This is a genomic window from Thalassospira xianhensis MCCC 1A02616, assembly GCF_003326475.1.
Taxonomy (GTDB): domain Bacteria; phylum Pseudomonadota; class Alphaproteobacteria; order Rhodospirillales; family Thalassospiraceae; genus Thalassospira; species Thalassospira xianhensis.
Window position 1 is genome coordinate 1 of sequence record NZ_JPWA01000002.1, and the last position, 115,343, is coordinate 115,343.

Here is a 115,343-nt window from a genome sequence, read left to right on the forward strand (position 1 = left end):
TGACACCGCCGCCACCCATGGCACCGGGTGCCGGTTTCCTGTTATCCGATACGCCCCACGAAGCCCGGCAATCGGCCCGTGATCTTGCCGCGGCGGCAACGAATCTGGCCGATCTTAAGGAAGCGGTCGAAAAGTTCGAGGGCTGCGCGCTTAAGAAATCGGCGAGCAACACCGTCTTTGGCGTGGGGAACCCCGAAGCACGATTGGTGCTGGTTGGTGAGGCACCAGGTGCGGAAGAGGACCGGCAGGGCGAACCCTTTGTCGGGCCGAGCGGCAAGTTGCTTGATGCGATGTTGCGGTCCATCGGCTTTGCACGTGAGGAAGTCTATATCACCAATATCCTGCCGTGGCGTCCGCCGGGAAACCGCCAGCCGACCATCGCCGAAATCGCGGTGTGCGAACCGTTTGTCCGCCGTCATCTTGAACTGATCGGGCCAAAGGTTGTTGTCTGCCTTGGCGGCAGTTCGGCCAAGACCCTGATGGAAGAAGATCGCGGCATTACGCGGTTGCGTGGCACGTGGAAGGAAATGACACTGGGGGCGTCCAGTGTGGCCGATGTGACGGCCATGTTCCATCCGGCCTATCTGCTTCGCACCCCCGAACAGAAGCGACTGGCGTGGCGCGATTTGCGCGCCGTGGCACAGAAATTGTCGTAAATTACCTTACGAAACCCACGATGCATGGCCGATATGCAGCGGGCAGGCAGTGTGCGAACATCCCCGCCAAGTGGTTGATTTCGGAGAAATCATTTCGTGAGGCAGGCTTTTGCTGGTATATATGGCGGCTTCAAGCGGGGGGACACCGCACTCTACAGGTTGCGACGAGAAACTGCTTCGGGATACAAACACGGCTTTGCCGGAGTCTCGCAGGGGAAAGACTGGTTTTGATCGAAGCAATAAAAACAGGCCTGCCGCGTGCCGCATCGGCATTACGGCGTACCGTTTTCTTCACAGCACTTGGTGCCATCGCGCTGGCAGTGCCCGTAACGCATGCCCAGGCCACCAAGGAACAGGCCGCCTTAAGCGCGCCCGAGACTGGTGACGATGCTTCGGTATCGGTTCCCCTTGCGCTGTCCAAGCGCGACGCAGAACTTTACGAACAGATTTTTGCCGTTCAGGAACAGGGCCGCTGGAAAGATGCGGATAATCTGATTTCGCGTTTGTCCGATGATCTGCTGATGGGCCATGTATTAGCACAGCGTTATCTGCATCCGACGGCGTATCGGTCGCGTTACAAGGAATTGAAGGACTGGCTCGCACTTTATGCCGACCATCCGCAGGCACCGCGCATTTACAAACTGGCGTTGCAGCGTCGTGGCAGTGCCAGCTATCCGAAAAAGCCGGTTGGTGGTTATGTCAACGGTGCCGGATATGATTACGAAGACATCCGTCCCTATCACCACAAATCGACCAAAAGCCTTTCATCGGCGCAGCGTTCACGCGTTTCGGTTCTGAAACGCCGTATCCGCCAGCGGATCGGTGACGGCTGGCCGACCGGGGCGTTGCAGGTTCTTGAGGCGCAGGAAACCAAACGCCTGTTTGATGCCTATGAACTTGACGAATCGCGGACATCCATTGCGTCGGGATATTATTATTTCGGCAAGCCTGATCTGGCACTGCGCCATGCCGCCGAAGCCGCAAAGCGGTCGGGTAAATACCTGCCGCAGGCGCATTGGACGGCGGGCCTGACCGCGTGGCGCCTTGGCAAGATGGATGAGGCACACGATCATTTTGTGGCCCTGACCAAGAACGACTATGCGTCAAGCTGGACACGGTCGGCCGGGGCGTTCTGGGCCGCAAGGATTGATCTGGCGGCGGGGCGTTTTGTTGAAGCCGACAAACTGTTGCAGAAGGCCGCGGAATATCCGCGGTCATTTTATGGGCTTCTGGCCTTGCGGTCGCTTGGCCGGGATGACGTGTTTGACTGGGACAGTCTGGCGCTGGATGAAAATCGCGCCAACAAGCTGAAACTTGATCCGCATGGTCGCCGCGCCCTTGCCCTGATCCAGATTGGCAATCGTGACGAGGCGGAACGTGAATTGCGCAAGGCCGCGGCCAGCGACGATGACAAGCTGCGCCGTGCGGTGCTTTCCCTTGCTGATAATGCCAATTTCGCGTCGCTGACCATGCGGCTTGGCGGGTATATTGCGCAGAAGACCGGCGAGGTGATCGTCAATGCGCTGTATCCGGTTCCGCCATGGGCACCGGAAGGCGGTTATGAAGTTGACCGGGCGCTGATTTATGCGCTGATGCGTCAGGAATCCGGTTTCAATGCCGAGGCGCGAAGCCATGCCGGTGCACGCGGTTTGATGCAATTGATGCCCGCAACTGCAAGCTATATCGGCAATACCCGTTATCGCGGTGAAAAGCGCGCGGAACTGTACGAGCCGGAAGTCAACCTGTCGCTGGGGCAGAAATATGTCGACCATCTTTTGGGGCAGGACGGGGTTGATAACGGCTTCCTGCAATTGATGGCGGCTTATAATGGCGGGATCGGTAATCTGGGGCGCTGGCAGAAGGCGCTTAAGGATAACGAAGATCCGCTGTATTTCATCGAAAGCATTCCGTCGCGGGAAACGCGCCTGTTTATCGAGCGTGTGATGGCGAACCTTTGGATGTATCGGTCGCGTCTGGGGCAGGATAGCCCGTCGCTGGATCGTCTTGCCGCAGGGCAGTGGCCGGTTTACCAGTCACAGGACCTTGGCGGCACCGGCGATAGCGGCCTGACCGCTGAACGCTAAGCCGGGATTGATGACCGCAAACAACCATCGCAATGATGAACCGTCGTCTGGTCGTCGGGATAAGGGCACGGTTCTTGACCGGATGCAGATGCCACCGATGAGTGGTGATGAGGCATTGCGCCGGTTCCACAAAGACCGCGAAGCAGGCGGCCCGCAATCACAGAGCAACGAAACCACGGAACTTGCCAAACTGCATCCGGCGATGCGATTTGTGGTGGTCGCGGGAACTTTCATTCTGATCGTCGCGGCCTTGCTGGGTGTGCTGTATCTGATTGGTTCCTAGCCCGTATCAGCAGTCCCATGCGCGGTGGTCAGTTCGGTTCTGCCTGTGTCGCGTCGGCGATTTCCGCGTTCAGCACTTGTATTTCCGCCTCGGTCGCACCGCTAAGCGGGTCGTCCTTTGGAATGTCGCGATAGAGATCGGTAAAGACATTCAGGGCCTGCTGATGCTTGTTCTGCTGTTTCAGCATCATGCCATAGTAATAGCGGCTGAGCTGATGGTTTGGCATCTGGCCAAGGGCATGCAGGACAAGATCGCGTGATACCTGATCAATCTGGCCCTGCTGGGCAGTGATGCGCGTGTCGGCATATTCAATGGCGAGTAACGGATTGTGCCCCGACAGGGCATAGGCACGTGCAAAGGCCGCGACCGCCCGTTCAATATCGCCCAGCCGCAACGACCCGCGCGCCAGAACAATCCAGCCCTGCAGATTGCGGGGATTGGCTTCGAGCGACAGGACAATCTGACTGAGCAGACGGCGGATTTGCTGATCGGTCTGGAAATCGGGATCTGTCACATCGGTTGCGGCGGCCGCCGCCGCAGCAAGATTGCGTTCGCCCGCCCGTTCGGCATAGGGGCGCGACGGAATTTGCGGCATGCCAATTGCCGTATAAAGAATAACCGCTGCAATAATCGGCAGGGTGGAAAAACCGATCCGGGCGACGGGGCCAAAGGAAAGTTTGGTGCCCGGCGTTGCAGCATCACCGGATTTGCCATGGTGGCCCGGCAGACTGGCATAAATCGCAAGCCCGCCAAACGCGGCAAGTATGACAAGACCAAGCCAGATCACAGGGAACCTCGCTGGTGGGCAATGCTGTATGCAGGGTGATCAAGCTGCATCGTTACGAGCGATCCTGTGACGTGCCGAGGATTTCATCAAGCCGCTTCTGTTCCTGGGCGGAAAGCGATTTTGGTCCTGCACCGTCTTCGCGCTGTTTGCGGCGGTAAAAGGCAATAACGGCAATCAGGGCCAGAAACGCCAGAACGGCCGGGCTGACCCAAAGGATATAGGTTTCGGGTTTCAGCGGCGGGTTCAGCAGAACATAATCGCCATAGCGTTCGACAATGTAATCGATGACTTCCTCGTTGCTGTCACCGGCAACCAGACGTTCGCGGACTAGAATGCGCAGATCGCGTGCCAGATCGGCATCGGAATCATCAATCGACTGGTTCTGACAGACCAGACAGCGCAGTTCCTGACTGATGTCGCGCGCGCGGTCTTCAAGCTTGGGATCGGCCAGCATTTCATCGGGATTGACCGCAAATGCCGGGGCTGCATGCAAACCCAGCAGGATCACGAAGGCCGCGAACAGTGAGTAATTTCGACGGATCATCCCTTTAACTCCGCAATCTTTGGCAGCAATACTTCTTCAAGGATTTCATTCGTGACCGGACCAACATGCTTGTATCTGATCTGACCGCTGCCATCGATGATAAAGGTTTCCGGCACGCCATAGACACCGAAATCGATCCCGGTTCGCCCGGACAAATCCATGCCGACCGCGGTATAGGGATCGCCCAGTTCATCAAGCCAGTTCACACCGTCCTGCGGGTCTTTTTCCTTGTAGTTCAGACCGTAAACAGGCACATCAGCTTCGCGTGCGAGGCGCTTGATCAGCGGATGTTCGGCACGACACGGAATGCACCAGCTGGCAAAGACGTTCAGAACCGAAACCTCGCCCTTTGAAATATCGGCCCGCGACAATCCCCGGTCGCGACCGGGCAACGGGGGCAACTGGAAATCCGGTGCCGGTTTGTCGAGCAAGGCAGATGGTACGACAGATGTATCTTTGCCGATATTCATCAGAAAGACACCGGCAAGAGCTGCAAAGAGTACCAGCGGGATGACTGCGATCCAGAATCTCATGAAGCGGGAACTCCGTTCTTCTTATAGCGCAGGACAATGCGCGTACAGATGCTGATGGCACCACCAATCAGCATCAGTAACATTCCACCCCAAACCCAGGGCATCATCGGCAGGAACCGGACGGTAACGACACGTCCGCCGTCTTCGGCCCGTTCGCCGACGGAAACATGCAAATCCCCGTCGCGTCCGTGCCAGATATCGGCTTCCTTGGTTTCAATGCCGCGGATCGGGTAATAACGTACTTCGGGGAACAGTTCGGCAACCGGCTGGGCGTTGCGATAGACAATAAAGGTCGCCTTGCGCGTGGCGAAGTTTTCACCGGGCAGCAGTGCAACGCCTTCATATTGCAGGTTATAGGGACCGATCTGGATGCTTTGGCCGGTGCGCGCCGAAAGTGATATCTGCTGTTCCCAGATGGCGCTGGCCGATCCACCGGCAATCAGGATCGCGATGCCGATATGGGCAAAGGTCATGCTGAGATAACGGGGGCCAAGAAGCTGGAGATTGCGGTATTTGCCTTCGCCGTGATCGGGCTGACGCCACAAACGTTCCCAAAGATCGCCAAGGGCGGCGGTAAAGACCCATGCCGCAAGGCCGATGCCAAGCAATGGCAGGGGGGATGCATTGATAAAGCGCATCCAGACAAACAGAATGACAATCAGCGACATCATGACCGCCAGTTTCATCCGGCGTCCGATCTGCCATGCCTCGTCATTGCGCCAGCGCAGTGTCGGGGCAAAGCCCATCAGGAACAGAAGCGGCAAACCGATCGGGATCAGGGCCTGGACGAAAAACGGCGGACCGACCGTGATGATATCGCCATCAAACCAGCGCAGGAACAACGGATAAATGGTGCCGATCAGGACGGTTGCTGCTGCGACTGACAGCATCACACTATTGAGGAACATGCCGCTTTCGCGCGATATCAGGGAAAAGTCCTTGTTGTCGATCATGCCGCCAGCACAGCGCCAGAACATGAAATAGGCGGCGGCAAACAGTACGCAGAACCCGACCAGAAGGGCCACACTGTCGCCGCTGCTGAGCAGGGCGGTTGGCAATGGTCCGAGCAGGTCAGAGCGCACAAGGAATGTTCCGAACCAGCCCGCCCCGAAGGCAGACAGGGCCAGAAGGGCCGTCCAGGGTTTCAGGGTATCGGTTTTTTCAAGGACCGCACGGCAATGCACGAAGGCGGTGGTCAAAAGCCAGGGCAGCAGCAGGGCATTTTCGGATGTATCCCAATACCACCAGTTGCCCCATGCCTGTTCGGTATAGGCGCGGTAGGCGCTAATCGCGATGGCACCGCCAAGGAACGTCCAGGAGACCATTGCCCACGGGCGTAGCTGTTCAGACCATGCACGATCAAGCTTGGCACCCGGCAAGGCGGCAAAGGTTACGGCAAAGATCACCGACAGTCCGGCAAGACCGGCATAGAGGATCGGTCCGCGGACCATGCCAGCGATGTCCTGCAATTCCGGGTCAAGGCCGCTGCCATCAAGGGGGGCCATCCCGGAACGCATGAAGGGATCGGCATCAATGATTGCTGCTGCCGCCAGCAGGGCGACAACGATGCCAAGAATGCCAAGGGCAACACGATCCTGTTCGGTAACGCCGCGCGCAACACTTTGCAGGGCAAATAACAATGTCGCCAGCGTAGTGGTTGCGACCCAGAACAGCATTGCGCCGCTATCGGGGATGAAGGCCGCACCGATGCGGTAAATCAGCGGGGTGGAGGAATGGCTGTAACCGGCCACCACGGGCAGGGTGAAATCGCTGACAATGAAGGAATGGATTAGGGCGGCCTCGGCAATGATTGCCAGAACGCACATGGCAAAGGGCAGCGGCCAGACACCGAAACCGGATGTTTCGGCAGGCCCGGTCGTGCCGGTCATTCCGTCAGGCAGGGAGCCGCTTGCGATTGCCGGAGCCATTGCCGGTGTCGGGCCGAGCGCGCGATAGCTTGCGCGAAACAGGGCCGGACAGAAAAGGACGGCCTGGCAGGTCCCCAATGCGAGAATGAGGATAAGGGCAAAATGTCCAAACTCTGCGATCATGCGTTTCTTCAGATTTCCCCGATATATGGCATCCGTTAAACGAACACCACTCAGCCCCTGCTGTCAAACAGCAAGGCATCCACCCAGTTTTAATGCCGCTTTGAAGGCTCTAATATGAGGTTTTTATGGTGGCAGAATGTGGCTTAATTACGCATCTCTTCGGCGTTACGGGCTTCGATTTCTTCCCAATAACCGCTTTTTTTCAATGAGTCAGCAACCTCGGGCGGCATGTAATTCTCGTCATGTTTGGCCAGAACTTCGGATGCGACGAACTGGCCCTCGGAGCCCATGTGTCCCTCGGCGACGACACCCTGACCTTCGCGGAACAGGTCGGGAAGGATGCCGGTATAGGAAATTGTGACCGAATTTGCCATGTCGGTGACGGTAAAGGTGACGGTTTCACCGCCGCCGAGCTTTTTAAGCGATCCTTCTTCGACAAGACCGCCGACACGCAGGCGCTGATCGGGGTCAATCGGCGATTTTTCGGCGATTTCGGTCGGGCTGAAGAAGAACACAACCGAATCTTCAAATGCCGTCAGGGCAAGGGCCGCCGCCGCACCGACCGCCAGAAGGGCGGCCATGATGATATACATGCGCTGACGTTTGCGGGATTTGGCACGCGAAAGAGACACTTCATATTCTCCGCTCAGGATGTCTGAGACTGGTCTGTGGTGCGGGCACGTCTGGGACGGCGGGCTTTCAGAACGGTTTCAAGCTGATCAAGTTCGGTCTTGCTTTGACGCAGGCCCCGCAGGGTTGCGATCAGAAGGACGATCATGGCAAGGGCAGCGATGCCGTAGCTGGCCCAGATATAGCTGCCGTATCCGCCCATTGAGAAGAATTCACTCATTTTCCGGCTCCGGCGTTGTGACCCTGATCATAGGCAAGTGCGTCGTCATCGCCATTGGCAGCGGCGCGTTCGTCAAACAGGCCGCTGAGCTGAAGGGCGCGGATGCGGCGCTGGTTCAGTTCAAGGCGCACCCGCAGAACCAGAATGATGAAATAATATCCGGTAAAGGCAAAGGCCATGATCAGGAGCGGTGCCAGCATGCTGGGATCGATGCTGGGGCCGTCCATGCGGGCCACCGATGCCGGTTGATGCAGGGTATTCCACCAGTCGACCGAAAATTTGACGATCGGCACATTGACCACCCCGACCAGTGCCAGTGCCGACCCGGCCTTTGATCCGCGTTCGGGATCGTCAAAGGCATTTACCAGCGCGATATAGCCAAGATAGAGGAACAGCAGGATCAGCATCGATGTCAGGCGTGCATCCCAGACCCACCATGTTCCCCACATCGGTTCGCCCCAAAGCGACCCGGTAATAAGCGTAAGGGCGGTAAAGGTGGCGCCAACCGGGGCGGTAGCGCGCGCGCAGATATCGGCCAGAGGATGTTTCCAGATCAGGCTCATGGCGCCGCAAAGGGCCATGCCGACATAACAGAACAGGCCCATCCATGCGGCGGGCACATGGATATACATGATGCGGACGGTGTTGCCCTGCTGATAGTCAACCGGCGATCCGATCAGGGCCAGATAAAGCCCGACCACGGTCAGGATGACGGTCAGCGCGACCATCCAGGGCATCATGGCCCCGGTCAGTTTCAGAAACACGCTTGGTTTGGCGAAACGATGCATTTTCTCTCGTCCGTTTGCGGCTATGCCGCCGAAGGTCGTTAGTCTGTATTCTTTGTCATTCCACTGCCTGCCGGATGGCATGTGCGGTGGCAAACGGGGCAGCAGCCAGTGACAGCAACAGGATCGCCCCCATGATCTGCAACTGTGCCTGGGCGGAAATGCCAAGCAATGCGGCCTCGACCGCGCCAGCACCGAAAATCAGTACCGGTATATATAGTGGCAGGACCAGCAACGACACCAGTACGCCGCCACGCCGTGCCCCCAAAATCAGTGCCGCGCCAATCGCCCCGATCAGGCTGAGTGCCGGTGTGCCGATCAGCATGGCGATCATCAGGGTGCCAAAACCGTCCTGATCCATATTGAGCATCACGGCCATCACCGGTGCGGCAATAATCAGCGGCAGACCCGTCGTCAGCCAGTGGGCGCAGACCTTGCCCAGCACCAGAAGCTCCAGCGGGACGGGCGACAGGGTCAGCAGTTCCAGCGTGCCATCCTCGTAGTCGGTCTGAAAGACACGTTCGAGTGACAGCATGGCGGCCAGCAGGGCCGCAACCCAGATCACACCCGATGCGATGCGCGCCAGAATGTTGGCTTCGGGGCCGACACCAAACGGAAACAGGGTGGTGGTTACGATAAAGAAGGCAACCACCATTACGGAATCCGCGCCCTGACGCAGGGCCAATCGCAAATCGCGGCGCAGGATGGCGACAAAGGCATTCATATCGCGGCCTCCGCGCTTTTGCCTTGATTCATGTCGGGTGACAGGCTTTCGCGGGTATCTTCTTCATCATCCTGTTCGACCAGCCATTCCATCATCGGGATGGCAAACTGATCAAGGTCAAGGATGGTCGGGGCAGCGATATCGAGATCGACATGGGTCGAATAAATCACGATGCCGCCGCGTGCCCGGAATTCGGCGATCAGGCGGGCCAGTTCAGCACAGCTTTCACGATCAAGGCCAACGGTCGGTTCATCAAGCAGCCACAGGTCGCTTTGACCCAGCAAAATACGGGCAAGGGCGGTGCGGCGTTTTTGACCGCTTGAAAGATATCGCCCGGCGGTTTTGCCAAGATGATGAATATCAAGGGCGCGAAGGGCCTGATCTATTTCGGCATCAATATCGGAAATGCCGCGCAATTCGGCCCAAAGGCGCAGATTGTCACGAACACTCAAAACCGGTTTGATGGCATCCTGATGACCCAAATAATGCAGGCGGGCGCGATGGGCGATTTTATCATCGGCGATATCATCGCCCTGCCAGCGGATGGTGCCGCGGCGCGGGGCCATGAGGCCCGCCATCAGGCGCAGCAGGCTTGATTTTCCTGCACCATTGCGACCGCGCAGCATGACGGCATCGCCGGTATTGGCGTTAAAGGAAAGATCGCCAAAGACCAGACGTTCGCCACGCAGACAGGTCAGATCAGAACCGGTAAAAACTGTCATCTAACTCGTTTGACTGTCGGAATTCATGCCGGATGCGCTTTTTCTATAACGCGCCCGGCGTTATTAATCATGCTTTATCCGACATTGGATGTGATGACATTGTTTCAAATCAATCCAAAGAAACGCCAAACGCCGCAGCGATCAAAAATCGGCTGCGGCGTTTGCGGAGGGATAGGTTAATCAGAAGCGGATGACGGAGGCACTTCGAACCGGGCCGCCGCGGCCTTCCTGAACAAGGATCGCAACACCGCCATCGCAAGACTGGCTCAGGGTGAAATCGAGTTCGCGCTGCTGCCCGTCCCACTGACCAAGATCGATCATTTCGCGCACGACATTGGCATGGACCAGACGCCGACCGGCATTTTCACCAGACCGGACATCGCGTTCCTGTTCGCGATCAAAGCCGATCAGCCAAAGCTGATAGGATTGGCCGGCGGGCGGGGTATTGACCATGCCGAGTTTCAATTTACCGCTGGCGGGGGCTGCGCGATCATCCGATTGCAGGGCCAGTTCTGCCCATTCCCGAAGCGGGGTCGTTTCATCGCTGGTGGTGACGATTCGGTTTTTGGCGGTGGCCCGGACGACATGATCACCGTTGATCACGACCTGCGGGGTATAGACATAACGTTCGCGCATGCGACCGGCATAATCGCGTTGCCGTTCCGTATTGGCGGCACTGGAGAACGGATCTTCCCAGCCAAGATAGTTCCAGTAATCGACATGGAAAGACAGCGCGAGAAGGTCGCTACGTTCCTGATTCAATTCGTAAAGGACGCGATCTGCCGGGGGGCAGGAATTGCATCCTTCGGATGTGTAAAGCTCGATCACGGCGCGGGGTGAGGTGGATTCGGCAGCATACGCCGTCGAAAAACCACCCAAATACGCGGTTGCAAGCATGATGATAAGGGGGCGAAGCTGTTTCATGGCTTGATGATGCCCCAAAATGCATATCAACCACCAATCACAAGGCGTTGAAAGGTCCGTATGCGCCAAAACGACCGATTTTTGCGTGAAATCCGGGAATTTAGACAGGAGATTTCGGAAGATTGGTGTTATTAGCTCCGGTCAATTCCGAAAGGGGGCATAAGGTCTTCACGGAATGCGTGAGGTGAAATCACCTTTGCGTTTATACAGAAAAATGAGGAACAGGCACTGCGGTGGGAGCGACTTTCCGTGGATGCCGGTCCAAGAAAGGTTTGCAGGCAATGATTAAACGAGAGCATTGGGGTTCACGCCTCGGCTTTATCCTGGCGGCTGCCGGGTCGGCCGTGGGGCTGGGCAACATCTGGAAGTTTCCCTATATGGCGGGCGAGAATGGCGGTGGTGCCTTCTTGCTGATTTATCTGGCGCTGGTTTTCACCATTGGTCTGTCGGTCATGCTGGCTGAAATGGTCATTGGCCGGATGACGGCAAAGAACGCCATTGGGGCGTTTGCGAAACTCAAGGGCGGTGCATGGCCGCTGGTGGGGCTTTGTGGTGTTGCGGCTGCCTTTATCATCCTGTCATTTTACAGTGTCGTCGCTGGCTGGACGATTTCCTATATGGTCAAATCGATCACCGGGGCGCTGGCGATTGAAGATCCGGCTGCATTGGGCAGTGTCTTTGGCGGGTTCATTTCCGATCCGGTTTCGCCGCTGATCTATCATGCGATTTTCATGGCTTTGACGGTTTTTGTCGTCCTGGCGGGTGTTGGTTCGGGTATTGAACGTGCGTCCAAGATTTTGATGCCGGCCCTGTTTGCGCTGTTGCTGATCCTGATCGTGCGTTCGGTCACGCTTCCGGGGGCAGGCGAGGGTATTGCCTTCCTGCTGTCGCCGGACTTCTCGAAAGTCACCTGGGCAACGGTATCGGAAGCATTGTCGCAGGCGTTCTTCTCGCTCTCGCTTGGGATGGGGGCGATGATTACCTATGGCTCTTATCTGAGCAAAAAGGAAAATATCGCAAGTTCGGCCGGGTGGGTGACGCTGCTTGATACGTCGGTTGCAGTCATGGCCGGTCTTCTGATCCTGCCTGCGGTGTTTGCATTCGGCTTTGATCCAAGTGCCGGTCCGGGTCTGACCTTTATCACCCTGCCAGCAGTGTTTGCGCATATGCCGATGGGGTCGGTCTTTGCGTTCATGTTCTTCCTGCTGCTGGGTATTGCAGCACTGACATCAGCGGTTTCGATCCTTGAGGTGGTTGTCGCCTATTTCGTCGATGATCGCGGCATCAGCCGCAAATGGGCATCAATCGTGGTTGGTGTGATCATCTTCCTGCTGGGTATTCCGTCGTCGCTGTCGCTTGGCATCATGGGCGAGTTCACCATCTTTGGCCTCGGCTTCTTTGATCTGATGGATTACATCAGCTCGAAATTGCTGCTGCCGATTGGTGGTCTGTTCATCTCGCTGTTTGTTGGCTGGGTTGTATGGGACAAAGCCAAGGAAGACATCGCCGCCCATAATGGCGTGGTGCCGGGCTGGATCAATGCCTGGGGCATTATCGTGAAGTTCATCGCACCGCTTGCGATTGCCTTCATTCTGCTGAAGGGACTTGGCGTGCTTTAGGCCGCCGGTTCAAATCGGTTGAAATGCGAAGGGCGGGGAAATTCCCCGCCCTTTTTTGTCTGGTTCAGGAAGCTTCGGCCGTTCTTTGCTGTGACAGGTCGAAAATGTCATCGGCACTCATCGGTTTTCCCATGAGGTAGCCCTGAATGTAGTCACACCCGGCATCGCGCAGCAGGGTGAGCTGGGCATTGGTTTCGACACCTTCGGCGACACATTTTTTGCGCAGGTTCTGCGCCATGTTCAGGATCGTGATCGCAAGGGCGCTGCCTTCACGCCCCTGATTGATGTCGCTTACAAAGCTGCGATCCATCTTGATCGTGTCAAACGGCAGTTTGCGCAGGTAGCTGAGACTGGAAAAGCCGGTGCCGAAATCATCCAATGCTATTTTAACGCCAAGATCGCGAATGCGTTGCAGATTGGCACGCATTTCTTCGATATTCTGCATGAACAGGCTTTCGGTGATTTCGATTTCCAGCCGGTCTGCCGCCATGCCCTTTTCGACCAGAATGGTTCTGATCTGTTCAGCAAGATCGATGGTGCCATAGAATTGCTGGACCGAGACATTCACCGCCATGGTGATGTTGTGCAGTCCCTTTTCACGCCATGCGACCGCCTGTCGGCAGGCGTGGCGCAATACCCAGCGCCCCAATTCCCCGATCACGCCCATTTCCTCGGCCACCGGAACAAAGACCGAGGGGGAGATCGCCCCGCGTTGCGGATGGTTCCAGCGCAACAGGGCCTCGACCCCGTGCAGGTTGCCGGTACGGGCTTCGAATTGCGGCTGATAGACCAGATGGAATTCATCCCGATCCAGTGCCTGACGCAGGGCACTTTCAAGGGCAAGGTCGGCGTCGCCGCGCGAATGGCTGGCGCGGTTATAGCGGCTGAACCGGTTTCGGCCCTGTTCCTTGGAATGCATCATCGCAATTTCGGCATTGCGCAGCAAATTGGCTGTATCATTGGCATCATGCGGGAAGGACGCGATGCCGATACTGGCCGAAATATAGATTTCCTGACCTTTTCTGGTGCGGTGGGGCTGGTTCAGGGCACGCAACAGATCATCGGCCAGTGCGGCATCGTCATCGGCGGAAGTTCCCCCCGAAAGCAGAATGGCATATTCATCCGCACCGACACGTGCCAGAACGCCACCCTGATCCAGACGACGGTGCAGGCGGCGGGCAACTTCGACCAGAACATCGTCGCCGTCGCCATGGCCGAGTGTGTTGTTCACGCGCTGGAAATTATCGATATCAAGCAACAGGATCGTCAGGCGGGTTCCCTTGCGCCGGGATTCACCGATGCCATGTGCCAGCAGTTCAAGGAAACGGCGGCGATTGGGGTAGCCGGTCAGTTCGTCAATATGGGCAAGCCGCAGGATATCTTCGCGGTTTTTCTTGCGTTCGCTGATATCGGTAAAGATCGACGCATACTGGCTGATCTGGCCATCCGCATCGCGGATTGCGATGATGGAAAGCCATTCGGGATAAATCTCGCCGGATTTGCGGCGGTTCCAGATTTCGCCTTCCCATTTGCCCTGCCGCGCGATATCGCGCCACATCGCGGTATAAAATTCGCGGGACTGACGACCGGATTGCAGGATATTCGGGTTCTTGCCGATCACATCGCTGGCGGTGTAGCCAGTTACGCGCGTGAAGGCAGGATTGACCAGTTCGATCGTGCCGTCGGCGGCACAGACCATGATCCCGTCGGGCGAGGTTTCAATGATCTTGTCGGCCAGAAACAGCGACCGGCGCGCGGCACTCAGTTCGATATCGCGCCCTTCCATCACGGACCGGAGATGGGCGAAGTAGTCCTGTTCGATGAATTCCAGCAGATCGGCAAATGACAGAACACCGATCACGTTGCCGGCTTCATCGATGACGGCAAGATGGCGGATATGTTCGGCCAGCATCGTGTCGCGGGCATTGTTCAGGCTGGCCCTGGCGGAAATAACGCGCAGTGGACGGCTGGCGACCTTGATGGCGGGGGTTGCGTGATCGCCATTGGCCAGATTGCGCAGGATATCGCGTTCGGTGATGATCCCGGTGTGATCGAGCATCGCGACCGGGTCGGTCGCAACCGACGGATCATAGACAATAGCGCAGTCGCATTTGGCGTCATGCATGCGGGCGCGCAGTTCCGACATCGCAATATCGCCATCGACAAAGATTGTCGTGCGGCGGATGGCGGCACCGACATCACCATCGCCAAGCTTGCGCCAGCTTCCCTGCTGACGGATCAGATCCGACTGGCTGATGATTCCGGCAAGGCGGTTTTCCTCGTCCACGGTGACCAGATGGCGGACATGGCGTTCGCGCATGCGGATGATCGCTGCCTCGGGCGTGGCGTGGACGGAAATGCTGTGAACCGGGGCCGACATCCATTTTGATATCGGCTCGTTCAGGGTGGCTTCGCAGTCGGCCGGCAGGGACAGGCAGTCCTTTTCCGTCCAGATTCCGACCGGCAGGTGATCCCTGGTGACAATGATGGAGCTGCAATTGGCTTCGCGCATCCTGTCGATGGCCTGACCAATGGCGGTTTCCGGCCCGCATCGCAACACAATGCCGGGGGAAATCGTACCTACGGTCAGGTGGGTGGTCTGGCCATCCGAAAAACTGGGGCGCGTCATAATAACCTGTTGCTGTCCAAATCCTGCTTGGCACCCGGTTTGCGGGCATTATTGCTCTAGCCTCATCCCTATCAAATCGTCGGGACGGCTGACTTGTTATAAATCAATGGATATATGTGGTTTGGATTTGTCGCAATTTAAAGATGCGTTCCACGCAAAAACACCCCCGTCGTTGACAGACGGGGGTGTTTTGCATTCAGTCAGCCTTTGATTTCAGGTGAAATCAGGCAGCTTTCATCATGTTACGCAGAACGAACTGCAGAATGCCGCCGTTCTGGTAGTAAAGGACTTCGTTTTCGGTATCGATACGGCAGGTGGCAATGACCTCTTCGGTGGAGCCATCCTTGCGCGTGATACGAACCGTAACGTCCTGCATCGGGTTGATACCGTTGCCGATACCCAGAACGTCGAAGACTTCGGTGCCGTCAAGCTTGTAAGTCGCACGACCTTCACCATTCTTGAACTGCAGCGGAAGGACGCCCATGCAGACCAGGTTGGTGCGGTGGATACGTTCGAAGCTTTCGGCCAGAACAGCTTTGACGCCAAGCAGGTTGGTGCCTTTGGCTGCCCAGTCACGGGACGAACCGGTGCCGTATTCCTTACCTGCGATGACAACCAGCGGGGTGCCTTCGGCCTGGTAACGCATGGCAACATCATAGACCCAGCCCTGTTCGCCAGAGGGGTAATGAACCGAAACACCGCCTTCGGTGCCCGGTGCCATTTCGTTACGGATACGGATGTTGGCAAAGGTGCCGCGCATCATGACTTCGTGGTTCCCGCGGCGTGCGCCATAGGAGTTGAAGTCGCGAACCGCAACGCCGTGCGCCTTGAGGTATTCACCTGCCGGGCTTTCTTCCTTGATCGAACCGGCCGGAGAAATGTGGTCGGTGGTCACGGAGTCAGCAAGGATCAGGAGCGGACGTGCACCATGAACTTCCGAGAAATCACCCGGTTCTTTCGCCATGTTGACGAAGTAGGGCGGGTTCTGGACGTAGGTCGATTTGCCATCCCAATCGAAGGTTTCGCCTTCGGTGACTTCGATTTCCTGCCACGGTTTCGGGCCGGCAAAGATGTTGTCGTAACGATCCTTGTACATCGAAGCAGAGATCGAGGACGCGATGGTGTCCGCGATTTCCTTGTTGGTCGGCCAGATGTCTTTCATGAAGACGTCTTTGCCATTCTTGTCGGTACCGATCGGGTCTTTGTTCAGATCGACCTTCAGGTTACCGGCAAGGGCATAGGCAACAACCAGCGGCGGGGAGGCAAGATAGTTTGCCTTGACCTGCGGGCTGATGCGGCCTTCGAAGTTACGGTTGCCCGAGAGAACGGCGGTGACGAGCATGTCGTTACCGTCGATTGCCTCGATGATCGGATCTGCCAGCGGACCGGAGTTACCGATACAGGTGGTGCAACCGAAACCGGCAACGTTAAAGCCAAGCTTGTCGAGATAAGTCTGAAGGCCGGCTTTTTCGAGATAGTCGGCAACAACCAGCGAGCCCGGTGCAAGCGAGGTTTTCACCCACGGTTTGCTTTTAAGGCCGAGTTCAACCGCTTTTTTCGCCAGCAGGCCGGCTGCGATCAGCACGCTCGGGTTCGAGGTGTTGGTGCAGGACGTGATGGCGGCAATAACGACGTTACCGTCTTTCATTGCGAAGTTTTCGTTCGAAACCGGAACAGAACGATCCGCATCAACACCCGGTGCCATGTCGGCAAAGGTTTTGGTGAAGCTTGAAACGGCATCTTTGAGCAGAACGCGGTCCTGCGGACGTTTCGGACCGGACAGGGCCGGTTCAACGGTCGAGATGTCGAGTTCAAGGGTCGAGGTATATTCGGCTTCGAAGCTCGGGTCGCGCCACATGCCCTGTTCTTTGGCATATGCTTCGACCAGTGCGATCTGTTCTTCGGAACGGCCGGTGTTACGCATGTAGTTCAGCGTTTCATCGTCGATCGGGAAGAAGCCACAGGTAGCGCCGTATTCCGGTGCCATGTTACCGATGGTCGCACGATCCGGCAGGCTCATATGGTCAAGCGCGTCGCCATAGAATTCGACGAACTTGCCAACAACGCCCTTCTCGCGGAGCATCTGAACGACGCGCAGCACGAGGTCGGTTGCGGTGATGCCTTCTTTCATCGAGCCGGTCAGTTTGAAACCGACGACTTCGGGGATCAGCATCGAGATCGGCTGACCGAGCATTGCTGCTTCGGCTTCGAGGCCACCAACACCCCAGCCCAGGACGGCAAGGCCGTTGACCATGGTGGTGTGGGAATCGGTACCAACCAGCGTATCGGGATAGGCAACGGTTTTGCCGTTGTCATCCTTGCCAGTCCAGACGACCTTGGCGAGATGTTCGACGTTCACCTGGTGGCAGATGCCAGCGCCCGGCGGAACGATGCGGAAATTGTTGAACGCATTCTGGCCCCAGCGCAGGAACTCGTAGCGTTCGCCGTTACGTTCGAACTCGACTTCCATGTTTTTGTCGAGGGCGTCGTCGGTGCCGAAGAAGTCGATCATGACCGAGTGGTCAATGACGAGGTCAACCGGTGAAAGCGGGTTCACTTTCTGGGCGTCGCCGCCCATCTTGACGACGGCATCGCGCATCGCGGCAAGGTCAACAACGGCGGGAACGCCGGTGAAGTCCTGCATCAGGACGCGGGCCGGACGATAGTTGATCTCGTGAGAGCTCGAACGGGACTTGAGCCACGCGACAACAGCTTTGACATCGTCGGTTTTAACAGTGAAATCGTCTTCGTAGCGCAGAAGGTTTTCCAGAACGACCTTCAGCGTAAACGGAAGTTTAGAAACGTCGCCGATTTTTTCGGAAGCAACTTTAAGGCTGTAATAGTCGTAGGATTTATCCCCGACTTTCAGCGTGCGGCGCGTTTGCAGGTTGTCTTTGCCACAAATGGACATCAGACCCTCCTCAAGGTGGTTAAAGGGCTTGTCGTGACAAGACACCCCGACCGTCGGAGCGCCGAGCGGTGGGCTATCTGTTTCTCGTGACGCGGGTCACGGCTACATATGTATGTGCCCGGGGGTTACACCACAATTCCCCCCGAAAGTCCAGACCCGCAAAAGGGTCATTCTTGAAATCACTGCGATAACAATGAATTGGTGAATGGGCAGGGCGTAATGGCAATCAGGAGTCATCTGATTCCGATGAAAAACGCCGTAAATCCACCCGGACATCGTCTGCGAGTCCACGGGATCATCGTCCGGTTTGGAAAGACTCGAATGTAGAAGGCGACCTGTCCGATAAGGGGAGAAGCCTGTCCGAACGGCAACGAATCGGGTTGCCGCCTGATTGCGCAAGGGGGCAATTTCGGGGTTTGACAGGATGCACGTGGTGCAATGCGAACAGGCACCTGAATGGTGCATTGCAATAATTTCAGGGTTTTCCGTTTGCGGATTGTGCCGCGATGACCTTACGGAATTATAGGTGGAAATGCATTCATCAGACCAGAACGCAAAAATTGTGCAGCGCGAATTTGTGAAAAGTCTCAATCCGTTGCTGTGCAACACGTTGACGTGATTTGCTGAAATTGGTACTTAAATACGTATTAAATGTGCCAAGCCCGGTTTCCGTAAGGTCCGGGGCAAATAAAAACCGGCACATCATCAGGGAAACTGAACAAGAGGCACGGGGTATCCGCCTTCGATCCGGTCAACCGGACACAAGGATGCCTGCGGCCCAAGTCAGGGAGGATAAGCGACGTTATGACGTCACAGGGTCCCATCTTGCAGATCAGCGACGTGTCGCTTGTGTTTGGCGGCGTGCGTGCGCTGAGCGATGTCAGCTTTTCCGTCCAGCCCGGCGAGCTGTTTTCAATCATTGGTCCGAACGGGGCTGGCAAGACATCGATGCTTAACTGCATTTCGGGTCGTTATCAGCCGACCACCGGTTCCGTTGCCTTCAAGGGGCAGGATGTCACGGGGATGAAGCCCAATGACCGTGCCGAGCTGGGTATTGGCCGTACCTTCCAGAACCTGGCGCTTTTCGGTCATATGAGTGTGCTTGATAACATCATGGTCGGGCGGCACCATCTGCTGAAGAACAACTGCTTTACCGGGCCGATCTACTGGTTTTCCGGCGCGCAGAAGGAAGAGCTTGAACATCGGCGCTTCTGCGAGGACGTGATCGACTTCCTTGAAATTTCCCATATCCGCAAGGCAACCGCCGGGACGCTGTCCTATGGATTGCGCAAGCGTGTCGAACTGGCGCGTGCGGTGGCGCTGCGCCCCGATCTGATCCTGCTGGATGAACCGATGGCGGGCATGAACCTCGAAGAAAAAGAGGACATGGCGCGCTTTATCATCGATCTGAATGAAGAATGGGGCATGACGGTTGTCATGATCGAACATGACATGGGGGTGGTGATGGATATCTCCAACCGGGTCATGGTTCTTGATTTCGGGCGCAAGATTGCGGCCGGGCTGCCCGAAGAAGTCATGGCCAATGCCCATGTCAAAAAGGCCTATCTCGGCGAAGACGATGACGCAACCGATGAAGACGAGCAGGTGGCCTGAACATGAGCAGCAATACCCCCGATTATGCCGATGTGCAGGCGCTTGATACCTTCCCGAAGGTGCTGGCTTATAACGCGCGCCACTGGGGCGCCGAAATTGCCATGCGCGAGAAGGAATTCGGCATCTGGCAGGAATTCACGTGGAAAGATTATAACGACCGCGTCAAATGGATGGCGCTTGGCCTGCGCGATATGGGCATCAAGCCCGGTGATGTGATCGGCGTTATCGGCGAAAACCGCCCGGAATGGGTTTGGGGCGAAATCGCTGCCCATGCCCTGCGCGCCATGTCGGTCGGCCTGTATCAGGACAGCCTTCATGAAGAAGTCGCCTATCTGATTACCTATTCCGGCGCGCGGGTTCTGATCGCCGAGGATGAAGAACAGTGTGACAAGCTTCTGGAACTGGCAGACCAGATTCCGACGGTTGAACATATCGTTTATTGCGATCCGCGCGGGATGCGGAAATACGAAGATCCGCGCCTGATGGATATCGAAAAGCTTTACGAGCTTGGCCGTGCGGTCGAGGCAAAAGACCCCGGTGCCTATGACGGGATGGTGGCCGATACGCGCGGTGATGAATGTGCGATCCTGTGCACCACGTCGGGCACGACGTCCAAACCGAAAATGGCGATGCTTAATGCCGGTGATTTCCTTGATCACTGTGCGGCCTATTTGCGGGCCGACCCGAAATATCCGGGTGACAACTATGTTTCGGTTCTGCCGCTGCCATGGATCATGGAACAGGTTTATGTCGTCGGTCAGTCGCTGATCAGCCGCCAGATCGTCAATTTCGTCGAAGAACAGGAAACGATGATGGCCGATCTTCGCGAGATCGGACCGAACTTCGTCCTGCTGGCGCCGCGCGTCTGGGAAGCCATTGCCGCCGATGTGCGCGCCCGCATGATGGATGCGACCCTGTTCAAACAGAAAATGTATGATTTCGGCATGGCTTTGGCGCGCACCGCCCTTGATGGCGGCGGCCATTCCAAAGTTGCCGATGTCCTGCTGATGAATGCGTTAAAGGATCGGTTGGGCTTTTCCAATCTGCGGTCGGCTGCGACCGGCGGGGCGGCGATGGGGCCGGAAACCTTCAAGTTCTTCCATGCCATGGGGGTGCCGTTGCGCCAGCTTTACGGTCAGACCGAGCTTTGCGGTGCCTATACCATCCATCAGCCCGACGACATTGATTTCGATACGGTCGGGCGCGCGTTTGATAATTCGGAAATCCGGATCATCAACACCGATGAAAACGGGGTTGGCGAAATCGTTGCGCGCACGTCGGGAATGTTTACCAGCTACTATAAAAATCAGGCGGCCTATGACGAGGATGTCCGCGATGGCTGGATGCATACGGGCGATGCCGGTTACTTCAAGGATGACAACAAGCATCTTGTGGTGATCGACCGTCTGAAGGATCTGGCGGAAACATCAAAAGGTGTACGGTATTCGCCGCAGTTTATTGAAAACAAACTGAAATTCTCGCCCTTCATTGCCGAGGCCGTGATCCTTGGCAAGGGATTGCCGTTCCTGTCGACCATGATCTGCATCCGTTATTCGATCATGGCGAAATGGGCCGAGCAGCGCGGGATTGCCTTTACCAACTATACCAATCTGTCGGCCCAGCCGCAGGTCTATGACATGATTGTTGATGAAATCCGTCAGGTGAATGCGACCCTGCCGGAAGCCCAGCGCATCAAGCGGTTCCTGCTGCTTTACAAGGAACTGGATGCCGATGACGGCGAACTGACGCGTACCCGCAAGGTCCGGCGCAGCGTGGTCGCCGAAAAATACGCCGACATCATCGATGCGGTTTATGCCGGCAATGACAAGGTTGATATCGACACCATGATCACCTTCCAGGACGGGTCGAAAACCCGCATCCAGACAAGTGTGAAGGTGGTCGATCTGGACGGGGACAAGGCCGCAGAGACGGCCCCCAAAGCCGCCGAATAAGGCTGCGATAAAACAGTGCGCCCCAAACGCCGGAAAGGTTGCGGGGCCGCCATTACAGGGATGGCAACATGAATTTCGAACTTCTGTTCCAGCTTCTGCTTAACGGGCTGATTGTCGGAACATTGTATGGCGTCGTCGCCATGTGTTTCGTGCTGATCTACAAATCGACCCAGATCGTGAACTTCGCGCAGGGCGAGTTCCTGTTGATCGGGGCATGGGTTTGTTATGCATTCCTTGTGGAAATGCAAATGCCCTTCTGGCTTGGGTTCCTGTTCACATTGCTGTTCATGATGGCGTTTGGCATTGTCCTGCAAATGGTGGTGCTTCGGCCGATGATTGGCGAGCCGATCATTTCCGTGATCATGGTAACGATCGGGCTTTCGATCTTTTTCCAGGCGGCAACCAAATGGATATTCGGCGCGACCACCGCGACCTATCCGCAGGTGTTCAGTGAACGGTCGATCAACCTTTTCGGCATGCAGATCGAAACCGCCTATATCATGAGTTTCGTGATCTCGCTGGTGATCATGGCGGCGTTCTACTGGTTCTTCAAATATTCCAAGCTGGGCCTTGCGATGCGGGCGACCGCCTTTGATCAGCAGGTCGCGCAAAGTCTTGGTATTTCCGTCAAAACCGTGTTTGCGATGTCCTGGGCGATTTCAGCCCTGGTGTCGGGGGTTGCCGGTATCGTGATCGGGATGGTCAACGGGGTTTCATCCGCGCTTTCGGTCATCGGGATCAAGGTTTTCCCTGCGGTCATTCTGGGCGGGCTTGATTCAATCATCGGCGCGATTGTCGGCGGGGTGATCATCGGTCTTCTGGAAAACACAGCCGAGTTTGTCGACGGGCAGTATCTGCACTGGGGCAACCTGTTTTCGATCGCACCGTTCTATGTGCTGATCATCATTCTTTGCATCAAGCCATACGGTCTGTTTGGCACCAAAGACATCGAACGCATCTAAGGGGCGGAGTAACACGTTATGGCTGGATTTTCGATGCGTCCCTGCGGTGATTTTCGCACCACCTACCGACAGGATACGCGGATTTTCGACACGACCTTTGTGCGTAATGCCGCGATTTTGGGTGTGATTGCCACCGCCCTGATCCCGTTTGTTCTGGATGGCTATTACGTCAACCTGTTCATTCAGATCTCGTATTTTGCCATTGCCGCCCTTGGTCTGAACATTCTGGTCGGCTTCACCGGGCAGATTTCATTGGGTCATGCAGCATTCTTTGGCTTTGGTGCCTTTGCATCGGCCTGGATCAACAATACGACGGGCATTCCGGTTTTGCTGTCAATCCCGCTGGCTGGTCTGATGACTGCGGCCGTCGGGCTTCTGTTCGGTCTGCCTGCGGCCCGGATCAAGGGGCTTTATCTGGCGATTGCGACACTGGCAGCCCAGTTCATTCTGGAAGATTTCTTTGCCCGGGCCGACTGGTTTACCGGCGGGTCTTATGGGGCGGCGGCGAACCCGGTCAATGTGTTCGGCTATGAAGTGCTTGATGATTTCAGCTTCTTCTATGTCTGCCTGTTCTTCCTGGTGGTCATGTATCTGCTGGGCACCAACCTGATGCGGACCCGTGATGGCCGTGCCTTTGTTGCCGTGCGGGATCATTATCTTTCCGCGGAAATCATGGGCATCAATCTGACGAAATACCGTCTGATGAGCTTTGCGATTTCATCCTTCTATGCCGGGGTCGGCGGGGCGATGTATGGCCACTATCTTGGCTTTGTCTCGGCCGAGGGCTTTACCATCCTGCTGTCGATCCAGTTTCTGGGCATGATCATCATTGGCGGTCTTGGCTCGGTCAAGGGCACGCTGATGGGGACCGTCTTCATGGTTCTGCTGCCCGAAGTCATGGAAAACGGTGTCGGGCTGTTAAGTGTTTTCGAATGGGCCAATTCGACGGCTGTGACAGACGGGCTGGCCTATATCAAGGAGATGGCGATCGGTCTGGCCATCATCCTTTTCCTGATCTTCGAACCGGACGGGCTTGCGCACCGCTGGCAGCAGATCAGGGCGTACTGGAAGCTTTACCCCTTCTCGTACTGATAATTACCGCCGAAACCCGCCCCGCTAAAAAACACAAAAGGGGCGGGATCAAAATCGGGGGAGACCGGGAGGCTATATCGTTGATGAAAACGTCCAAGGGAGACGTCGTGATGAAAAGACTGATTGCTGCAACCGCGATGGTTGCAACTGGCCTGTCGGTAACGGCAGCCAAGGCAGACGAAGTATTTGTCGGCCATCTGATGGATATTACCGGTGCCACCGGCTTCATCGGCAAGTTCTATGCCGATGGTGTTCGTGATGCGCTGTCCTATGTGAACACCCATGGCGGGATTGATGGCACGGTTCTGGATTCTGAATCGGTCGATTACGCCTACAAGGTGCCGCAGGCTATTGCGAACTATAAAAAATGGCGTTCGCGCAATGAAATGGTCGCGATGCAGGGCTGGGGCACGGGCGATACCGAAGCCCTGATCAGCTTCGTGGCCCAGGACAAGGTTCCGGTCTATTCCGCATCCTATTCCGGCCACCTGACCGATCCGACCGCGAAAAACCCGAAAACTGCGAAACCCGCGCCCTATAACTTCTTCTATGGCGCATCCTATTCCGATGCCTGCCGTGCAATGGTTCAGTGGGCCGCCGAAGACTGGAAAACATCGGGTGGTTCGGGCAAGCCGGTCTTCTCGCATATCGGGGATAACCATCCGTATCCGAATGCCCCCAAAGAAGCCTGTGCGGAATATGCCAACGAGCTGGGATTTGAAGTGACCGAGCCGGTTGTCGTTTCGATGAAGCCGGGCGATTTCAAGGCGCAATGCCTGACCATCAAGGAAGCCGGAACCAACTATGGTTACCTCGGCAATCTTGGTCCGTCGGTTGTTTCGCTGGTGAAATCGTGTGACACGGTTGGCGCGTCCCCGAAATGGCTCGCCAATATCTGGGCGGGTGACTACGAAACGCTGAAAACCATTGGTGATGTCGAAAACTATGTCTTCCCGGCCATGACCAGCTTCTGGACCGACGAAGGCGTACCGGGCATGGATCTTGTGCGTGAAATCTCGAAAATGTCCGATAGCTCGGGCGAGCAGTTCCGTACCCACCATTATATTCGCGGCATTTGCTCGGTCTATTACATGAAAGAAGCCATGGAATGGGCCAAGGCGAATGGCGGTATCACCGGTGAAAACATCAAGGCCGGCATGTATGCCCGCACGGACTGGGTGCCGGAAGGTCTTGAAGGTGTCTGCATGCCGGCAACCTGGACGGCCGAAGATCATCGCGGCATCAACACCGTGAATATCTATAACGGCAGTGCCAAAGGCGGTGAGCCGACGGTCGAAAAACTGACTACGGTAACTTTGCCGCGTCGTGACGACTGGCTTGGCTATTAAGTCGTAGCCAGAAGACGGATGTCTCCCGAAGGTGTTCGGGGCGGGGTGGCGAAAAGCGCGCTCGCCCCGGCACCGGGAGATGTAATCAGAACGTGATTGAAGGGGACACCATGTCAGAGCCCGCCCGCAAGATCGAAACCGCAGAACCGTTGCTGTCGGTCAACAATATCGAAGTCGTGTATGACGAGGTGATCCTTGTGCTGCGCGGGGTATCGCTTGAAGTCCCGCAGGGAAAGATCGTGACCCTTCTGGGCCCGAACGGGGCCGGGAAATCGACCACGCTGAAAGCCATTTCCGGTTTGCTCAAGACCGAGGATGGCAAGGTTACCCGAGGTGACATCAATTTCATGGGGCAGCAGATTGCCAATGGCAACCCCGAGGATATCGTGCGTTCCGGCCTATTTCAGGTCATGGAAGGCCGCCGCATCATCGAAGACATGACCTGTGTCGAAAACCTTCGGCTTGGCGCCTATACCCGCAAGGACAAGGGCGTTAAGGACGATATCGACATGGTGTTTGAATATTTCCCGCGTCTGCGCGAACGCACCGGACTTGCAGGTTATCTGTCGGGCGGGGAGCAGCAGATGCTGGCGATTGGCCGGTCGCTGATGGCGCGCCCGAAAATGATTTTGCTTGATGAACCTTCGATGGGTCTGTCACCCTTGCTGGTGAAGGAAGTGTTCGGGATCATCGAAAAGATCAACCGCGAACAGGGCATCACCATGCTGATCGTGGAACAGAACGCCAATTTTGCGCTGAAGGTTGCCGATTACGGTTACATCATGGAAAGCGGCAAGGTGGTTCTGGATGGTACCCGTGACGAGCTTCTGAACAACGAAGACGTCAAGGAATTCTATCTTGGCGGCGGTTCGGAAGATCGCAAAAGCTTCAAGAACATCAAATCGTACAAACGTCGCAAGCGCTGGCTTTAATACGCGCCTGCGCCTTGCAACGACCAGAAAACGGACCCGGCCATCATGCTTAATACCTTCTTTGACGCCAGTGAAACCCGCAGCCCCAAAGACCGTGAAACCGGTTTGATGGCGGCATTGCCGCGGGTTATTCATCACGCAAAAAGCAAGGCCGCCGGGTTTGGCCGTATCCTTGAGGGTGTTGATCCGCAGACGATCAACAGTCGCGAGGCACTGGCAAAACTGCCGGTGACGCGCAAATCCGACCTGATTGACATGCAGGCGAAAAATCCGCCCTTTGCCGGGTTGAATGCAACACCGGTGCCGGCCCTTGGCCGTATTTTCCAGAGCCCGGGCCCGATTTACGATCCCGAAGGCAAGGGCGATGACTGGTGGCGGATGGGGCGCGCGTTTTTTGCTGCCGGGTTCCGGCCGGGCGACATTATTCATAACTGCCTGTCCTATCACCTGACACCGGGCGGCTTCATTTTTGACAGCGGCGCGCGTGCGTGTGGCTGTGCGGTGATCCCGGCCGGTGTTGGCCAGACCGAGGCCCAGATCAAGGCGATCACCGACCTGAAACCGACCGGCTATTCCGGAACACCGTCGTTTTTGAAAATCCTGATGGAAAAGGCCGACGAACTGGGCGGCGATGTTTCATCCATCACCCGTGCGCTTGTGTCGGGCGAGGCATTGCCGCCGTCATTGCGCGACTGGTTTGCCGAACGCGGTGTTGCCATGCTGCAATGTTATGCCAGTGCCGATCTTGGCCTGATTGCCTATGAAAGCGATGCCAAAAGCGGAATGATCGTTGCCGAGGACATCATCCTTGAAATCGTGCGTCCCGGCACCGGCAACCCGGTAGCCGAGGGCGAGGTGGGCGAGGTCGTCGTTACCAGCCTTAATATGGATTATCCGCTGATCAGGTTTGCCACCGGTGATCTTTCGGCGATTGCATCGGGGCCAAGCCCGTGCGGGCGGACCAATATGCGCATCAAGGGCTGGATGGGCCGTGCGGATCAGACCACCAAGGTCAAAGGCATGTTTGTCCATCCCCACCAGATTGCCGAGGTCGTCAAACGCCATGCGGATATCGGCAAGGCCCGTCTGGTCGTCACCCGTGAAAACGATGTCGATGTCATGACGCTCGCCTGTGAAACCGATGCCGCCGGGTTCAGTGCCGATGCGGTGATGGATAGCCTGCATTCGATCTGCAAGCTGCGCGGCAGGGTCGAAATCGCAACACCGGGCAGCCTGCCCAATGATGGCAAGGTGATCGACGACCAGCGCGACTATTCCTGAGCAACTGCCAGAACCCTTTTTGCAGTTGTCCCGTCACGGGACCGATACTGCGAAAAGGCATCTACCCGTTTCATTCCCGCTCGGGAAACTTGGTGCCGTCCGGCTTTGTTCGGGCGGCATTTTTTTGTTTTGTGCATGGGCCACTGGTCATTGCCCTTTGGCAATGTATGATGGCGCATAAATTTGAAAGATTACAGGGGAAAGCATGGCGCAGGCAGGCAAGCCATTTGCCGTTGGCATGATCACGATTTGCCAGTTGATGGCACTTGCGCTGTGGTTTTCGGCAACGGCGGTATTGCCGCAATTGCGTGCCGAGTTTGATCTGGGGGCAGTGCAATCATCCCTGTTTACCAGTTCAGTATTGCTGGGGTTTGTACTGGGCACTTTGATCAGCGCGTTTTTCGGTCTGGCCGACCGGGTTGAACCAAGGCGTTTCTGGGCGGCATCCGCATTGATTGCCGCGACCGCCAATCTTCTGATCCTGACCGTGCCGGTCGACGGGGTGGTTGTGATCGGGCTTCGCCTGATTACCGGGATCTGCATGGCAGGAATTTATCCCATCGGCATGAAAATGGTCGCGACCTGGTCGCGCGGCGATACGGGATTTCTGGTCGGGTTGCTGGTCGGTGCATTGACCATGGGATCGGCCCTGCCGCATCTGTTTGCCGTGGCAGTGCCGCTTGACTGGCGGATGGTGATCGTGATCGCCAGTATTTCGGCTTATATCGCCGGTGTGGCGATCCTGTTTGTCAAGCTGGGCGGGACGCCGGGAAAATCCCCGCGATTTGATCCGCGTATGGTCGGGCAGATATGGTCGAATAAACCCCTGCGCCATGCCTGTTACGGGTATTTCGGGCATATGTGGGAACTGTATGCCATGTGGGGCTGGATCGGGTTGTTCCTGTATGGGGCGCTTTCCGGGCGGGAATTTGATAATCCCGGTATCTGGGCGGCCCTTTTGACATTTGCGATTGTCGGTATCGGCGCGTTCGGAAGCCTTGCGGGTGGTTTGCTGGCGGACCGGATCGGGCGGACGACGGTGACCATGGCCGCAATGGCGGTCAGTGGTATCTGCGCCCTTGTTGCCGGGGCGCTTGGCGATGCGTCTGTCCCGATCCTGATTGTCGTCTGTATTGTCTGGGGCATTTCGGTGATTGCCGATTCTGCGCAATTTTCATCCTGCGTGATCGAACTGGCCGATCCCCATCAGGTGGGAACGGCGCTGACCATGCAAAATGCCATTGGCTTTCTTATTGCCCTTGGATCGATCCATCTGGTGCCGGTGATTGCCGATGGTTTTGGCTGGTGGGGGGCGTTTGCCATGCTGGCGGTGGGGCCATTACTGGGCTTTATCGCCATGGGACGATTGCGCAACATGCCCGAAGCCATCCGACTGGCGGGAGGACGGCGATAGTTTTGAGCCGGAATAGCGAAAAGAGTCGGTGATCCGCATCACTTGACAACCTGAAGGCAAAAAACTGCGCCGTTTGGGTTTTCTTGACCATTTTCAGCACAAATATTACTTTCTGCCAGAATTTTCTTGCTGTTGCGCGTTGGGGGCGTTGCGGCGTTTTCCAAATATAAGGGTCTTTCATGAGTCTCACCCTCATTGTTTTGCTTCCCTTCCTTGGGGCGGTGTTACCCGCCGTCATGATCAGGGCCGGGCGCAATGCGTGCGCCACAGCAACCGGCTCGGTCACGCTGCTTGCCCTGATCCTGCTGATCGCCAAGGCGCCGGCCGTTATTGGCGGCGAAGTGTTTCAGGTCCGCTATGAATGGCTGAGCGAGCTGGGATTGAACGTGACCTTCTTCCTTGATGGTCTGGGATTGCTGTTTGCGACCCTGATCCTCGGGATTGGTCTGCTGATCATCATTTATGCCCGATTCTATCTGTCGAAAGACGATCCGATGGGGCGGTTCTATGTGTTCCTGCTTTTGTTTCAGGGCGCGATGGTCGGCATTGTTCTGTCGGACAACATTCTGCTTCTGCTGATTTTCTGGGAACTGACGTCGCTGTCATCCTTCCTTCTGATCGGTTACTGGAAACATCTGCCCGAAGGTCGACAGGGCGCGCGTATGGCGCTGACCGTTACCGGGGCAGGCGGGCTTGCAATGATTGCCGGGATGCTGATCCTTGGAAATATCGTCGGGTCCTATGACCTGACGGTGATCCTGCAAAATGCCGATCTGATCCAGGCGTCACCGCTTTATGTGCCAGCCCTTGTTCTGATCCTTCTGGGCTGCTTTACCAAATCCGCACAGTTCCCGTTCCATTTCTGGCTGCCGCATGCCATGGCCGCACCGACACCGGTTTCGGCCTATCTGCATTCGGCAACCATGGTCAAGGCGGGCATCTTTTTGATGGCGCGCATGTGGCCGGTTCTGTCGGGAACGCCGGAATGGTTTTATATCGTTGCGACCGCCGGTCTTGTGACCATGGTGCTGGGCGCATGGATTGCGATCTTCAAACATGATCTTAAGGGGCTTCTGGCCTATTCCACGGTCAGCCACCTTGGTCTTGTGACCATGCTGTTTGGTTTTGGAACGCCGATGGCCGCGGTTGCGGGCGTGTTTCATATCATCAACCATGCGACCTTCAAGGCGGCCCTGTTCATGACCGCCGGGATCATCGACCATGAAACCGGGACGCGCGATATCCGCCGTCTGGGCGGGTTGCTGAACCTGATGCCGATTGCCGGGACCATCGGGATCATTTCGGCCGCATCGATGGCCGGGATCATTCCGTTAAACGGGTTCCTGTCCAAGGAAATGATGCTGGAAGAAGCATGGCATACCGTCTGGCTTGATCAGAACTGGATCGTGCCGTTGCTGGCGACTGTTGGCGCGCTGTTCTCGGTTGCTTATTCGCTGCGCTTTATCTTCCATGTCTGGTTTGGCAAAACCCGTGATGAACTGCCCCATCATCCCCATGATCCACCGTTTGGTATGTGGGCACCGCCCGCATTCCTGACGGTTCTGGTGGTTCTGATCGGTCTGTTCCCGGCGGCAATTGCCGGGCCGCTGGTGGCGGCCACGTCCAATGCGGTCACGGGCGGGAACCTTCCGGACTATTATCTGGCACTTTGGCACGGTCTGACCCCCGCACTTGCCATGAGCACGATTGCCCTTATCGGCGGTGCGTTGCTTTTGCTGCGCCATGGCGGTTTGATGTCGGTAACGGCCAACCTGTCGCGGCCCGACGCCAAGGCGATGTTTGACTGCCTGATCGTCAAGGTCGTCGCGCTTTGCCGTGTGATATCGGACAATCTGCATAACGGTTCGCTGCAACGCTATCTTGCGGTTATGGTCTTTGCCGCGATTGCCATCGGTCTTTCGGGGTTCTATGCCGAACCGGATCATACCGCAGGCACACGTGAACTTCTGGCCGTTTCACCGCCCGCTGCCATTGGCTGGGTGCTTCTGGTCGGGACCTGTATCGCGGCGGTCGCGATGCATCACAACCGGCTTCTGACCCTGCTTCTGGTGGGTGTCATCGGTTTGATCGTCTCGCTTGGCTTTATCTATCTGTCGGCACCGGATCTTGCCCTGACGCAGATCTCGGTCGAGGTGGTGACGGTCATCCTGATGTTGCTGGCACTGAACATCCTGCCAAAGGAAACCCCGAAGGAAAGCCAGCCGGGACGCAAGTTCCGCGACTGGGTAATTGCAATTGCGGCCGGTCTTGGCATGGGCGGGGCTGTCTGGGCGATCATGACGCGTGAATTGCCCAATTCGATTTCAGCCTATCATCTGGCCAATTCGAAAATCGAAGGCGGGGGAACCAACGTGGTCAACGTGATCCTCGTCGATTTCCGAGGCTTTGATACCTTTGGCGAGATCATCGTTCTTGGCATTGCCGCCCTTTCGATCTTTGCCCTGATTGAAACGGTTACCCAGGGTGAGGCGGCGAAACGTCTTGCAAGCTGGGTGGTCGATAATCGCCGGTCGGCTGATCGCCATCCGATGATGATGGTCATTGCAACGCGGGTGATGTTGCCGCTGGCGCTGCTGGTGGGGGTTTACATCTTCCTGCGCGGCCATAACGAACCGGGCGGTGGCTTTATCGCCGGTCTGGTCGTTTCGGTCGCACTGGTCATGCAATATATGGCGTCGGGCTTTGGCTGGACCCAGAACCGCATGAAAGCCAATTATCACGGCATGATCGGGTTGGGTGTGATTGCCGCGGCCATTACAGGTCTTTCGGCCTGGGTGGCGGGGCTGCCGTTTCTGACCAGTGGCTTTGTCCATGTTCATCTGCCGATTGTCGGCGAATTTGAACTGGCATCTGCCATGGGCTTTGACCTTGGCGTGTTCCTGACGGTTGTCGGGGCTGTTACCCTTGCCCTTGCCAAACTGTCGCAGGTGGAACGCATGGCCGAGCATGTCGACATCAATCCCGAGCCGATGGACCATGATCCGTCCGCCGCGGCCCAGCAGGTCGCGACAGCTGAGAAAGAGGCCTGATATCATGGAGTTTCTTGTAGCAAGCAGTATCGGGCTTCTGACCATGTGCGGCACTTATATGTTGCTGCGTGGTCGTACTTTCCCGGTGGTGATCGGTCTAGCACTTCTGTCCTATGCGGTGAACGTTTTCCTGTTCGCCATGGGGCGCCTGACCATCGATATGCCGCCAATCCTGCGTGATGGTGTTACGGAATACACCGATCCACTGCCCCAGGCACTTGTCCTGACAGCGATCGTGATTTCGTTCGGGATGACCGCACTTATCGTTGTGCTGTCAATCCGCGCCTATCTTGAAATCGGTAATGACCATGTTGACGGTCGCCCGGTTGGCGAGCCTTCCGAAGCAGGAGACAAAAACTGATGGGTCACTGGATTGTCGTTCCCATTGTGCTGCCTGCCGTGATGGCCGCCCTGATTGTTCTGGCGGTTCGGCATGACATTGTTCTGCAGCGCATATTCTCGATCACCTCGACCGTTGCCCTTGTGGCGGTCACTCTGTCGCTGGTGATTTTTGCCAATAACAACAACCCGGAAATGTACGCACTCGGCGACTGGCCGGCACCGTTCGGGATCGTGATCGTACTGGATCGCCTGTCGGCGATGATGATCTTTCTGACCTCGATCCTCGGTCTTGGGGTCATCCTGTTTGCATCAAGCGAATGGGACAAGCGTGGCCAGCATTTCCACGCCCTGTTCCAGTTCCAGCTGATGGGGGTCAATGGTGCGTTTTTGACCGGTGACGTGTTCAACCTGTTCGTCTTCTTCGAAGTGCTGCTGATCGCATCCTACGGGTTGATGCTGCATGGTGCCGGGGCGGAACGCCTTAAGGCGGGCATGCAGTATATCGTCATTAACCTGACGGGTTCGACCCTGTTCCTGGTCGGGGTCGGCATGATCTATGCCGTGACCGGAACGCTGAACATGGCCGATCTTGCCATCCAGGTGCCGCAGGTGGCCGCCGGTGATGCCGCGTTGCTGCGTGCCGGGGCGCTGATCCTGCTTCTGGTGTTCTGTGTGAAGGCGGCTTTGGTACCGGTTCATTTCTGGCTGCCGGGAACTTATGCCAATGCACCGGCACCGGTCGCGGCCCTGTTTGCGATCATGACCAAGGTCGGTGCCTATTCGATCCTGCGCGTTTACTCGCTGGGCTTTGGTGAAAATGCCGGTGATATGGCATGGCTCGCACAGCCCTATATCCTGCCTGCGGCGATTGTGACACTGGCGATTGGCATGATCGGGGTGCTGGCGGCCAAGCGGCTTAATGGCCTGATTGCGTTTTCCGTGATCGGATCGATGGGAACGCTTTTGATTTCCATCGCGCTGTTCACGCCCGAAAGCATTTCGGCCGGTCTTTATTACCTGCTGCATTCGACCTTTGCCGGGGCGGCCCTGTTCCTGGTCGGTGATCTGGTGGCGTCGCGCCGGGGGGCCATCTATGGCGACAAACTTGAAACGGCACCGGTTTTCCATCAATCGGGGCTTCTGGCGGTTCTGTTCTTTGTTGCGGCCATCGCCATGGCCGGGATGCCGCCGCTCAGCGGTTTTATCGGCAAGCTGATGATCCTTGATGCGGCACGTGACAGCGACCTGTCTGTCTGGATCTGGTCAGTCATTCTTGTGACGTCGCTGATGTGCATTGTCGGTTTTGGCCGTGCAGGCAGTGTCCTGTTCTGGAAAAGTGCCTCGGCCGAAGGTGTGATCGAGGTCGAGGGGGCAACTTGGCCGGTTCTTCCGATCGTTGCCGCCTGCGGAATGCTGTGTGCACTTGTTGCCCTGACGGTGTTTGCCGCACCGATCATGGATTACCTGCAGGGCACGGCAGCGCAGTTGTTTGACACCACGGATTACATCCGGGCTGTGCTGGGTGAAATACCCGCCACACAGCCTGGCCAGTAAGCGGTGATGAAAGGATAGTGATGATGTTGAAACGTTGTCTTCCCCACCCGCTTCTGTCGCTGGCCCTGCTGGTTGTCTGGGTGTTGCTGGTCAATGAAATATCGGCCGGTGTCGTGGTCTTTGGTGCGATCCTGGCGATTGTGGTGCCGTTGATCACGTCAAGTTTCTGGCCGGCCGCGCCAAAGGTCGGCAATGCCTATGCGATCTGCGAATACGGCCTGATTGTGCTGTGGGATATTCTGGTGGCGAATGTTGTCGTTGCCGGATTGATCCTGTTTCGCAAGGCCGAAAGCCTTGAAACGAAATGCGTTGTCGTTCCACTTGATCTGACCTCGCCGGAGGCGATCACGACCCTTGCGGGGACGATCACCATGACGCCGGGCACCGTGACCATTGATCTGAGTGCCGATGCCAAAAGCCTTCTGGTGCATTGCCTGCATGCGCCGGACCCGCAGGGCGTGATTGATGATATCAAGACCCGCTATGAAGGCCGTCTGAAGGAGATTTTCGAATGATCGAATATGCACTGAATTTCGGCTTTATCTGTGTGGCGGTCGCCCTGTTGATGAACCTTTGGCGGCTTTCGAAGGGACCGACCATCGCGGACCGTGTTCTGGCCGTTGATACCATGGCGATCAACGCAATCGCCCTTCTGGTGCTGTACGGGATCAGCCGCGCAACCTCGATGTATTTCGAAGGGGCGCTTCTGTTTGCCATGTTCGGCTTTGTCTCCACCGTTGCCTATTGCAAGTTCGTCTTGCGCGGCGACATCATCGAATAGGGAGAGAGACGATGCCGTTTATTGCCGAACTCGTCATTTCTGTTCTGATCGTGATTGGCGGATTGTTTCTGCTGATCGGGTCGTTCGGGATGCTCAAACTGCGTGAATTGCTGCCGCGGCTTCATGCGCCGACCAAGGCAACCACGGTTGGCGTTGGTGGAATCCTGATCGCATCGATGCTGTTCTTCTGGATCGAACGCGGGCATTTCACCATTCATGAATTGCTGATCACGCTGTTCCTGTTCCTGACGGCACCGATCACCGCAAACCTGATCGCCAAGGCCTATTTGCTGCGGCATGTCGATCCGCACGCGGATCTTCCGAAAAGCGGTCAGGACGAAGGCTGGGCAACCTTTGATCCGGTTGGCCCGGATGGCTATGACCCCAGCGAGGAATACAAACCCGATCAGAAGTGAACACGGGTGGAGATTTGCAAACGGCACCGTTCATACGGTGCCGTTTTGGTATGCTGTTAGCAGGAAAACCGCATGATCCTTGAAACCGAACGGCTCTGGCTGCGTCCGCGAACACTGGATGATCTTGAAGACTGCTTTGCGATGGATCGTGAACCCGGTGTGACCGACTTTGTTCACGGGCCGTGGGCCGACGAAACCGAACATCGTGCCTTTATCCATGATCGCATCACCATGGATTACGGGCCGGGGCTTGGATACTGGTCGCTGTTTTTAAAAACGGAACCGGATCGTTTCATTGGCTGGGTTCTGCTGATCCCCGAGGATGCGGTTGGGCCCGAGATCGAAATCGGCTGGCGGTTGAAACCGGCTTTCTGGGGCAGGGGATACGCATCCGAAGCCGCCAATGCCCTGCTGGCACATGGGTTTGAAAAAATGAAACTGCCCGGTTTCATTGCCTGTATCGATGCCCGGAATATCGGGTCACTTGCGGTGGCGCGAAAGATCGGCATGTGTCCTCACAAGGACGACAACGATATCGTGCAATATGCGATCACGGCGGATGATTTTGCAAAACGTCCTCATAGATGACATTGCCGATCTGCCCCTGATCTTGTTATGACAAGGGGCAGGAGGAACGCGTTTCACATGCCGGATTTCAGCATCGAAGATCAGTATTGCGGGCGGATCGCCGGGATCGACGAGGTCGGCCGTGGGCCGTTGGCCGGGCCGGTGGTTGCGGCGGCCGTTATTCTGCCGCGCAATGAACGGTTGCCGGAAGTCCTTCTGGGGGAACTCAACGATTCCAAAAAGCTTTCGGTCAAGAAACGCGACTTTCTGTTTGAGCTGATCATGGGCTGTGCGGAGGTTGGCATCGGCGCGGCATCGGTCCGCGAAATCGACCGGATAAATATCCTTCAGGCGACCTATGTTGCCATGCGCCGTGCGGTGGCGCGTTTGCCGCAATGCCCCGATCAGGCGCTGGTGGATGGCAATCGTGACCCGGGACTGCCGTGCGCGGTGGAAACGGTCATCAAGGGTGATGGCAGGTCATTATCCATTGCGGCGGCATCCATCGTTGCCAAGGTCGTGCGCGACCGCGCCATGACCCGCCTTGCGGTGCGCTATCCGCATTTCGGCTGGGATGGCAATGCCGGTTATGGGGTGAAAAAGCATATGGACGGGCTTGGCATTGTCGGCCCAACCCTGCATCACCGCCGCAGTTTCAGGCCGATTGCCGAATTGCTCGGAATTCTGTCCTGATCCTAGGCCAATGCGGTGCCGTTTTCGGGTACGACTTGCGCACGTACCAGATCAACACCGTCGCCATCTCGCGTAATCGCGGCAAATCCGTCCTTCTGGCGAACCGTGACCCGTTCCTGAACCCGGCATTCGGTGCGGAACTGGATATCGATGCTTTCGGGGTGGAAGTCCGGTTTTGCATCCGCACCGGTGGCACCAAGGACCCACTTCATCAGACGGACATTATTGACATGCCCATACAGGTCAAGATCGGATGGACGAGCCTTTATGCTGTCGATTTCGGGTAACGGATCGGTGGTGAAGGGCGGCCGGAATGGTGGTTCGATCAGTTTCGGGCCGGGCGGGTTTGGCAGCCTTTCCTCGATCCAGTCCGGCCAGCTTGCGGCACGGCGTTCAATCAGGTCAAACATCACCCAGAAACTTTGCGCGACCGCAATCACATCACCATGGCTGTCGATCAGGCGGAAATCGCGGGTCGCCACACGCCTTGCAACGCCCGAAGGCCAGGTTTCGACAATGATATCCTCGCCATTGCCGGGATAGCGCCGCACATGAATAACCATGCGCGCCAGAACCCAGGCCATGCCTTTATCGACTGTATCGTCATAGGCCAGTTTCAGGATACGCGCACCCCAACCAGCCGCATCCTGCATGTAATCGGCAAGGGCAGGCAGCATCGCAAGGCCATTGTCACCAATTTCCGAATACCGCACCCGATAGGTGCCCCGCCATCCACAGTTGGCGGGCAGGGCCGGTCTGGCGATTTCGTTCCAATCAAGGGTCATGTCGGCAGATCCTGTGTCATTCCCTGACAGTTATAGAAAGCCGGTTCGCGCCATGCAAATCTGTACTGCAGATACGGACTGCAAATCTGCAACACGAACCGGGTCTATTCCTGTCAAACTGGTGCTATTTTGCGGATAATTGCGCCATCAGTGTCGGGATATCCGGATGCAGCCACGTTTCGGCGATTTTTCCGTTTTCAAGGCGGTATAAAACCATACCGGTGAAATCGACGACATTGCCACGTGCCGGAATTCCGGCAAAGTGATCGCGATGGGTTGCACGAATGCGAAAGCGTACGGCGACATGATTATTTTCGGCCACCATTGTCTGGATGTCGAAGACCATATCGGGAAAGGCCGCATTCAGCCCGACAAAGAAATCATGATAGCTGTCCAGATCGTGCGGATTTTCGCAAGGAAAGCCATGGGTGATGATTTCCGGCGCGACCAGTTCGTAAACAATCCGGGGATTGCGGGTATGGCTTTGTTCAAAGAATTCCAGGACCACATCGCGATTGGAAACCAATTTCGGTGATAATGAGTGCTTCATCAATTCATGCTCCGGTATCGGCCATGATCTTTTCAAAAGTCGCATGATCTGGTCCGGTGAAGGTCGGGGCCAGGCGGGCGGCGGCAACATGGTCGAACAGCTGGTCTGTCATGTTTTCGGCGGGCGGCAAATGGCTGCTTAATACATATCGAGGCGAGAGCTTACGGAACCGGTCAAGGGACGCCACAAACTGTGCGCCATCAACAAAGTCGAGCCACGGCGCATCTACCCGCGTCCATCCGATGATCCCCTCGCGCAGGATATCTGCCGGGATATGTTTGGTGCGTTCATAGATGCGTGGCAAAAGTGCGCCGCAGCAATCCGAACTGAACAACACCTGATCAAGCGGATCATATATCACGGTGGTTTCCGGTGCATCAAAAGTCGGCGGAGTGAGGCTTTGCAGGATGCGTTCGCCTGCGATAAACGCCTCGCCCGGATTGACCAGACGCACACGATTTACCGGGATACCTGCAAGGTTCAGCTTGCCCATTCCGACAAAGGTCGTGATGATGGTGGCATTCGGGGCTGCCTCCAGAAGGGCCGCCAGATTGCCTATATGATCCGGGTCGGCATGGGTGATCCAGATCCAGCGAAGACTTGCAAGGTCGATGCAGTTGCGTAACGCGCCAAGGAAGTCGTCACGAAGGGCGCCAAGACCGGTATCAACCAGAACCGGTTCGATGCCATCGATCAGCATGGCATTGACCGGCAGGATGCCAAATCCGGCAACAGGCAAAAAAGACGGGATAACGGTTACACTGTCGGTAACCGGGATCGTGGTGGCGATCGAAGGGACTTGCATTTTGGTTCCGTATACTTCGCGATCCTGTGGGGCAGGATCATCAAGTTGAAAAATGGATGATCATCTGTGATCATTAAAATACGAAAGCCGGAATCCTTTTGTCAATAATTGCGTAAACAGTGATGTTTAACTAAATGGAAAAACGAAAATACAACAAGACGTTACGCGCAGAAAAAGAAGATGAAACGCGCCTGAAAATTGTCGAAGCCGCGATGAATTTGCATGGTGAAGTCGGCCCTGCACGCACGACCATCAGCGCGATTGCAGACCGCGCAGGCGTACAGCGTCTGACGGTCTATCGGCATTTTTCCGAAGAAAATGAACTGCTTGCTGCGTGCTCGTCACATTGGCTGAGCCTTAACCCGCCGCCTGATCCCGCATCATGGCGCGAGTCGGTGGCGTCAGAAGACTGGGGCCTTGCGATCCTTAGCATGCTTTATCACTATTATGGTGAAACGGCTTATATGTGGGATCATTGCTATCGTGACCGGGAAAGTGTTGCGGCCCTTCACGCTCAGATGACGGGCTTTGATGCCTATCTCGACATGCTGTGTGCCGATGTGCTGGCAAGCCTTCCTGACGCACGACGCAAGGGTAAGATGTGCCATGCGGTTGCACGACATGCTGTGCAGTTTTCGACCTGGCAGTCGTTGTCACAGGCAGGGGTGGAAAATTCGGAAATGGCTGCCTTGATGGATGACTGGCTGCATAAATGCCCGCTTTCCTGATTGGGCTTTGCGCCTAATCCATCGGTCGCTGGCGCATTTTTTTGACATCGCCGCGTTTCTTTTTCGTGTCGACCCGCTTGCGTTTCGCCGATAAGGACGGGCGGGTTTTGACGCGGAATTTCTTGCGTTCGGCGGCTTTGCGCAACAGTGCCAGAAGTCGTTCTATCGCGTCCTGCTTGTTGCGTTCCTGTGTGCGGAAACGCTGCGCGTCAAAGATGATTTCCCCATCATTGGTCAGCTTGCTGCCTGCCAGTTCGCGCAGGCGATCACGCACGCGTTGCGGCAATTCCGTCAGGTCATCAATGCGCACACGCATCTGAACTGCGGTCGATACTTTATTGACGTTCTGGCCGCCCGGTCCGGATGCGCGCACGAACTGGAATTGCAGATGGCGTTCATCAAGATAAAGATCATTTGAGATTTCGAGCATGGCGGATCGTCTGAGTAATAGGGGCGATAAGTTGTGTAGCAAATTTGCACGGCGGATGCCCGGGAACCGGTGGGTGCTGTCGATTGAAAATCGATCTCATTCCACCTACATTGTAGGCACTTACCCTGTCAGGGGCGGGCAGGGCTGTAAACAGGAAATAAGACGTGCAGGCATCGTATCTTTATCTGGCGTTGGGCTGGCTTTCGGTTGGACTTGGCATTGTGGGCGCGTTTCTGCCAATTCTGCCGACCACTCCCTTCATGCTGCTGGCAGCCTGGCTGTTTAGCAAAGGATCGCCGCGCCTGCATGCGTGGATTTACAATCACCCGCATTTTGGCCCGTCCATCCGACACTGGACCGAACATGGCGTGATCAACCGCCGGGCCAAGATCATGGCGATGTCGGCCTTTGTCGTGGTGATTGCCGCATCCCTGATCTTTGTTGAAAACCGCTGGATCATCACGACCCAGCTGCTGGTCGCGATCCCGGTTAGCTGCTTCATCCTGTCGCGCCCGTCGCGTATTCCAGCATCCATCCCGGTGGCACAGGGCGGGGAGCCGGGCACAGGCGTCTGATACTGTCGGGCGTCAAGCTGTTGCTGCTTAGCCCGATTTGCGGGTTAATTCTTCCTGACAGGTTTCTTCAAGCTTATCGAGTTCATCAAGTGTTGCGTCGATATCCTGTCGCTGTTTGCGCAGGGTATCGCGGCGTTCGTTGATCTTGTCGACAAGGATGGTCAACTGCATGATTTCGCTGCGGTCTGTATCATACAGATCCAGAAGATCACGGATTTCCTTAAGCGAGAAGCCAAGGCGCTTGCCGCGCATGATCAGACGCAGGCGCACACGGTCACGCTGACTATAGATACGGGTCTGACCCTGACGCGCCGGTGCGATCAGTTCCTGGTCCTCGTAAAAACGGATGGTACGCGTCGTGACGTCGAACTCGCGGGCAAGATCGGTGATGGAATAGCTGTCGTTCATGACATCCCGTTCAGGTTTACGCTTACGTAAACGAAAACTACATGCTTTCTTGTGCGATCACAATCGGCAATTCTTTTGGCAATTCAACGCAGAATGTGCTGCCTTTGCCCGGTTCGCTTTCAACCGTGATCGTCCCGCCATGCCGGTCAGCGATTTTTTTGCAAATCGCAAGCCCGATGCCGGTCCCGGCATATTCCCCGTAACCATGCAGGCGTTTGAAGATTTCAAAGATTGTCGCGTGATATTGCGGTTCGATGCCGATGCCGTTATCGGCAACGAAAACCTTCCAGCTTTCTTCGGTTTCCGCGGTATAGATCCGGACTTCGCCCGTTTCGGGATCACTGTATTTAAGGCCGTTCGAAACAAGGTTCTGAAACAGCAGCAAAAGCTGGCTGGCATCACCGGTAACGGTTGGCAGGAACCCGTCACGCACTATATTGCCAGCCGGACCAAGTCCCGCCCGCCGGAAATTGGCGGCAATCGCGTCAAACAGGCTATCAAGTGGCACCGCATGGAACGGTTTGCCATGCCGCCCGACCCGCGACAGAGTGAGAAGATCATCGATCATGCGCTGCATGCGCTGGGTGCCATCCACCGCATAGTGAATGAATTCATCTGCGGTTTCGTCAAGCTTGTCCTTGTATCGCCGCGCGATCAACTGCGTATAGCTCGACACCATGCGGAGCGGTTCCTGCAAATCGTGCGACGCAGCATAGGCAAATTGTTCAAGCTCGCTGTTGGATCGTTCCAGTTCCGCCATGGTGCGCTGGATTTCCATTTCATGGCGTTTGCGTTGGGAAATGTCACGCAGGGTGATGATGTAATGATATCGCCCGTCAGCCGAAAAGTGGCTGATTGCGACTTCAAGCGGCACGTTGCGGCCGTTTTTGGTGCATGCCAGAACCTCGATCACGCCTGTGCCAAGATCTGTCAACAGACGGTCCGCTGTCGGGCGTTGCGGCGGGGTATGTTGGCTGTCTGGTAACAAAAACCGGATAATGTTGCTTAGTTCCGGGTCGCCTTCGGGACCACACAGTTCCTGCGCACGCGCATTAAGCGGTTCGATATTGCCATCATCGGATGCGACCAGAATGGCATCAATGGTGTTTTGCAAAATGGCACGTGTACGGTCTTCACTGCGTCGGGTTTGAGTGACCAGTTCGGCCAATTCGGCGGCCTGCTGTCGTAAAAGCCGGTCGCGCTGCACGGCAAGTGTGACGTCACGCACAGTCAGCGAGCACAGCTTGTCCCCGCGCGATGTCGTGATCGGATGAACACGGATGGATTGTTCCATGCGTTCAAATGTCGCGGCAAATTGCGGCAGCGGGCGAAGCGGCAGGGCCCCCTGATTAAGGGATGGCGAAATCACCGCAGGCATGCCGAATTCCAGGCAATCCTGAATTGCCTGACACAGACGCCCCAACCGGGTTTCGGGGAACAGGGTGCTTAACCGTTTACCGATTGCCTGCTCGTGCAAAATCCCCGACCGGCTTTGCATCCATTGGTTCCAGTGACAGATGGCCCGGTCTGCCCCGATTACCACAAGGCCGACATCAGCGGTATCAAGCAGATTGCTGTAAAGGTCGGCGGCTTCTGCAGCATCCTTGATATCGACAATCGGGGAAGTGGGTTTTGTCATCACGCGGCTGCCCGTTAACCGAGCGAGTTTTCAAGGAAACGTCGCACGAGTTCCTTCAGGGTCTGGATCGAGTCAAGATCCATCACAAACAGCACATAACCATCAATGTCATTCTGGCGCAGCATGAATTGCACATGCAGGATCATCAGAACCGGCATCTTGCCTGACGTGGTATCAAACGCGGCCTCGTCATTCAAAAGGGCTTTGGTTTCGCGTTTACGGAAGGTTGGCATCGAACAATTGATCGGCTCGCCCAGAACGTTGGCAATACTGCCAAGACAGGCATTCAGGATGATGTTGCCGACCTCCATCAAGGCTTCCTGTTCTAGATCGGTCAGGGTATCAAGCGGCACATCAACCTTAAGCAACCGCCGCACCAGTTCAAGGCTGCGTTTTTCAGGGAAAACCAGCATCGCCTCACCCTTGAACGGGCCATCGAATGTCTGGCTGACGGCGGAAACCACTTCTTCGGGCGATGATGTCAGGTTTGAATCGGAAAACCGTTCGACAAAGGTAATCGTCGGGACCGTCAGTTCGACTGGCTGATCAACCATTTCCGAAAGTGACGCGGCGGCGCGACCGACCCCGATATTGATCAGTTCACTGATCGTATCATGTTCAAGCTCGCTCAGATCGATCATCGCCCGGCTTCCTTGCCTTTCAGATAATCGCAAATCTTTTCTTCGGTCGGCGGTTTTGCGAGAAAGTCCATGCCAAGCCCGTTGGCCTTGTTCTGGATTTCCTTCTGTATATTGGCTGTCAGAAGCGCAATTGCAGCATCGGGATAGGCCGCGCGAAGCTTTTCGCCCAATTCCAGACCGTTCATGCCCGGCATGTTGAAGTCGATCACAAGGTAATCATAGGCGTGCTTAGCGGCCATTGCCTGCGCTTTTCCGGCTTCTTCGGCCTCGTCCACCCGCCAGTCGGCAAAATTGCTGGTGATAAAGGCCTTTACCAGCAGTCGGGCAAATTTGCTGTCATCGACAAGCAGGACGGATCGCTTCTGGGACATGTTTTTCTCGGATCTTCGTTTTGTGTTCTTGCTGTATCAGCGCAACCCGCAAGGATAGGGCCGATTATAGAGTAGGCGCAACCTTGCGCGAAAGCTGTTCGATCTGTTTGGCGATGATATTTGCCGGTCGCGGTTCTGAAATCAGGAAGCCCTGGATTTCGTCGCAACCATGTTCACGAAGGAAATCAAGCTGTTCCTGGGTTTCGACACCTTCCGCCACGACTTTCAGGCCCAGATTGTGACCCATGATGATAATCGTATTTGTAATGGCGGCATCGTCGGGATCGGTTGTGATATCCCGCACGAATGATCGGTCGATCTTGATCGAATTGATCGGCAACCGTTTCAGATAGGCCAGCGACGAATATCCGGTGCCGAAATCGTCAATGGCAATCTGCAGGCCAAGCTTGCGCAATTCATCAAGGATTGATGCGGATCGTTTGATTTCATGCATCATCACCGTTTCGGTGATTTCAAGAACAATACGCGATGCCGGTGTCGCGGTTTCGTCAAGGATGCGCGATACCGTTTCGGTAATCCTGCCTTCTATCAATTGGCGGGGCGACAGGTTGACCGCAATGCTGACAGGCGGCAGTCCCAGCAGATCCCATTCGCGGATCTGGTCACAGACCCGGCGCAGCACCCATTCCCCGATCTTGCCGATCAGGCCGGTTTCTTCGGCAACCGGGATGAATTGCATCGGGGATATAAATCCGCGCCCCGGCTGGTTCCAGCGTATCAGGGCTTCCAATCCGGCAAGCCTGCCGGAAGCCAAATCTATTTTCGGCTGGTAATAAAGTTCGAACTGTCCCTGTGCAAGGGCTGCGCGCAGATCGTTTTCAATTGCCAGACGGGCAACCGCGCTTTCATTCATCGTCTTGGTAAAGAAGTGATAGGTCCCGCCACCACGGGCCTTTGCGCTATACATTGCCGTATCGGCATTTCGCATCAGGGTCGGGAAATCATCCCCGTCGGCAGGGCACAGGGCGATCCCGATGGATGGTGTTATGAACAATTGCCGTCCCTGAATATCAAAGGCGGGGGACAGGGCATCAAGAACCGCTTGCGAAAGTGTTGCTGCATCCTGTGTTTCGCGCAGGCGCGGAATGATGATCAGAAATTCGTCCCCGCCCAGTCGGCCAACGATCTCCTGCCGGCTGACAACCCGGCGCAGCCGGTCGGCAACGGCCTTCAGCAGCAAGTCTCCGACATTGTGGCCAAGGCTGTCATTGATCAGCTTGAATCTGTCCAGATCAATAAACAGGATGGCAGTGGCCCGGTTTCGCGACCCCGGTGCATCGCGCTTGTGACCTTCCAGTGCCGTTTTCAGGCTGTATTCAAGCATACTGCGATTGGGCAGGTTCGTCAGCGCGTCGTGGTTGGCCATATAGACCAGCTGTTCCTCGTAGCGTTTGCGCGCCGTAATATCGTGCAGAACAACCGTGATCAGCGGTGTTTCCGCCTCGGGGATCGGGCGGAAGGCCGCGCTGACCTCAATTTCGGTCTTGTCCTGACGCACCAGCGGCAATGTCAGGCGTTGTTCGATCACATGGTCGTGCGCCTGAAAACCGGCAAGTTCGGTCAGGCATTCTTCGAAATGCGGGATCGCACGCGGGGCGACGAATTCAAGAAAAGACCGCCCTTTTGGTTTTTCGGTTTCGGAAAGGCCGAGCAAAGGAAAGGATGCATTGTTGAATTCAACGATGGTCCCGCCCGGTGTGATCGTCAGGATGCCGTCAGCAACGTTCTGGACGATGGCGCGAAGACGGGATTCGTTATCGCGCATCTGCTGTTCGGTCTGGCGCAATTTGCCAAGCGAGGTCGCAATGCCATCAACCAGTGATCGGACCGAGTGCGACAACAGACCCAGTTCATCGCGCTCATGATGGCGGGCAACCGTGATGCCGGTGGCATCGGGATTGTCGCGGTCAATGCCGATGACGGCCTGGGATATGCGCAAAAGCGGTTTGGTCAGGGTCAGATAGAAGAAGGCAACCAGCGCAAGGCCGAGCAGGAAGTTGCGCAAAATGCCAGATGTCAGGATACGGGTTGCACGATTGATAAAACCGTCAGCAATCAGATCGGTATCGATCCGCACCACAAGATACCCGACAAGATCGCGACTCTCGCCGATTTCAAGGGGAACATCATATTGCTGGTTGTTACCAAACATCATTTCGGTCAGGGCCGACCGGCCCGATGCCGATTGCGGGCGTGACTTTTGCGCCAGCACATTGCCGAAATTGTCACGAAGGGTTGCGCTGTAGACCGGTTCGTATTCAAACAGGCCTGATACAACGCGTGCGGCAAGCGTTTCATCAAGGCCATAGGCCGCCTGCGTCGCGGATTCGCGCAAAGTCGACAAAACCTGATTAACGGTCCTGTCGATCAGGTTGCGTTCTTCATGCAGGTCCCAGGCAATTTGGGCAAAACTGAAAAACAGTCCTATCAACAGGGTGATAACGACGGCTGCACGTGCCTGTTTGACAGACAAGCGATCACGCCATCTGAGCCGTTGCGTTTTCAGGCTACCCTCCGCCAATCCACACCCCTGCATGGCTCTATGACCATTTGCACAGTCAAGACTATGTGCTTAATGCGTCAAAAGCAATTGTTGCGCGGCTTCTAATACTGGAAAAAGGCGACGAAATCTGTATTTTCCGCCCAAAGTCGATTCTGCCTGTCCGATGCGCGTTAAAAATCTGCGATATCGCAATGCGTCGAAAGAACAATACTACTAAAAAAAATGGGATTTTATTGGAGTTGCACACAACCGCACTGCGTGATAACCCAATGCCCCGAGAGAGAACAAGGCCGAGCGCGGGCGCAGCCGCATCACGGCCTCGCAACCTGAACGGAGTTACACCATGACCTATGTGGTGACAGAAAACTGCATCAAGTGTAAGTATCAGGACTGCGTCGAGGTTTGCCCCGTCGATTGCTTCTATGAAGGTGAAAACTTCCTGGTTATTCACCCGGACGAATGCATTGATTGCGGTGTCTGCGAACCTGAATGTCCGGCCGAGGCCATTATTCCCGATACCGAGCCGAATCTGGATAACTGGCTCGAAATCAACCGCAAATTTGCGGAAGTCTGGCCGAATATTACGCGCAAGGGTGATGCGCCGGCTGATGCCGACGAATGGAATGGCAAGTCGGGCAAGACCGAGATGCTTAGCGAAGCGCCGGGAACCGGTGATTGATCTTGCGCGTTAAGCGCCTGTAAAACCGATGTTTTTGCGCTCCAATTTTATTGGCGCATGGCTGCATTGAGCCGGTCGCACGGAAAAAATCTGTGATAGGCCGGCTCTTTGTGTTATTGTGGGCAACTCGCGTTCAAGGGCTCGGCAGGCTCGCTCCGCGCAGTCGGATCTCCGTTATTATATCCTGTCAGAAACCGCGACTTCGCCAAAAGCATGGTCGCGCGTAGCTCTTCGCGTCGCTGGGTCTATAGTGTTACAGTTGAATGACCAGGCCTGTTTGGGCCGGAAGGAAGCTTGATGTCGGATAAGTTGCCCTTTGCTGTTGGCGATTACGTTGTTTACCCCGCACATGGTGTTGGCCGTGTTGATGGACTGGAAACCCAGGAAATCGCGGGTCAGGAATTGCGCCTTTACATTATCACTTTTGAATCGAGCCGCATGACCTTGCGCGTGCCGGTGAACAAGGTGGGCAACTCCGGACTGCGCAAGCTGTCCTCGAAAAAACAGATGGACTCGGCGCTTATCACCCTTAAGGGTCGTGCACGCGTCAAACGTACCATGTGGTCGCGCCGTGCGCAGGAATACGAAGCAAAAATCAATTCTGGTGATCCGGTTTCGATTGCCGAAGTGGTTCGTGACCTGCACCGCACCGCTACCCAGCCGGAACAGTCTTTCTCCGAACGCCAGATTTACGAAGCAGCGTTTGAACGCCTCGTGGACGAACTGGCCGCGATCGAAAAGATCGACAAGGACAAAGCATCGGGCAAACTTGAAAAACTGTTGCAGAAAGCTGCCTGATACGTCTGTACAGCTTTCTTATACAGAGACCTCTTTTTAAAAACCGGCCTACAAGGTAATCTTGGGCCGGTTTTGTTTATTTTGGGCACGTTATGGCGATGAGCGCAGTTCTGGCACCGATAAAACCAGCGGACAAAATATGGACCGTTGGTGCGATCAATGGCGATCTTGCCGCGCTGCAGGCCGTTCATGGCAAGCTTCGGGGTAAAATCGCAGCGGGTGATCGTCTGGTCTATCTTGGCAACTACTGGGGCGATGGCACGGCCGAGGCCGTATCGGGCGCCATCAATGAAGTTTTGCTGTTCCGCCGCTATTTCCTTGCCAAGGATGGAGTTGATATCGCCGATATCGCCTTCCTGCGCGGTGCGAGCGAAGAAATGCTCAGCAAATTGCAGCAAATCCAGTTCGCCCCGAACCCGGGCGAGGTATTTGACTGGATGCTGTCACGCGGCATTGCCGGGACGCTTCGGGCTTATGGTTTTGATCCGTCGCATACGCAGGCCTTGATGCGGCAGGGGGCGCATGCCATTTCGCAATGGACCGGCCTGTTCGGCGAAGCCTTCCGCCGTCAGAAGGGTCACGCATCCCTTCTATCCGATCTGAAACACGCGGCCTATGCCACCGACGGTTCGCTGATTTTCGTTCATGCGGGGCTTGATGGTTCCCGTCCGCTGACCGGGCAGACAGATACCTTCTGGTGGGGCGGGTCGATGTTTGAAAGCATCACGGACCGTTATTACGATTGCCGCCGGATCGTGCGCGGATCGGCACAGGGCAATGTCGGCTTGCAGGAACGCGAATTCACCCTGTCGATTGATGGCGGTGCCGGGCGGGGTGGTCAGTTGATCGCGGTTGCGATTGGCCGTGACGGCAAGATCGTTGATCGCATCGAAAGCTGATTTGAAAAATGTCAGATAAAAAAGGGCAGCAAACCGGATTTGCTGCCCTTTTTTTGTTTAATCGATCACAACTTTGACCATCGAATTGGTTGCCGGTGGCTGCCCGGTTTCGAGCCCGTTCAGCACGGCAAAGGTTTCCGCCGGTTCGCGCGATACAGCCATCTGATCAACAAAGGTCGAAAGATCATATTCCGGGTTTACCGCCCGCACCTTGATCCGCAGCGGGTGGAATTTCTGCTGTTCCTCGCGGGTGAGTGGCCGGAAGCTGTATGTCGTGCGACGCAACTCGACGTTATAGGCATCGACCTTATCAAGCGGCACGATGAACAGGAACTGATAGGCATTGTCGCCGTGCCGGATCACCACCACACGCAGGCGCGCCTTCCCGCCAGAATTCAGATTGACGTCGGCATAGCCGGTGGCGGCTTCCTGACCATTGATATCGATATTTTCGATATTGGTGATGGCGATCTTGCTTGAAAAACCGCGCGACAGGTATTGGTCAAGCGCGACACCCTTGGCCTTTGGCGCACCTTCAAACACGATCTGTGCGCCACCGTCATCCTGTGCGATGACGGCATCGGGCTGGTTGATCATTGAAAATCCGTCAGGCACCTCAAAGCGGAAATCAAGCGGCACATGGATAAAGGCAGTGCCCCGCACATAACCGTTATCCGGGCCATCACCATAAATAATACCGTCAATCGCACGCATATAACGCACGCTGCCGACTTCGGGATTGGCAACCGGGGTAACGTTGGCGGCCTGATGGGCCTGCTCGATCCGGTCAAGGGTGCGCGGGTGGGTGGCCATGAAATCAAACTGGTCGATTTCGTCGGGCGACCGTCCTGCTAGTTTCGCCTGCAGGCGGGAATGGGCACGCAGCTTTTTCAGGAAAGATGCCATGCCTTCCGGGTCATATCCGGCCCGCGTGATGTAACGCACGCCAAGCATGTCGGCTTCAAATTCATGTTCGCGCGAAAACGACTTCAAATAGGCATTCGCCCCGACACCGACGATATCGCCGGCCCCATTGCCAAGGGCAGCCGATAGTCCCCCGGCAAGGATCTGCGTCAGGACACCGCGGCTGTAACGCTGGGCGGAATGGCGGGCGACCACATGGCCGATTTCGTGGGCGAGAACCCCGGCAAGCTCCGCCTCGTTCGAGGCAAGTCCCGCCAGACCACGGGTGATATAGACATAGCCGCCAGGCAGTGCAAAGGCGTTGATCACCTGTGAATCAAGCACGGTAAAGGTGAATTTTTCATCCGGTGCCTCGGATACTGCCACCAGCTTGTTGCCGATTTCCGTGACATAGCTTTGTAGGTCTTTTTCATCATAATCGCCGCCAAACTCGCGGACGATCTTCGGATGTTCCTCGGCACCGACCTGTTTTTCCTGCTCGGGGGACATAAAGGCGGTAAAGCTGTCTTCGCCTGTCGCACGGTTGGTTGAGCAGCCCGCAAGGGCGGCAATCAGGCCAAGTGCGCCAAGGGCCGTTGCAAAGCGTTTTGTCCTGCGATGAAAAAGCCAACTCATTGAAGTCTTTCCTCTTATGCCCGCGATGCGTATCCTTTGCCGGAAACGCCATTTTATCCCTTACGATGTGGTAGCGCGTGTTGGCTTGCCAATCAATATCTCGCAGCAATCAAACCTATTCGCAAAAATCGGGAAATTTTGCGGCGAACTTTGCTGTTGGTGTTGCTGGATGCCTGTTTGCCGCGTCCCTTGCGGTGGCCACGCCCGCACATGCGCAGGAATGGATATGTGGCCCTGCCTTTGACGCCGCCACTATTGAGGTCGCCAATGTTGATGGGGCTGGTGTGCGCGGCGGCGATCTTCCAGTCATGCCGGTTCAATTGGCAAGGTTCGATGCCGTTGATGCCCTGATCATATCCGCGCAGCCCGATGTCCTTTGGCGGCTGGCCGATATTGCCTTTGTGCCGGAATTTGAAAATGCCGCGCTTGAGGCGATGCAGGATACGGCCAATACCATCACCGGCCTCATCGCTTATGACCAGAATCCAGATTTTGCCGGGCGTCGCCTGGCCGATATGCGGGATGGATCGGGCATGTTGTGGCAGGAAAAGCTTCTGGAACAGGGGGTTGTGATCCTTCTGCCCGAAGGGGACCGCCCGATTGATACCCTGATCAAAGCCGAACAATCCGCCATGACGCAGCAGGCGGGACTTTGGGCGAACAGCCAAAACCCGGCTTATCATTATGCCGGTTCATCGGGGCTGGCGGGTGATCTGCCCGATGCCGCGCAGGCCATCGGGCGGTTTGCGGTGATTGACGGGATTCTTGAACGTATCGAAGACCGGGAATGGCGCAGCTACCTTAATTTCGGTGCCAACTGGCGCGACGATTTCACCGTGATGATCGACCGCGACCGTCGTGACGCCATCGCCGCCACCGGGCAGCATATGGAAGACTGGATCGGCCGGAAAATCCGTGTTCGTGGCCTGATCGAAGACCGCGGTGGCCCCTATCTGGAACTCGTCAATCCGGCGTCCCTATGTGTGGAACAGTCTGTCGGGCAACCGTAAACGGCTTTGGACTTGTCCAATAACACTTTAGACGTGTAGAAGAATGGGACGATAGATTCCAAGAGGCTCCCCAATGCTTTATCCCGAGATTGAACCCGCTTATTCCGGCTGGCTGGAACGGCCCGAAGGGCACGAAATCTATTGGGAAGAACTTGGCAACCCTGACGGCATTCCGGTGGTTTTCCTGCATGGCGGGCCCGGTGCCGGGATGTCGCCAAATGCGCGGCGCTTCTTTGATCCCGACAAATACCGGGTGATCCTGCATGATCAGCGCGGTGCCGGTAAATCGCGTCCGTTCGGCAGTCTTGAAAACAATACGACCGACCATCTGATCGGCGATATCGAGGCGCTTCGCAAGGATCGCGGTATTGATAAATGGCTGGTCTTTGGTGGTTCGTGGGGATCAACGCTGTCGCTGGCTTACGGACAGGCCCATCCGGAACGTGCCTTGGGCTTTGTTCTGCGCGGGATATTCCTGTGCCGGGATCAGGAAATCGACTGGTTCATGGACGGTATGGGCAAAATCTTTGCCGAGGCCGAGAAGAAATTTCTTGCGGCTGTCGGGTTTGACCGCAATCCCGGAAGTGCTGCCCTGCTGAAGCGTTTTGGTGATGTCTTTGCGGGCAAGGAAGGCGAAGCTGCCGCCATTGCCGCGGCGCGCGCATGGTCGGGGTTCGAGGCGACCTGCTGCACACTGCTGCCCGATGACAGTCTGGTCGAGGATTTCGAAAGTGACGGGATTGCACTGGCGCTTGCCCGGCTTGAACATCACTACTTCGTCAATAAAGGTTTCTTCACGCCTGACCAGTTACTTCGGAATATGAACAGGATAAGTCATCTGCCTGCCCGGATCATTCAGGGGCGCTATGACATCGTCTGTCCTCCGGTTTCCGCATTTGATCTGCATGCAACATGGCCGGGAGCAGAAATGAATATCGTTGAGGATGCCGGTCACGCGGCAAGTGAGCCGGGGATCGTGCGTGAACTTGTGCGCGCCACGAACTCCTTTAATGGCACCGGATTTGATAAAAACTAGAACAGCCGGTTCATTGTTTTGTTGTCTATATCATGCGGTTGGGTAGTATACGCCCAAGTTGATCTTAGAGGGGACTAAGTTGATGCGGTTGGTTTTGGGGAAAGTCCTGGCCCTGCTATTGGTAGCGGGCTTTGCAGGGGCTGCACATGCGCAGCAGTTTCTCGGGAATAACAATGATAGCGGCCTGCTGGAATTTTCGACCGGGATGGTCGATATCACGCAGGATGGCGAAGCGGCAGAGTTTCGTCTTGATTACCGTTTCCAGCATGCGATGTTCGGCGTTGCCCGCCCGATTGCGGGGCTGATGGTCACCAGCGACAAGGCGGCACACGGTTACGGGGGCATTGCGATGGATGTGCTTTGGGGCGATCACTTCGTTTCAAGCATCTACACTTCGGTCGGTGCCTATCATCAGGGTGACGGCGAAGACCTCGGTCACTGGATCGAATTCCGTTCGGGCCTTGAGCTTGGCTTCCGCTTTGACAGCCGTGAACGTCTGAGTCTCGGCATTGCCCACATTTCGAACGCCAGCATCGGCGACGAAAACCCGGGTACGGAAATTCTGTCTCTGACCTATGCGATTCCGATCGACGCGATTTTTAACTGATCTGCGCCTTTGGAACGATGCACCAAGCCCCGTTATCTGCGGGGCTTTTTGCGTTTCTGGTCAATGAAGGGCAAATTTGGTTCGCTGCCGGATTGATCGCAGCTATCGAAGCTGCTAATTGAATGCCTCTTGCCGATAAAGTGCGCCCGTAGCTCAGCAGGATAGAGCACCAGATTCCTAATCTGGGGGCCACAGGTTCGAATCCTGTCGGGCGCACCACCTTATTTTTCCCTATTCTTCCAGACGGCCCGTACCCTCGCGATCCTGTTCATAGTGCTTCGCAAGCGGAAATTCCGGTAGCCATCCCTCGCGGCGGATGGTCCAAAGCTCGTAGGAGGGCTTTAACTGATCGGGTGCGTCCAGGGCGCCCAGATTGACTTCGATCTCGTCCCCGCTATGCCCGAAAACCGATGACCCGCAGGTCGGGCAGAAATAGCGCCCCTGATAATCGCGCACGTCGCCTTCGATTGTTACGGCATCCTCGGGATAAACCGCCGACGCATGAAAAAGCGTGCCATGATGTTTCCGGCAATCAAGGCAGTGACAGAGGCCTACCCGGTATGGCTTTCCGGATGCCACAAGCCGGACTTTGCCGCAGAGGCAACCACCGGTGACTTTATCCATAGGTTTCTCCAGTCAATCAAGGAGCGGGAAGTTTAGTACCTTGGTCACGCGGGCGTCCATTGCCGATTTCGTCCGATTTTCGTCCTGACAGCTTCCTTGTCGTGGGTGCAGCGAAAAGTTGTATTTCCCCAATTTCCTGCTCGCCTTGAAATGACATCCGGGCCTGCACATATCCTTATATAACGGGCAAATCCGACAAGCCCTTTCATATGGCCGATCCGGCCGGGAGGTGTCAGGTGAAGAACTGGATCCGTCTTCCGAACAGCGAAGGCAACTGCGTTGCAGCGTCCAAGAATGCCGCAGGTTCGACAAATTCCCCATCCGTTACCGTTCATGAACGCGAAATAGGACGAAACGGGTTCCTTGGGCCATCAGCCCACATCTATCACAAACATCCCCCAGCAGGCTGGGCCTCGTTCGAAGGGCCGCTTCGCCCGCGCGCGTTTGATCTGAACAAACTTGCCGCCGGGCCGGATTGCCCCCTGCAGGCGCGCCGCATTCTGCATAATGCGGTGATGGAAGTCCGTTATTGGCGGCTGGATGGCAAAATGCATGCGCTGGCGCGTAATGCTGATGGTGATACGCTGGCCTTTATTCATAACGGCAACGGCGCGCTTTATTGCGATTATGGCCATATGCCCTATCGTGACGGGGATTATATCCTGCTGCCGCGCGGTACGGCCTGGCGGTTCGAGGCATCCGAACCATCGGAATTCCTGTTTATCGAGGCTACCAATGATGCCTTTGGCCTGCCAAGCGATACCCAGTCGGCAGGGCATCCGTCCATCAACCCGACCAGTTTCGAAGTGCCGCGGATTGATGACAAATTCCGCGCCCAGCAGGACGAGGCCTATTGGGAAATTCACATCAAGCGTCGCAATGCGATTTCGACTCTGACCTATCCCTATAACCCGCTGGATGCGGTGGGCTGGCAGGGGGATCTTAGTGTCGTACGGCTGAACTGGCGCGATTTGCGACAGGACCACCAACCGAGTCAGCCGGTGCCGCCCGCCGCGCACAGCACCTTTGTTGCCAACCGGTTTGCCGTCAGCACCTTTGTGCCGAAAATTGGCGAAGGTGAATCAGGGACGCTTCGCGTGCCGTTCTATCATTCGAACGAGGATTTCGACGAATTCATCTTCTATCACCGGGGTGAGTTCTACAGCCGGGGCAATATCAAGCCGGGCATGGCGACTTTCCACCCCAGCGGCTTCCCGCATGGACCGCATCCATGTTCGTATCAGAAAACCATGATCAAGGTGCCGGTCGAGACCGACGAGGTGGCGGTGATGATTGACTGTGCGGAAATGGTCAATATTGACGAAAGCATTCCCGACGGCGCGGAATGGAAGGCCTATGTCAACACGTGGGAAAAGGCGAAAGAAACACTATGATGCCATGCTTATGGTTGCACGTGCTTGTTTCAAGGCGGCTTTCTGCACTTTTGTGACCATTCGGCATTGATCTTCGGATTTGTTTGACCTATCCGGAACGTTAAGGGTTTCATCAGCATGTCCCGGTAATCTGCTTATATGCAAATTGCCGGTTCCTTTGTCATGGACTGGCTTGCGCGATAGTATAAGCTTGGTAGCGGCACTCGTGGCGTAAACCTGACAGCGCAGATGGCCAACGAATAGAATTTGTCGGGATGGGTTGATCAAAGCCGAGAATGACCAGACAGCAATTAGCAAATAAAAACGGAAGCATTTCGTCATCTGGTCGTGCAGGTCAGCCGGATGCGCTGTCCTGTTTGCCCACGTCATTCGTTACCCGTGGTGTTCGGACACCTTTCACGACTAAAAGCCTGCGTTATGCGCGTGTGCTGATCGGCCAAAGCGGACGGACCCTTGTCAGTCTGCCGGGACTTTCGGGCGGGCTTGGCACCTATGAAATGCCGCTTGAAACCCTGCGCGAGGTTTTTGATCTTTCGGTCCATGACCGGATGCTGTTTGATCGCCTGATCACGCTTGAAAAGTTCACCCCGGAAGTTGTGCGCGAACATGCGCGTGCGGTGGCGATAACCGGTGTTGGCGGTGTTGCGCTGGCGCGTGCCGGAATTACCGGCAACAAGGAAGAAAAAGCCGCGCGCGAACTCGGTCAACTGACCCTGCTGTATCAGGCATTGCGCCAGCTTGGCGGCAATGATGTTCAGGACATGAAACGCGAAGACCTTCTGACGATGGAAGGCCAGATACGCGCACGCAAGGCACTGAATCGCTTTGCAGCGTCAGCCGGTTTGGAAAACGATTCGATCATTGATACCCTTGGCGAATGGAGCGTTCTGAGCGCGCCGGTCGGCCTTGGGATCGAAGGTTGTGAAGGCCCGCTTCGCCTTCTTGCGCTGGGTTTGCAGAAACTTGCCGGCGATGTCGAGGAATGGTCGATTTCCGAACAGTCCGATTTCCGCTTTATGGCGACCCGTGTGATCAATGCCGCCAGTGCCACCAACGATCATGCGATGCGGGTTCTGCGTAAAATCGATTTGTGGAACAATGAACTTGGCAAGGTGCTTAAAGACTGGGCCAAGGCAAGGGAAGAGCTGCAAAAAGATATCGGGCAGTTGTGGTGGATTCTTGACGGATGGCAGGAACTGATTGATTTGTGGCGGTCGCGTCCCGGGCATGATCGGGCACGCCAGCGCGAGATTGTCGAAGAAATCGCGAGTTTCGCACCGGTCCTGCCAATCGAAGAGCTTGAGAAACTTGAATATGAATTCTGGATCGATGTGCGTGTTAACCAGATGCTTTGGGCGTCTGAACTGCGCAAACTGGGCAGTGGTGAAATTGACGCCGACATGGTCGACCGGCTGGAGCGGTTCCGGAGGCAGTCGGCGTGAAGGTTGAAAATGCCGCAAATATGGGTGTTTCCCAGCTTGGCGATCTGTTTGAATCGTTAAACAGCTCGGAAATCGCACGTTTTACACGCGCGATCGAAAGTGACCGTGCCGACCCCAAGCTACCACTGCCGCATGAACAGATTTTGCAAATTCTGCGTCCGCGTCTGGCGTCGTTAAAACCGGAACGATATCCAACTCCGATGCGCCAGTTCTGCGATCCGTTCGAGGATTTGCTGACGTCGGCACCACCTGCGGAAAACAGCATCCGTATCAGCCGTTCATCACTGATGCCGATCTGGAAGGTGGTCGAAACGTCCGGCGGTCCTGATATGACCAAGGCGATTGCCGATATTGAAAAGGCGGCTGCCAAGCGCGATCAGGATATGCTCGAACAGGCTGAACGCCGGATGTGGAAACTGGCGTCGGTCTGTATTGCACAGGAAATCGAAAATTCGCTTAATGGGGTGAAGACCGAACGAGCATTGGCAACGCGGCTTGGTTCGCGCAGTCATCTTCGTGCGTTTGAGGAAATCGGTAAAATCCTGAACGTTGCCGAAGAAATCACCCAGATGCGCAAACGGTTTCCATCGGCCCCGATCAGAAGTCTGGGCACGGCCGATATCAGTTGGCTGCGCGACCGGTTTGTTGAAATCTCGCAGGAAAAACCGGGGTACGAGCCGGTTTATCTTTTGGCGGTTCTGGCCCGTCTGCTGCGCCCGAGCGAGCTTTTCAAACTGATCCGGGTGCTGTCAAGCAAGGCTGACGACAGAACGATTTCCAGTACCAATCTGGCGACCACAGGCGATCTGATCATTGATCTTCTGGCCGAAACCGTGACCGAGATTGAGCAGGGGGTCGGTACCGGCAAGGGCGAGTATCACATCCTGTCGCTTGCCCGTTGGTATGCGTCTGAATTCACCCGAATTACCCGCGAATTCAACATCCGCAAGGATGGCCGATGGGGCGAGAAGCTTTTGGAAACGCGCCGTCGCGTGTCCAAGGCCCTGGCCAATACCATGTTCGGCGCCAGCCCCGACCGCATTATTGATGCCCTGCCGCAGATTGAAACCAAGCAGGGGCCGGGGTCCGGTCGTCAGGGGGTCCGTCCGATTTTCGCGCAGCCCTTTGACGAGGAAAAGGTTCTTGCCGCTGAACAATCGGCCGAGGCGATTGCTGAAACGGCGCGCATTTCCCACGTTCTGGCGGCCCAAAGTTCGGCGACCAAGGCGGTGGTGGAGCTCAAGAAAAAGCTGAACCAGATCGGGCGTGCCGGGGTGGATGGCATGGGACGGCTTGATGCTGATGAACTTGATAATGCACAGCGCAACCTGATGGCAATTGTCCGTCTTCTTGAAATCATCGACGGCCCCGAAGAAGCCGATCTGCTGCGCCGTCGCGGCATGAATGCGCTGCGCGCGCTTCAGGGTAAAAAGGCAAGCTAGTCGCTCTTTTTCTGCTTTTATGCTTCCTGCTTTTTGCGGTGATCAAGCCAAGTCATGAAAGCCCGGATTTTAGGGCTGCGTGACCGGCCGGTCGGGGTGGTGGCGTAATAATGAAACGGGCTTGCGCGTGGCGGGCCAAAGGGTGCGACAATCCGGCCATTGGCCAGTTCATCCTCGATCGCGAATGTTGGCAGCAACGCCACACCCAGCCCTGCAATGGCGGCCTGCATCGCCATGGTGAAATGTTCGAACTTCGGACCGTTTTCCCCGTCAATATCAGTAAGGCCACTTGCGGTCAGCCAGTCGCTCCATCCGCGCGGGCGGGTTGCTATGTGTAAAAGTGAATAATCACGAAGATTGTTTGGTTTTGGTGAGTAATCCAGATTCTCGATCAGCTTCGGGCTGCAGATCGGCACCATTTCTTCGCCATGTAGCAAATGCGCATCCAGCCCCGGCCAGTTCCCATCGCCAAACAGAACCGCAATATCGATCTGTTCGCGGTCAAAATCGGGAATACCGATCCGTGAAATGAAATTAATGACGATATCGGGATGGGTGCTGCGAAAATCGGGCAGCAACGGGATCAGGCAGCGCGATCCGAAAGTCGGTGGGGCTGCGATGGTCAGAACACCGCCTTCGGCTCCGCCAGACAGGAATGTCAGGGTGGCGGTTTCAAGCTGATCCAGCGCCGGGCGGATTGCCTGCAAATAACTTTCGCCTTCGGATGTCAGGACAAGGCGCTGCTTTTCGCGGGCAAACAGTTTGCAACCCAGCCAGTCCTCAAGCCCCTGTATCTGGCGGCTGATAGCACTTTGCGTCAGGTAAAGTTCCTCGGCGGCACGTGATGCACTGCCAAAGCGGGCGGTCTGTTCAAAACAGCTGAGTGCTTTCAGGCTCGGGATGCGGCGGCTCATGATCTAATTGCTCGAAATATGAGGATATTTGCACTTTATCTGGGCTTGTTATCGATAGTTTATGAGTTTTACGCATAAACTATATCCGATTTATCATTTGCAAGCGCGTCTGCCAATGCCTAGCTTTAGCCCAGAAGCGATAAGCTTTCAGGGATGATGCCGTCTCGCCCTTCTATGGTGTCATCCCTGCTTTGGTTTCAAAAATTTCATAAGGGATCAGGACGATGGCAAGCCGCGCACCTTTTCACTGGGAAGACCCGCTGCTGATTGAAGATCAGCTGAGCGAAGAAGAACGCATGATCCGTGACGCGGCGCGCGCCTATTGTCAGGAAAACCTGCAGACCCGTGTTCTCGAAGCCAACCGGCACGAGATTTTCCACCGCGAAATCATGACCGAGATGGGCGAACTTGGCCTGCTTGGCCCGACCATCCCGGAGGAATACGGCGGACCAGGTGTCAACCATGTCGCCTATGGACTTGTTGCGCGTGAAGTTGAGCGCGTCGATAGCGGTTATCGTTCAGCGATGTCGGTGCAAAGCTCGCTTGTGATGCATCCGATCTATGCCTATGGCAGCGAGGACCAGCGCAAGAAATACCTGCCGAAACTGGCAACCGGCGAATGGGTCGGCTGTTTTGGTTTGACCGAGCCGGACCACGGGTCTGATCCGGGTGGCATGAAAACCCGCGCCCGCAAGGCCGATGGCGGTTTCACCCTATCGGGATCGAAAATGTGGATCACCAACAGCCCGATCGCCGATGTATTCGTTGTCTGGGGCAAGGATGACGAAGGTGTCATTCGCGGTTTCATCCTTGAAAAGGGCATGAAAGGGCTGAGCGCGCCAAAGATCGAAGGCAAGTTTTCGCTGCGTGCGTCGATCACCGGCGAGATCGTTATGGATAACGTCTTTGTCCCGGCGGAAAACATGCTGCCAAATGCCAAGGGCCTTGGCGGGCCGTTCGGCTGCTTGAACAAGGCACGTTACGGCATTTCATGGGGTGCGATGGGGGCTGCTGAATTCTGCTGGCATGCAGCACGTCAATATACCCTTGATCGCAAACAGTTCGGCCGTCCGTTGGCCGCCAATCAGCTGATCCAGCTGAAACTGGCGAACATGCAGACCGAAATCACCCTTGGTCTGCAGGGCGCGCTTCAGCTTGGCCGGATGCTGGATGCCGGAACCGCCGCACCCGAGGCGATTTCGCTGATGAAACGCAATAACTGCGGCAAGGCGCTTGATATCGCGCGTGTTGCCCGTGACATGCATGGCGGCAACGGCATTGCCGATGAATTCCATGTCATCCGTCATGCGATGAACCTTGAAGCGGTCAATACCTATGAAGGTACGCATGATGTGCATGCCCTTATCCTTGGCCGTGCCCAGACCGGCATTCAGGCGTTCAGTGCCGAGGGCTGAGAACGAAGATGACGGGCGGCACAGATCTTTGGTGCCGCCCTTTTTCCTTTTTGACGACGATCCCGGGATGGAATGATGACCAGCGCGCTTTCTGGACTTCGTGTGCTTGATCTTTCGCGTGTCTTGGCGGGGCCTTGGGCCAGTCAGACACTGGCCGATATGGGTGCCGAGGTGATCAAGATCGAACGTCCGGGTGCGGGCGACGATACCCGTGGCTGGGGGCCGCCCTATGCCAAGGACGTTACAGGTAACGATACCAGCGAAGCCGCTTATTACCTGTCGGCCAATCGTGGCAAAAAGTCGCTGACGATTGACATGACCAAGCCCGAGGGGCAGGAAATCCTGCACAGGCTTGCCGCCGAATGCGATGTGGTGATCGAGAATTTCAAGGTTGGTGGCCTTGCCAAATACCGGCTGGATTACGCATCGCTATCGGAAATCAATCCCAAGATCGTCTATTGTTCGATCACCGGCTTCGGGCAGGATGGCCCCTATAAGGACCGGCCGGGTTATGATTTCATGATCCAGGCGATGGGCGGGCTTATGAGCATCACCGGTGCCCCGGATCAGGAACCGGGCGGCCAGCCGATGAAGGTCGGGGTGGCGGTTGCCGATATCTTTACCGGGCTTTATGCGACGATTGGTATTCTGGCGGCCCTTCGTCACCGCGATGCCACCGGCGAGGGACAGCATGTCGATCTGGCATTGCTGGATGTGCAGACCGCGATCCTTGCCAATCAGGCGATGAATTTCCTGACAACCGGCAAGGCCCCGGGGCGACTTGGCAATGCGCATCCCAATATCGTGCCCTATGAAGCGTTCCCGACGGCGGATGGTTACATTATCCTGGCGGTCGGTAATGACAGCCAGTTCAGAAGTTTCTGCAATGTTGCAGGTATCGGACATTTGCCCGATGACGCACGATATGCCACCAACCGTTCACGCGTAGCCAATCGTGAAACGCTGGTACCGCAAATCCGTCAGGCAATGGTAATGAAATCCACCGACGACTGGATCGCCATTCTTGAAACGGCCAATGTGCCGTGTGGCCCGATCAATACACTGGATCGGGTGTTTGATAACCCGCAGGTCAAACATCGCGATACAGTGCGGTATCTTGATCATCCAACGGCGGGCAAGGTGCCGACGGTTGCCAATCCGATCAAGTTTTCCAAAACGCCGATTGCCGGCGAAACCGCCCCGCCGATGCTGGGCCAGCATAGTGATGAAATCCTGCGCAAGGTCGCGGACCTGAGCGACGCACAGATTGCCAAATTGCGCGAAGCCGGGATTATCTGATGCCACCTTCCTGCTTGGCAGAATGCCTGCCGGTATGAAAAGGTATCGGCAGGGAATATTCATTCAGGACAGGATACCGGACATGAAAATCGCGGTGATGGGGGCGGGGGCCGTTGGCTGTTATTACGGGGCGATGCTGGCGCGTGCCGGGCATGATGTGACCCTGATCGGGCGGCCTGCCCATGTCGATGCCGTCAATCGCGACGGACTGCTTTTGGAGTTTGGTGGAGCACAGCAGTATATTGAAATGAATGCCAGTTCGGACGCCAGCGCGATTGCCGGCGCCGGTCTTGTCCTGTTCTGCGTCAAATCGACCGATACCAATGATGCCGGGGCGCAGATCAAGCCGTTTCTGGCCCCGGATACCATCGTTATGAGCCTTCAGAACGGGGTTGATAATGCTGAACGGTTGTCGGCTGTGATCGGATTGCCGGTGATCCCGACAGTCGTTTATGTCGCGACCAGCATGGAAGGGCCGGGACATGTCAAACATCATGGTCGTGGCGAACTGGTGATCGGCACGTCTCCGCAAAGTGAAAAAGTTGCCCAAACGCTGCGCCCGGCGCATATCCCGGTCGAGATTTCGGAAAATGCTGAAGGTGCACTTTGGGCCAAGATGATTTTGAACTGTGCCTATAACGCGTTATCGGCAATATCGCAGATGCCCTATGGCGCGCTGGTGCAGGGCGAAGGCATTTGGGATGTCATGCGCAATGCGGTTGATGAATGTCTTACGGTTGCCAAGGGGTGCGGGGTGACGGTACCGGGTGACGTCTGGGGCGCGATCAAAAAGATCGCCGAAACCATGCCGGGGCAATATTCATCCACCGCGCAGGATCTGGCGCGCGGCAAAACCAGCGAGATCGATTTCCTGAACGGTTATATTGTGCGCAAGGGTGCGGAACTTGGCATTCCAACGCCGACCAATCTGGCCCTTCACGCAATGACGAAGTTGCGCGAACGCCGGGAATGACCCCGGCTTTCCAAGGGTGAGAAGATTATTCCCCAGGCTTGCTCTGTGTCTGGACGGCGGCAATATCCGGTTTGGGGACCGGCACGCCGATCCTGTCGCCAAACATCACAATGGCCGCCGCCAGCACGATCAGGAAGGCACCGAACAGGGAAACCGGTTCGGGCAGCAGGCCAAACACCGTGACATCAAGCAGCAGGGCCCAGATCATCGCGGTATATTCGAATGCCGCGAGCGTCGAAGCGGGGGCGCGTGCCAGTGCCTCGGTCATGAAGATATGGGCAAGCCCCCCGGTAAGCCCGGCCCCGATCAACCACATCAGGATTTCCGGTGACGGATCGGCCCAGCCGAACGGCAGGGTTAGCAAACCGCCAAGCGAGCAGATCACGGCAAAATAAAATGCGATGGTGCCAGCGGATTCCGTGCTGGTCAGGGCCTTGATCTGGACCTTGGCAAAGGCGGTGGTGACTGCCATGGCAAGCCCGGCTCCGATGCCGATCAGAACGCCGGTATCAATGCCCGGTGTCGAGAATGTAGGCCATAGCATCAGAAACACGCCACCAAACCCGGCAAAGGTCGCAGTAAAGACCGCCATACCGGGCTTTTCGCGTAACATGATCATCGCGACCGGCAACACCAGAAGTGGTGCCAGGAAGCCGAGTGCGGTGGCAAGGGCAAGTGGCAGATAGGCCAGTGACAGGAATGAAAAGAACATCGACACAAGGCCGAACGTACTGCGTTTCAGGTGTCCGAACGGCCGGGCGGTGCGAAGGCCGCGCGGAAACTGGCGTCGCCACATCAGATACAGGACGATGGGAATCAGGGCGACAGAGCTTCGCCAGAACATGATTTGGCCGACCGGTGCCTCGAACGAGGCCAGACGGACAAACAAACTCATCACTGCAAACAGACCGGTGGCGGCAAGCCGCAAGCCGATCCCGGACCATACACTGCCCATTTTCGGGATCATCCTGCATTTGGCGGGAAGGATGTCCCGCTTATCAAGCAGTACCCTGAATAAGTCGTATGAAATACTGAGTTTTTTTCATATCAGGGTAGAGCGAAACTCAGTGGTCGGTTTTAGGAACCGCGCGCAGTCGCCAAAACAATTTGTTATGTGTTCCTGCGTCGTCGCCTAGGTTCGCGCTTTCACGGGAATGAAGGTTATGCGTCAGTGCCTTTGGCATTGTTAGTGAGTTTTGCCGTCAACATGATGCGGGGTCAGGCTGCGCGGGTCGACATCGTCAAGGCAATTGACATTGATCGCGGCCATTTTGGCACCGTTGGGCATTTCGCCATAAGCGAAGCTTTGGATGCCGCAGGTCTTGCAGAACTGGTGTCTGATCTTTTTCGCATTGAACAGATATTCGGTCAGATTGCTTTCGCCCGATTTCAGTACGAAATTATCGCGCGGGGTGAAGGCCAGAACCGACCCAAGTTTCTGGCAGCGCGAGCAATTGCAGGTGATGGTGTGGTCAAGATCAAGTTTGTCGACCGCATAGCGCACGGCACCGCACTGGCAGCCGCCGGTATATGATTTCTCGCTCATGCGTGTCCTCCTGCTGATTTGGTTTTTTGTTACCGGTAATATCCACCTGGTGTTTTGCCGGTGGCCTTGCGAAACATTGCGATAAAGGCCGAGGTGTTTTCATAACCAAGATCGAGGGCGACCTCGGTAACCGGTCGATGATGGGCCAGTTTTTCAAGCGCGTAAAGCAGGCGCAGCTTTTGCCGCCAGTCGCGAAACGGCATGCCGGTTTCACGCTGAAAAAGGCGGGCCAGTGTGCGCGACGATGCACCGCAATCACGTGACCATTCATCAAGGGTCCGGTTATCAGAAGGATTGGCCTGCAACTGTTCGCAAATACGCGCCAGACGCAGGTCCTTGGGGGCGGGCAGATGCAGGTTGTCGTTTTTCGGTGGCTTAAGCTGATCAAGCAGCACACGGATCAGCCGACCATCCGAACCGGCTTCGTCATATTCAATCGGGATTTCGGTCGCGGCCCGGATCAGTTCACGCAGAAGCGGACTTACTTCCAGCACCGTGCAGCGATCAGGCAAATCGACCGGCGCATCTTTATCGATATAAACATGGCGCGCACGCGAAAAGGTGGCATGAGTAACGGCATGTTCGATACCGGGTGGCACCCAAACCGCGCGCTGGGGCGGGACGACCCAGATGCCGGCTTCCGTGGTGACGGTCATGGTGCCTTCGATGGCAAAAATCAGTTGATGCCAGTCGTGGCTATGTGCGCCGATGCTGTAACCGGCGGGAAGGTCGCTCATGCGGATATAAACCGGACGCGGCAGGCGGTCTGGCCGGGGGCGGGAATGTTGCGGGTATTTCGAGATATCCCGTGATCCATCCATGAGAATGTCCTGTTTGCGACACATGATGGCAGATTATCGTAAGACAGACGGGGCCCACAACGATAGTTTGAAGCTATTCCAACCAAACACATAAATGCACGCGCCCCGATTGCCACCGGTACCGTGCGGGGAAACATCATGTCCAAGGATTTGCCACCAGAAACAAGTACCCACGCCGCCCCCATCGAAGTGCCGGGTAATCCTGATTTGTCGGCTACGGCTGTTGCGCACAAGGGATGGCGCAACCCGGAAGTGTTACTGATTTTCATGGCGGCTGCGATGCCGTTGTCATTTTCGACATGGATGGCGTTGTTAAACAACTTTTCGGTCGAGATGGCGGATTTTACCGGTCGCGAGATCGGTATTTTACAGTCTTTACGTGAAATTCCGGGCTTTATGGCCTTTACCGCGATTTTTGTACTGATCATCCTGCGCGAGCAGACCTTTGCGCTGATTTCGCTTCTGGTGCTGGGTGTCGGGGTTGCGATTTCGGGCTATTTCCCCACGGTTGTCGGGCTTTATTGCACCACGGTCCTGATGTCGATCGGGTTCCATTATTTTGAAACCATGCAGCAGGCATTGTCGTTGCAATGGGTGAAAAAGGAACGCACCGCGATGGTGATGGGCCGCCAGCTTTCGGCAAAATCGGTCGCATCGCTTGTAATGTTTGGCATTGTCTGGGCGATGCTGGAATTGCTGAATGTCGAATACCGGTATGTGTATCTGTTTGGCGGGGCCTTGACGGTTATCGCCGCCGTGTTTGCATGGATGGCGTTTCCGAAATTTGCCGATGCCCACCCGCAGACCAAGAAGCTGATCCTGCGCAAACGTTACTGGCTTTATTACGCGCTGACCTTCATGAGTGGGGCGCGCCGCCAGATTTTCACGGTGTTTGCCGGGTTCCTGATGGTCGAGAAGTTTGGTTATGACGCCGCAACCATCACGCTTCTCTTCCTGTTAAACCATGCGATCAATATGGTTCTGGCACCCAAGATCGGGAAACTGATCGGCAAGTGGGGTGAACGCAAGGCGCTGACATTTGAATATATCGGCCTGTTCATTGTTTTTGTGTCCTACGCCTTTGTCGAAAACGACAAGCTGGCCGGGGCGCTTTATGTCATTGATCATCTGTTCTTTGCGATGGCGATTGCGATCAAAACCTATTTCCAGAAGATCGCCGATCCGGCCGATATTTCATCGACGGCCGGTGTCAGCTTTACGATCAACCATATTGCCGCGGTGTTTATCCCGGTGGCATTCGGGATGTTGTGGCTGATATCACCATCGGCGGTGTTCCTGTCTGGGGCGGCGATGGCAGCGGTTTCTCTGATCCTGGCGCTGAATGTGCCCCACGATCCGGAACCGGGGAACGAGGTGGTGATGGGGTACAAATCCCACCAGCCGATGTTGCGTCCGGCGGAGTAGAAAGCGGTTCCGTCCTGGCGCAGAATTTCAATCCTGAAAACGCCCGCCATCCTGTGCGGGTGTTTTCATTTGTGTTTGCCTTGGTATTTTCGCAAAATCTTCAAAACCTGACCAAACGAACAATAATAAATTCGAGCATGAGCATCGCTTCAACAGGAACCAGTCACATGTCACATTTTCGTCCGATCAGTCGCACCTTTGTCGGTCGTGTCCTTGCAGGATCTGTTTTATCCCTGACCGTGGCGCTTGCCAGTGGTACGGCATTGGCCGACAGCACGGTATCGCTGCGCATTCTGGAAACCACCGATATCCATACGCATCTGGTCAATTATGATTATTATCGCGACGGCGAGTCTGACACGGTTGGTCTGGCGAAGGTCGCGACCCTGTTGAAAAATGCCCGGGGCGAAGCGGAAAATGTCGTTCTGATTGATAATGGCGACCTGATCCAGGGCAACCCGCTTGGCGATTACATGGCCAAGCGCCACGGCCTGAAAGAGGGCGAGGTCCACCCGGTTTACAAGGCGATGAACCTTCTGGGCTATGACGCGGCCAATATCGGCAATCATGAATTCAACTATGGCCTCGATTTCCTGGGCAAAAGCCTTTCGGGTGCCAAGTTCCCCTATGTCAGTGCCAATGTCTTTGCCGATGACGGTGACGCTGATGCAGAAAATGACAAACCGTATTTCCAGCCTTATGTGATCCTTGATCGTGAATTTACCGATAGCGACGGCAAAAAGCACAAGGCGAAGGTTGGTGTGATCGGGTTCGTCCCGCCGCAGATCATGCAGTGGGACAAGGCCAATCTCGAAGGGCATGTCGTGACCAAAGACATCGTCGACATGGCCAGAAAATATGTACCGGAAATGCGTGAAAAGGGTGCGGATATCGTGATTGCGGTGCCGCATTCCGGCCTGTCGACACTGGCGCGCGAAGGCATGGAGGAAAACGCGACCTTCTACCTGAGTGAGGTTGACGGCATTGATGCCATTCTGTTTGGCCATGCGCATACGGTATTCCCGTCCGATACCTATGCCGATATTGATGGTGTTGACCTTGCCAAGGGGACGATCAATGGTGTGGCCGCTGTCATGCCGGGCTTTTGGGGAAGCCATCTTGGCGTTATTGATCTGACGCTTTCGGTCAATGATGCCGGGGAATGGAAGGTGACCGACAGCCTTTCGGAAGCACGTCCGATCTATCACCGCGAAGGGCGCGATATCACACCGTTGGTCGAAGCCGACCCGGAAGTGATCGAGGCGGTGAAGGAAGAACACGAGGCGACCATTGCGTATATGCGCGAAGGGGTCGGTACGACGGCTACCCCGATCAACAGCTTCTTTGCGCTGGTGGCGGATGATCCGTCAATCCAGATCGTGACCAATGCCCAGAAATGGTATCTGGAACGTATTCTGAAGGGATCGGAATATGACGGTATGCCGATCCTTTCGGCGGGTGCGCCGTTCAAGGCCGGTGGCCGCGGTGGCCCGGAATATTTCACCGACATCCCCGAAGGAAAGATCGCGCTTAAGAACGTGGCTGATCTCTATATCTATCCCAATACGTTGCGTGCGGTGTTGCTGAATGGGGCGCAGGTCCGCGAATGGCTTGAGATGTCGGCCGTGCAGTTCAACCAGATCGACCCGAACAGTAGCGAAGAACAGCCGCTGATCAACGAGACATTCCCGACCTATAACTTTGATGTCATCGACGGGGTCAATTACCAGATCGATGTGACACAGCCCGCGCGCTATAACGCATCGGGCGAGGTGGTGAACAAGGATGCGCACCGCATCATCAATCTGACCTATGACGGCAAGCCGGTTACCGAGGATCAGGATTTTGTCGTGGCGACCAACAATTACCGTGCAGGTGGCGGGGGCAATTTCCCGGGTCTTGATGGTTCAACCATCATCATCGAAGCACCGGATGAAAACCGCACGGTTCTGGCGAACTATATCCTTGAGGAAAAGGAAATCGATCCGAAGGCCGATGGCAACTGGAGCCTGGCCCCCATCGGGGAGGCATCCAAGGTTACGTTTGTCACCAGTCCCAAGGCATCGTCAGCTTTGAATGCGCCGGATAATATCAGCTTTGTCGGCGAGGACGAAAAGGGCTTTGCCCAATATGTCCTTCAGTCGAAATAGGACTGTGTCCGAAACAGAAAAAGCCGCCCATCGAAAGAGGGCGGCTTTTTAATTGGACGGGCGCGACGACCGTTAAGGTCAGCGACGGCCAAACTGTTACTTTTTGGGGCCGTGCGCCATATGCGGTGCATTCGGGCGACCCGGAACGTTCCGCGGGCCATCTTCGCGCGGGTTTTTGCCGTTCAGATAGGCGGCAGCGCAATGCTCGTCACAATAGGGTTTGCTCGGCACAGATTTCTTGCCGCAGAAATGGAAATCTTCATCGCCCGGGTCACCGAACGGCCAGCGGCACATGCCAGCACCGAGATCAAAGATGCTGATGCCTTTGCTCTGTACTTTCGGGGTGGGTGCCTTTTTGGGCTCGCTCTCTTCGGCGCGGCGCTGGATCGGGGAGGGGCGCTTGGGCAGGCCAAGGCGGTGTGCCTTGCCGACGACGGCGTTTTTGCCAACGCCCAGTTCTTCACCGATGCGTGCTGTAGTCCAGCCCTGATTCCAGAGCGAGGTCAGCAATTCAATCTTTTCCGGCGTCCAGCTCATTTCGAGTATATTCCGTGTTTCTTTGTCCGCCCGGTGGAAAATCCATAGGCAGGTGCTTATTGTCCGAAGTCAAACAGGGATACAGAGGTATCCGCTAATATCACGCGGCGCAAGGGTCTTAGCCATTTTTGACCAATCGGGGTCAGGTCGACGACCGGTTTGCTGCACGCGGAAAGATGCGCAATTTGCATGACAGCGCGTCAATGTAAAGGGGAGATCGTCATTTGACATGGTTTTTCGTTTCGGTTGTGGTCTTTATGGCGGGGCATATCGTGCCCGGACTTTTGCGTGGCGCGATCACGGCAAGGATCGGTCATACGGCCTATATCGTAACGTTCTCGATCATGTCGCTGTTCCTGTTGGGATGGGTGATTTATGAAGTGCAGCATGCAGACTTCATTGCGCTGTGGCCCTACGAAATCTGGCAAAATCATGTGACGCTGACGCTTATGCTGCCCGCCTGTATTTTGTGGGCAGCGGCGATTATTCAACCCTGTCCGCTGTCGATCGGGCGAAAAAAAGGATTTGATCCTGCTCATCCAGGGATCAACCGGTTTACTCGCCATCCGCTGCTTTTGGGCATGATGTTGTGGGGGCTTGGTCATATCCTGCCCAATGGCGATCTGGTGGCGTTCATGTTCTTTGGCGGGGCGACAGTTTTTGCCATTTCGGGGTTCTGGCGAATGGAAAAAATCCGCGCCCGGCATATGGAAGATGCGGAATATAAGGCAATCCTTGACGGGACTCGGCGGTTTGACCTGATGGGAATTGCCGAGGGGGCGTTTGGCTGGCGCGATATCGTGTTGGGGATCGGGCTTTATATCGTCATCCTGTGGGCCCATCCCCACGTGATCGGGGTTGATCCGTTAGCCGCAATTGGCGGCTGACCGGCGACTTCGGGCATCTTGAGCCTGCGCGAAGCGATGCAGAAAAACTCTCGGCAATGCTTGAAGTTCCGGAATATCATTGGGATACTGGGTCGCCAATTGTCCGCCCCGGACAGATTATTTCTGCGAGGTGTTATGACGTCTCCTGAACTTGCGACCAATCTTGCCCGTTTTGCCGAGATGGAAGGCCGCCACCCCAGACTGCTTCTGGCGACGGCATCGTCGGTGGAAGAATCCCATCACAAGCATGTCGCAACCCTGTTTGCCGATGGCGGGTTTGACGTTGATATCGCACCGAAAAATTCGGATGCACAATCGATTGCCCGTCAGGCGGTTGATTGCGATGCCGATATTCTGGTTCTGATCCGTTTGTCGCTGACGGCAGAAGACCGGGTGGGGGTGGCCGATGTGATATCGTCACTGGCCGCACTTGATGCGGAATATATCAAGTTCGGCATCGTCGGGAAAACCGATGACCCGGCGCGCGACAATGTTGATTTCGTCTTTGATCTTGAACATCTCGGAACGGATGATTGCGAGGCGCTGGTCGGTTACATCCTTGAGATTGAAGAAGACCGGGTTGCGCAACATATATAACGGACCCGGATCGTGGTTCTGGCCCGTTCCGGCGGATTTGAGGCAATGATTTTGAAACCCTTTGGGGGCATAATGGTTGCCTTGCGGTAAAGCCAATCAAACCATAGCGGGAATGATGAATGGGAATGCTAAAGGAGACGCTGCTGCGCGTTTTCGTTGGAAAACGCGGACGGGAGGCCCTTAAGGCCTATAGCGATGCGCAGTCCCTGCAACTGAATGATCCCGATATGGCGGTCCGCACCGCAGCCCAGGCCAAACAGGCACGCAGGATCGAAGACCGTGCGATGGCATATCAGGAAAGCGGCATGTCCTTTGACGAGGCCCGGGCCCAGGCACTGGCAGAGACCCTGACAGAATCATCAAGTGATCCGCAGGCTGCGATCCTGAAGGCACTGGAAGAAGCCGATGCCAAGGTCGGCAAAAAGAAAAGCCGGATGCCGACCGCCGCCGATGATCAGCGCGCCAAGCTGATTTCCGAGGCGCTCAGCGCGATGCGCAACAAGCAGGAAGACCTTGACAAGCTTGACCCGGAACTGCGTGCCAAGCTGACCCTGATGGCGGTCGGCGCGCTTATGGGCGGCCCACCGACCAAACAGTAATGGTAGTAACCGATCTCTTTGCGCGTACAGCGATCCAAATCTCCTAGTGGAAAATATTGCGATGAAGACCCGTCGTGAGCTGGCAATATTCCGGCTCGTTATCGGCGGTCAGGAAGCCGTGGCGGATAAGGAAATCGATGATTACCAGCGCACAGTTGAATTTGAAATCGAAACTGCCGCGAACGATTTTGGCCACCTCGTCTAATGGCAACAATTCAAAACGCTCGACCTCGCCATCGGCACATTGCGGGACGAAATCGGCGGGTAGTTCCAGATCGTAATTGACCATCACGTCGGGTTTGAGCCCTTCGTTGGTTTCGTACAGATAGGAAATGGTGCCGACCGGTTTCAGATGCCGGGCAAGGGTTTCGGGAATGGCGGCTTCTTCGGCGCATTCCTTGATCATGTTTTCAAGGAAGCCCAGACCGGCGGGCTGACCACCGGCGACCATGTTATCAAGCATGCCGGGATAGGTCGGTTTGTCCTTGGCGCGATGGGCAACCCACATATGGATGTCGTTGCCCTTGCGCACATAACCGTTCATATGCACGCCCCAGGACCGGAACCCGAAATAGGGCATGGCGGATCGGTCAAGCTGGCATAGGGGATCATGGCCCAGTGTCGGTCGGATATCGAACCGTTCACCATGGAGGCGACGGATCACACCCTTGTCGCGCAATGCTCTGGTCGTGGTATCAAGCACGCGGTTGCGGTCCTCAAGGGTTGCAATATGCGGCGCAAAACAGAATTCACCATTGTCGTCGCGCATAAAATCGGACCCAAGCGATACAAGGGCGGAGGCGAAGTCCGGACGTAGCGCCCCCATCGACATTCCGTTGATGCGGAACGGCACATAACGCGCCGGATTGGCGTTGTTGCAGGCTTTGATGTGGTCAAGATAGGTCAAGGCGGGCTCCCGGTTGGGGCGCGCTGCAACACGATCATGTTGCAGCGCCGCCACCCGAACAGACTAAGCGCCCAAGGCCTAAGCGCCAAGTGCCGAGTTGGAATATCCCTTTTCCGAGGTCAGGACCGTATTCACGTGCACGATCTGACGCAGGCAGCGCGCGATATGTTCGGCAACTTTGGTTTCAAGCTGCTGGATCTGGATATCGATCTGCAATTCGCTGAAACCGGCATGGCTGTCGGCGACGGTGGAATGCCAGCTGGCGGGGACAAGATTGCGTTTCGAAAACAGTTCAAGCACACGCGGCATCACATCGGGTTCTGCGGCGGCGTGAACGGCGAAACAATAAACGGATTTGGTCGGCTGCGCGCTTTCAAGCGGCGCGAGAAAGGCATGATCGGTCATGACAATGCACACACATTTTCATTGTATCCAATAGGCGAAAAGACACGTCCCGGGGTCCTCAGACCACCGGGCTGGTAATTCGCGTAATGGCAACGATGAAAAGGCGGCGGTTGTTCATGAAAATGTTCTTGAACGTTCGGGGCCGTTATCCCGGATGGCTAACGGCCGATTAAATGACGAAGCGCGTTATAAAAAGATCAGAGGATCAGAAGCGATGCAATCAGAGCCAGAATGGTACCAGCAAACAGGATTTCCATCGAACGGGCAATCTGCTGTTCACGGGCAACGGCGATAGCAACGGCTTTGCGCTTATTCATCATTTTTACTCCGTCTTATGACAGGTATCTTTCAATGCACCGCATGGCGCACTGATGAAATATATGCAGGCATATGGTCGCGATACAAGTGCTGTCCTTTGAAAATCGTCAAAAAACTTTCAACCTGATGGAAAAAGCCAGCTTTTCTGTATCGAATTTGGTCACAAATAACCAAGGGTTGATGGTGCACCGCATAAAAACATCAGAATCGGGAGGCCGGACTGGCTCAGTTGCTGCCGATTCCCACGATACTGCGATGCTGCGCCGCGACGCTGGTCCCGCTGACGGTGGTTTGATAGTCGGCAATCGGGCGGGGATGACCGAACTTGTATCCCTGAACCGCATCGCAATCATGGGCCGTCAGGAAGGCGACCTGATCCTCGGTTTCGACGCCTTCGGCGATAACTTCGAGTTTGAGGTCGCGGCCCAGATTGATCACGGCACGGACAATCGCCACGGCCTGTTCGCTTGCCATCAGCCGTGCGATAAAGGATTGATCGATCTTGATACGGTCGACCGGGAAGTTTTGCAGGGTTGCGAGTGACGAATAGCCGGTCCCGAAATCATCCATCGCAATCCGAACGCCAAGAGCCTTGATTTCGGTCAGGATTTTCCGCGAACGGGAAGCATTGTGGATCAGGGCCGTTTCGGTGATTTCCAGCTCAAGCCGTTCCGGAGCCAGCCCGGTATCATCAAGGATACCGGCGACTGTCTGGGCCAGATCAAGGTTCTGCAACTGAACTGCAGACAGATTGACCGCGATACCAAGCGGGTTGGTCCAGGTTACGGCCTCTTCGCAGGCCTTGCGCATAACCCATTCACCAAGCGGATTGATCAGGCCGGTTTCCTCGGCAATCGGGATGAAGCGCGATGGCGGTACCTGGCCGAGTTCGGGGTGATGCCAGCGCAGCAATGCCTCGAAACCAATGATCTTGCTGCTGTGGGCGTTGCATTGGGGCTGATAATGCAGTTCGAGTGCATTTTCATCCATGGCATGGCGAAGAGCACCGGAAAGCTGACGTTTGTAACGGTATTCATCATCCATTTCCGGCGAGAAGAATACCAGATGATTGCCGCCGCCCTGTTTGACTCGGTACATCGCCAGATCCGCGTGGAACATGATACTTTCGATATCATCGCCATCATCAGGGAAATGCGCGATGCCGACACTCGCAGCGATCCGGGCCGAATTGCCGGGATTGATAAACACGGGAACGCTCAGACAATCAAGAAGCGCCTGTGCCTTGTTCTGTGCGGTTGCGATCATGGTGGCCGGGTTGGGATTGTCATGCATGATCAGGGCAACGAATTCATCCCCGCCGACACGGGCAAAAATCACGTTATCCTCGATCAGTTTGCCGATCCGTTCGCCGACTTCACGAAGCGCATGATCACCTGCGATATGGCCATAGGTGTCGTTCAGTTCCTTAAAATGATCAAGATCGATACATAGAACCGAAACCGGATTTCCGGTGACGCGCGACTGTTCGAGTGCCAGCGCAAGACGATCATGGAAAGTTGCCCGGTTCAGAAGCTTGGTCAGGGCGTCATGTTCCGCCAGATAGCGGATATGGCGTTCCGCTTCGTAACGTTCGCGCAAATCGCGAAGGGCATAAATCACCGCATCTTCGGAAAATTCGTCGGCGGGCAGATCGCGGCGAATAACTTCAACCGGGATCGTATGGCCGGGACTGAGCGCCAGACTGGTTTCGATGTAATGTTCGGCCCCGTCGCGGAATGCCGGAGAGGTATCTGGCAGCCATGTATCGATAAAATTGACACCCGATATTGTTGCTGTTTCGCCCTTGATCATCTTCAGGAAGCTGTGATTGGCATCAACGATAATACCGTTCTGGGTCATTACCAGTGCCTCGATCGCGGAATCGCCAAAGATGCGCATCCGCGCTGACGCATTTTCGCGCAATTGCCGGTCAATCATCGCCATGACAAAGCCAATCCCGATGACAAGGGTGGCAACCATGGCAACGGCAAGCGCCAGACTGCTTTGTGAAATGATCTGTGCCGGGACGGGGATGGTCGGATCCGGAGTAATGATCAATGCGCCCATGGCGCTGAAATGCATGGTGACAATGGCAATGGTCAGCCCGATTTTGCCATAGGTCTTTTCACGCCCCGTCTGTGCCTTTCCCGCAATCAGCAGCGTGATCATACCAAATGCAGCCCCCATCAGAATGGCCGCGAAGACAATGTCCATGTGCCAGCTTATGACACCTGGAACACGCATTGCAGCCATCCCGGTGAAATGCATTGCCGAGATACCCAGTCCAACGACAAGACCACCGACCAGACGTGCCGGAACAAGGTTTTGTGTCGCGATTCCGGGAATGGTAAAGCCGATGAAGGTTGCAACAATCGCAATCAAAAGCGACAGGATGGTCAGGCCGGGATTATAGCCAACCGGCAAAACCGGATCGTAGGCCAGCATTGCAACGAAATGGGTGGCCCAGATTGCACAACCGGTAACCACACCGGTCAGGAACAGCCAGCTCAGTTTTTGCTGAAGGCGTCCAACGCATGCGCGGCTATAAAGGTTAAATGCCGTATGTACCCCGCCAAGGCACAATAGGACGGCAATCAGAACCAGCCACGGGTCATGCTGTGTGGTCAGGCAATCGAGAACTCTGTACATCCACTCGCCGTTCGGAAATCTGTCGTGGGGGATGATCGTTAAATATCAGCTTACAAAGAGATTATCTAATGTAATTCTGGTTATCATGATCATGAACCTGTCGAGCGTGCGTTTTTTTAATGCTACTATGAAACATAGGTACGACGCACACGCGCAACCAGACTTGAAGACAAATGAATTAAATGTTCCGCCTAGCGAATGACGAGGTCGGTGATGCCGATTTCTCGAGCCAGTTGCCCCGGTCGGGTAAAGGTTACCTCGCCGCGATAGGTACCTGCGGGCCAACGATCACCGGGGCGGTTGATATTGACGTAAAACCACTTGGCGCGCGGGCCGTTATCATTTTCAACATTGATGGTGAAATCACGATGGCCGCCGATGCCGTTCGGGCCATCCATACGCAAGCGGATGACATCGCCATTGGCCGCCCCAATCAGATAGGCCCAGAAAAACAGGCCGGGGCTTGAGGCAGGCAGTTCGCTGCTTTTGCCATAACCGCGCTTGATATCGGTGGCATTGGGTTTGGCCGACGAAAATCCCGACGCATAAAGCGTTATGGCGCGATAGGACATCTGTTCCTGTGCGGCTTCGGTCCAGAGAATGGCGTTATTGGCGTTGCAGTCCTGTGGGGCGACGGCGCCCATTGGCGTGCCGCTGAACGGATCGATCAGCTGGTTATCCTTGCGCAGGTTGAAATGCAGATGCGGGAAGGTGGCCTGCCCGGACATGCCGATCAACCCGATTGTCTGGCCGCGTTCGACCGTATCGCCTTTTTTTACCGCTAGCGATCCGCGGCGCAGATGACAATACTGGCTTTGCCAGCCATCTTCATGGTTGATCAGAATGCCGTTGCCGCATTCAATCCCCTTAAGCGCATCCCCGACCAGTCGACCTGCGTCGATATCCTCGACCCCGTCACGGGTTGCGATCACGGTGCCGGCGGCGACCGCGTTGACCGCGACCCCGCCAATCATGGTGGCTTCGTCGGGAATGGAAAAATCGGTGCCGCGATGACCTTCATAGGTGGTTGTACCACACGCAAAATCACGAATTTCAGGGCCGGGATCATGGTCGACATAATGGACCACATCACACTGGCCATACGGGCAATCAACCGGCAGATCAAAAGGCGGGCCATCAGCACGGGCGATGGTCGCGAACGGCACGAGGATCAGAACCCCGAATAAAACTGCCGCAATACGTCCTGTCGCCTGCCCCATCAAATCCTCCTGCCGGTGCCCTGTGCCGCCGGTTTTGAAACCGCTTATGACAGGACTGCTTCGTCACACATCCTTCATCTAACATAATGGTGATGGACTTGCGATGGGCAAGGTACTGTATTGTTTCAATATCATCGACTATGACCATAAAGACACAGTCGCCACCACCACCATGGCATTTGGCAGGAACATGATGGATCAACAGGCCGGGCTTTTAAGGTTGGGCATCTTTGCCGCCATCCTTGTCATCATGACAATCTGGGAGGCATTCGTACCCTATCGTCCGGCTGGCGGGCTTCGCAATCCGGGGCGTTGGCTGACCAATTTCGGTTTGCTGTTGATGGGGGCTGCGCTCAGCCGGTTTACCGTCGGTGCGGCGATGATTGCTGCGGCTGTTCTGGCCGGGCAGCAGGATTGGGGTGTGATCAATCAAGCCGAGAATCTGATTGGCCTACCCGCATGGCTTGGCGGCTTGATTGCAATCGTTGCACTTGATTGTGTGATATACTGGCAGCACCGCCTTACGCATATCGTGCCGTTTTTTTGGCGGTTTCATCGGGTGCATCATTGCGATATCGAATTTGATGTCTCGACCGCCGTTCGGTTCCATCCGTTCGAAATTGTAGCATCAGCGATTTATAAATCGGCTTTTGTGATCCTGCTGGGGGCGGATCCATGGGCGGTGGTGATTTATGAAAGCATGCTAAGCGGGTTTGCGCTGTTTAATCACGGCAATGTTCATTTGCCTGGCGGGTTTGACCGGTTATTGCGCCGATTGATTGTAACGCCCGATATGCACCGGGTCCATCATTCCAGCCTGATGCGTGAAACCAACAGCAATTACGGAAATATCCTGTCGGTGTGGGATCGGCTGTTTGCCAGCTATGTCGATCACACGCAAACCAATGATCATGACATGCAGATCGGACTTGAAGATTTTCGCGACAAACGCAGCCAAAGCCTTTGGGCGGTGTTGTGGATGCCATTTCGCCGGTCTTGATGGGATCGCCGCTTATTCCCCGACGATCCCGCGTACGACCATGGCGGATGCCACCAGCGACCGGCGGCCATCATCCTTGCCTCCCAGATAGGACCGTTCGGTGGCGGTACGCAGTTGGTGGGCCAGTTCCGGATCAAGATCGTTAAAGAAATCGCGGATCAGGCTGTGTGCCCCCAGAAGCGACTGCCAGTAATCTTCGAAATCCAGAAAATCCATGCGGATCGACAGGGTCGCGGTATCGACATCACGCAACCCGGCATCCGACCAAAGATCAAACAGCGCGTCTTCGCTTTGATAGGGGATGTCGAAAATCCTGCTGCGTAATTCATCGCCGGCCGGATAGGCGATTACGGCCGCGGCGTCGAGAAACAGGCGGATAAAGGATAATCCCCCGGCACGATCCCAGACGCTTGCTGCAATCCGCCCGCCCGGTTTGGTGACGCGAACCATTTCCGAAACAGCACCCGCCGGACCTTCCAGATCGTTTAACAGCAATTGCGAAAAGGCGGTGTCAAAGCTGTCATCGCCAAAGGGCAGGTTGCTGGCGTCGCCGGTTTCAAAGCTGACATTCTCGGCAGCACTGAGAAGGGCTTCGGACAGGTAATCCGGGATCAGATCGACCCCGACAATCCGGGCCTTGGGATAGCGCGTGGCGGCAGCGAGTGTGAGGCTGCCGGTACCGCAGCCGACATCAATCAGCGCACCGCAAGAGGGTGCTGCAACGAAATCAAGGAAGCTGCGCGACAGGCGGCGGCTCCATCGGCCCATGGCGATTTCATAGATGTCGGCAGTGGTCGCATTCATGGACGTTTTCCGCAGTTTGTTGTTCTAAGAGGCAGTTTGCACCGTGACAGTGCAGGACGGAAGTCCCCATTTGGGCAATTCTGCGCGATATGGCAAGCCTGTGAAATTATCCTGTTCAACCAATTACCCATTGCCGAAAAAAGAAAACGCGAAATAATATTGCGAATGCTGCGACGCAAAAATAAATCAGAAGTCAGGCGCGGCGACCAGAAACAGGCAAGGAAAGTCAGGAAATGAGAGAGATGAACGGACTGGAAGGGCTGTATCTTGAGGATATCGAGATCGGCATGGTCGGAAGTTACGCCAAAACCGTGACGGAAACCGATATCGTGATGTTTGCCGGATTGTCCGGCGACACCAACCCGGTTCATCTTAATCAGGAATTTGCCGAAACCACGATGTTTGAAGGCCGTATCGCGCACGGCATGTTATCAGCCGGTTTCATTTCAACCGTGCTGGGTACGCGTCTTCCGGGGCCGGGTACGATTTACCTGTCGCAGAATTTGCAGTTCAAGGCACCGGTCCGCATCGGCGATACTGTGACCGCCAAGGTCACGGTGCGTGAAATCATCGTGCCCAAGCGCCGGGTGGTTCTGGAAACCAATTGTTATGTCGGTGATAAATGCGTGATCGCGGGCGAGGCCATGGTGATGGTGCCATCGCGCGCCGCGGCCTGACCACAATAAGATATCCTCAAAGAAAAGCAGGCGCGACGAACATCGCGCCAGCATCCGGATCAGGAAACCCCACAGGCAAGGGGAACGGGGCGGACTTTGCCCTAGGCGGTGACGCTGATCCGGCGTCTGATGGCGGTCAGTAGGCCGACCACGGCGAAACATCCGACAAGCATGCCCATATCGTGATAGATCGCGCGGTATCCAAACGCATCCACCCATGGCTGGCTGATCAGCGGGGATAGAAACTGGCCGATAAAGATGCTGGCCGTCAGCACCCCGGCAACGCGACCACGGATGGATGGCGGGGCGACAGCCATGGCGCCGGCCATCATGTTCGAAATCACCATGCCCAATCCCAACCCGGTCAATCCGATGGAACCGGCAATGCCGAAATAATCCTGGGTCAGGGCGATCAGGTTCATGCCCACTGCCATGATGCCAAAACCAATGGCAAACAGGGCCGGGATGGTAAAGTGACGCCGTAGGCGACCGTAATTCAGCGATGCAATCGCCGATGCCAGTGGCAAGAGGCCCATGGCAAGACCGGTGCCGCTGGCGGGCGCAATGCCGAGTTTTTCGATATAGAACGGCATCTGGGTCGGGATCAGGTAGAAGGCCGTGCTGTTAAGGGCGGCGATCAGGCAGAATAATGCGACCAGCAGAATATCGCGCCGGGTGACGTCATCTGCGGGAACGTGTCCAGGTTCGTGCCGGACCGGTTCGGGTTCATACAATACTTTCAGAACCGCCGGGATCAGCAGGAAGGCAATGGCATAGACCGCAAAGGGACTACGCCAGTGCAGTTCGGTCAAAACACCGCCGCCGGCAATAAAAACCAGCCCGCCAAGCCCGGTGAAGGCGACCTGATATCCCATGAAACGGTCGCGCATATCACCGCTGAAATAATCGCCGACAAGGGCGGTGGCGGTGGTCATGGTTCCCGCAACCGCAAGACCAAGCAACGCCCGACCGATCAGAAGGCCAGACAGGCTGTCGGCAAACAGGCCCGATGCCCCTGCTGTCCCATAAAGCAGAAGCGACACCAGAAGCAGCGGTTTGCGCCCGATCCGATCCGCAATTGCCCCGGCAAAGGGCGCACCGATGGCAACGAACAGGCCAGGCAGGGTCAGGACAAGGCGGCTGAGCATCACGACATTTTCATGATTGGCAAAGCGGGCTTCGATCCCCGGAAGCGATGTCGCGATCAGCGCGCCCGACATGATCGTCAGCGACGCCAGAAGCAGCATGGTGATCCGGATCGAAAGGCTTGGTGTTTCGGTTGGCATATCTTGCTGGCGTGTCTGGGGCTGGTCAGTCACAGGGCAGTCTCCGATCGGGTTGATTGGCGCGAGGCAGGCCGGGGTTCCGTGTGGTGGTGCAAGAGGTTCTGATCGCTTACCGGTATTGGTTGAAACCCCTTTGTCGGGGGGGGCGTGACAATGATCCTGCATCCTGAAGTAAAGTTGAGGTCAAGGGGTAAAACAGCGCGATTTTTTAAAAATCTGCGACCCCAATGATCCGGGCGCATAGCAGTAGCCAGACGCTTTTTGTCGGAAAAGTCTTTACGCTTCGGGCTTGCGCGCTTTATAGCTGCCCGCTGGACTGTGCGGATATGCGATCTGCCGGCATGATGACGAGCAAAAAAGAGAGACCGGCGCGGATGCGCGTTTTTCGATCTTTTGACAATCTGGGTAATGACGCGCGTGACGCGGTTGTTGCGATTGGCAATTTTGACGGCCTTCATCTGGGCCATCAGACGTTGCTTGATCATGCGCGCAAGATCGCTCGCGATCTGAATGCACCGCTGGGCATTCTGACGTTCGAACCTCATCCCCGGATGCTGTTCCGCGCAGGCGAACCCGAATTCCGTCTGACATCGGCCGATGACCGGATTACGGCGGCGTCCGATCTGGATATCGATCTGTTTTTCGAAGCCGAGTTTAATCGCGATTTTGCCGCCATGAGCGCCGAAGAGTTTATCGAACGCATTCTGGTAAACGGGCTTGGTGTGCGCCATGTCGTTGTCGGTTGGGACTTCTGCTTTGGCAAGGGCCGGGCGGGAAATGTCGATCTGCTGCGTGAAATCGGCGAAAAATCCGGTTTCGGGGTGACGGCGATCGAGGCGGTTACGCATGATAACGGAATTATCTATTCCTCGACCGCGATCCGGCAGGCGTTGCGTGAAGGCCGCCCGCAGGATGCGACCCATTTGCTGGGGCGCCCGTGGGAAGTTGCCGGTGTGGTGATCAAGGGCGATCAGCGCGGTCGGACGATTGGTTTCCCGACCGCGAATGTCGCACTTGGCAATCATCTGCGTCCGAAATTTGGTGTTTATGCCGTCGAGCTTGGCCTGATATCGGACGAAAATGATGAAACCGTCGAACGCTGGATCGACGGAGTCGCAAATATTGGTGTGCGCCCCAGCTTTGGCGGGGATGCGGATGCCGGGCTTGAAGCCCACCTGTTCGATTTCGATCAGGACATCTATGGCCGTCGCGTTCGCGTGCGTTTGCACGGCTTTATCCGGGGCGAACAGAAGTTCGATGGGCTTGACGCACTGAAAGCCCAGATCGCCGCGGATGTGATTGCCGCCAAAGAGATTCTCGGCAAGATTTGAAATTGTTGTCGAACCCGTTATGATCCGCGCGCCTTTACGGGGGCAGCCAGTATCACCGGGGGTTCGCCCTTGTAATTTGTTTAAAGACGACAGGACCGTCACGATGAGTGTCGAATACAAAAAGACCGTTATCCTGCCCAAGACCGATTTTCCGATGCGGGCGGGTTTGCCAAAGATGGAGCCCACCCTGCTGGAACAGTGGGCGAAAGAGGACCTCTATGGCAAAATTCGCGGTATTTCGGCGGATCGTGAAATGTTTGTCCTGCATGATGGTCCGCCCTATGCCAACGGCCACCTGCATATTGGCCATGCGCTGAACAAGATCCTGAAAGACGTGATCACCCGTTCGCAGCAGATGATGGGCAAGAACGCGGTTTATGTTCCGGGCTGGGATTGCCACGGCCTTCCGATCGAATGGAAGATCGAAGAACAGTACCGTGCCAAGGGCAAGAACAAGGATGATGTTCCTATCGCCGAATTCCGCAAGGAATGCCGCGAGTTCGCCCAGAAATGGCTTGATATCCAGCGCGAGGAATTCAAACGTCTTGGCGTGATGGGCGACTGGGACAATCCCTATGTCACCATGGATTACAAGGCCGAGGCATCTATTGCCCGTGAACTTGGCAAATTCCTGATGAACGGTTCGCTCTATATGGGCTCGAAGCCGGTCATGTGGTCGGTGGTTGAAAAGACCGCGCTGGCCGAGGCCGAGGTCGAATATCACGACCATACCAGCAAAACGATCCATGTCCGGTTCCCGGTTGTTTCATCCAAGGTTGATGCCCTCTCCGATGCGACGATCCTGATCTGGACGACGACCCCATGGACGATCCCGGGGAACCGCGCGATTTCGTATGGGGCCGAGATCGACTATGTCGTGATCGAAGTGACCGAAACCGCCGAGGAAGCCTGGGCCAAGGTCGGCGAGAAAATGGCGATTTGTGCCGATCTGGTCGAAGACGTTTGCAAAAACGGCCGCATCACCGGGCATAAGGTTGTCGGCAATTTCAAGGGTTCCGACCTTGAAGGCACCGTTGCCGCCCATCCGTTCCGCGGTGAGGGTTATGAATTTGATGTGCCGCTTCTGGCCGCGGATTACGTCACGACCGATACCGGTACCGGCTTTGTCCATACCGCGCCGACGCACGGCCCGGACGATTACCAGACCGGTCTGAAATATGGTCTTGAAGTGCCGGAAATGGTGGATGGCGACGGGGCTTATTACCCGACCGTGCCGCTGTTTGCCGGTAAACGCATCTATGATGAAAACGGCAAGGAAGCCGATGCCAACGAAGCGGTCATTGCCAAGCTGATTGAGGTTGGCGCGCTGTTGTCGCGCGGCCGTCTGAAGCACTCTTATCCGTGCTCCTGGCGTTCCAAAGCTCCGATCATCTATCGCACCACGCCGCAATGGTTCATTTCCATGAAGGATAATGACCTGCGTGAAAAGGCGCTCAAGGCGATTGATGAAACCCGCTTCGTGCCGGAAGCTGGTCGCAACCGTTTGCATTCGATGATTGCCAACCGCCCGGACTGGTGCGTTTCGCGCCAGCGTGCGTGGGGTGTACCGATTACGGTGTTCATCAATAAAAATACCCGTGAACCGCTGCGTGATCAGGGTGTACTTGACCGCGTCTACGAAGCATTCTGTGCCGAAGGTGCCGATGCGTGGTTCACGCGCGATGCGCAATATTTCCTGGGCGACAAATATGATGCCAAGGATTTCGAACAGGTCACCGACGTTCTTGACGTCTGGTTTGATTCCGGTTCGACCCATGCCTTCGTTCTCGAAGAACGTCAGGACCTGAAATGGCCGGCTGATCTTTATCTTGAAGGCTCGGATCAGCATCGCGGCTGGTTCCATAGCTCTTTGCTGGAATCGTGCGGAACGCGCGGTCGTGCTCCGTATGACGCGGTTCTGACGCACGGTTTCGTTCTGGACGGCGAAGGCCGCAAGATGTCCAAGTCGCTTGGCAACGTCATTGCCCCCCAGGACATCATCAACAAGCTTGGTGCTGATATCCTGCGTCTTTGGGTGGTCAGTTCCGACTATCACGATGATCTGCGCATCAGTCACGAAATCATCGAACGTCATTCGGACATCTATCGTCGCCTGCGCAATACGCTGCGCTTCCTGCTGGGCAACCTTGATGGCTTTACCGAGGCGGAAAAGGTTGCGGATAACGAATTGCCGGAACTGGAACGCTGGGTTCTGCATCGTCTGAGCAAGCTTGACGATCTGGTGCGTAAAACCACGGCGGATTATGATTTCCATACGATGTTTATCGAGCTGCATAACTTCTGCGCGCTTGATATGTCGGCCTTCTATCTTGATATCCGCAAGGACGCGCTTTATTGCGACGCGCCAAGCAGTGCCAAACGTCGTGCGGCACGTACGGTTATGGATCGCGTATTTGACAGTCTGGTGCGCTGGCTGGCACCGGTTCTGTGCTTTACCGCGGACGAGGCATGGCGCGCACGTTATGGTGCGGACAGTTCGGTCCATTCCGAAACCTTCAACACGGTTTCGGATGGCTGGAAGAACGAGGCACTGGCTGCCAAGTGGGAAAAAATCCGCAAACTGCGTCGTGTCGTGACCGGGGCACTGGAACTTGAACGTGCGGAAAAACGTATTGGCGCAAGCCTTGATGCCGCGCCAAAGGTCTATGCGACAGCGGAATATGTCGAAGCGCTTAACGGCCTTAATCTTGCCGAAATCGCCATCACATCTGATGTCGAACTGATCACTGGCGATGCGCCCGAAGGGGCCTATACCCTCGAGGAAGTCGCAGGCGTTGGTGTGGTTCCGGCATTGGCCGAGGGCGAGAAATGCGAACGTTGCTGGCAGACCCTGCCGGAAGTTGGCAGCCATCCGGTGCACAAAACCGTGTGCCTGCGCTGTGCCGATGCCGTAGATGAAATGGGGATCGAGGCCGCCGAATAAGGCGGCCCTTTTCCGGTCCGGGTCTTTCCATCCGGAAGACCTTGTTCAGGCAAGACAGAAAGAGTGTTGATGAAACATCGTGCCTTTGTCTTTGGACTGGTTGTTATTGCGGTGGTCTTTGCCGTCGACCAGTGGACCAAGCAGCTTGCGATTGACGGATTGTCAAACCCGCATCGCGTGATCGAAGTCACTCCGTTCATGAATTTCCTGCTGGCATGGAACAGCGGCGTTTCGTTCGGCCTGTTTCAGGGGCAGGCGCCTTGGGTCATGATTGCGGCGACGGCAGCAATTACCATTGGTTTCCTGATCTGGATGTGGCGGACGCGGGACCGGTTGCTGGGTATTGCGCTGGCACTGGTGATTGGCGGGGCGGTTGGCAACCTTGTTGACCGGTTGCGTCACGGGGCGGTAACCGACTTTATCGACATGCATGTTGCAGGTTATCATTGGCCGGTTTTCAATATCGCTGACAGCGCAATTACGATTGGTGCAGTCCTGCTGTTGATCGATTCCCTGTTTGGCGGTAAAAAATCATCCAGGTAATTTTTGATCCGGCATTTCGATGCCGGAGACTGAGTGGTAAAGAGGCATCAATGGCCCGGAAACTATCGACATCGATTTTCAAAGTTGCGCTGCTGGGCGGGTTGGCACTTGCCGTGTCCGGTTGTGAATCAACGCGTGAAACGTTCGGTCTGAACAAAACGGCCCCGGACGAGTTTCAGGTTGTTTCCCGTGCACCGCTGAGCCTGCCGCCTGATTTCACACTGCGTGTTCCCGAACCGGGCGCACCACGCCCTCAGACCGGTACGACCACCGATCAGGCGCGTCGTATCCTGACTGGTGAAGATCCCGATGCGGTCAAGCGCGATATCACCGATGGCAATCGCAGCCAGGGGCAGATCGCCCTGCTGTCGCAGTCGGGCGCGCAATATGCCGATCCGGCAATCCGCACCACGGTTGATCGTGAAACCTCGATCTTTATCGAAGAAAGCGACAGCGTCGTCGACAAGCTGATCTTCTGGCAGGACAAGCCGGAATTCGGTACTCAGGTCGACGCCGAAGCCGAAGCCAAACGCATCCGGGATCAGCAGGCATTGGGTGAGTCGGTTTCCGAAGGTGAAACACCGGTCATCGAACGCCGTCAGAAAGGCTGGCTGGAAGATATTTTCTAGAGCGTGACGGTCACATTCCGGTGAAATTTTCCGGAAATAGAACAAAATTCGAATTATGGCAGGGCGCGGTCTTTCCGCGCCCTTGTTCTGTCATATTCAGTTCTTAATCAAAAACTTGTCCGTTGCCGTATAGATCAGGCACCCTGCCTGTTTCTGGCGATCCTGCTTATTGCATTGGGATGACATAATGACATTTCCGACCAGATCCCCGATTTCGTTGTTTGCGCGCGGGCCGATTGGCCTGCTTGCCGCAATTCTGATGATCCTGAGCCCCCATCTTGCCGGGGCGGCGGTTTTCAGTCCGCAAACCATGACCCTTGATAACGGCATGCAGGTCGTGCTGGTGGAAAATCACCGTGCCCCGGTCGTGACCCATATGGTCTGGTACAAGGTCGGTTCCGCCGACGAGACCGAGGGCGTATCGGGGATCGCCCATTTCCTTGAACATCTGATGTTCAAGGGCACCAAGGACATTGCCCCGGGTGACTTTTCCAAGATCGTTGCGCGCAATGGCGGCAATGATAATGCGTTCACTAGTTGGGATTATACCGGCTATTTTCAGAATATTGCCCGCGACCGGCTTGAAATGGTCATGAAAATGGAAGCCGACCGGATGCAGAATTTGCAGCTTACCGATGATGTGGTGCTGCCTGAACGCGACGTGATCATCGAAGAACGCAGATCACGGATTGATAACAATCCCGGTGCTTTGCTTGGCGAACAGATGCGTGCTGCCCTTTACATGGCCCATCCCTATGGCCGTTCGATCATTGGCTGGCTCAATGAAATGGAAACGCTCGGCACCGATGACGCGTTGGCGTTTTATCACAAATGGTATGCGCCCAATAACGCCATTCTGGTTGTCGCCGGCGACATCACCATGGATCAGCTTAAACCGCTGGCCGAAAAATATTACGGTGCCATCCCGGCAGGTGATGTTGCGACCCGTCACCGGGTCAAGGAACCGACCCAGCATGCCCCGCGCAAGGTAACGCTGACCGATCCGCGTGTCGGGCAGGCATCAATGTCGCGTTATTATCTGGCACCGTCCTATAACAGCGAAAATGCCGATCAGGCCGCCTCGCTTGAAGTGTTAAGCGAGATCCTTGGATCTGGCACGACCAGCCGGTTCTTCCGATCGCTTGTGGTTGATCAGTCGATTGCGACCAGTGCCGGAACGTTCTACGACCCGGTTGCGGTCGATTTGGCAAGCTTCGGGCTTTATGCCGTGCCTCGCGATGGTGTCGAACTGGCCGATCTTGAAAAGGCGGTTGATGCCGAAATTGCCAAGGTTGCCGAAAATGGCGTGACCGAGGAAGAACTGGCGCGCGCCAAGCAGAAGCTTCTTGATAGTGCAGTGTTTGCCCGTGATTCCCTGTCCGCGGCTGCCCGCACCCTGGGCGAGGCACTGGCGGTTGGTTTGACCGTTGATCAGGTGGAAAGCTGGCCAGACAGGATCAATGCCGTGACGATCGAGCAGGTCAATGCGGCCGCGAAATCCGTGTTTGACGACAAACGTTCCGTTACCGGCTGGTTGCAACCGCCCGAAGGCGGCCCGGTCAGCGGAATGCCGACCGCGCCGGTCACCGGCGAGCAGGAGGTGCATTGATCATGAGCTATATCGCAAAGAATATTCCGGTACTGAAAATGCGCAAAACCCTGCTGGGGCTGGCATCTGCCACCCTGTTGATGACGTCATTTGCAAGTCAGGCAAGTGCGGTCGAGGTACAGGAAGTCACTTCCGATGGTGGCATTACCGCATGGCTGATCGAAGATCACCTGAACCCGCTTCTGACGGTTGATTTCGCCTTCAAGGGGGCCGGTTCCGCAACCGACCCGGCGGGCAAGGGAGGGCTTGCCAATATGGTGTCGGGCCTGATCGATGAAGGGGCTGGTGCCATGGACAGCCAGACCTTCCGTACTGAAATGGAAGATCGGTCGATTAGCATTTCCTTTGATGCCGGTCGCGATGACTTTTCCGGGTCGATGGTGACGTTGACGCGTGAACGCGATACGGCGATTGACCTTTTGCGTCTGGCCCTGACCGAGCCGCGCTTTGATGACGAGGCGGTTGAACGCATCCGCGCACAGGTTATGTCGGGCTTGCGCCGGGCGGAAACCGATCCGGGTGATATTGCCGGAAAGGCGTTTTTCAAATCGATCTTTGGTGATCATCCCTATGCCAATCCGGTTTCGGGTACGATCGCATCGATCAGCAGCCTGAACGCCAATGATTTTCGTGAATTTGTCCGTCATGCCATGGCACGTGACAATCTGGTGATCGGGGTTGCGGGCGATATCACGGCCGAGGAACTCGGCCCGCTGCTTGACGAAGCCTTTGGCGGTCTGCCGGAAAAAAGCGACCTTCCGGCTATTCCCGAAGTCACGCCGAAATTTGGCGGGATTGAAGTGATCCAACAGGATATCCCGCAAAGCCAGGCAGTCTGGGGCCAGAAGGGCATTGCGCGCAAGGACCCGGATTTCTATGCCGCCTATATCATGAATTATATCCTTGGCGGCGGCGGTTTTTCATCGCGCCTGACCGAGGAAGTCCGTGAAAAGCGCGGCCTTGCTTACGGCGTTTACAGCTATCTGGCCGATATGGACAAGGCAGAGCTGATGACAGGCGGGGTTGCGACGCGCAACGACGCCATTGGTCAAAGTCTGTCGATCATTGGCGATGAATGGCAGAAAATGAAGGATAAGGGCGTGTCGCAGGAAGAACTCGATAACGCCAAGTCCTATCTGACCGGGGCCTTCCCGCTGCGCTTTACCAGCCTTGGCAATCTGTCGGGTATGCTGGTTGGCATGCAGATGCAGGATCTGGGCATGGACTTCCTTGATAAACGCAACAGCCTTGTCGAAGCCGTCACCCTTGATGACGTGAACCGGGTTGCCGGGGAACTGCTTGATCCGGCGAATGTTACCGTGACGGTGGTCGGCAAACCCGAGGGTGATCTGGCGTTTTAAGCCGATCCTGACGTTAAAATGTATAAAGCGCGGTGAAAGGCATTTCGCTGCGCTTTGTGCTTTGATAGGTTCGGATCAACCAGAATAATATCACCCTGTTTTAACGAGCATCGCCTGTATGACCCTGCGCGTCTTGCCCCAGAACCTGATCAACCAGATTGCCGCCGGCGAGGTGGTCGAACGTCCGGCTGCGGCGTTGAAGGAACTGGTGGAAAATGCGCTGGATGCCGGGGCGACGCGGGTGGATGTGACCTTGCGCGATGGCGGGCGTACCCTGTTGTCGGTTACCGATGATGGCAAGGGCATGACGCCCGATGAGCTTGGCCTTGCGGTTGAACGCCACGCGACATCGAAACTGCCCGATGATGACCTTTTCAATATCGGTTTTATGGGGTTTCGCGGCGAAGCATTGCCATCCATCGGATCGGTATCGCGGATGCGCCTGACCAGCCGGACACGCGGGGCGGAAAATGCTTGGACGCTGACGGTCGAAGGCGGGGCCAAAAGTGCCCCGGAACCCGCCGCCCATCCGTTTGGCACACGGGTCGAGGTCCGCGATCTTTTCTATGCCACGCCGGCGCGTCTGAAGTTTCTTAAAACCGCGCGAACCGAGCAGATGTATGCCCGTGAAATCATGGATCGGCTGGCGATGGCCAGACCCGATGTTGGCTTCACGCTTTCGGGGGATGGCAACAAGCAAATTTTGAATTACCCGGCCTGCGAAGGCGATCTTTTCGATGCCCGCCTGAAACGGCTCGGCGCGGTAATGGGCCGCGAATTTCAGGATAACGCCCTTCAGATCGAGGCCGAACGCGAAGGCATCCGCCTGACCGGATATGCCGGAGTGCCAACCCTGAACCGCGGCAATGCGCAGATGCAGTTCCTGTTTGTCAATGGCCGCCCGGTCAAGGACCGGTTGTTGCAGGGCGCTGTGCGCGGGGCCTATCAGGATTTTCTGGCGCGCGACCGGCATCCGTTGCTGGCGCTGTTTTTTGAACTTTCGCCGCGCGATGTTGACGTCAACGTCCATCCGGGCAAGACCGAAGTCCGGTTCCGTGATCCGGGCATGGTTCGTGGTTTGATCGTCGGCGCGCTCAAGCATGCCTTGGCGGGGGCTGGGCACCGGGCATCGACGACCGTGGCTGATATGGCGTTGGGTGCTGCACGACGCGAAGGCGATGGACCATCCTTGCCCTATAGCGGGGCGCGACCGGCATCGGGTGGGTACAATTTCGGCACCTATCAGCCAAACCATCCAAGTGCGGCCGCTGTGCAGCGTGACTATGCCGCACAGGCACCGGCAACGTCGTTTGGTGGCTTGTTTGATAGTGGACGCGATTTTGCCGGCGGCGAGACCGGTGGCGACAATGGCGGATTTGCCGCGGCTGCGGCCAGTGCGCTTGCCGGTGGATATGGTGGCGGATATGCCGGTGCGGCTCCGTCGGCACGGATTGATGATACCGATGCATCGAAATTTGTTGATCATCCGCTGGGTGCTGCGCGCGGGCAGGTTCATGCCAATTATATCATCGCCCAGACCCGCGACGGGTTGGTGATTGTTGATCAGCATGCCGCCCATGAACGCATTGTCTATGAACGTATGAAAGCTGATCTGGCGGAAAATGGCGTCAAACGGCAGGGGTTGCTATTGCCGGAGGTCATTGAACTGGACGAGGCATCCGCCGAACGCGTTGCCGACCGCGCCGAAGAATTTGCCGAATTGGGGCTGGTGGTCGAACCGTTTGGTCCCGGCGCGCTGGTGGTGCGTGAAGTGCCGGCCATGCTGGGCAAGGTTGATGTGGCGGGACTGGTGCGTGATCTTGCCGACGAGATCGCCGAACTGGGACAGGGCATGGCGCTTAAAGACCGGTTGATGTATGTCTGCGCGACCATGGCGTGTCACGGATCGGTGCGGTCAGGTCGCAAATTGAACGCCGATGAAATGAACGCGCTGTTGCGGCAGATGGAAGCCACCCCTCATTCCGGACAGTGCAACCATGGTCGCCCGACCTATGTCGAACTTAAGCTGCATGACATCGAAAAGATGTTTGGCCGACGCTAGGGTAGTATTATTCCTTGAGCGTCATATTGCGGGGCAGGCGGGTATTGGCATTGACCCGTGCGCGTTGGATCTGTTCGGCAAACAATCCCTTGGCCGAGGATAAATCCGCATCGCGGAAATCGGTTTTGGCAAGATTGGCGCCGCTCAGGTCACAATTGTGCAATGTCATGCCGCAAAATGATGCGCCTGACAGATCTGAGCCGAGGAACACCGTGTTGCGCAATATGGCATCGGTGAAACGCGCCCCGGCAAGGCGGCTTGCAGCCAAGACTGCCTGATCCAGATTGCAGCCGATGAAATCGCCTGCCGTCATATCGCAACGACGCAGCACCGCCTTTTGGCAATTAGCATTGCGAAATGACACATGCGGCAAGGCACACCGGGTCAGATCAATGCCTTCCAGATCGGCATCACGCAGATCGGCATGTTCGATTGACATCATCGCGCCTTCCTTGCCACCGGTATCAACCCAGAGACGATGCCCCTGAAGGGTTGTCATCAGGTCGATTTCAACCAATTCCTCGTCGATGGCGGTATCAATCGGAACAGTGTCCGCGACTGGTAGTGCCGTTTCGTCGGGGATGGGAACCGCACCAAGGACCTCGCGCACGGAACTGGCAGCATCAAGGTTATAGTCGCGCGCCGATTTTTCCGATGCGATCTCGGCTGTTTCGATGCCGATTGCACCGGTTGCGGGGCGGGCGCTGTTTTTGGCCTGATTATCCGTTTTGGCTGAAGAGAACCTCGATGCTGGTTTGCCTGTTACCGACGCAGCTACACGCGTTGATATTTTTGATTGGGGTGCCGGTTTAATCGTTACAGAAGCAGATGGACGGGTTTTGCGGGATGGCTCGGCCACATTGTCACCTTCGCGGGCCGGGCCGAAGTAATTGCCTTCAAATACAAAACGGCGCGGTTTCCTGATGACAGTCTGAACGATTTTACGCAGGCGATCATCATCGACGGGCTGGCGAAAGACACCTTCGATCCCGGCACTGACCGCATCGTGCATGGCGCGACGGTCCAGTTTGGGGGCACCCAGTAAAACCGGAACCTGATTGCAGAACGGATCGGCCTCAGACGCGCTTTGACGCAATGTGCGGATGGTTGAAATGCCGCGAATGCCATCAAGATAAAGACCGATCAGGATCAGGTCAGGGCGATGGATTTGTGCAAGTTCGACGATGGTGTCGCGATTGTCGCTGGTATGAAAGGCTGCCAGATCAAGTGGTTCGAGCGCGGTTTGCACTGCCTTGATGTTCCGGTCGCTGTAATCGGCATACAGGACGGACAGTTTTTTTTGTGACCGCGATGTCATGAGATCAAGCTTGCCTGCTTTTATCGGGTTTTGTGGCTTGGGCGCATTTGACTTTTATTGATTGCCCGGTATGGAAAAGCTTCGACGCCGTTCCACCGGCGGAATATCCGGGGCGGTGCTTTCGCTTGCTGTTCCCGGGGTTTCTCCGCCGGACGGTGTATTTCCGGTCGGGGAGAATTTAGCTGGGCCACCATTGTCCCCTGTATCGTCGATCATCTCAATGGTGATTTCAACACGCCGGTTTTGTGCGCGCCCTTCGGCTGTACTGTTATCGGCAATCGGGCGGCTGTCGCCGCGTCCCTGAACGACCATTCGGATCGGATCGGTGCCGTTCTGATCAATCATGTAATGCAAAACCGATGTCGCACGCGCCGCCGATAAATCCCAGTTCGAGATATAGGGCGAATTTGATGATACCGGAATATTGTCGGTGTGGCCGGAAACTATAACCTGGCCTTCGGTCTGATTGATGACGGGCACTAGCCGGTTGAGGATCGCTGCAAATTCCGGAGTCATCCCCGAAGAGCCGGATGGAAAGGCAATTTCATTGGGGAAGCGGACGATAACGTCACCATCTTTCCGCTCGACCCCGATTTCGTCGGCCATACCCATTTTATCAAGCACGGTTTCAAGTGTTTCTTCGAGTGCCTCGGCTTTTTCAGCCTTGCTGTCGCCTTCCTTTATCTCGACCTCGGGCGTTTTGACCGGGGGGATGTTGGAAACAACGCGTGGGGTATCAGGGGTTGGTTGTTTCAATGCCTTGCCAAGGATCGAGCCATCCAGTTCGACAACACCAGCCAGTTCATCCTGTTTGGAAAAACCAAAGGCGGCTTTAACCGATCCGGCAATCTGTTTGTATTTGATGACATCCATTTCGGCAAAGGTCAGTAACAGCACGAAGAGCACAAGCAGCAATGACATGAGATCGGCGAATGTCGCCATCCATGCGGGTGCTCCTGCTGCCGGTTTCTTTGCCATTTCTTGTGCCTGTTGCCTTCGGGTATCTCGTTGCGTTAAGGGGGGCGAAAACGGGTTACTCGCCACCTTCTCCTTCGGCATCCTTGGGAATGCCACCTGGCAAATAAGGCCCAAGAATTTCCTTCATGACCATCGGGCTCTGGCTGGACTGTATCTGGACCACCGATTCAATAATCAGTTGCTTGGTGCTTTTAAGCTGTTCGACCTTGAGGGCCAGCTTGTCAGCCACCGGAAGCGCAATCAGGTTGGCCAGAACCGCACCATAGAATGTCGTCAGCATCGCAATCGCCATCGCCGGGCCGATGGCATCGGGGTCCGAGAGGTTGGCCAGCATCTGTACCAGACCGACCAGGGTTCCGATCATGCCAAATGCCGGGGCCGTATCACCAATGCCACGAAACATCAGTTCGCCAAGTTCGTCATTCTGGATCGATTTTTCGACCTCGCTCGATATCGAGCTTCGGATGACTTCGCCGCTGTGACCATCCACGCACATGCGAATGCCGCGCGCCATGATGTCGTTTTCAATCTCGACATTCTCAAGACCAAGCAAGCCGTTCTTGCGAACCAAAGTGGAGAGTTCGATTGCCTTCTCGTAGATCGAAAGCGGATCTTCCTTGGGGTTTTTGAAGGCGATCCTGATCCCGATCTTCAACGACTTGATCACATCGCGCATCGGAAACTTGATCAGCGTTGCCGCCGCCGTGCCACCAAAAACAACCATGATCGATGGTAGATCGACAAAGGCATCCAGGCTGCCACCCATAAGGATGGCGCCAAAGATAACGCCCATACCGGCGACGATCCCGATAAGTGTTGCAATATCCATGATGCTTATTTGTTTTCCGGCGTTATGAGTTTGTGCGGCAAAAGCCGGTTCTGGCTTACAAGAGGTGATTTCTCTTGCTGGTTGGCAGGCTGCTGATTTGTGGTAGCAAACATCAGAACGCGGTACCCCTGATACGTGTCATGGTGTTGGCGACTATCTTTTCTGTTTCATTCCATCAAATTGGGAGGCTGCAGACCGATTTTCCATAGCAAATGGACAAAATCCGGCATAATTCGTTCGCTGCTGCGAACAGTCCATGCCTGTGCTACTCCCAATCCGCATATATGCTTAGCGTGAATGGCTAGTGCATACTATACGTTTGTTAGTCGACTTTTGTCGGGGGCTCAACCCACCGGCAAGGATAGTCAGCCTAATTCAAACGATGTAATGCCAAACGTCATTCCAAGGTTCAGTTCGGGGGCTTTGCCGCGATACATGCGCGCGGTTTCAAATTCCGCCTGCATGCCATGTTCTTCAACCAATGCGCGTGCAGCTTCATTGCCATCCGGAATATCAAGATAAATCGGCTGATCCTGATCCTTGCGGGTGGCAAGCAGGGCGTGGAAAAGGGTGCGGGCATCGTCGATATTGTCGGCAAAAAGCGGCCCGACCTTGTGCCCGATGCGACAGGGACGGATCACGCCATAACCGCGCAATCCCATCGGCCCGCGAAGGGCCAACGCGGTATGTTTTTCCGTCGAAATCCAGCCGCGCAGAAACTCGATCCGGCTTTCGGGGAACAGGTTGCAGGTTTGTTCGAACGCGTCAATGATCGCGATATCATTGATCAGAAGTTCAAAAAGATCATCGGTTGGCGGGGTTGATGCGCTTAACACACCGCCAAAACGCAAATTGCGATGGGCCAACTCAAAGCCGGATTTGCGATAGTTTTCCTGCTGATCGACAACACCATCAAGACCGATTGTCTTGGCAACCGCTTCACCAAGCACGGTTTCCCAAAGACGTAAACCAAGACCTTCGCCGCGGCGATCCGGTCGGCAGATATAGAAGCCGACAAATCCGTAGTCCGAATTGTAATGCACGGCCGAAATCACGGCGGCCAGCCCCTGTTTGTCAAACGCGCCCCAAAATCCCAGCGGGTCGGTATTGAAAAACGCATCCGCATCCGAGAATCCCGGATTCCAGCCTTCCTGTGCGGCCCAGTCAACGGCAGTGGCAAATTCAAAGGATTTCAGGCGGCGGATTTTATCGGTCATGGCGTGCTATTTCGTCTTTGTGGATCATGGACTTCCAGCCATTCATGCGTTGACGCATCATCTGACCGGTGCAGTTTGGGCCATGATGTAACATGAGCCCGCGATTGTAATGACAATAATTTTATTGAGAATGCCTATCAGTTTTATTATCAATGGAACGCGACTTCATGCCGCCCGTCATCGCCACCGAAAGCCACCTTATGTCTGTAAAAACCGATAGCCCCCTGATTGCCAAAACCCGTGTCGTGCTGTCCGGCAGTGCTGATGCCGCAAATGCGGTTGCGGCCTATTATGCCGAACACGACTGCGATGTGACGAATGATGACAACGGAGCGACGATCTCCCTGTCGGTCGGGCATCTGATTTTGCGGCCCGGTGAAAAGCACCTTGATATCGAAGTCGGATCAAAAAGCGAGGCCGGTGTTGCGCAGATGAAGGCAGCACTTATCGCCATTCTGCAAAGCATCGTACCTGAAGCCGGTCTTGACTGTCGCTGGAAGGGTGCAGGGGAAAGCAATGGCAAGCTGCCGAACTTCCGCGAACTTCGCGTCGTCGGGGTAACGGACCTTTCATCGCATATGCGCCGGTTGCGGCTTGTGGGCGATGATCTGGAATTTTACGACGGCGATGGCATTCACATGCGCCTTTTGATCCCGCCACGCGGTGTTGTCGACCCGCAATGGCCGACCTTGGCCCCCAATGGCATGGTGGTTTGGCCGGAGGGCGAAGATGCGGTTGCGCCGCGGGTTTATACCATCCGCCGGATTGATGCCACGGCAGGATGGATCGAAGTCGACTTTGTCATGCATGGCGATAATGGACCCGGTTCGGCCTTTGCGCTTAATGCGCAACCCGGTGACCGGATCGGCATGACCGGGCCGCTTGGCGGGGAACTGCCCGATGCCGACTGGTTCCTGTTTGCAGGCGACGAAACAGCTCTTCCGGCGATTGGTCGTTATCTTGAAGAATTGCCCGAACATGCCAGCGGCCATGCGGTGATCGAGGTGGAAAGCACAGCCGATATCATTGATCTTGCAACCAAAAGCCGGATTGCGATTGAATGGGTATGCCGCGATCTGTATCCATCATCCGATGCCAGCCCGATCCGCGATGCGATCAGCCGTATCGAGGTTCCCAAGGATGCAACCCGCGTCTATTGCTGGGCCGGGGTGGAGCAGGCGAGCTATAAATCCATCCATCAGATGTGGCGCAAGGAAGCCGGCCTGGGCCGTGATCAGTGTCTCGCCATGACCTTCTGGCGCAAGACGGCCTGATCTTTGTTCAGGTGCTATTGGACTGATTTGTTCCGGTCATGCAGGTCGGGGGCGAAATGGGCGATGGCCTGATCAAGATCGACCAGAATTTCCGCAACTAGCTGATTGCTTGGTGGCGTATCTGCCAGTTCGATCACGGCGCGAATGATATCCTGATTGGTCGGACGGGCACCTGTCGCGATGGCTTTGGCGTGATCGAACACTTGTTGACGTGCCGCAAGAAAGGCCGCGATTTCGTCGGCAGCCGACAGATCGTTTCCTGATTGTGTGTCATGCAATGCCCGTTTCAGTGACAGGCCGGTCATATGGCTGCTGCTGGCAAAAAGGGTGGCAGTGATCATGCGAAATGCCAGCGCATCCTGCGCCAGCTTTTGACGGACAGCCGGATCGCTGATGACGTTTAGCGCGAAAAGGTCGGCTTCGATTTCATTGTCGCGTTCCTTGCTGCCGCCATCGCCAAAATGTGACGGATCGCAATGGCGCACTTCGTGGCGCATCAGCCAGCCATAGGTCAGATTGGCACTGCTGGCATAGTGAAGCTGATCGCCAAACCAGCCGCGCATAAGGTCTGCGAAAATTTCAGTCCCGCTACCCGGCGAGATTTTTGCCGGAATGAAAATCTGGCAGGGAACTGCCTGATTATTGCCGCGGCGTCCCGATACGGTAAAGGGCGATCGTGGAAGTTTGGCAAACAGCAGATCCGCACCCTTGATGTTATCAAGGCCAAGCGTCTGATCAATGATCGACAGAAACGCATCGCGGTCGGCAAAGCTATGCAAGGCGACCTTTTCATAACGGTTCAGGTCACGTTCAATGTCGGCAAGGGTTCTGAATTCCTGCGCTTTTGCAGGTAATGCCACGCCACCCGCCATGCCTGACAGCAGACAGCTAAAACAGGCAGCCGACAGATAACGACGGAATACAGATTTCACCATGCTCCCAGTATGCCGTTCTGGAACGCTCAGGGCGAGATCAAACTGGTGTCGGTTTCAGGCGCCCAGCTTGCGGGCGGCGGCAATTGCACGGCGGATTTTTGCCAATCGGCGCGATGCCCGTTTAAGATCAAGTGTTGATCCGGTCAGTTTTGTCATTGTCATGCAAGCCTCCTTTACGCTTCGGCGCGCTGGCCGGTGCGTTTGCGTTGCGGTCCGAACAGACAGGCCAGCAACAGGATGATACCGGAAATCGTGGCAATCATGCCCGCCGCACTGACCGCATAAGGCGACCCGAACCAGCCCGGCCCATATCCGGCAAAAACATAACCCAGAACGGCCGAGATCACGGCAAATGCGACACTCCAGCCGATCTGTCGGCCAAGCTGGTTGGTCATCAACCGGGCTGCTGCAGGCGGGCAGACAAACATCGCAATCACAATGATCGATCCGACCGCATCAAAGGCCGCAACCGCGGCAATCGCCGTTACCACGACAAGTGCAAACCCGAGCACGCGGGTGCGAATGCCAATCGCCTCGGCAAACGCGGCATCAAAGGTCGATATTTTCAGTTCTTTCCAGAACAAAGTGATGAACAGCACAATCGCCAGAAGAACGACCGCCAGACGTGGCAGTTGCGGTGGCAGGGTCGCCAGTGCCACCGGGTCAAGCAACGATTGCCAGCCTTCGGCATCAAACCAGATCAGGCTTTCAAGATTCCCCAAAAGCGCATGCTGGACATCGATATGAACCGAACTGGTATCTGTCATTTCCAGAAACAGTACACCGGCGGCAAACAGGGTGGTGAAAACCAGCCCCATGGCCGCGCCCGGTTCGACCCGGCCCAGCCGTTTGACGATCTCAATCAGGATGACGGCAACGATTGCCGCACCGCCGGCCCCGATCATCATCGGGACCGCCGTGATGGTGCCGGTGACCAGAAAGGCCGCAACAATACCGGGCAATACCACGTGGCTGATGGCATCCCCGATCAGTGCCTGACGGCGCAGCAACAGGAAGTTGCCGGGCAGGGCACAGGCAACCGCACCCAGAATACCGATCACAATCGGTGTCAGGCTGAGCTGAACAAATTCAGCACCCAGGGCGGTTATCAGATTATCGATCATGCAGGGGCTCCGGACTGTTCGGAAATCACGCGGTCGATTTCATCAATCTGGTCGGGCGTCATCATGTCTTCAATCGGGGTCAGTCCGTCATAACGTTCAATGGCCGAATCATCGGGCAGGATGCGCCGCGCCATCGCCCAGCGCGCTTCGTCCCGGGCGGCTTTTTGCGATGCGGTTTTACCGCGCAGGGTCGCCACCCCGTCACGCCGGATCATGCCCGACTGACGCAGAATACGAAGCGTAAATCCGTCATAGATCGGTTCGCGCCGCGCCAGTGCCAGAAGCCCCTGTCGACGATGCACGCGCCGCTGGAACCGCCAATGACGCAGGGCCGATGCCAGACCGCCGCGAAGTGGTGAAAACAGGGCAGAGATGACGAAAAACCCGAAAGCCACCAGAACAATGATCGGGCCGGTCGGAAGGGATGCCACAGCCGCCGACAGCACCGCACCGATATAACCCGAAAGCCCGCCAATCGCGGCGGCAATGCCGATCATCGGCCCGACCTGATTGGTCCAGAACCGTGCCGTGACTGGCGGAATGATCAGAAGGGCAACAATCAGGATCAGCCCGACAATCTTAAGCCCGATCACCGTGACAATCAGCGCCAGCCCCATCATCGCAAGATCAATATGGCGTACATTGATGCCGGTTGTGGCTGCATATTCCGGATCAAACGCCACCAAAGTCATCGGACGACGCAGCATGAAAACAAAGGCGGTGGCAAGGGCCCCGGCGATGGCGATTGTGGTCGCCTCGCTGATCAGCATGCCCGCGGTTGATCCCAGCAGGAAGTTTTCAAGCCCGGCCTGACGGCCCGACGACATGGTTTGAATGATGGTTAGAAGGACAATGCCAAGACCAAAGAAAACTGACAAAACGGCGCCAATTGCGGCATCCTCGGTCAGACGGGTCTGACGCGTGATCCATTCGACCATCAAAAGGCCGATGCCCGATGAAATGGCCGATCCGATGATCAGACCGGGCAACCAGCGGCCATCGCCGCCAAAGGCTACCATCAACATGAATGCAATGCCGACACCGGGCAGGGTGGCGTGACTGATCGCATCGGAGACAAGTGCGCGTTTGCGCAGGAAAATAAACGCACCAGCACCTCCGCCGGCAAGACCTAGCAAGCCGGCCCCAACCGCGACAAGGGCGCTGTTATATCCGGCCTGCAGGAAGAGGGCGCTTATGAAGTAGTCAAGAAAACTCATCTTAAGGGTTCCGATGGCTTTGCCGGGGCGGATACGGGATCAGGCAAGACGCAATTCATCGATATGCGTGGTCGCCAGCCGCCCGCCATAGGTTTCCTGCAAATTCGCGGCGGTAAAGGTGGTGTCGACCGGGCCTTCGGCAATGCGGCGCACATTGATCAAAAGCACGCGGTCAAAATACTCGGCAACCGTGGAAAGGTCATGATGCACGCAAACAACTGTTCGGCCTTCCGCCTTAAGGTCTTTCAGGACGGCGACAATCGCCCGCTCGGTCGCGGCATCTACCCCGGCAAAAGGTTCATCGAGAAGGTAAAATTCGGCATTCTGTGCGAGTGCGCGCGCAAGGAAAACACGTTGCTGCTGCCCGCCGGAAAGCTGACCGATCTGACGGGTTGCGAAATCGGCCATGCCGACCCGATCAAGGCATTCCATCGCGGCTTGGCGATGACGCGCCCGCCAGAAACGAAACAGCCCGACCGAGCCATAAAGCCCCATCAGGACAACATCGATGACGCGCGCAGGGAAATCCCAGTCCACACTGGCGCGTTGCGGCACATAGGCCACCCGGTCACGCGCCTCGTGGAATGGTTTGCCAAAAATGCGAACTTCACCCGACAGGCGCGGAATAACGCCAAGTGTCCCTTTGAGAAAAGTCGATTTACCCGCACCGTTCGGCCCGATGATCGCCGTCATGGAGCCCGCCGGGATAGAGGCATCGACGGAAAAAACAGCCGGTTTGTTGCCATAGGACACTGTAAGGCCACGAACCGTGAGTGGCGCGTCCTTGGCCGCGACATCAACGATCTTTCCGGCTTCTGCAATCAGTTCTGCGTTGCTCATGACAGTTCCTTCGATGGCGCGGCTCAGGAGCCGGCGGCCAGTTTGCCCTGCATCCCGGTGGCCGGGGCATCGCCGCCAAGCGCACGGGTGATCAGGGTCGCATTATGGTCGATCATGCCGATATATGTGCCTTCATAGGTCCCGGGCTCTCCCATAGCATCGGAAAACAGGGTGCCGCCGATTTCCACTTTCTGTCCGCGTGCCGCAGCACCCTCTATCAGGGCACGCACATTACGCTCCGGCACGGAACTTTCAACAAAGACTGCGGCAATCTTGCGATCAACGATGGTGTCGACCAGTTCCTCGACCCGGCGAAGGCCGGCTTCGGATTCCGTTGAAATGCCCTGAATGCCCAGAACCTCGAAATCATAGCCGCGACCGAAATAGCTGAACGCGTCATGCGCGGTCAGCAGCACACGGCTTTTTTCCGGCACGGTTTTTGTGACAGATCGCATGTAGGTAATCAGCTTTTCGATATCGGCAATATGTTTGTCGGCATTGGCGCGATAGGTGGCCTCACCCTCGGGATCGGTCTTGATCAGTGCGTCGCGTACAGCCAGAACCACGGTTTCCCACAATTGCGGATCCATCCAGACATGGGGGTCATAACGGCCCTTATATTCGGCGTGGCTCAAGAGCTTTGACTTGTCGATCGCTTCGCCGACGGCAATGACATTGCGGCGCTTTTCCAGATCAAGGAAAAATTCCTCAAGCTGCGCTTCAAGATAAAGGCCGTGCCACAAAACCAGATCGGCGCGCGCCATGGCGGCAATGTCGCTGCGTGTCTGGCGATAGGAATGCGGATCAACCCCGGGGCCCATCAGGGCCGTGACCTTGGCGCGGTCGCCTGCAACCTGGCGGGCGGTATCGGCGATCATGGAGGTGGTGGCGACAACATCAATAGGCTTCGCAGACGCACCTGTCACCGAAACGGCCACAAAGCCGCAGATGGCTGCAAGGGCAAAACCGAAATACCGGGCGATACGGCGAAGCAACATATGAGGCGATCCTGTGATGCAAGTTAAAATCAGTCTGCTAATATCCCCTATTTATGTGCGGACTTTTAAAGTTAGTCAAGGCTAAATTGATTTTTGCGTGCTATGTTGATATGAAGGCTTCGGAGATTTCAAAGGAGATAGGAATGGGCGATCCGAGCGCGCGTCACCCGCGACACAACAAGGCCGAAGTTTTCGCGCAATTGCGCTACGCCCATGCGCGGGAGGTGACCGAGGATTACGTCGAAATGATCGCCGACTTGATCGAGGAAGAGGGCGAAGCGCGATCCGTCGCCCTTGCCGAACGCTTTGGCGTAACGGCGGCGACGGTCAATAATACGATCAAACGCCTGGAGCGCGATGGTTTCGTCACCAGCCGCCCATACCGCTCGATTTTCCTGACCGATCAGGGTAAAGAGCTTGCCGAAAAATGCCGCAAGCGCCACGAGATCGTCTATAATTTCCTGATCGCACTGGGCGTCGACCCTGCTATTGCGGAATTCGATGCCGAGGGGATTGAGCACCATGTGAGTGAGGAAACGTTGGCGGCTTTTTCCAAGTTTTCTGGAAATTAGGCGTTAGTCTTTTGTTATGGAAGGAAAATTCAAGGTCTGTCCTTTATCTTGGTTGAGCTACTGTTCCTTCTTCTTTTACGATATCTGGTGGTGATTTGAACGACAAAACATTAATAACGGTTATTGTTCCAGTATTTAATCATTGGGATATTGTTCCAAGTCTTATGGAGAAAATTGATCGACAATCATTGGATAAAAATAAATTTGAGTTGCTGGTTGTCGATAATTCTTCGGATATTACCTCGAATAAATTTGCCTGGCCAGTATGGGCGCGTTTGCTGACATGTTCGACACCTGGGTCATATGCAGCAAGGAACACAGCAATAAGGTCAGCCAGAGGGAAATTGCTAGCGTTTACGGATGCGGATTGCTTGCCCGATTCTGACTGGCTTGAAAATGGCTTAGAGTATTTTAGTCGTCATCATGACGAAAAGAGGATTATTGCTGGAGCAATTAAAGTTTTACCTCAAAATTTTGAGCATATGACTCGAAGCGAAGTTTTTGATGTAGTTATGGGGTTGCCACAAGAGCGTTATGTTAAGCGAGGGTATGGTGTGACTGCGAATTTAATAGTTCCCGCAAGCGCTTTTGAGGAAGTTGGTTTGTTCGATGAGGCGAGGTTTTCTGGCGGGGATGCAGAGTTTTGTCGGCGCGCATTAAGTAATGGGTGGAAGCTTGAATATTGTCGATTGACTAGTGTGGTTCATCCCGCCCGTCGAGAATGGAAGGAGTTGAAAACAAAGCAGAAGAGAGTAAAGGGAGGGCAATTGAAATCTGGACCTGTTTCTAGAAGGATTATGTTTGTGGTGGTTTCTTTTGTTCCTCCTTTCAGGCAGTTTTATTTTGCATTGAAATCTTCACGTCTTTCATTCCGGCATAGGGTTTCTGTCTGTGTCACGTGGTGCAGGCTTTGGATCGTCGGATTGTCTGAGGTTTTGAGACTGTTATGTGGTGGGCAGCCTGAGAGACGTTAAGTCGAACTAGTCAGCCGGTGGTGAAAAAATTGAAGATCATATATTTGCATCAGTACTTTAATACGCCAGATATGTCAGGAGGTACTCGATCTTATGAGATGGCCCGACGGTTGGTTGAGTGGGGGCATGAGGTTCATATTGTAACAAGCTGGCGAAACATTACTGACAAGGAAGGCTGGTTCGAAGAGACGATAGATGGAATCAATGTTCATTGGTTGCCCGTCCCCTATCACAATGCTATGGCATTTTGGGCGAGGATGCGTGCCTTTATTCGCTTCGCATCAAATGCGGGCGTGCGGGCGACGAGCATCGGTGGAGATGTCGTGTTCGCAACAAGTACGCCGCTGACAATTGCGTTGCCTGGGGCGTTGGCTTCTTGGCTCCTTAAGATTCCTATGGTTTTTGAAGTTCGTGATCTTTGGCCAGATGTGCCGATTGCTATGGGTGCACTAAAGAATCCGCTAGCCAAAATGGTTGCTCGACGACTGGAGCGCTTTGCCTATCAGCGGTCGTCCCATGTAATTGCTCTTTCGCAAGGAATGGCTGATGGAGTGATCTTGACGGGGTGTCCAAAAGAGCGTGTCAGCGTCATTCCTAACAGCTCTGATCTCGATCTTTTCGCATACAATGCAACTGGCGCAAAGAGTTTTAGACAACTGCATCCCGAGTTAGGTGACGGTCCTATAGTGCTTTATCCTGGAACCTTGGGCAAGGCAAATGGGGTAGCCTATTTAGTACATTTAGCGCAAAAAATATTACCTCATCGGGCTGATGTGCGTTTCGTTGTTATTGGGGAGGGAGCTGAGGCCGACTACATTAGGAGAGAAGCAAAGAAGTGCGGCGTTGCTGGGGTTAATTTTTTCCAGTATGCGGCGATGCCTAAGAGGCGATTGGTTGATGCGTTCAGTGCCGCATCTGTAGTAGTTTCCCTTTTCGTTGATGAGCCTGCATTACAGGCAAATTCCGCAAATAAGTTTTTTGATGCCCTAGCTTCTGGTACTCCTGTTGCAATCAATTACCAGGGGTGGCAAGCTACTTTAATTAAAGAGAGTGGAGCCGGAGTTTCTATGGGGGCGGACCCAAGTGCTGCAATGCCAATATTATTAGATATTCTTAACTCTCCAGAGCGTTTGGCTGATTGTGGAATGAAAGCCCGCAAATTGGCGGAGCAACATTTTTCAAGAGATTATTTAGCTCGAAAGCTTGAGACAACTTTAAAGCATGCTGTTGGGGAGGGGGTATGAAGCGATTGTTCGATTTGTTTGCTGCATCCCTTATTTTTCTTTTGCTTTGGCCGCTAATGTTGCTGTTAGCGGGGGTGATATACTGTAAAATTGGGCGACCAGTGTTGTTTCGACAAGTTCGAGCTGGGTTCCATGCAAAACCGTTTACTATGTATAAGTTCCGGACAATGCTGGATGTTGTAGATACCGATGGTTTGCCTCTTCCCGATGATTTGAGGATGACAACTTTAGGGCGATCTTTGAGAGCATCTAGCTTAGATGAATTGCCGGAGCTCTGGAATGTTCTTAAAGGGGATATGAGTTTGGTTGGCCCGCGTCCTTTGCTGATGGAATATGTTCCACTTTACAATTCGGCGCAATTACGTCGTCACGAGGTTCGACCAGGAATTACAGGTTGGGCGCAAGTAAATGGTCGAAATGCTCTTACCTGGGATGAAAAATTCAAGCTTGATCTTTGGTATATTGAGAATCGTACTTTTAGGCTGGACTGTAAAGTGCTGTGGTTGACTATTTGGAAAGTTTTGCTGGGGGATGGGGTGTCAGCGACCGGGAGTGCTACAATGCCGAAGTTCAAAGGTAATAAATATTAAAAGAGTTCGCTTTTCTTGTTTTTTCATAATTGCATGGAAATTTTTCTCTGTATTGTGAGAGAGTTTGGTCGATCCAAAGCTGTTTTTTGTGTGATTTATAAAAATAACGGTATTGGTTTATGTTTAATTTTAGTGATGGTTGTTTTATTATGTTTTTTTTGATGAGTGATGTGTTTTTGCAATTTAATATTTATGTTGAATGTGTTTATTGAGGTGTTAATTTTTTGACTATGAGTATTCTTGGTTGTTCACCGAGTGCCTGATTCGAATTAGTAAATATCTGTTCTAAAAAGTAGAGTAAAATGCTGAACACTCCTTTTTCCCCATGGCCAAGTTTTAGTTCAGAAGAGGCTGAAGCTGTTTCTCAAACTTTATTATCTAACCAAGTTAATTATTGGACAGGGGAAGCAGGACGGCTGTTCGAAAAGGAGTTCGCTGAATGGTGTCAAACCCGGTATGCAATCGCTCTTGCTAATGGAACTTTGGCTCTTGATCTTGCTTTGAAAGGATTGGGGGTCGGCAGTGGGGATGAGGTAATTGTCACACCTCGTACATTCATTGCTTCGGTGTCGTGTGTGATTAATGCTGGAGCAACTCCTGTGTTTGCGGATGTCGATCCGAATAGTGGGAATATTACTGCGGAAACGATAAAAAAAGTTTTGTCTCCCAGAAGCAAGGCAGTGATCTGTGTCCATTTGGCAGGCTGGCCTTGTGATATGGATCCGATAATGGCCTTGGCTGACGAACATGATTTGGGAGTTGTTGAGGATTGTGCTCAGGCTCATGGAGCTCTTTACAAAGGACGTCCTGTAGGAGGTATTGGACACATAGGGGCTTGGAGTTTTTGTCAGGACAAGATCATGACAACTGGTGGTGAAGGAGGCATGGTTACAACAGACGATGAGGCTATGTGGCGTTCGATGTGGGCTTTTAAAGATCACGGTAAAAGTTATTCAGCTGTTTACGAAAAACAGCACCCGCCGGGGTTTAGGTGGCTTCATGATGATTTCGGCACTAATTGGCGGATGTTGGAGATGCAGGCGGTTATCGGGCGAATTCAATTAAGAAAAATGCCCGGCTGGTCTTTTGCTAGGAATAAAAATGCGCTTAAGCTCCTGAGTGCTCTTCATCCGTTTCTGACTGAGGCAGGTCCTGTTCGGTGTCCTGTCCTGTCAGAAATCTCCTCTTCAGGAGAGTGGGCGACATCTACCCTGAGTAGGCATGCATTTTACAAGTTTTATTTATATGTTCGTCCCGAGAATCTAGCTTCAGGGTGGAATCGAGACAGAATTTTGAATGAAATAAATTTAAGTGGAGTCCCCTGTTATCAAGGGAGCTGCTCGGAAGTATATCTTGAAAAAGCTTTTGCGGATACCGAGTGGCGCCCCTCTGGTAGGCTGCCAAATGCTAAGGTACTAGGTGAAACATCTTTAATGTTTCTGGTCCATCCAACATTGACGGATGCAGAAATAACTAAATCATCTCAAGTTCTTCGAAATGTACTGTGCTCCGCATCAAATTTTCGTTGAATCAGCTGTACTACATAGCTGTAAGGGAAGCTAAGTAGCTTAAGTTTTTGACTTTGTCGTCTGGGTTATAAGCTCATACTGGAATGGGGGTTGAAAATGACGTGTGTTGGTCCGGATTTCGGGAGGACTTGAGTTGAACTAGGACGGAAGGCTGAAGCAGATGTTTTTGATGAATAGGCTTCGCCGATTTTCTGGGAAAATAAAAAAAGTTGAACGGTATATTCTGGTTTAAATAACCTACTGACCAACCTGACAACTTCGCCATATTCTCTCCGTTTACCACCGATTGGCCTAGCGCAAAAAGTGGATGATCTACTAAGAGTTAAGAAACGCTTTAAGAATTTCTCAATTTAAAGTTTCTTCTTATCATATTTCGAAGTCGTGAAAGTTTGAGTTTATAAAAGAAGATCGGGCGCAGCTATGTTTGAAACCCGTCAAAGGAAACACCGTATTTTTCTGCGGTATACCTCACTCTGTCTAAATCTATACTATCAATATTTCTTTTAGGTGATAGGGAGGATAGAGTATCATACTCTAAATCGAGAATAATTTTCTGTGCTAGATGTTCAATTGTCGAAATATCTTGGGGGCTAAGCGTGCATTTATACTTTCCTATGCTTTCTTTTGATACTCCACTTCCGATAGTTATTTCTCTATCTTGATATGACGAGTTTGATGAAGAAACAGAATTGAGCGATTCCCAGTCATACTTGTCAGCATCTACGCCAATGAAAGATAGGATCTCTTGTATTTTTTCTTCTGTATTCATGACAAGGTCTTCGTATCTCACAATCTTTATGTTAGTGTCGGCTTGGTTTTTTTTATAAAAATTGTAGCTATTTACTTGAGTTAGAGTGTTCATAAGTGATAGGATTTTGGCTTCATCTTTGTTTGATGTAATCCTCATGGTTCTGAGAAAACAAGATGAATAAACGTCCCTCGGGTCTCTCATCATTATTATAAATTTAACATCATCAAAAAATTCTTTTATTAAATAGTATTCTCCAAGGAGTTGTGTTGTTTTTATTCCTGAGATAATCGGATTAACCTTAGATGGAGAATTTTCCTGGATTTTTTTTAAAAGCAAGTATTTGAAAAAAAGGTGGTTTGATTTTTTTGATAGGCCACAAAAACTGGAAACACCTTTTTTGTCGAATGGGATTCGATTGTTTGGATCCGTGATCAAAATAGATGGGGAAATATTTTTTCTTAAATAGTTTGAAAGTTCTCTAATGAGTAGAACATTGTCGTTGGCGAAGCAAATGTCTTCATGCCTCTGATGGTTGTTGAAGCGAGAATATAGACACTCGCCTATTAAAGTCGTCCCGCTTCGCATGGCACCGGACACTAGCAAAAAACCTTTCGGTTCAAGCAGCTTGAGTCTCGATTCAAAATCTCGATACTCTAATTTTGCTTTAAATTTTCCAATATGTTTCTGTTTTAGTCCTTTTATTCTATTCTTCACATTTTTCACTGCAGCGGATAGTATGGGTTTCATATTGGTGTCCTCGTATCTTCTTATTGGAGTATAAAATGAATCATTTTACTAACCTATTAGAAGATAGGTTGTACTATGTGCTTTTGTCAAAGAGTACTTTTGGAATGTAAATTTTGTGTCAATATATCAAGTCTCATGGCTCTGATTGATCCATTACATCCTCCAATTATTCTTTTTCGTAAAATCCATTATAATTTAGTGCGAGATAGCATGCACGTGATGATATCACGTGCATTTGGAGCGTTGCTTATATACATTATGTATGCGCCAGTTTCGTGGCAAGTAATTAGGATAAGGATATATTCAACGCCACCATTGTGTAGGACCTGGTTGCCGTAAAGTAAACTATGCTGCATTCAAATTCCAATGCTCTTTACTTCAATCAAGGCAGATCTTGATATAGTTTATCTTAGTGAGGTTGTGTGTGACCTATTTCTTTCGCTTTATGGACTGTAATCTTCAGGAAAGAACCGATGTTGTAGTTAGGTCTATGAAAGAAAATTTGTCTACAATATAGTGTGATGTTGTTGAATGGGCAGGTGTTATATAAATTACTCAATTTTTCACTATTATGTCGAATTTTTACCAAAAAGTAATGTAGCATATGAAATTTATCATCGAACTCAAGTGTGTCATCAAAATTGTGTTTTTGTATTCAAATTTGTTGATTGTTTGATTCTTGACTTTTTAAGGGTATGAGGATGGGCAAGAGTTTTCCTTTTAATACTGAGATGATAAGTGAATGGATTTGGAAAATCGAAAAAGATCTACGTTTGTTGGAAAAAGAAGACGATGGAGTATATTATTGGAGATTAATTAGGTTTCCTTTATGGCTTGCTTTACATGAAAAATCAGGACTTATGAGTGAATTGCATCCAAGACGAAGCTTAACAAATCGGTTCCAAATTCTTCTCCGTCTTCCCAAAGCAATAACAAAGTATAATCCGTTTTTTGTGCGTCGTCAGATCAAAAGCATCATTCTCCCACATAGTAGACTGATTGATGGTGTTGAGATTCATTCTTATCCTGTAATGAAAAATCTAAAGTCACGCGAATATTTATTGCTTTATCAAGGATGGTATGGAGAGCAATTGGCCGAATCTAAAAATCTAATTTTTCCTTTGATTCTTGACGCCATCAAAAGAAGAAGCCTCCATCAAAGGATTAGGTTAAATAGCGATACGCAATCTTTGATGGCAGAAGCAGAAATCGCACTACTTGAAACTTTCGGTTTTCGAGTCGATCTTTGCAAATTAGCGATAAATCATATTGGGATTTTCCAACGGAGTAGGAGAATCTATCATCGTTTGTTCCGTTGTTTACAGGCGCAGGAACTTTATGTGGTTGTTGGTTACACCACTGCCCACATGGCAGCTATAGATGCCGCCCACGCTTGCGGCATGCGCACGGCTGAAATTCAGCATGGCTCCTATACCGTATATCAACCCGCATACGGATTTCCTAATTACCTCAAAGACGTACCGTATAGTCCTAAATATTTTCTTTCTTTGGGAGATTTTTGGGTTAGGTCGGCATCCTTACCGCGTAACACTAAACCAAAAGTTATTGGCGCAGATGTTCTACATCGTTACATTCAAAACTATCTTAATAAGACTAAAATACCAAAAAGCATTCTGTTTATTTCTCAGGGGACCGTAGCTCTAAAGCTGTGCCAAATTGCCATCGAATGCGCAAAAATGGTACCTTGTTATAGCATTACCTATCGATTGCATCCAAGAGAGGCATTGGAAAAGTACAAATCTTTATTTCCGGCGGACACATTGCCGGAGAATTTTCGTTTTTCCTGTGACGAGGTATCCACTTTAGCTATGCTCTCGGAAGCGGAAATTGTTGCCGGGGTTTATTCTACTTCGCTGTATGAAGGAATGTTACTGGGGTGTCGGACTTTGTTGCTGAATTTGCCGGGAATAGAGCATATGAAGGCAGTTTTGGAACGGGGGGATGCATTGATGGTAGATGACGCTGAAAGCTTTTGCGCTCATTTAAAAAATGCGCCCAAATGCCAAAGTCCCTACGACTATTATGCAGTACCTAAAGAAATTTCTTGGGATTAATTCTCCTCTTTTAGTGCTCTTTCCTGCATGAGCAAAGTGACGAGAGTAAAGTCAAGTTCTTCGTCTATATCAACAGATCGGTTTCTTGGCATTACGTAAAGCTGGGTATCCAGATAGAAGAGCTTTGGGTCCTCAAGCAGCACGTCGCGTTTCCAGCCATAAATTGAACCGTTCATGTCAAAACAGTCTGGGCTGTCTTGACGGCGAAGCACATCGATATTAGGGGTTTTACTCAGAAACACTTTGCCGTCTTTTGAGCGCTCAACAAGATTAAAGTAGGGGGAGCGATGTGCTACTGTACCAGTTATGACATTGCTCGCACCTGTTTCAAGTAGAATATCGACACAGGCTAAAATATCCTTTGGTACCCGTAAAGGGGATGTCGCATCGAGGTCGAAATGATAATCGACTTTTGCCCCCAACTCGGCTTCTGCCGTTTCAAGTGCGTGTACGATGGCCGGAATTTTGCCTGCAGTATCAGAAGCAAGTTCACTGGGGCGTTTAATGATAATATCAGCTCCATATGCGCGGGCATTATCAAGGATTACGTCACTATCGCTGCTAACAGCAACCGCAGTGAAAATTCCAGCTTTTTTTGCTTGCTCGATAGAATATGCGATAAGTGGGCGGTCAATGAGTGTACGGATATTTTTCCCCGGCACTCCCTTAGAGCCTCCGCGAGCACATATGGTACATAAAAACGTATGTTTGTCGAGCTGGCTCATGATGTTAATTTATCTTTGAATGGTTCTTCTTCTGGTTCGAAGCGAAGGTCAGGTCGATATGATTATATACAAAGATAGAGAAAAATTTTCCTGAAGACAATGAGTTCCTGAAGCAAGTACAGAAAACCATTGCTTTTTAGATGCAGTGCCCCTACGACAGGAAAGCCGCTTGAGGCAGCAGGATAGCAAGGTGTTTGCGCGTTCTTAATTTTCCAGCCCGCAAGCTGCGACAGTATAAAATACGATGGCAGAGAACGGACCGGACGAATATGCAATTGGAAAACAAAAAAATTTTGGTAACCGGCGCTGATGGCTTCATAGGTTCTCACTTGACCGAGCATCTGGTGCGAAGCGGATATGACGTCCGTGCCTTCTGTCTTTACAACTCCTTTGGTTCGCTAGGCTGGCTCGATACCCTGGATAAGGACCTGAAAAACGGCTTCGAGCCATTTTTGGGGGATATTCGAGATCCTCATGGTGTGCGTGCCGCTATGCTCGGGTGTGATGTGGTGCTGCACCTAGCAGCGTTGATTGCGATACCCTACTCCTATCACAGTCCTGCTACCTATGTGGACACGAACATCGTCGGCACGTTGAATGTGCTGCAGGCAGGGCGCGATCTCGAAGTGTCTCGTATTGTTCATACTTCAACCAGCGAAACTTATGGCACAGCCCAATTCGTGCCGATTTCCGAAAATCATCCGCTCGTGGGGCAATCTCCCTACTCTGCTTCGAAAATTGGTGCGGATCAAATGGCTTTGTCATTCCATAAGTCATTTGATACTCCGGTGACTGTATTGCGCCCGTTTAATACTTATGGCCCCCGTCAATCGGCGCGTGCCGTTATTCCCACGATTATATCTCAAATTGCAGCAGGGGAGCGCAGTATTAGATTGGGTAGCATCTTGCCCACGCGTGACTTCACATTCGTTACTGACACAGTAAGTGGCTTTGTTGCCATCGCTGGCTGTGACGCTGCTATAGGTGAGGTAGTGAATATTGGCAGTAATTTTGAAATCTCCATCGGCGATACAGTAGATGTGATTGCAAAAGTCATGGAGGCCGAAGTTGAAATTATAGCCGATGAGCAACGCATACGTCCTGAAAAGAGCGAAGTGGAACGCCTTTGGGCAGATGCCAGCAAAGCGCAAAATCTATTCGGCTGGGCTCCACAATATGGAGGGTCGATCAAGGAGTTTCAGAAAGGAATAGAGAAAACTGTTGAGTGGTTTGCGCAACCGGCCAACCGTGCATTGTACAAACACAATCAATATATCATTTGATATTCATTCAATAAAGGTACTCGTCATGATTGCCGCGGTGAGTGATAAAATTTGACTCGTGTGTTTCGTCTAAAAATCGCAGAACCGTTTTTCGTTGAAAAATTTTTGTCCTTTGACAATGAAGAGAACTTCTTTACCAAATTTTTTAGAGAATTGATGTTCTGAAAGGGAGCTAATTGCTGTTGAAAAGAAACCTTCCTCTCATCCACAAACGAAATGAAGGTTGGAGATCGATGTTACAATGAAGTGTCAGGCAGTCGCACTAGTTTGGAAATAGCTGCTAGCATTTTAGATCGAATGACAAATCTGCCTCGCTTTCTCCTAGGCGAAACTTTCTTGAGCTGCTTACAGATATTGAGCCGTTTTGTGGTGAGTTCTCCGGACAATATTAATCTGTCCTTTCAAAGCTGCGTAATGAACTGTGGATAGGTGTATGTATCAGAACATAAATAAAGCGATGATTTCCCCTCAGACCTCGTTGGGAGACGTACTTAAAGCACTGGATGCTGTGCCTGAATTCCATGTGATAGTTGTCGTTGACGAGAACCGGAGGCTCATTGGCACGATTACCGATGGTGATATCCGTCGGGCTTTGCTCGCTGGGAAATCAATGAATGAACTGGCTGGGAACATTGCTCACAAGAACGCTCTCATTCTGCCACCCAACTCGACAGCAGCTCAGCAACGCCATGCCATGCAGCAGCGTGTAGTGCGTCAGGTCATCATTGTCGATGATCAAAATCACGTCCTTGATATTATCACCATGGATAGTTTGTCTTCTTCAAAGCCCGTCTCAAACAAGGTCTTCCTGATGGCGGGAGGATTGGGTACGCGCCTACGTCCGCTCACTGAGACTATTCCAAAGCCAATGTTGCATGTAGGAGGGAAACCTATTCTACAGACTACTATAGAAAAGTTTGTCGATGAAGGGTTCGAGGATTTTTATATTGCTGTGAACTATTTGCCTGAAATTATAAAAAGCCATTTTGGTAATGGAGAACGCTTTAATTGCAACATTACGTATATTCAGGAAACTAAGCGTATGGGAACTTGTGGTGCGCTAAGCCTGATACAAGAAGCTGTACAGGAACCGATTGTTGTTATGAACGGTGACCTGCTTACTCATATGAGGATTCGCAATATTATTGATTTTCACAACAATCACAGTGCCTGTGCGACTATGGCTGTAAGGGAATATCATTTTCAGGTTCCCTTTGGGGTGGTGGAAATCGATGACTGTAATATCAAGAGTATTTCGGAAAAGCCAGAGCAGAGTTTCCATGTGAATGCAGGGATATATGTCGTCAGCCCTGAGGTGCTGCGCTATATACCAAGCGATACCTTCTACGACATGACCACCTTATTTGAAGATTTAAAAGAAACCAATCTTAGAACTGTAGCATTTCCGTTACATGAATACTGGATTGATATCGGCTGTAAAGAGCAGCTTGAAAAAGCAAATGATGAATATCTGCCTACCCAGATTTTAGGGCAATGAATTGAAAGACATCATTAAAATTATCTGGAGATTGCTTTCGTTACGTGAGCGCATCGTATCGGGATTTCTTGTCGTTGGTGTGTTGATTGCAGCTTTACTAGATGCAGCAGGTGTTGCTTCTATCGTACCTTTCCTGACATTACTGAGTGACCCCTCTGCTATCGAAAAACACGAAACATTGATGCGAGTTTATGAGTATAGTGGATATGATACCCCACATGAATTTTTATTTCTTCTAGGTTGGGGGACTCTTGCACTCGTTGTCACCTCGTCTATCTTGCAAGCGGTATCGCAATATACACAAATCCATTTCGGAGAGATGCGCCGTGTAAGCTTGAGCGGTCGTTTGTTGAAGAAATATTTGTCGCAATCCTACGGTTTTTTCCTTTCGCAACATTCAAGTAATATAACACGATATCTTCTCTCCGAAGTAAATGTTGTGACTGGTCGCTGTATTGTTCCTTTGATTTTGCTGGTAGCCAATAGTATACATGCTGTTATACTGGTTGCCTTGATCTTTTGGCTTGAGCCCTTGATTGCCTTGGGGGCTACCTTGTTTATTGGTGGTAGTTTCTTAGTGATTTTCTTGTTTATGCGTAACCGCATTACTGAACTTGGAACCAAGAGGATGGAGGCTAGCCGCAGGTGCTTCATGATTGCATCAGATGCAATCAACGGTATTAAAGATGTGAAATTGTATAATTTGGAAAGTGCCTTCATACATCGATTTGATCGTGGAATTACTGAGTTCTCAAACTACAACGCTTCCAATGAAGTTGCTTCTATTTTTCCACGCTTCAGTATCCAGATATTGGTATTCAGCGGTATGATGGTCGCCTTGATGTTTTTGCTCAAAGATAACCGCGATCTGTCACATTCTTTACCAACTATGGGGTTGCTGGTTTTTGCTGGAACGCGTTTGTTGCCAAAGTTTCAGACTATTTATCAATGTATTGTGCGTATCCGCTTTGGTAGTCCGGCTTTGCGTAAGCTTGAAGAACATTTGACGATGTCGGAGAATGATTGGACAAAAGAGAAAATTGAACCTCTGTTTCCGAGTAAGGAAATTACCCTAAGTGGTGTCTCTTTTTTTTATCCGGAAAGTGACAAGCCTGCGGTGCATAATCTTGACTTGATTATCCCAGTTCATCACACCGTGGGTTTGATCGGTCCTAGTGGTGCGGGAAAAACGACCGTTATAGACCTGCTCCTTTCTTTGTATCCGCCTTCTTCCGGGCATTTAAAGGTGGACGGAGAAGTCATAAACGCTGTTAATGAGAGGCGGTGGCAGCAAGCATTGGGTTATGTGCCGCAAGATATTTTCTTGCTCGATAGCAGCATTAAAGAGAATATCGCTTTTGGAGTTCCACTTGATGAAATTGATGAGAGTCTGGTGAAACATGTTGCTCGGCAGGCAAATATCCACGATTTTATCATAGAGCACTTGCCTGAAGGCTACGACACGAAGGTCGGTGAACGTGGAATACGGCTTTCAGGTGGTCAGAAGCAGCGCATTGGTATCGCGCGTGCGCTATATCGTCAGCCTGCAGTGTTGGTTTTCGATGAGGCAACCAGTGCAGTGGACAATATCACGGAGCGGGAGATCGTTAAGACTCTTACAGAAATCGGTGAAGAAAAAACCATTATAATGATTGCTCATCGCCTTGATACCGTTCGTAATTGCGATTGCATTTATCTGATGGATAAGGGGAAGGTTGTTGCAAGTGGCACATATGATGATCTTGCGAAGCATGATCCAAGGTTTCGGGAGATGCTGGGAGAGAGCGCCAGTAATATTTTTTAGATGCTGCCTCTCGCTTCTATAATTAATGGTTATGGAAGCTATACAGAGTAACTATTAGTCGTTGGTGTATTGTTTTCAAGTGTTATGATAATTGTATCCAGCCTTTAGGGCGCGTTGTGAAAAAGTGTTCTCTGAAATTTTCCACGTTTTTACGCATTTTTAATGCCATAAAACTTATCGCATTTCGGTTGTGATTTATTGCTTTTTTATGATGTATTTTAATCGATTTGCGCTTTGCCCATCCAGGAGGCCATAATATGATTTTTTCTTGTGAAGGGTCTCTCTTTTATTTTTTATGAAATTCTTATCCTCGTCCAGACATTTTAATAATTCTTGAAATTCCTGCTTTTGTGATACTTGAATCACATCAGGGTTCTCTTTGAAAAATCCAAATTGGAACCCATAAACATCATAGTCAATGACGGGAAGCTTGAGTGCCAGAGCCCAAAGTGCTGTAGATGAACCAGCCATAATATACAATTGACTTACAGACATGAGCTCTGCTGTGTCACGTGTCGAGTATTTCATATGGCTCGGTAGGGTGTCTTTCCTAAAAACTTGGTCCTTGATATTTGATCGTTCTCTGGGGTGTAGACATATTAGAATATTAAATTTTCTGAGATGTGATATTTTATCAAGGAGGAAAGTAATTATTTCATCATAATTTGAAAACTCGCTTGCTTGCCCTTCTTTCTCTTTAAAGCCGACGAACCTTGGAGGGATGGCTAATAGAATGAAGGGCTTTTTTTGCTCGAATTTTAGTTCTTTGTATAGATGATGGGTGAGGGTTTCTTTGTTTTCATAAAGCGAATAAAGATAATCGTAATTAGGTTTTCCGATGATTTCCATATTGCGATGGGTGATGCCCAACCCCCTATAATGCGTC

The 115,343-nt window shown here is 54.3% G+C and carries 104 protein-coding genes and 1 tRNA gene (1 of these 105 running past the window's edge); 59 read left to right on the forward strand and 46 right to left on the reverse strand.

Annotation, left to right across the window (positions count from 1 at the left end):
• From TH5_RS02410 to TH5_RS02420, 3 genes are all read left to right on the forward strand, one after another.
• Positions 1-656, forward strand: a 656-nt coding sequence (locus tag TH5_RS02410) for a uracil-DNA glycosylase (protein WP_147250041.1), incomplete at its 5' end; no start/stop codon positions are given.
• Between the two features lie 227 nt (positions 657-883).
• On the forward strand, positions 884-2,740 hold the full coding sequence (locus TH5_RS02415) for a lytic transglycosylase domain-containing protein (RefSeq protein ID WP_114120519.1): 1,857 nt from the start codon (positions 884-886) through the stop codon (positions 2,738-2,740).
• 10 nt (positions 2,741-2,750) lie between these two features.
• Positions 2,751-3,023 carry a hypothetical protein gene (locus TH5_RS02420; protein ID WP_114120520.1) on the forward strand — a complete coding sequence of 91 codons (273 nt, stop codon included), beginning with the start codon at positions 2,751-2,753 and terminating at the stop codon, positions 3,021-3,023.
• Positions 3,024-3,051: 28 nt separating this feature from the next.
• Here TH5_RS02420 and TH5_RS02425 read toward each other — a convergent pair whose 3' ends face one another.
• The 10 genes from TH5_RS02425 to TH5_RS02470 all read right to left on the reverse strand — a co-directional run bounded on the left by TH5_RS02425 (position 3,052) and on the right by TH5_RS02470 (position 10,943).
• Positions 3,052-3,810 carry a tetratricopeptide repeat protein gene (locus TH5_RS02425; protein WP_114120521.1) on the reverse strand — a complete coding sequence of 253 codons (759 nt, stop codon included), beginning with the start codon at positions 3,808-3,810 and terminating at the stop codon, positions 3,052-3,054.
• A gap of 52 nt (positions 3,811-3,862) precedes the next feature.
• Positions 3,863-4,354 carry a cytochrome c-type biogenesis protein gene (locus tag TH5_RS02430; protein ID WP_114120522.1) on the reverse strand — a complete coding sequence of 164 codons (492 nt, stop codon included), beginning with the start codon at positions 4,352-4,354 and terminating at the stop codon, positions 3,863-3,865.
• Complete coding sequence (locus TH5_RS02435; RefSeq protein WP_114120523.1) at positions 4,351-4,887, reverse strand: DsbE family thiol:disulfide interchange protein; 537 nt, start codon at positions 4,885-4,887, stop codon at positions 4,351-4,353. Before TH5_RS02435 ends, TH5_RS02430 begins: the two co-directional genes overlap by 4 nt.
• Entirely contained in the window at positions 4,884-6,938 is a 2,055-nt protein-coding gene (locus tag TH5_RS02440; RefSeq protein ID WP_114120524.1) for a heme lyase CcmF/NrfE family subunit, read from the reverse strand. Before TH5_RS02440 ends, TH5_RS02435 begins: the two co-directional genes overlap by 4 nt.
• A gap of 143 nt (positions 6,939-7,081) precedes the next feature.
• Positions 7,082-7,570 carry a cytochrome c maturation protein CcmE gene (gene ccmE / locus TH5_RS02445; RefSeq protein WP_114120525.1) on the reverse strand — a complete coding sequence of 163 codons (489 nt, stop codon included), beginning with the start codon at positions 7,568-7,570 and terminating at the stop codon, positions 7,082-7,084.
• Positions 7,571-7,584: 14 nt separating this feature from the next.
• Positions 7,585-7,788 (reverse strand): heme exporter protein CcmD, encoded by a 204-nt coding sequence (gene ccmD / locus TH5_RS02450; protein WP_062948287.1) that lies wholly within the window; start codon positions 7,786-7,788, stop codon positions 7,585-7,587.
• A complete protein-coding gene (locus TH5_RS02455; protein ID WP_114120526.1) occupies positions 7,785-8,576 on the reverse strand; it encodes a heme ABC transporter permease in 792 nt (263 codons plus the stop codon). The genes ccmD and TH5_RS02455 overlap by 4 nt, the downstream gene beginning before the upstream one ends.
• 55 nt (positions 8,577-8,631) lie before the next feature.
• On the reverse strand, positions 8,632-9,297 hold the full coding sequence (gene ccmB, locus TH5_RS02460) for a heme exporter protein CcmB (protein ID WP_114120527.1): 666 nt from the start codon (positions 9,295-9,297) through the stop codon (positions 8,632-8,634).
• Complete coding sequence (ccmA, locus tag TH5_RS02465; protein ID WP_114120528.1) at positions 9,294-10,019, reverse strand: heme ABC exporter ATP-binding protein CcmA; 726 nt, start codon at positions 10,017-10,019, stop codon at positions 9,294-9,296. The genes ccmB and ccmA overlap by 4 nt, the downstream gene beginning before the upstream one ends.
• 180 nt (positions 10,020-10,199) lie before the next feature.
• Entirely contained in the window at positions 10,200-10,943 is a 744-nt protein-coding gene (locus TH5_RS02470; RefSeq protein WP_114120529.1) for a DUF1223 domain-containing protein, read from the reverse strand.
• Positions 10,944-11,224: 281 nt separating this feature from the next.
• On the opposite strand from TH5_RS02470, the gene TH5_RS02475 reads away from it, so the two are divergent.
• Positions 11,225-12,562 (forward strand): sodium-dependent transporter, encoded by a 1,338-nt coding sequence (locus TH5_RS02475; RefSeq protein WP_114120530.1) that lies wholly within the window; start codon positions 11,225-11,227, stop codon positions 12,560-12,562.
• A 64-nt stretch (positions 12,563-12,626) separates the two neighbouring features.
• Here the strand turns inward: TH5_RS02475 and TH5_RS02480 are convergent, their stop codons facing one another.
• Both TH5_RS02480 and acnA read right to left on the reverse strand, forming a co-directional pair.
• Positions 12,627-15,191 carry an EAL domain-containing protein gene (locus TH5_RS02480; protein ID WP_114120531.1) on the reverse strand — a complete coding sequence of 855 codons (2,565 nt, stop codon included), beginning with the start codon at positions 15,189-15,191 and terminating at the stop codon, positions 12,627-12,629.
• A 223-nt stretch (positions 15,192-15,414) separates the two neighbouring features.
• Positions 15,415-18,102, reverse strand: coding sequence for an aconitate hydratase AcnA (gene acnA, locus TH5_RS02485; RefSeq protein WP_114120532.1), 2,688 nt, complete (start codon positions 18,100-18,102; stop codon positions 15,415-15,417).
• Between the two features lie 804 nt (positions 18,103-18,906).
• Between acnA and TH5_RS02490 the strand changes: the two genes are divergently transcribed.
• The 16 genes from TH5_RS02490 to TH5_RS02565 all read left to right on the forward strand — a co-directional run bounded on the left by TH5_RS02490 (position 18,907) and on the right by TH5_RS02565 (position 36,101).
• Positions 18,907-19,716, forward strand: coding sequence for an ABC transporter ATP-binding protein (locus tag TH5_RS02490; RefSeq protein WP_114120533.1), 810 nt, complete (start codon positions 18,907-18,909; stop codon positions 19,714-19,716).
• Between the two features lie 2 nt (positions 19,717-19,718).
• Positions 19,719-21,668: a long-chain fatty acid--CoA ligase gene (locus TH5_RS02495; RefSeq protein WP_114120534.1), complete on the forward strand. Its 1,950-nt coding sequence runs from the start codon at positions 19,719-19,721 to the stop codon at positions 21,666-21,668.
• A 68-nt stretch (positions 21,669-21,736) separates the two neighbouring features.
• Complete coding sequence (locus tag TH5_RS02500) at positions 21,737-22,630, forward strand: branched-chain amino acid ABC transporter permease (protein ID WP_062948266.1); 894 nt, start codon at positions 21,737-21,739, stop codon at positions 22,628-22,630.
• An 18-nt stretch (positions 22,631-22,648) separates the two neighbouring features.
• Entirely contained in the window at positions 22,649-23,722 is a 1,074-nt protein-coding gene (locus TH5_RS02505; RefSeq protein ID WP_114120535.1) for a branched-chain amino acid ABC transporter permease, read from the forward strand.
• A gap of 110 nt (positions 23,723-23,832) precedes the next feature.
• Positions 23,833-25,071 carry an ABC transporter substrate-binding protein gene (locus TH5_RS02510; RefSeq protein ID WP_114120703.1) on the forward strand — a complete coding sequence of 413 codons (1,239 nt, stop codon included), beginning with the start codon at positions 23,833-23,835 and terminating at the stop codon, positions 25,069-25,071.
• Positions 25,072-25,181: 110 nt separating this feature from the next.
• Complete coding sequence (locus tag TH5_RS02515; RefSeq protein ID WP_114120536.1) at positions 25,182-26,003, forward strand: ABC transporter ATP-binding protein; 822 nt, start codon at positions 25,182-25,184, stop codon at positions 26,001-26,003.
• A gap of 45 nt (positions 26,004-26,048) precedes the next feature.
• Positions 26,049-27,284, forward strand: coding sequence for a phenylacetate--CoA ligase family protein (locus tag TH5_RS02520; protein ID WP_114120537.1), 1,236 nt, complete (start codon positions 26,049-26,051; stop codon positions 27,282-27,284).
• 205 nt (positions 27,285-27,489) lie between these two features.
• On the forward strand, positions 27,490-28,698 hold the full coding sequence (locus tag TH5_RS02525) for an MFS transporter (protein ID WP_114120538.1): 1,209 nt from the start codon (positions 27,490-27,492) through the stop codon (positions 28,696-28,698).
• Positions 28,699-28,877: 179 nt separating this feature from the next.
• On the forward strand, positions 28,878-31,748 hold the full coding sequence (locus TH5_RS02530; protein WP_062961223.1) for a monovalent cation/H+ antiporter subunit A: 2,871 nt from the start codon (positions 28,878-28,880) through the stop codon (positions 31,746-31,748).
• Positions 31,749-31,752: 4 nt separating this feature from the next.
• Positions 31,753-32,109 carry a Na+/H+ antiporter subunit C gene (locus tag TH5_RS02535; protein WP_062948254.1) on the forward strand — a complete coding sequence of 119 codons (357 nt, stop codon included), beginning with the start codon at positions 31,753-31,755 and terminating at the stop codon, positions 32,107-32,109.
• Positions 32,109-33,644 carry a monovalent cation/H+ antiporter subunit D gene (locus tag TH5_RS02540; RefSeq protein ID WP_114120539.1) on the forward strand — a complete coding sequence of 512 codons (1,536 nt, stop codon included), beginning with the start codon at positions 32,109-32,111 and terminating at the stop codon, positions 33,642-33,644. The genes TH5_RS02535 and TH5_RS02540 overlap by 1 nt, the downstream gene beginning before the upstream one ends.
• A 23-nt stretch (positions 33,645-33,667) precedes the next feature.
• Positions 33,668-34,159: a Na+/H+ antiporter subunit E gene (locus tag TH5_RS02545; protein WP_114120704.1), complete on the forward strand. Its 492-nt coding sequence runs from the start codon at positions 33,668-33,670 to the stop codon at positions 34,157-34,159.
• Entirely contained in the window at positions 34,156-34,425 is a 270-nt protein-coding gene (locus TH5_RS02550; protein ID WP_062948248.1) for a K+/H+ antiporter subunit F, read from the forward strand. The genes TH5_RS02545 and TH5_RS02550 overlap by 4 nt, the downstream gene beginning before the upstream one ends.
• A gap of 11 nt (positions 34,426-34,436) precedes the next feature.
• Positions 34,437-34,841, forward strand: coding sequence for a Na+/H+ antiporter subunit G (locus tag TH5_RS02555; RefSeq protein WP_062961220.1), 405 nt, complete (start codon positions 34,437-34,439; stop codon positions 34,839-34,841).
• A 72-nt stretch (positions 34,842-34,913) separates the two neighbouring features.
• Positions 34,914-35,429, forward strand: a complete 516-nt coding sequence (locus TH5_RS02560; protein ID WP_114120540.1) for a GNAT family N-acetyltransferase — start codon at positions 34,914-34,916, stop codon at positions 35,427-35,429.
• A gap of 57 nt (positions 35,430-35,486) precedes the next feature.
• Positions 35,487-36,101: a ribonuclease HII gene (locus TH5_RS02565; RefSeq protein WP_114120541.1), complete on the forward strand. Its 615-nt coding sequence runs from the start codon at positions 35,487-35,489 to the stop codon at positions 36,099-36,101.
• 2 nt (positions 36,102-36,103) lie between these two features.
• Here TH5_RS02565 and TH5_RS02570 read toward each other — a convergent pair whose 3' ends face one another.
• From TH5_RS02570 to TH5_RS02580, 3 genes are all read right to left on the reverse strand, one after another.
• Positions 36,104-36,886: an acyl-[acyl-carrier-protein] thioesterase gene (locus tag TH5_RS02570; RefSeq protein ID WP_114120542.1), complete on the reverse strand. Its 783-nt coding sequence runs from the start codon at positions 36,884-36,886 to the stop codon at positions 36,104-36,106.
• A gap of 124 nt (positions 36,887-37,010) precedes the next feature.
• Positions 37,011-37,436, reverse strand: a complete 426-nt coding sequence (locus TH5_RS02575) for an ester cyclase (RefSeq protein WP_167443443.1) — start codon at positions 37,434-37,436, stop codon at positions 37,011-37,013.
• A gap of 4 nt (positions 37,437-37,440) precedes the next feature.
• Entirely contained in the window at positions 37,441-38,241 is an 801-nt protein-coding gene (locus tag TH5_RS02580; RefSeq protein WP_114120544.1) for an MBL fold metallo-hydrolase, read from the reverse strand.
• A 134-nt stretch (positions 38,242-38,375) separates the two neighbouring features.
• Between TH5_RS02580 and TH5_RS02585 the strand changes: the two genes are divergently transcribed.
• Positions 38,376-38,969: a TetR/AcrR family transcriptional regulator gene (locus TH5_RS02585; RefSeq protein WP_114120545.1), complete on the forward strand. Its 594-nt coding sequence runs from the start codon at positions 38,376-38,378 to the stop codon at positions 38,967-38,969.
• Between the two features lie 13 nt (positions 38,970-38,982).
• Here the strand turns inward: TH5_RS02585 and arfB are convergent, their stop codons facing one another.
• Positions 38,983-39,399, reverse strand: a complete 417-nt coding sequence (arfB, locus tag TH5_RS02590; protein ID WP_062948238.1) for an alternative ribosome rescue aminoacyl-tRNA hydrolase ArfB — start codon at positions 39,397-39,399, stop codon at positions 38,983-38,985.
• Positions 39,400-39,563: 164 nt separating this feature from the next.
• Here arfB and TH5_RS02595 point away from each other — a divergent pair, with 164 nt between their 5' ends.
• Complete coding sequence (locus TH5_RS02595) at positions 39,564-39,974, forward strand: YbaN family protein (protein WP_114120546.1); 411 nt, start codon at positions 39,564-39,566, stop codon at positions 39,972-39,974.
• A gap of 27 nt (positions 39,975-40,001) precedes the next feature.
• On the opposite strand, the gene TH5_RS02600 is transcribed toward TH5_RS02595, so the two are convergent.
• From TH5_RS02600 to TH5_RS02620, 5 genes are all read right to left on the reverse strand, one after another.
• Positions 40,002-40,382, reverse strand: a complete 381-nt coding sequence (locus TH5_RS02600; RefSeq protein WP_062948234.1) for a MerR family transcriptional regulator — start codon at positions 40,380-40,382, stop codon at positions 40,002-40,004.
• Between the two features lie 37 nt (positions 40,383-40,419).
• Positions 40,420-42,021: an ATP-binding protein gene (locus TH5_RS02605; RefSeq protein WP_114120705.1), complete on the reverse strand. Its 1,602-nt coding sequence runs from the start codon at positions 42,019-42,021 to the stop codon at positions 40,420-40,422.
• Between the two features lie 14 nt (positions 42,022-42,035).
• Complete coding sequence (locus TH5_RS02610; protein ID WP_114120547.1) at positions 42,036-42,662, reverse strand: chemotaxis protein CheC; 627 nt, start codon at positions 42,660-42,662, stop codon at positions 42,036-42,038.
• Positions 42,659-43,033: a response regulator transcription factor gene (locus tag TH5_RS02615; RefSeq protein ID WP_114120548.1), complete on the reverse strand. Its 375-nt coding sequence runs from the start codon at positions 43,031-43,033 to the stop codon at positions 42,659-42,661. Before TH5_RS02615 ends, TH5_RS02610 begins: the two co-directional genes overlap by 4 nt.
• Before the next feature lie 64 nt (positions 43,034-43,097).
• Positions 43,098-45,527 (reverse strand): putative bifunctional diguanylate cyclase/phosphodiesterase, encoded by a 2,430-nt coding sequence (locus TH5_RS02620; RefSeq protein WP_114120549.1) that lies wholly within the window; start codon positions 45,525-45,527, stop codon positions 43,098-43,100.
• 373 nt (positions 45,528-45,900) lie between these two features.
• Here TH5_RS02620 and fdxA point away from each other — a divergent pair, with 373 nt between their 5' ends.
• The 3 genes from fdxA (at position 45,901) to TH5_RS02635 (ending at position 47,933) form a co-directional block, all read left to right on the forward strand.
• Positions 45,901-46,236, forward strand: coding sequence for a ferredoxin FdxA (gene fdxA / locus TH5_RS02625; protein WP_114120550.1), 336 nt, complete (start codon positions 45,901-45,903; stop codon positions 46,234-46,236).
• A gap of 297 nt (positions 46,237-46,533) precedes the next feature.
• Positions 46,534-47,034, forward strand: coding sequence for a CarD family transcriptional regulator (locus TH5_RS02630; RefSeq protein ID WP_062948226.1), 501 nt, complete (start codon positions 46,534-46,536; stop codon positions 47,032-47,034).
• Positions 47,035-47,126: 92 nt separating this feature from the next.
• Positions 47,127-47,933 (forward strand): hypothetical protein, encoded by an 807-nt coding sequence (locus tag TH5_RS02635; protein ID WP_114120551.1) that lies wholly within the window; start codon positions 47,127-47,129, stop codon positions 47,931-47,933.
• Between the two features lie 57 nt (positions 47,934-47,990).
• On the opposite strand, the gene TH5_RS02640 is transcribed toward TH5_RS02635, so the two are convergent.
• Positions 47,991-49,472 carry a M48 family metalloprotease gene (locus tag TH5_RS02640; RefSeq protein WP_114120552.1) on the reverse strand — a complete coding sequence of 494 codons (1,482 nt, stop codon included), beginning with the start codon at positions 49,470-49,472 and terminating at the stop codon, positions 47,991-47,993.
• Between the two features lie 194 nt (positions 49,473-49,666).
• On the opposite strand from TH5_RS02640, the gene TH5_RS02645 reads away from it, so the two are divergent.
• The 4 genes from TH5_RS02645 to TH5_RS02660 all read left to right on the forward strand — a co-directional run bounded on the left by TH5_RS02645 (position 49,667) and on the right by TH5_RS02660 (position 52,344).
• On the forward strand, positions 49,667-50,482 hold the full coding sequence (locus tag TH5_RS02645) for a hypothetical protein (RefSeq protein ID WP_147250042.1): 816 nt from the start codon (positions 49,667-49,669) through the stop codon (positions 50,480-50,482).
• 73 nt (positions 50,483-50,555) lie between these two features.
• Positions 50,556-51,518 (forward strand): prolyl aminopeptidase, encoded by a 963-nt coding sequence (pip, locus tag TH5_RS02650; protein ID WP_114120554.1) that lies wholly within the window; start codon positions 50,556-50,558, stop codon positions 51,516-51,518.
• Positions 51,519-51,600: 82 nt separating this feature from the next.
• A complete protein-coding gene (locus tag TH5_RS02655; RefSeq protein ID WP_114120555.1) occupies positions 51,601-52,125 on the forward strand; it encodes an acyloxyacyl hydrolase in 525 nt (174 codons plus the stop codon).
• Positions 52,126-52,267: 142 nt separating this feature from the next.
• Positions 52,268-52,344 (forward strand) — tRNA-Arg (locus TH5_RS02660).
• Between the two features lie 12 nt (positions 52,345-52,356).
• Here the strand turns inward: TH5_RS02660 and TH5_RS02665 are convergent.
• Positions 52,357-52,749, reverse strand: a complete 393-nt coding sequence (locus tag TH5_RS02665) for a GFA family protein (protein WP_114120556.1) — start codon at positions 52,747-52,749, stop codon at positions 52,357-52,359.
• Positions 52,750-52,985: 236 nt separating this feature from the next.
• On the opposite strand from TH5_RS02665, the gene TH5_RS02670 reads away from it, so the two are divergent.
• The 3 genes from TH5_RS02670 to TH5_RS02680 all read left to right on the forward strand — a co-directional run bounded on the left by TH5_RS02670 (position 52,986) and on the right by TH5_RS02680 (position 57,027).
• The gene (locus tag TH5_RS02670) at positions 52,986-54,143 is read left to right on the forward strand and encodes a homogentisate 1,2-dioxygenase (RefSeq protein WP_114120706.1); all 1,158 of its coding nucleotides are present in this window, start codon (positions 52,986-52,988) and stop codon (positions 54,141-54,143) included.
• Between the two features lie 356 nt (positions 54,144-54,499).
• On the forward strand, positions 54,500-55,585 hold the full coding sequence (locus TH5_RS02675; RefSeq protein ID WP_244204800.1) for a hypothetical protein: 1,086 nt from the start codon (positions 54,500-54,502) through the stop codon (positions 55,583-55,585).
• Positions 55,582-57,027, forward strand: a complete 1,446-nt coding sequence (locus TH5_RS02680) for a hypothetical protein (RefSeq protein WP_114120558.1) — start codon at positions 55,582-55,584, stop codon at positions 57,025-57,027. The genes TH5_RS02675 and TH5_RS02680 overlap by 4 nt, the downstream gene beginning before the upstream one ends.
• 17 nt (positions 57,028-57,044) lie before the next feature.
• Here TH5_RS02680 and gcvA read toward each other — a convergent pair whose 3' ends face one another.
• Positions 57,045-57,941 (reverse strand): transcriptional regulator GcvA, encoded by an 897-nt coding sequence (gcvA, locus tag TH5_RS02685; RefSeq protein WP_114120559.1) that lies wholly within the window; start codon positions 57,939-57,941, stop codon positions 57,045-57,047.
• Between the two features lie 224 nt (positions 57,942-58,165).
• Between gcvA and TH5_RS02690 the strand changes: the two genes are divergently transcribed.
• The 3 genes from TH5_RS02690 to TH5_RS02700 all read left to right on the forward strand — a co-directional run bounded on the left by TH5_RS02690 (position 58,166) and on the right by TH5_RS02700 (position 61,628).
• Positions 58,166-59,356, forward strand: a complete 1,191-nt coding sequence (locus TH5_RS02690; RefSeq protein WP_114120560.1) for an acyl-CoA dehydrogenase — start codon at positions 58,166-58,168, stop codon at positions 59,354-59,356.
• Positions 59,357-59,431: 75 nt separating this feature from the next.
• Complete coding sequence (locus TH5_RS02695; protein ID WP_114120707.1) at positions 59,432-60,655, forward strand: CaiB/BaiF CoA transferase family protein; 1,224 nt, start codon at positions 59,432-59,434, stop codon at positions 60,653-60,655.
• A gap of 82 nt (positions 60,656-60,737) precedes the next feature.
• On the forward strand, positions 60,738-61,628 hold the full coding sequence (locus tag TH5_RS02700; RefSeq protein ID WP_114120561.1) for a ketopantoate reductase family protein: 891 nt from the start codon (positions 60,738-60,740) through the stop codon (positions 61,626-61,628).
• A gap of 25 nt (positions 61,629-61,653) precedes the next feature.
• On the opposite strand, the gene TH5_RS02705 is transcribed toward TH5_RS02700, so the two are convergent.
• The 3 genes from TH5_RS02705 to TH5_RS02715 form a co-directional block, all read right to left on the reverse strand.
• The gene (locus TH5_RS02705) at positions 61,654-62,583 is read right to left on the reverse strand and encodes a DMT family transporter (RefSeq protein ID WP_114120708.1); all 930 of its coding nucleotides are present in this window, start codon (positions 62,581-62,583) and stop codon (positions 61,654-61,656) included.
• Positions 62,584-62,814: 231 nt separating this feature from the next.
• Entirely contained in the window at positions 62,815-63,174 is a 360-nt protein-coding gene (locus tag TH5_RS02710; RefSeq protein ID WP_114120562.1) for a GFA family protein, read from the reverse strand.
• Between the two features lie 29 nt (positions 63,175-63,203).
• Complete coding sequence (locus TH5_RS02715; RefSeq protein WP_114120563.1) at positions 63,204-63,995, reverse strand: AraC family transcriptional regulator; 792 nt, start codon at positions 63,993-63,995, stop codon at positions 63,204-63,206.
• A 138-nt stretch (positions 63,996-64,133) separates the two neighbouring features.
• Here TH5_RS02715 and TH5_RS02720 point away from each other — a divergent pair, with 138 nt between their 5' ends.
• Together TH5_RS02720 and TH5_RS02725 are read left to right on the forward strand one after the other, a co-directional pair.
• Entirely contained in the window at positions 64,134-65,420 is a 1,287-nt protein-coding gene (locus tag TH5_RS02720; protein ID WP_114120564.1) for an MFS transporter, read from the forward strand.
• A 167-nt stretch (positions 65,421-65,587) separates the two neighbouring features.
• A complete protein-coding gene (locus tag TH5_RS02725) occupies positions 65,588-67,570 on the forward strand; it encodes a bifunctional 2',3'-cyclic-nucleotide 2'-phosphodiesterase/3'-nucleotidase (RefSeq protein ID WP_114120565.1) in 1,983 nt (660 codons plus the stop codon).
• A gap of 96 nt (positions 67,571-67,666) precedes the next feature.
• Here the strand turns inward: TH5_RS02725 and TH5_RS02730 are convergent, their stop codons facing one another.
• Complete coding sequence (locus TH5_RS02730) at positions 67,667-68,107, reverse strand: GcrA family cell cycle regulator (protein ID WP_114120566.1); 441 nt, start codon at positions 68,105-68,107, stop codon at positions 67,667-67,669.
• A 224-nt stretch (positions 68,108-68,331) separates the two neighbouring features.
• Here TH5_RS02730 and TH5_RS02735 point away from each other — a divergent pair, with 224 nt between their 5' ends.
• From TH5_RS02735 to TH5_RS02745, 3 genes are all read left to right on the forward strand, one after another.
• Entirely contained in the window at positions 68,332-68,994 is a 663-nt protein-coding gene (locus TH5_RS02735) for an NnrU family protein (protein WP_114120567.1), read from the forward strand.
• 135 nt (positions 68,995-69,129) lie between these two features.
• Positions 69,130-69,591, forward strand: a complete 462-nt coding sequence (locus TH5_RS02740; RefSeq protein ID WP_114120568.1) for a methylmalonyl-CoA mutase — start codon at positions 69,130-69,132, stop codon at positions 69,589-69,591.
• 119 nt (positions 69,592-69,710) lie between these two features.
• Positions 69,711-70,190 (forward strand): hypothetical protein, encoded by a 480-nt coding sequence (locus TH5_RS02745; protein WP_114120569.1) that lies wholly within the window; start codon positions 69,711-69,713, stop codon positions 70,188-70,190.
• A 43-nt stretch (positions 70,191-70,233) separates the two neighbouring features.
• Here TH5_RS02745 and TH5_RS02750 read toward each other — a convergent pair whose 3' ends face one another.
• The 4 genes from TH5_RS02750 to TH5_RS02765 all read right to left on the reverse strand — a co-directional run bounded on the left by TH5_RS02750 (position 70,234) and on the right by TH5_RS02765 (position 75,689).
• Complete coding sequence (locus tag TH5_RS02750; RefSeq protein WP_114120709.1) at positions 70,234-71,097, reverse strand: NUDIX hydrolase; 864 nt, start codon at positions 71,095-71,097, stop codon at positions 70,234-70,236.
• 78 nt (positions 71,098-71,175) lie between these two features.
• Positions 71,176-71,502 carry a hypothetical protein gene (locus TH5_RS02755; RefSeq protein WP_007090166.1) on the reverse strand — a complete coding sequence of 109 codons (327 nt, stop codon included), beginning with the start codon at positions 71,500-71,502 and terminating at the stop codon, positions 71,176-71,178.
• Positions 71,503-72,045: 543 nt separating this feature from the next.
• Positions 72,046-74,469 (reverse strand): bifunctional diguanylate cyclase/phosphodiesterase, encoded by a 2,424-nt coding sequence (locus tag TH5_RS02760; RefSeq protein WP_114120570.1) that lies wholly within the window; start codon positions 74,467-74,469, stop codon positions 72,046-72,048.
• Positions 74,470-74,660: 191 nt separating this feature from the next.
• Positions 74,661-75,689, reverse strand: a complete 1,029-nt coding sequence (locus tag TH5_RS02765) for a M23 family metallopeptidase (RefSeq protein ID WP_114120571.1) — start codon at positions 75,687-75,689, stop codon at positions 74,661-74,663.
• Between the two features lie 103 nt (positions 75,690-75,792).
• On the opposite strand from TH5_RS02765, the gene TH5_RS02770 reads away from it, so the two are divergent.
• A complete protein-coding gene (locus TH5_RS02770; RefSeq protein ID WP_244204801.1) occupies positions 75,793-76,689 on the forward strand; it encodes a sterol desaturase family protein in 897 nt (298 codons plus the stop codon).
• A gap of 12 nt (positions 76,690-76,701) precedes the next feature.
• Here the strand turns inward: TH5_RS02770 and TH5_RS02775 are convergent, their stop codons facing one another.
• Positions 76,702-77,493 carry a class I SAM-dependent methyltransferase gene (locus TH5_RS02775; RefSeq protein WP_114120572.1) on the reverse strand — a complete coding sequence of 264 codons (792 nt, stop codon included), beginning with the start codon at positions 77,491-77,493 and terminating at the stop codon, positions 76,702-76,704.
• 242 nt (positions 77,494-77,735) lie between these two features.
• On the opposite strand from TH5_RS02775, the gene TH5_RS02780 reads away from it, so the two are divergent.
• Positions 77,736-78,170 (forward strand): MaoC family dehydratase, encoded by a 435-nt coding sequence (locus tag TH5_RS02780; RefSeq protein WP_114120573.1) that lies wholly within the window; start codon positions 77,736-77,738, stop codon positions 78,168-78,170.
• Positions 78,171-78,271: 101 nt separating this feature from the next.
• On the opposite strand, the gene TH5_RS02785 is transcribed toward TH5_RS02780, so the two are convergent.
• Entirely contained in the window at positions 78,272-79,489 is a 1,218-nt protein-coding gene (locus TH5_RS02785) for an MFS transporter (RefSeq protein ID WP_208638386.1), read from the reverse strand.
• A 341-nt stretch (positions 79,490-79,830) separates the two neighbouring features.
• Here TH5_RS02785 and TH5_RS02790 point away from each other — a divergent pair, with 341 nt between their 5' ends.
• The 7 genes from TH5_RS02790 (at position 79,831) to mutL (ending at position 89,935) form a co-directional block, all read left to right on the forward strand.
• Positions 79,831-80,787: a bifunctional riboflavin kinase/FAD synthetase gene (locus TH5_RS02790; RefSeq protein ID WP_167443444.1), complete on the forward strand. Its 957-nt coding sequence runs from the start codon at positions 79,831-79,833 to the stop codon at positions 80,785-80,787.
• A gap of 103 nt (positions 80,788-80,890) precedes the next feature.
• Positions 80,891-83,731, forward strand: a complete 2,841-nt coding sequence (gene ileS / locus TH5_RS02795; protein WP_114120574.1) for an isoleucine--tRNA ligase — start codon at positions 80,891-80,893, stop codon at positions 83,729-83,731.
• Positions 83,732-83,800: 69 nt separating this feature from the next.
• Positions 83,801-84,274 carry a signal peptidase II gene (lspA, locus tag TH5_RS02800; protein ID WP_097052062.1) on the forward strand — a complete coding sequence of 158 codons (474 nt, stop codon included), beginning with the start codon at positions 83,801-83,803 and terminating at the stop codon, positions 84,272-84,274.
• A 50-nt stretch (positions 84,275-84,324) separates the two neighbouring features.
• On the forward strand, positions 84,325-84,903 hold the full coding sequence (locus tag TH5_RS02805) for a DUF3035 domain-containing protein (protein WP_062948159.1): 579 nt from the start codon (positions 84,325-84,327) through the stop codon (positions 84,901-84,903).
• 187 nt (positions 84,904-85,090) lie between these two features.
• Positions 85,091-86,512 carry a M16 family metallopeptidase gene (locus TH5_RS02810; RefSeq protein ID WP_114120575.1) on the forward strand — a complete coding sequence of 474 codons (1,422 nt, stop codon included), beginning with the start codon at positions 85,091-85,093 and terminating at the stop codon, positions 86,510-86,512.
• A 2-nt stretch (positions 86,513-86,514) separates the two neighbouring features.
• Positions 86,515-87,873 (forward strand): M16 family metallopeptidase, encoded by a 1,359-nt coding sequence (locus TH5_RS02815; RefSeq protein WP_114120576.1) that lies wholly within the window; start codon positions 86,515-86,517, stop codon positions 87,871-87,873.
• A 118-nt stretch (positions 87,874-87,991) separates the two neighbouring features.
• Positions 87,992-89,935 carry a DNA mismatch repair endonuclease MutL gene (gene mutL / locus TH5_RS02820; RefSeq protein ID WP_114120577.1) on the forward strand — a complete coding sequence of 648 codons (1,944 nt, stop codon included), beginning with the start codon at positions 87,992-87,994 and terminating at the stop codon, positions 89,933-89,935.
• Between the two features lie 7 nt (positions 89,936-89,942).
• Here mutL and TH5_RS02825 read toward each other — a convergent pair whose 3' ends face one another.
• The 4 genes from TH5_RS02825 to TH5_RS02840 form a co-directional block, all read right to left on the reverse strand.
• The gene (locus tag TH5_RS02825; RefSeq protein ID WP_114120578.1) at positions 89,943-91,253 is read right to left on the reverse strand and encodes a pentapeptide repeat-containing protein; all 1,311 of its coding nucleotides are present in this window, start codon (positions 91,251-91,253) and stop codon (positions 89,943-89,945) included.
• 54 nt (positions 91,254-91,307) lie between these two features.
• Positions 91,308-92,231: an OmpA family protein gene (locus TH5_RS02830; protein ID WP_114120579.1), complete on the reverse strand. Its 924-nt coding sequence runs from the start codon at positions 92,229-92,231 to the stop codon at positions 91,308-91,310.
• Between the two features lie 55 nt (positions 92,232-92,286).
• Entirely contained in the window at positions 92,287-93,060 is a 774-nt protein-coding gene (locus tag TH5_RS02835) for a motility protein A (protein ID WP_062948147.1), read from the reverse strand.
• A gap of 365 nt (positions 93,061-93,425) precedes the next feature.
• A complete protein-coding gene (locus TH5_RS02840) occupies positions 93,426-94,277 on the reverse strand; it encodes a GNAT family N-acetyltransferase (RefSeq protein ID WP_114120580.1) in 852 nt (283 codons plus the stop codon).
• 167 nt (positions 94,278-94,444) lie between these two features.
• On the opposite strand from TH5_RS02840, the gene TH5_RS02845 reads away from it, so the two are divergent.
• A complete protein-coding gene (locus TH5_RS02845; protein ID WP_244204802.1) occupies positions 94,445-95,551 on the forward strand; it encodes a siderophore-interacting protein in 1,107 nt (368 codons plus the stop codon).
• Between the two features lie 14 nt (positions 95,552-95,565).
• On the opposite strand, the gene TH5_RS02850 is transcribed toward TH5_RS02845, so the two are convergent.
• The 5 genes from TH5_RS02850 to TH5_RS02870 all read right to left on the reverse strand — a co-directional run bounded on the left by TH5_RS02850 (position 95,566) and on the right by TH5_RS02870 (position 100,665).
• Positions 95,566-96,486: a hypothetical protein gene (locus tag TH5_RS02850; protein ID WP_114120581.1), complete on the reverse strand. Its 921-nt coding sequence runs from the start codon at positions 96,484-96,486 to the stop codon at positions 95,566-95,568.
• Positions 96,487-96,659: 173 nt separating this feature from the next.
• A complete protein-coding gene (locus TH5_RS02855; RefSeq protein ID WP_114120582.1) occupies positions 96,660-97,610 on the reverse strand; it encodes a metal ABC transporter permease in 951 nt (316 codons plus the stop codon).
• Entirely contained in the window at positions 97,607-98,827 is a 1,221-nt protein-coding gene (locus tag TH5_RS02860) for a metal ABC transporter permease (RefSeq protein WP_114120583.1), read from the reverse strand. The genes TH5_RS02855 and TH5_RS02860 overlap by 4 nt, the downstream gene beginning before the upstream one ends.
• Positions 98,828-98,866: 39 nt before the next feature.
• Positions 98,867-99,667 carry a metal ABC transporter ATP-binding protein gene (locus TH5_RS02865; protein WP_114120584.1) on the reverse strand — a complete coding sequence of 267 codons (801 nt, stop codon included), beginning with the start codon at positions 99,665-99,667 and terminating at the stop codon, positions 98,867-98,869.
• 23 nt (positions 99,668-99,690) lie between these two features.
• Positions 99,691-100,665 carry a metal ABC transporter solute-binding protein, Zn/Mn family gene (locus TH5_RS02870; protein ID WP_114120585.1) on the reverse strand — a complete coding sequence of 325 codons (975 nt, stop codon included), beginning with the start codon at positions 100,663-100,665 and terminating at the stop codon, positions 99,691-99,693.
• A 143-nt stretch (positions 100,666-100,808) separates the two neighbouring features.
• On the opposite strand from TH5_RS02870, the gene mntR reads away from it, so the two are divergent.
• From mntR to TH5_RS02895, 5 genes are all read left to right on the forward strand, one after another.
• The gene (gene mntR / locus TH5_RS02875; protein ID WP_114120586.1) at positions 100,809-101,237 is read left to right on the forward strand and encodes a manganese-binding transcriptional regulator MntR; all 429 of its coding nucleotides are present in this window, start codon (positions 100,809-100,811) and stop codon (positions 101,235-101,237) included.
• Positions 101,238-101,332: 95 nt separating this feature from the next.
• Positions 101,333-102,211: a glycosyltransferase family 2 protein gene (locus TH5_RS02880; protein ID WP_167443445.1), complete on the forward strand. Its 879-nt coding sequence runs from the start codon at positions 101,333-101,335 to the stop codon at positions 102,209-102,211.
• A 29-nt stretch (positions 102,212-102,240) separates the two neighbouring features.
• Positions 102,241-103,455, forward strand: a complete 1,215-nt coding sequence (locus tag TH5_RS02885; RefSeq protein WP_114120713.1) for a glycosyltransferase family 4 protein — start codon at positions 102,241-102,243, stop codon at positions 103,453-103,455.
• Complete coding sequence (locus TH5_RS02890; RefSeq protein ID WP_114120588.1) at positions 103,452-104,045, forward strand: sugar transferase; 594 nt, start codon at positions 103,452-103,454, stop codon at positions 104,043-104,045. The genes TH5_RS02885 and TH5_RS02890 overlap by 4 nt, the downstream gene beginning before the upstream one ends.
• A gap of 302 nt (positions 104,046-104,347) precedes the next feature.
• Positions 104,348-105,574 (forward strand): DegT/DnrJ/EryC1/StrS family aminotransferase, encoded by a 1,227-nt coding sequence (locus tag TH5_RS02895; RefSeq protein WP_114120589.1) that lies wholly within the window; start codon positions 104,348-104,350, stop codon positions 105,572-105,574.
• 418 nt (positions 105,575-105,992) lie between these two features.
• On the opposite strand, the gene TH5_RS02900 is transcribed toward TH5_RS02895, so the two are convergent.
• Positions 105,993-107,072, reverse strand: coding sequence for a sulfotransferase domain-containing protein (locus TH5_RS02900; protein WP_114120590.1), 1,080 nt, complete (start codon positions 107,070-107,072; stop codon positions 105,993-105,995).
• Positions 107,073-107,773: 701 nt separating this feature from the next.
• On the opposite strand from TH5_RS02900, the gene TH5_RS02905 reads away from it, so the two are divergent.
• The gene (locus TH5_RS02905; RefSeq protein ID WP_147250043.1) at positions 107,774-109,147 is read left to right on the forward strand and encodes a hypothetical protein; all 1,374 of its coding nucleotides are present in this window, start codon (positions 107,774-107,776) and stop codon (positions 109,145-109,147) included.
• Here TH5_RS02905 and TH5_RS02910 read toward each other — a convergent pair.
• The gene (locus tag TH5_RS02910) at positions 109,144-109,872 is read right to left on the reverse strand and encodes an acylneuraminate cytidylyltransferase family protein (protein WP_114120592.1); all 729 of its coding nucleotides are present in this window, start codon (positions 109,870-109,872) and stop codon (positions 109,144-109,146) included. The genes TH5_RS02905 and TH5_RS02910 overlap by 4 nt on opposite strands.
• 269 nt (positions 109,873-110,141) lie before the next feature.
• Here TH5_RS02910 and TH5_RS02915 point away from each other — a divergent pair, with 269 nt between their 5' ends.
• From TH5_RS02915 to TH5_RS02925, 3 genes are all read left to right on the forward strand, one after another.
• Positions 110,142-111,155, forward strand: coding sequence for an NAD-dependent 4,6-dehydratase LegB (locus TH5_RS02915; protein WP_114120593.1), 1,014 nt, complete (start codon positions 110,142-110,144; stop codon positions 111,153-111,155).
• Between the two features lie 433 nt (positions 111,156-111,588).
• On the forward strand, positions 111,589-112,653 hold the full coding sequence (locus TH5_RS02920; RefSeq protein ID WP_114120594.1) for a nucleotidyltransferase family protein: 1,065 nt from the start codon (positions 111,589-111,591) through the stop codon (positions 112,651-112,653).
• Between the two features lies 1 nt (position 112,654).
• Positions 112,655-114,457 (forward strand): ABC transporter ATP-binding protein, encoded by a 1,803-nt coding sequence (locus TH5_RS02925; protein ID WP_114120595.1) that lies wholly within the window; start codon positions 112,655-112,657, stop codon positions 114,455-114,457.
• A gap of 195 nt (positions 114,458-114,652) precedes the next feature.
• Here TH5_RS02925 and TH5_RS02930 read toward each other — a convergent pair whose 3' ends face one another.
• Positions 114,653-115,343, reverse strand: the 3' portion of a protein-coding gene (locus TH5_RS02930; RefSeq protein ID WP_114120596.1) for a hypothetical protein. 734 nt of this gene lie beyond the right edge of the window; the window shows 691 of its 1,425 coding nt (coding positions 735-1,425); its start codon lies beyond the right edge, outside the window; it ends in the stop codon at positions 114,653-114,655.

Coding starts and splice junctions, on each gene's coding strand:
- TH5_RS02420 (WP_114120520.1), top strand. CDS start 2,751: ATGACCGCAAACAACCATCGCAATGATGAACCGTCGTCTGGTCGTCGG.
- TH5_RS02430 (WP_114120522.1), bottom strand. CDS start 4,354: ATGATCCGTCGAAATTACTCACTGTTCGCGGCCTTCGTGATCCTGCTG.
- TH5_RS02435 (WP_114120523.1), bottom strand. CDS start 4,887: ATGAGATTCTGGATCGCAGTCATCCCGCTGGTACTCTTTGCAGCTCTT.
- TH5_RS02440 (WP_114120524.1), bottom strand. CDS start 6,938: ATGATCGCAGAGTTTGGACATTTTGCCCTTATCCTCATTCTCGCATTG.
- ccmD (WP_062948287.1), bottom strand. CDS start 7,788: ATGAGTGAATTCTTCTCAATGGGCGGATACGGCAGCTATATCTGGGCC.
- TH5_RS02455 (WP_114120526.1), bottom strand. CDS start 8,576: ATGCATCGTTTCGCCAAACCAAGCGTGTTTCTGAAACTGACCGGGGCC.
- ccmB (WP_114120527.1), bottom strand. CDS start 9,297: ATGAATGCCTTTGTCGCCATCCTGCGCCGCGATTTGCGATTGGCCCTG.
- ccmA (WP_114120528.1), bottom strand. CDS start 10,019: ATGACAGTTTTTACCGGTTCTGATCTGACCTGTCTGCGTGGCGAACGT.
- TH5_RS02470 (WP_114120529.1), bottom strand. CDS start 10,943: ATGAAACAGCTTCGCCCCCTTATCATCATGCTTGCAACCGCGTATTTG.
- TH5_RS02475 (WP_114120530.1), top strand. CDS start 11,225: ATGATTAAACGAGAGCATTGGGGTTCACGCCTCGGCTTTATCCTGGCG.
- TH5_RS02480 (WP_114120531.1), bottom strand. CDS start 15,191: ATGACGCGCCCCAGTTTTTCGGATGGCCAGACCACCCACCTGACCGTA.
- acnA (WP_114120532.1), bottom strand. CDS start 18,102: ATGTCCATTTGTGGCAAAGACAACCTGCAAACGCGCCGCACGCTGAAA.
- TH5_RS02490 (WP_114120533.1), top strand. CDS start 18,907: ATGACGTCACAGGGTCCCATCTTGCAGATCAGCGACGTGTCGCTTGTG.
- TH5_RS02495 (WP_114120534.1), top strand. CDS start 19,719: ATGAGCAGCAATACCCCCGATTATGCCGATGTGCAGGCGCTTGATACC.
- TH5_RS02500 (WP_062948266.1), top strand. CDS start 21,737: ATGAATTTCGAACTTCTGTTCCAGCTTCTGCTTAACGGGCTGATTGTC.
- TH5_RS02505 (WP_114120535.1), top strand. CDS start 22,649: ATGGCTGGATTTTCGATGCGTCCCTGCGGTGATTTTCGCACCACCTAC.
- TH5_RS02510 (WP_114120703.1), top strand. CDS start 23,833: ATGAAAAGACTGATTGCTGCAACCGCGATGGTTGCAACTGGCCTGTCG.
- TH5_RS02515 (WP_114120536.1), top strand. CDS start 25,182: ATGTCAGAGCCCGCCCGCAAGATCGAAACCGCAGAACCGTTGCTGTCG.
- TH5_RS02520 (WP_114120537.1), top strand. CDS start 26,049: ATGCTTAATACCTTCTTTGACGCCAGTGAAACCCGCAGCCCCAAAGAC.
- TH5_RS02525 (WP_114120538.1), top strand. CDS start 27,490: ATGGCGCAGGCAGGCAAGCCATTTGCCGTTGGCATGATCACGATTTGC.
- TH5_RS02530 (WP_062961223.1), top strand. CDS start 28,878: ATGAGTCTCACCCTCATTGTTTTGCTTCCCTTCCTTGGGGCGGTGTTA.
- TH5_RS02535 (WP_062948254.1), top strand. CDS start 31,753: ATGGAGTTTCTTGTAGCAAGCAGTATCGGGCTTCTGACCATGTGCGGC.
- TH5_RS02540 (WP_114120539.1), top strand. CDS start 32,109: ATGGGTCACTGGATTGTCGTTCCCATTGTGCTGCCTGCCGTGATGGCC.
- TH5_RS02545 (WP_114120704.1), top strand. CDS start 33,668: ATGTTGAAACGTTGTCTTCCCCACCCGCTTCTGTCGCTGGCCCTGCTG.
- TH5_RS02550 (WP_062948248.1), top strand. CDS start 34,156: ATGATCGAATATGCACTGAATTTCGGCTTTATCTGTGTGGCGGTCGCC.
- TH5_RS02555 (WP_062961220.1), top strand. CDS start 34,437: ATGCCGTTTATTGCCGAACTCGTCATTTCTGTTCTGATCGTGATTGGC.
- TH5_RS02560 (WP_114120540.1), top strand. CDS start 34,914: ATGATCCTTGAAACCGAACGGCTCTGGCTGCGTCCGCGAACACTGGAT.
- TH5_RS02565 (WP_114120541.1), top strand. CDS start 35,487: ATGCCGGATTTCAGCATCGAAGATCAGTATTGCGGGCGGATCGCCGGG.
- TH5_RS02570 (WP_114120542.1), bottom strand. CDS start 36,886: ATGACCCTTGATTGGAACGAAATCGCCAGACCGGCCCTGCCCGCCAAC.
- TH5_RS02575 (WP_167443443.1), bottom strand. CDS start 37,436: ATGAAGCACTCATTATCACCGAAATTGGTTTCCAATCGCGATGTGGTC.
- TH5_RS02580 (WP_114120544.1), bottom strand. CDS start 38,241: ATGCAAGTCCCTTCGATCGCCACCACGATCCCGGTTACCGACAGTGTA.
- TH5_RS02585 (WP_114120545.1), top strand. CDS start 38,376: ATGGAAAAACGAAAATACAACAAGACGTTACGCGCAGAAAAAGAAGAT.
- arfB (WP_062948238.1), bottom strand. CDS start 39,399: ATGCTCGAAATCTCAAATGATCTTTATCTTGATGAACGCCATCTGCAA.
- TH5_RS02600 (WP_062948234.1), bottom strand. CDS start 40,382: ATGAACGACAGCTATTCCATCACCGATCTTGCCCGCGAGTTCGACGTC.
- TH5_RS02605 (WP_114120705.1), bottom strand. CDS start 42,021: ATGACAAAACCCACTTCCCCGATTGTCGATATCAAGGATGCTGCAGAA.
- TH5_RS02610 (WP_114120547.1), bottom strand. CDS start 42,662: ATGATCGATCTGAGCGAGCTTGAACATGATACGATCAGTGAACTGATC.
- TH5_RS02615 (WP_114120548.1), bottom strand. CDS start 43,033: ATGTCCCAGAAGCGATCCGTCCTGCTTGTCGATGACAGCAAATTTGCC.
- fdxA (WP_114120550.1), top strand. CDS start 45,901: ATGACCTATGTGGTGACAGAAAACTGCATCAAGTGTAAGTATCAGGAC.
- TH5_RS02630 (WP_062948226.1), top strand. CDS start 46,534: ATGTCGGATAAGTTGCCCTTTGCTGTTGGCGATTACGTTGTTTACCCC.
- TH5_RS02635 (WP_114120551.1), top strand. CDS start 47,127: ATGGCGATGAGCGCAGTTCTGGCACCGATAAAACCAGCGGACAAAATA.
- TH5_RS02640 (WP_114120552.1), bottom strand. CDS start 49,472: ATGAGTTGGCTTTTTCATCGCAGGACAAAACGCTTTGCAACGGCCCTT.
- pip (WP_114120554.1), top strand. CDS start 50,556: ATGCTTTATCCCGAGATTGAACCCGCTTATTCCGGCTGGCTGGAACGG.
- TH5_RS02655 (WP_114120555.1), top strand. CDS start 51,601: ATGCGGTTGGTTTTGGGGAAAGTCCTGGCCCTGCTATTGGTAGCGGGC.
- TH5_RS02665 (WP_114120556.1), bottom strand. CDS start 52,749: ATGGATAAAGTCACCGGTGGTTGCCTCTGCGGCAAAGTCCGGCTTGTG.
- gcvA (WP_114120559.1), bottom strand. CDS start 57,941: ATGAGCCGCCGCATCCCGAGCCTGAAAGCACTCAGCTGTTTTGAACAG.
- TH5_RS02690 (WP_114120560.1), top strand. CDS start 58,166: ATGGCAAGCCGCGCACCTTTTCACTGGGAAGACCCGCTGCTGATTGAA.
- TH5_RS02695 (WP_114120707.1), top strand. CDS start 59,432: ATGACCAGCGCGCTTTCTGGACTTCGTGTGCTTGATCTTTCGCGTGTC.
- TH5_RS02700 (WP_114120561.1), top strand. CDS start 60,738: ATGAAAATCGCGGTGATGGGGGCGGGGGCCGTTGGCTGTTATTACGGG.
- TH5_RS02705 (WP_114120708.1), bottom strand. CDS start 62,583: ATGGGCAGTGTATGGTCCGGGATCGGCTTGCGGCTTGCCGCCACCGGT.
- TH5_RS02710 (WP_114120562.1), bottom strand. CDS start 63,174: ATGAGCGAGAAATCATATACCGGCGGCTGCCAGTGCGGTGCCGTGCGC.
- TH5_RS02715 (WP_114120563.1), bottom strand. CDS start 63,995: ATGGATGGATCACGGGATATCTCGAAATACCCGCAACATTCCCGCCCC.
- TH5_RS02720 (WP_114120564.1), top strand. CDS start 64,134: ATGTCCAAGGATTTGCCACCAGAAACAAGTACCCACGCCGCCCCCATC.
- TH5_RS02725 (WP_114120565.1), top strand. CDS start 65,588: ATGTCACATTTTCGTCCGATCAGTCGCACCTTTGTCGGTCGTGTCCTT.
- TH5_RS02730 (WP_114120566.1), bottom strand. CDS start 68,107: ATGAGCTGGACGCCGGAAAAGATTGAATTGCTGACCTCGCTCTGGAAT.
- TH5_RS02740 (WP_114120568.1), top strand. CDS start 69,130: ATGACGTCTCCTGAACTTGCGACCAATCTTGCCCGTTTTGCCGAGATG.
- TH5_RS02745 (WP_114120569.1), top strand. CDS start 69,711: ATGGGAATGCTAAAGGAGACGCTGCTGCGCGTTTTCGTTGGAAAACGC.
- TH5_RS02755 (WP_007090166.1), bottom strand. CDS start 71,502: ATGACCGATCATGCCTTTCTCGCGCCGCTTGAAAGCGCGCAGCCGACC.
- TH5_RS02760 (WP_114120570.1), bottom strand. CDS start 74,469: ATGTACAGAGTTCTCGATTGCCTGACCACACAGCATGACCCGTGGCTG.
- TH5_RS02765 (WP_114120571.1), bottom strand. CDS start 75,689: ATGGGGCAGGCGACAGGACGTATTGCGGCAGTTTTATTCGGGGTTCTG.
- TH5_RS02770 (WP_244204801.1), top strand. CDS start 75,793: ATGGGCAAGGTACTGTATTGTTTCAATATCATCGACTATGACCATAAA.
- TH5_RS02775 (WP_114120572.1), bottom strand. CDS start 77,493: ATGAATGCGACCACTGCCGACATCTATGAAATCGCCATGGGCCGATGG.
- TH5_RS02780 (WP_114120573.1), top strand. CDS start 77,736: ATGAACGGACTGGAAGGGCTGTATCTTGAGGATATCGAGATCGGCATG.
- TH5_RS02790 (WP_167443444.1), top strand. CDS start 79,831: ATGCGCGTTTTTCGATCTTTTGACAATCTGGGTAATGACGCGCGTGAC.
- ileS (WP_114120574.1), top strand. CDS start 80,891: ATGAGTGTCGAATACAAAAAGACCGTTATCCTGCCCAAGACCGATTTT.
- lspA (WP_097052062.1), top strand. CDS start 83,801: ATGAAACATCGTGCCTTTGTCTTTGGACTGGTTGTTATTGCGGTGGTC.
- TH5_RS02805 (WP_062948159.1), top strand. CDS start 84,325: ATGGCCCGGAAACTATCGACATCGATTTTCAAAGTTGCGCTGCTGGGC.
- TH5_RS02810 (WP_114120575.1), top strand. CDS start 85,091: ATGACATTTCCGACCAGATCCCCGATTTCGTTGTTTGCGCGCGGGCCG.
- TH5_RS02815 (WP_114120576.1), top strand. CDS start 86,515: ATGAGCTATATCGCAAAGAATATTCCGGTACTGAAAATGCGCAAAACC.
- mutL (WP_114120577.1), top strand. CDS start 87,992: ATGACCCTGCGCGTCTTGCCCCAGAACCTGATCAACCAGATTGCCGCC.
- TH5_RS02825 (WP_114120578.1), bottom strand. CDS start 91,253: ATGACATCGCGGTCACAAAAAAAACTGTCCGTCCTGTATGCCGATTAC.
- TH5_RS02830 (WP_114120579.1), bottom strand. CDS start 92,231: ATGGCAAAGAAACCGGCAGCAGGAGCACCCGCATGGATGGCGACATTC.
- TH5_RS02835 (WP_062948147.1), bottom strand. CDS start 93,060: ATGGATATTGCAACACTTATCGGGATCGTCGCCGGTATGGGCGTTATC.
- TH5_RS02840 (WP_114120580.1), bottom strand. CDS start 94,277: ATGACCGATAAAATCCGCCGCCTGAAATCCTTTGAATTTGCCACTGCC.
- TH5_RS02845 (WP_244204802.1), top strand. CDS start 94,445: ATGCCGCCCGTCATCGCCACCGAAAGCCACCTTATGTCTGTAAAAACC.
- TH5_RS02850 (WP_114120581.1), bottom strand. CDS start 96,486: ATGGTGAAATCTGTATTCCGTCGTTATCTGTCGGCTGCCTGTTTTAGC.
- TH5_RS02855 (WP_114120582.1), bottom strand. CDS start 97,610: ATGATCGATAATCTGATAACCGCCCTGGGTGCTGAATTTGTTCAGCTC.
- TH5_RS02860 (WP_114120583.1), bottom strand. CDS start 98,827: ATGAGTTTTCTTGACTACTTCATAAGCGCCCTCTTCCTGCAGGCCGGA.
- TH5_RS02865 (WP_114120584.1), bottom strand. CDS start 99,667: ATGAGCAACGCAGAACTGATTGCAGAAGCCGGAAAGATCGTTGATGTC.
- TH5_RS02870 (WP_114120585.1), bottom strand. CDS start 100,665: ATGTTGCTTCGCCGTATCGCCCGGTATTTCGGTTTTGCCCTTGCAGCC.
- mntR (WP_114120586.1), top strand. CDS start 100,809: ATGGGCGATCCGAGCGCGCGTCACCCGCGACACAACAAGGCCGAAGTT.
- TH5_RS02890 (WP_114120588.1), top strand. CDS start 103,452: ATGAAGCGATTGTTCGATTTGTTTGCTGCATCCCTTATTTTTCTTTTG.
- TH5_RS02895 (WP_114120589.1), top strand. CDS start 104,348: ATGCTGAACACTCCTTTTTCCCCATGGCCAAGTTTTAGTTCAGAAGAG.
- TH5_RS02900 (WP_114120590.1), bottom strand. CDS start 107,072: ATGAAACCCATACTATCCGCTGCAGTGAAAAATGTGAAGAATAGAATA.
- TH5_RS02905 (WP_147250043.1), top strand. CDS start 107,774: ATGGGCAAGAGTTTTCCTTTTAATACTGAGATGATAAGTGAATGGATT.
- TH5_RS02910 (WP_114120592.1), bottom strand. CDS start 109,872: ATGAGCCAGCTCGACAAACATACGTTTTTATGTACCATATGTGCTCGC.
- TH5_RS02915 (WP_114120593.1), top strand. CDS start 110,142: ATGCAATTGGAAAACAAAAAAATTTTGGTAACCGGCGCTGATGGCTTC.
- TH5_RS02920 (WP_114120594.1), top strand. CDS start 111,589: ATGTATCAGAACATAAATAAAGCGATGATTTCCCCTCAGACCTCGTTG.